Origin of the sequence: Noviherbaspirillum autotrophicum (genome assembly GCF_000818395.1) — a bacterium.
GTDB classification, from domain to species: Bacteria; Pseudomonadota; Gammaproteobacteria; order Burkholderiales; family Burkholderiaceae_D; genus Noviherbaspirillum; species Noviherbaspirillum autotrophicum.
The window spans coordinates 4,480,615-4,593,146 of sequence record NZ_JWJG01000028.1; the positions used below are offsets into that span (position 1 = coordinate 4,480,615).

The window sequence follows — 112,532 nt, forward strand, 5'->3', positions numbered from 1 at the left end:
GCAGGTCACCACCACCAAGGGCTTCAAGGAAGCGTTCAAGGCGTTCGGCGAAGCGGGCTGGCAAGGCGTGCAGCATCCAGTCAAATTCGGCGGCCAGGGCTTGCCGAAGCTGGTGGCGACGCCATGCATCGAAATGCTCAATTCCGCCAACCTGTCATTCGCGCTGTGCCCGCTGTTGACCGACGGCGCCATCGAGGCGCTGATGACCGCGGGTAGCGAAGAACAGAAGCGGATCTATCTGGCGAATCTGATCTCCGGCAAGTGGACCGGCACGATGAACCTGACCGAGCCGCAGGCGGGCTCCGACCTGGCGCTGGTACGTTCGCGCGCAGTGCCGCAGGGCGACGGCACCTACAAGATTTTTGGCACCAAGATCTTCATCACCTACGGCGAGCATGACATGGCCGAGAACATCGTCCACCTGGTGCTGGCCCGTACGCCGAATGCGCCGGAGGGCGTGAAGGGCATTTCGCTGTTCGTGGTGCCGAAGTTCCTGGTCAATGCCGACGGCTCGCTCGGCGAGCGCAACGACGCGTATTGCGTGTCGATCGAACACAAGCTGGGCATCAAGGCCAGCCCGACCGCAGTGCTGCAATTCGGCGACCATGGCGGCGCCATCGGCACGCTCGTGGGCGAGGAAAACCGCGGCCTCGAATACATGTTCATCATGATGAACGCCGCGCGCTTCGCGGTAGGCATGCAGGGCATCGGCGTTGCCGAGCGCGCTTATCAGAAGGCGGTTGCGTATGCGCGCGATCGCGTGCAGTCGCGTGACCTCGCCGGCTCCAGCGGTCCTGTTGCCATCATTCATCATCCGGACGTGCGCCGCATACTGATGTCGATGCGTGCGCAAACTGAAGCGGCGCGCGCCTTGGCCTACGTGACTGCCGCTGCATTCGATGCCGCACATCATCATGCCGACGATGCCGTACGCAAGACGAACCAGGCCTTCTACGAATATATGGTGCCCGTCGTGAAGGGCTGGTCGACCGAGATGTCGCTCGACGTCACCTCCAACGGCGTACAAGTCCATGGCGGCATGGGTTTCATCGAGGAAACGGGCGCAGCGCAGTACTACCGTGATGCACGCATTCTGCCGATCTACGAAGGCACGACCGCGATCCAGGCCAATGACCTGGTCGGTCGCAAGACTGTGCGCGATGCCGGCGCCACTGCCAAGGGCATCTTGGCGCAGGTGCGCCGCACCGAGGAAGAGCTGTCGGCTTCGGCGTCGGCCGATCTGACGGCAATCCGTACCCAGCTGGCTGCCGGCTCCAAGGCGCTGGAGGAAGTCGTGAACTACGTGGTCGCCAACATGAAGTCCGACATCAAGGGCGTGTTTGCGGGCAGCGTGCCTTACCTCAAGCTGGCCGGCATCGTGCTGGGCGGCTGGCAGATGGCGCGCGCCGCACTGGTGGCGGACCGCAAGCTGCAGGCAGGCGAGGGCGATGCCAAGTTTTATCAGGCCAAGATCGCGACCGCACGCTTCTTTGCCGATTACTTCCTGTCGCAGGCAGCCGGCTATCGCGCGGCCATCATCGAAGGCAGCGCCGGCGCCCTGGCACTCACGGAAGACCAGTTCTGAATCCGCTGCGGCGAGGCGGAATCTTCCCTTGTTTGATACCCGCCTCGATAAGCCCGAAAGGGCCATCGGGTAGCGCCGAGAACGCCCCCAAAAACAATCAAAAGCGTGTCCGGTATCGCAGGCAACCTTTTTGGAGCGTAAGGTCCCATGCATATCAATTTCACTGTTCGCAGCAAATTCATACTTTCTTTCAGTATTCCCCTGGCCGCACTCACTGCAGTACTCGTACTTGGGGCGACGGGATCGACCCGCGAGCTCGTCTCCGGAGCCGCGCTGGCCGGCTTGGCGTCCGGTGTGGCATGCGCCTGGTGGGTCACGAGCAGTCTTGGGCGCACGCTACGCGATACGACGGCAGTCGCGCAGCGCATGGCCACCGGCGATCTTTCCGAACCGGTGGCAGCCAATTCAAACAGAGAATTCGGCGAACTGCAGCAAGCCTTGCGCGACATGAGCGAGCGCATGTTCGCCGTTGTCGCCGGCGTTCGGTCTGGGACCACGGCGGTGGCGACCATGTCCGGCATGCTTACCAATGACAATACCGCGCTTTCGGAACGCACGGAGTCGCAGGCCAGTTCGCTCGAAGAAACCGCGTCGTCGATGGAGCAACTGACGTCCACCGTCAAGCAAAACGCCGACAACGCGCGGGAAGCGAACCAGCTCGCGGCATCCGCATCGCAAACCGCCGACAAAGGCGGCCAGGTGGTGCAGGACGTGGTGCAGACCATGGAGGCAATCAAGGACAGCTCGCGCAAGGTGACCGATATCATCACCGTCATCGACGGCATCGCGTTCCAGACCAACATCCTCGCCCTCAACGCCGCGGTGGAAGCAGCGCGCGCCGGCGAACAGGGGCGCGGCTTTGCCGTGGTCGCGGGCGAGGTGCGCGCGCTGGCGCAGCGCTCGGCCTCCGCCGCGAAAGAGATCAAAGAGCTGATCGGCGATTCGGTGGATCGCGTGGAAACCGGTAGCCGGCTGGTGGACGAAGCCGGCAAGACGATGAGCGAAATTATCACGGCGGTCGAACGCGTGACCACGATCATGAATGAAATCACCGATGCGAGTCAGGAGCAAAGTGCCGGCATCGAGGAAATCAACCGCGCAATCGGGCAAATCGACTCAACGACCCAGCAGAACGCAAGGCTGGTGGAAGATGCGACGCGCGCGACCGCACATCTGCATGAGCAGGCGGTCAACCTGACCCAGGCGGTGGCAACTTTCAATCTCGGCGCGCGCGAGTTCGGCAATGCGGACGAGGCCGCGGCCATGGTGCACGATGCGGTGGCTTACCTGAAAGCCAACGGCAAGTCCGGCTTCCTAGCCGAGATCAACAAGCTGGGACGCGGCCGCTTCATTGACCGCGATCTCTATCTCAGCGTGTATTCGGACGACCTCGAATGCCTCGCGCATGGCGCCAATCCGCGTCTGGTCGGGGTCAACGGTGCGGCGTTCAAGGATGCCGACGGCAAGCTGTTCGTCAAGGAAATCATCGCCAAGGCAAAGACCAGCGGCTCAGGCTGGGTCGATTACAAGTGGATGCATCCGGTGACGAAAAAAATGCTGATCAAGTCGACCTATTTGGAAAAGGCAGGCGACATGATCATCGCCTGCGGCTTCTACAAGAACTAGCGCATATCCGTGCGGGGGGCGCGCTTGAGCCAGAAGGGCCGCTGCTAAAAAGGCGCTGAAAGAGCGCTTAATAGAGCAGCCGGCCATTGCGGCCCACGACGGCAATATCCAGATAATTGGACCCGCTGCGCTTCTCGTTCGAAAATTCGATCGGGAAGCCGCCTACCCGGTACTCCTGCATCGCGCTCAAGCTCTGGATCACTTTTTCCCCGGTCGGATGCGGGCCGGCCATCCGGATCGCCTCGACCAGCAGGCGGATGTTCAGATACCCCTCCAGCGCCACAGGACTCGGCTTAACGCCTTTGCCGAACGGACTGTTGACCAGGGCCTGGAAATCCCTGGTCAGCGCAAATGCCGCGGAATTCGGATTGGGCACGACCTGTGAAATGCCGACACCGCGCGCCTTTTCCTCGCCAGCCACGTCGGCCAGCAATTTCGGCGTCACGAACGACAGCGCGTACAACTGCGCCGCACCGGCCGGCGCGTGATACGCCTTCATGAACTGATAAACCGCATCCGGCACTCCCATCAGGAAGATCGCCTGCGGCTGCGCCGCCACGATCTTCTGCGCGTGCGCGGTGAAGTCGTTCGTGCCTGGCTGGTAGCCGACCTTCAGCACGAGCTGCAGGTTGAAGCTCTTTTCGCCGGCGGCCACGCTCTGCAGCACGCCCTCGCCGAACGCATCTTCCTGGTACAGCACTGCGACGCGGTGCAGGCCGAGCGTGGATGCGAGGCGGGATATCTTCTGTATCTCGTCGTTATAGGTGGCGCGGGTGTGAAAAATTTCTTCCGTGCCAGCGCCGCGCAACACCGTCGCGCCGCTGTAGACGCCGACCAGCGGGACGCGGTACTTGTGCAGTACGCGCGACTTGATCAGCGCCATCGTCGGCGCCGTACCCGCGCTGTTGACCAGTCCGATCACCTTGTCAGCGGCAATCGCCTCTTCCGCCAGCGCCGCGGTCTTGGCCGCATCGTAGCCGTCATCCTTGGTAACCAGCACCAGGCGGTTGCCTTGGATACCACCCTGCGCATTAACCTGGTCTACGTAAGCACGTGTGGCCTGCAGCACCTCCTGCGCGGTCACCGCGATCGGACCGGTGAAGCCCGATACGATGCCGATCCGGATATCCTCCGCATGCGCGAGGCAGGCGGCAAGCAACGCCATGAAAACAAACAAGAACCTTTTCATTGTCTCTCTCCCTCCGGTCCTGCGGCATGGGTATGCCGGCAGCCGGCAATAGTCGAATGCATACAGGGGGACATTTGCCCCCCCTCCGCCGTTACTGCGTCGTGATCTGCGCCTGGGTCTGGCTGGCATCGAAGATCAGCTTCTTCGGCCACGGCTGCCAGGTCACACCGAGCGATGCATTGTTCGGGTCGCCGTTCTTGGCGAACGCGGCGATCGAATCCATCATCGCTTTCGACAGTGCAAGGCGGCCCGGCTTGTTGGCGGTGCTGTTGGCGACATTGGAGAACAACGACGGTCCGAAATTACCGAAGATGAACGGCAAGTCGAACGCATGCGCGGCACCATACACGTCGTTCCACGGAGCCGGCTCCTGCGCCCAGTTGAACTGGTAGAACCACACGTTCTGCTGGTTCGCGACCAGCGTGTTGAGCGCGTTGTCGCGGCTGGGTGCGAAGAAGTTATTGGTGAAGTATGCGGCGGCCGCGTTGTAACCGGTGGTCGGCGTATCGATCGGCAGATACGCTGCATCGATCAGGTCGGACAAGGTCACGGTGGGCGCTGCATCCGGCTTGTAGTTCATCATCAGCGCAAAGCGGGTGGCGTCGCTGATGATGAAGCCCGGCTTGTGCGACGGCGGCAGCGCCGCGAACAGCGACTGGAACAGCTTGCCTTCTTCTGAGGTATTGCTGGCGAGGATAGGCACCTTGCGGTAATTGCCCGCAGCCATGGCGGCAATCGGATCGACCGGCACCACTGTACCCTCGGGGATGGGGCCGGACGAATTCGGGCCCTTGGTGAAGATGGTAGTCAGGATGGTATTGGCATCCTTGGCGCGCATGTAGTCGGCGATCTGCGCATTGGTCTGGGTCGCCACATAGGTCTGGGCAGACGTGGTGTCGGTCGCCTTGCCGTCTGCGATCAGCAAATTGTTGAGCAATGCATTGCCTTGCGCCTGATAGGTGGATGCCGGACTCAGGGTCGCCAGCGCGCCGTTCGGGAGATTCGACGCGAGGGAAATGCCGCCGCTCAGTGGTGCCGCCCGGTGGAACAATCCCGCAGTCTGCGGCGAGGCCACCAGCGCCCATACGTTAATCGCGCCGGCCGACTGTCCCATGACAGTCACGTTGTTCTTGTTGCCGCCGAAATTCCCGATGTTGTTCTGGATGAACTTGAGCGCCTGGATGTTATCGAGGATTGCGAAGTTGCCGGAATCGTCATTCGCATTCGTGCCGGTCTTGAGCTGCGGCAGATTGAAGAAGCCGAACACGCCGACCCGGTAGTTGGCGGTCACCACCACCGCATTTGCCGCCTTGGCCAAATTGGCGCCGTCATAGACCGGATCTGCGGTATAGCCAGAGATATTACTGCCGCCATACAGGAACAGGATGACCGGCAAATCCTTCGCATCGTTGGCCGGACGCCAGATATTGAGCGTCAGGCAGTCTTCGCTGCCAACCGGCGTATTCAGCGTGGTGCCGATCGTCGCGTCGTAAGTATTGTTCGCGCCGGGGCCATACACGCGGTCGTTCTGGATGCAGGCATTCCCGAAATTTTGCGTGTTGCGCACGCCCCACGCCGCCGGTTCGACCGGCGCCTTCCAGCGCAATGTCCCGACTGGCGGTTTCGCGAACGGGATCCCTTTCCAGTAATACGTGCCCGACGCGGTGCTGTCGTCGACGCCAACCACTTGGCCGTAGACCGTGGCACGCGCCACCGGATTCGGATCGCTGCCGCCGCAAGCGCTCAACAGCGTCCCGGCGGCGGCAAACACTGCCCAACCTGCAAATTTACGAATTTTCATTGTTATCTCCTCCTATGAATTGGAATGCCCGCCCCTCCTCAGGCTGTCGGCAGCTTGTAGTCCTTGAATTGCTCGCGGATCTTGTTCTTCAATACTTTTCCGGTTGCACCGATCGGCAGTGCATCGACGAAGGCCACGTCGTCCGGCGTCCACCATTTGGCGATTTTTCCTTCGAACGACTGGATCAGCTCTGCCTTGCTGAGCTCGGCGCCCGGCTTCCTCACCACCACCAGCAGCGGACGCTCATCCCATTTCGGATGGAACACGCCGATGCAAGCCGCCTGCTGCACTGCCGGATGCGCCATCGCGATGTTTTCCAGGTCGATGGAGCCGATCCATTCACCGCCGGACTTGATCACATCCTTGCTGCGGTCGGTGATCTGCATGTAGCCATCCGGGCTAATCGTGGCCACGTCGCCGGTCGGGAACCAGCCGTCCTGCAGCACGTCGCCGCCCTCGCACTTGAAATAGCTGTCGATGATCCACGGCCCCTTGACCAGCAGGTCGCCGTAGGTCTTGCCGTCCCAGGGCAGCTCCTCGCCGGCGGCGTCCACGATCTTCATGTCCACGCCAAACACCACATGCCCCTGTTTTTCCAGGACTGCCTGCTTCTGCTCTTCCGGCAGCGCGTCATGCTTGAGCTGCAGCGTGCAGACGGTGCCGAGCGGCGACATTTCCGTCATGCCCCATGCATGCATGACTTCGACGCCATAGCGATGGCGGAATGCCTGCATCATCGACGGCGGACAGGCGGCGCCGCCGATCACCGTGCGTGTCAGGGCCGAGAATTTCAGATCGTTCTGGCCGACGTAGTTCAGCAGGCCGAGCCATACCGTCGGCACGCCGGCGGAGAACGTCACCTTTTCCTGTTCCATCAATTCAAACAGCGATTTGCCGTCCAGCGCCGGCCCCGGGAAAACCAGCTTCGCGCCGGTCAGCGGCGCGGAATACGGCAGCCCCCAGGCATTTACGTGGAACATCGGCACAACCGGCAGCACCGCATCGCGTGCCGACAGGTTCATCGCGTCCGGCATCGCCGATGCGTAGGAATGCAGCACCGTCGAGCGGTGCGAATACAGCGCGCCCTTCGGGTTGCCGGTCGTGCCCGAGGTGTAGCACAGGCTGGACGCCGAGTTCTCGTCGAACAGCGGCCATTCGTATTCATCGGAGTGGCGTGCGATCAGGTCCTCGTAGCACAGCAGGTTGGCAATGGAGGTACGTTCCGGCATGCGGTCGCGGCCGCACATCATCACGAATCCCTTGACCGTCTTGCACAGCGGAGCGAAGGCTTCGACAATCGGCAGGAAATTCATGTCGAAGAACAGGTACTGGTCTTCCGCATGGTTGACGATGTACGCGATCTGTTCCGGATGCAGGCGCGGGTTAATCGTGTGCATGACAGCACCCGAGCCGGAGATCGCATAATACAGTTCCATGTGGCGGTAGCCGTTCCATGCCAGCGTCGCCACCCGGTCGCCGAGTTTCACGTCGAATCCCTTCAGCACATTGGCCATCTTGCGCGCGCGCTGGTGGCACTCGCGATAGGTGTAGCGATGAATATCGCCCTCCACCCGGCGCGATACGATTTCGTTGTCACCGAAATAGCGGCTGGCATGCTGGATGATGGAGGAGATGAGCAGGGGCTGATTCATCATCTGCCCCATCAATGGACTCTTTGGAAATTGCGACATGGAACACTCCCGGGTTGCTTGAGAAATTGGGTGATGAACATGCGCGGAGAGCAGAAGGCAGCAGGCATGAGGAACCTGCGATGCGAGGGCGCGAAGCCGGATTTGTCTCCTTGCTGTTCTTCTTATCAACTACTTCTTGTCGTATGCACTGTAAGCAGTCGTACGATAGGCGTCAGTGGCCGAATCGGCCAAGATGATGGCTTTTACGGACAGATTTGGAAGCCCCGGCAGCCCGTCCGGCAGGTGAAAAAATCCCGGAAGTCCGGCAAACCGGGCCCGGGACGAAATGGCTCAAGCCAGACAGGAGACTTTGGGGATGTACACCTGAGCCATGAGACAAGCTATGCGGCGGCGTCAGACTTCCAGCCACTCCTTGCGGATGGCGGCGTTGGCACGCAGGTCGTCGGGCGTGCCCTCGAACACGATCGAGCCGTGCCCCATCACATACACCCGCTGCGAGATCTTCATCGCAATGTCGAGCTTCTGCTCCACCAGCAGCACCGATATCCCGCGGTTCTTCAGTTCCTTCAGGTATTCGCCCACCAGCTCGACGATCTTCGGCGCCAGCCCCTCGGTCGGCTCGTCGATCATGATCAGGTCCGGGTCGCCCATCAGCGTGCGGCACAAGGTCAGCATCTGCTGTTCGCCGCCCGACAGGACGCCCGCCGGCGTGTGCTGGCGCTCCTTGAGGCGCGGGAACATCTGGTACATGTCGTCGATGCTCCAGCGCGACTTTTTCCCTTTCTTTTCGCCCAGCAGCAGATTCTGCTCGACGGTGAGCGTCGGGAAGATGTCGCGGTTTTCCGGCACATAGCCGAGTCCCTTGTGCGCGATTTCGAACGCCTTCAGGCCGGTGATCTCCTCGCCCTTGAAACGGATCGAACCAGTCACGGCGACTTGCCCCATCGTCGACTTCACCGTGGTCGACCGCCCCACGCCGTTGCGTCCCAACAGGCTGACGATTTCGCCTTCCTGCACGTGCATGTCCACGCCGTGCAGCACATGGCTCTTGCCGTAATATGCGTGCAGATCTCTAATTTCCAGTAGTGCCATCGTCATGCCGCCTCCGCTGCGTGTCCACCCAGATATGCTTCCTGCACCTTGGCATTGGCGCGGATATTGACCGGCGTATCGCACGCGATCACTTCCCCGTACACCACCACCGCAATCTTGTCGGCCAGGCCGAACACCACGCTCATGTCGTGTTCCACCATCAGCAGGCTCTTGCCGACCGTCACCTTGCGAATCAGCTCGACCGCCGCATCCGACTCCGAGCGGCTCATGCCGGCCGTCGGTTCGTCCAGCAGGATCACTTCGGCGCCGCCGGCGATCGTGATGCCGATCTCCAGCGCGCGCTGCTCCGCGTACGTCAGCAAGCCGGCCAGCGTGTCGCGCCGGCGCTTCAGGCCAATCTGCTCCAGCACCTGCTCGGCGCGCTCGTGCGCATCCTTCAAGCCATTCAGGCGATGCCAGAACGAGTACTTGTAGCCGAGCGACCACAGCACTGCGCAGCGCAGGTTCTCGTACACCGACAGGCGGTGGAAGATGTTGGTGATCTGGAAGCTGCGCGACAGGCCGGCGCGATTGATTTCGAACGGCCGCTTGTCGATGATGCTGTTGCCGTTCAACAGGATGTCGCCCGAGGTGACCGGGAAACGCCCGGAAATCAGGTTGAACAGGGTCGATTTGCCGGCTCCGTTGGGGCCGATGATGGCCACGCGCTCGCCTTTGGCGACTTGCAGGCTGGCGCCGCGGATGATTTCGGATTTGCCGAAGCTCTTGCGGACTTCCTTGAGTTCGAGGGACCAGGCGCTCATGCTTGTCTCCGGATCAGTTCTTCAATGTCGCTATTGGCCTGGCCCCAGGCTTGAATGAAGCCTTTCCTGGCCAGCCAGAAGCCGGCGGCGCCGAGGGCGAACAGGATAGCGGCGATCAGCCAGGGGCCCGGCTGGGCGGTATCGGCCAGGAAGCCGAACAGCTTCATTTCGGTGCCGTTCGCCGAATCCAGCGTCAGGTGGTACAGCATCTCGATGGCGACCGCCACGCCCAGCAAGGCCACGGCCGCCGTGGCGCACACGGCCAGAAGGCGCGGGGCAACGGGTTTGAATTTGCCGAACTTCACCAGCCGCAGGTTCATCATGAGGATGCTGGCCACGCCGCCCGGCGCATACATCACGATGACGATGAAGAACACGCCCAGATACAGCTGCCACGCCTTGGTGAAGTCCGACAGCAGCACGGTCAGGAACACGCCGATGATGGCGCCGATCATCGGGCCGAAGAAGAAGCCGACACCGCCGATGAAGGTAAACAGCAGGATTGCGCCGGAGCGCATGGCACTGACATTCTCGGCGGTGACGATTTCAAAGTTGATGGCCGACAGGCCGCCGGAAATGCCGGCGAAGAAGCCTGCCAGAATCAGCGTCAGGTAGCGCGCCCACTGCGTGTCGTAGCCGATGAACTCGACCCGTTCCGGGTTGTCGCGCACGGCATTGATGATGCGCCCCAGCGGCGTCTGCGTGAAGGCATACATGCCGATGGTGGCGATGAACAGCCAGAACGCGATCAGGTAATACACCTGGATCTGCGGCCCGAAGGTGATGCCCAGGAACGGTTCGCCATAGACGCGGTTGGTCGTGATGCCGCCCTCGCCGCCGAAGAATTCCGGGAACATCAGCGAGCAGGCGAACACCAGTTCAACGATGCCCAGCGTAATCATTGCAAACGTGGTGCCCGACTTCTTGGTCGTCACATAGCCGAACAGGGCGCCGAAGAACATGCCGGCCAGCCCGCCCACCAGCGGCACCAGGGTGACCGGCATCCAGATGGTGCCGGCCGCGGCCAGGTTCATCGCATGGATGGCGAAGAACGCGCCCAGCCCGGAGTACACCGCATGGCCGAACGACAGCATGCCGCCCTGCCCCAGCAGCATGTTGTAGGACAAGCCAAAGATCATCACGGTGCCCATGGTGGACAGTACCGACAGCGATGCGCCCTTGTCGAAGACCAGCGGAGCGACGATCAGGATCAGTGCGAAGCTGGTCCACAGCAGCCAGCGGGCGAGATTCATCGGTTTGTATTTCATGGTATGGCTCATCGTTACGGCACTCATCTCAACCCTCCCGCGTTCCCATCAGGCCGCGCGGCCTGAAGATCAGAATCAGCACCAGCAGCAAATACGGCATGATCGGCGCCACCTGCGAAATGGTGAGCTTCAATACCGGATAGCCGAACGTCTCGGCGCCCAGCGCCATGCCCATCGTCGAAAACAGATTCAGGAACGAGTAGTCGAGCGCGACGGCGAACGTCTGCAGCACGCCGATCAGCAGCGAGGCCAGCAAGGCGCCCACCAGCGAGCCCATGCCGCCGACCACCACCACCACGAAGATGATGCTGCCGACGGTGGCCGCCATGCCCGGCTCGGTGACGAACGCATTGCCGCCGATGACGCCGGCCAGGCCGGCCAGCGCGCAGCCGCTGCCGAACACCAGCATGAACACGCGCGGCACGTTGTGCCCGAGCGCCTCGACCATATCGGGGTGCGTCAAGGCCGCCTGGATCACCAGGCCGATGCGGGTCTTGGTCAGCACCAGGTAGATCGACAGCAGCATGAGCAGCGCGATCAACATCATGAAGCCGCGGTAGATCGGGAAGGTGGTGGAAAACAGCGTGAACAGCGGGCCGTCCAGCTCGGCGGGAATCGGGTACGGCACGGCCGCCTTGCCCCACACCAGCTGCACCAGCTCGACCACGACATACGACAGGCCGAAGGTGAACAGCAGTTCCGGGATATGGCCGTACTTGTGCACCGAGCGCAGGCCGTAGCGCTCGACCACGGCGCCGATGGCGCCGACGGCCAGCGGCGCGATGAACAGCGCCGGCCAGAAGCCGAGCTTGGTGCTGATGGTATAGGCGAAGTAGGCGCCCAGCATGTAAAAGCTGGCATGGGCAAAATTGAGCACGCCCATCATGCTGAAGATCAACGTCAGGCCCGACGACAGCATGAACAGCAACAGCCCGTAGCTCAGACCGTTCAGCAGGGTAATGAAGGAAAATTCCACGGCAAACCTCTATTCGACAAATCGGAAACATGGGAGACGACGCAGCTCCACCGCGATGGAATGCGACACGAATGGAGCATCAGAAACGCGCGGCATGCACCGCCGGATTCTTGCAGGCGCAGGAATCCGTTCCGGTTGTTGTTAATCCTTGAGCGGGAAGCAGGCCCGATTTACGGCTTGGCGGGGCGCTTCATCTGGCAGGACGTCGGCTGGGTGGCGACATAAGTGTCGATCTTCTGCTCGGTGCGCCAGCCGTAGCCCGTGTTTTCCTGGTCGTACTTCACCTTCTTGCCGTCCGTCTTGGCCCAGGTGACGACATACAGCGGCTGCTGCAGCTGGTGATCCGCCTTGCGCATTTCGACTTCGCCATTCAGGCTCTTGACCTTCATGCCTTCCATCGCGTACGCCACCTTCACCGGGTCGCTCGACTTCGTGTCCTTGACCGCTTTGGACAGCATCTGAACGATGGTGTAGGTCGGAATCATGTAGAGGTCGTCGTTATATTTCTTCTTGAAAGACTCGACCATTTCCTTGCCGGAGAAGGATTCGTTGTTCGGATGCCAGTTGAACACCAGTTTCACGCGTTCCGCGCCCGAAGCGCCCACGGCAGTCGGCACTCCGCTGGTATTGCCGTAATAGGTGTAGAAATTGGCCTTCAGGTCGGCATCCTTGGCGGCTTTCACCAGCAGGCCGAGATCGGCGCCCCAGTTGCCGGTAATGACAGTGTCCGCGCCGGACGCCTTGATCTTGGCGACGTAAGGCGCGAAATCCTTCACGGTCGCGATCGGATGCAGGTCGTCGCCGACGATCTGGATGTCCGGGCGCTTGCGCCTCAACATCTCCTTCGCGGCACGCGACACTTGGTGGCCGTGCGCGTAGTTCTGACCAATGATATAGACCTTCTTGATGCTCTGGTCTTTCGCCAGGTAGGAGGTCAGCGCCTCCATCTTCATGTCGGTGTTCGCATCGAAACGGAAATGCCAGAAGCTGCACTTGCTGTTGGTCATGTCTGGATCGATGGCGGCGTGATTCATATAGAGCACTTCCTTGCCGGGATTGCGCTCGTTATATTTGTTGATCGCGTCGACCAGCGCCAGTCCGACGCCGGAACCGTTGCCCTGGACGATGAAGCGGAAGCCGTGGTCGATCGCCGCTTTCAGCTGCGTCAGCGATTCCTGCACGCTGCCTTTGTTATCGAAGGGTACGAATTCCAGCGTGTCATTGCCGGCCCATTTCTGCTGGTTCGCCATTTCAGCGAACATCTGGTAGCTCTTCAATTCATTCTGCCCTACCGGCGCAAAAGCACCGGACAAGGTATCGATGAAGGCGATTTTTACGGTCTCTGCGGATGCGGCGGAAGCGGCCAGCGTGGCGGCGGTGGACAGTGCGAGTACGAACGGACGGTATACAGTCATGAGTCTCCTCCTGTTGAGATAGAAATAGTGTTTTTGTTGTGGAGAGACTGTAAGGATTGGCACGGCTACCGTCAGTGGCCGTTGCGGCCAAGTTTCTGGCTTTCCGGGACAACCTGCCGGTTGGCGCAAACGGACAGGCATTGTGCAAATTCGGCGAATTTTTCGGCCAGTCAACGACTAGTGGCCGACCGCGGTGTCATCGGCGTGATTTTCAGCTCGCCGTTTTGCATAGGCTGGGAAAGAATCTTGTAGACGTCGATATCCACGACGCGCTTGGTGTTGGGCGTGAATCGGCTGCGCCTTCCCTGCAGCGTGCCGCGATAGGACCAGTGATCGACGATGTGTACCTGGCGCAACCCGTCGTCCTCTTCCACGATGCCGACTGGCCCGACGTACGGCCAGACTTCCGCCTGCAGCTGTTCCAGCGCTTCACGCAGACGCGCCTGATGAACATGAGGCGGCTCCTTGCCGATGCAGGCGCCATTGCAATGTCCGATCTGGCACGCGAAACAGGCACGGCCGCGCGTGGCCGTTTCCAGCCCGAGCAGCGCCGGACACAGGCGATGCCTGCGCACCAGGGCGCGCAAGCCTTCCTGTGCCGCACTGCGCGACGCAAACAAACCATACAGCGTGGACTGCTCCGAAACATCGGACTCGTACGAGCCAACCGGCTGCACCAGGAGAGAATCTTCAACGAACCTGAGCGAAAATACCTCTCCCACGCCGCGCAGCAGCACATTGAAGCGCGGCTGCAGTTGCTTGATCAACTGCGACTCCCGCAGCAGCGCACCGACCTCGCCTGCCGTACGCTCGAATTCCACGCTGTGCGCTTCCTGCAGCATGGCTGCCTCCTGCGGACAGCGCAGGTGGGATAAAATCCGCGCGCGAATATTGATGCTCTTCCCGATATAGACCGGCACGCGATGCCGGTCGAGAAAATAGTAGACGCCGGGCTTGCATGGTAATGCGTCAATACTGTCGCGTTCGATATGCTCCGGATAATCGAAATTCCCGGTCGGACTCGGGGGCATGACGAGCCCGATGGAAGTAACTCTGGGTCGCATCGTGGCTGCAATAGGCAAAAATCCAATAAAAACTTCGGATGCATCTTGCAATTTCATTCATAGACGACTGCGACGACCGGCCCATCCTTGATTGCTTCGAAATCCGGTGCCGCAAAAAGTTCTCGCCCGCATCCAATTCGACACGAATCACCGCCCTTACTTCACCGCGCCTTCTTCGCCGGCCGCAGCTTGGCTGCATCCCGATGAAAAGCGCCCAGCTGCCTGCGCACCACTTCCTGCCCGTTGTCGATGACGAATTCCTGAAACGCCGCCGCCACTTTCGGGATGGGCTGGTCGACCAGATGCATCACATACCAGTCTGCCTCGACCGGGTTTTCCGGCATCGGCAGCATGCGCACTAGTCCGGCTTCGAACTCCAGCGTGCAGGCATGCACCGAGAGGAAAGCCACGCCGAGGCCGGCGACGACCATGCGCTTGATTGCCTCGTTGCTGGACAGCTCGGAGCCGATGCGCAGCGGGTAGCCGGCTTCCTTGAACAGGCGTTCGATGGTGGTGCGCGTGCCCGACCCGTGCTCGCGCACCAGCAGGTTGGCTTCCATGATGTCGGCCAGCGCGACCCTTTTCTTCTTCATCAGCGGATGCGCGGGGCTGGCGATAAAAGCCATCGGATGGCGCGCGAACCGCGTCGCATTGGTGCGCAGTTCGCGCGGCGGCGTCCCCATGATCGCCAGATCGATTTCATGCTTGCTCAGCATGTTGACGATTTCATTGCGGTTGCCGACTTGCAGCTTGATGCGCACATCGGGCCGCTCGGTGGTGAACTGCACCAGCATCGGCGGCAGCAGATATTCGGCGGTGGTGATGGCGCCGATGCGTAGGGTGCCGCTGATGACGCCTTTCAATGCGGCGACTTCATCGGCCGCCTCGTCCCACAGGCGCAGGATGCGCTCGGCAAATTCGACCATCACTTCGCCGGCCGCCGTCAGCTGTATCTTCCGCCCGACCTTGCGCGTGAGCGGCGTGCCGGCGGCCTCTTCCAGCATGCGCAACTGCAGCGAGACCGCCGGCTGCGTCACATGCAAGGCTTCGGCAGCGCGCGACACGCTGTCGTGGCGCGCCACCAGCAAGAGCGCCTGCAATTGCTTGAAGCTTGCATGATGCATAAGCTACTCCTTATGAAATATACATAAAAATTAATTTTTCTTTTGAATTGCTTGCGCTTATATTAACAGTGAACGGCACGGATTTTTCGCCTGCCTTGTATCTCGGATCAAACAACACCACGGGTCACATCATGGGAATCGAAGTACTCGCACTCGCACTGGATGGCGTCATTTTCGATACGGAAGACGCGCATCTGAAATCCTGCAACGCGGCGTTCGAAAGCTGCGGGCTGGAACTGCGCTGGTCGATGCAACAGTTCCGCGAAGCGGCGCGCGCATGGGGGCCGAACAATGCATTGGCAGCTGTCGTCGAAAAGATTTCCCCGCCGGCGTCACCGCGTGACGCTGCGCGGCTGCTGCAGGAAAAGCAACGCCTGTTCCGCGACATCATCCTGGCCAGGGTTCCGGCCGTGCATTCCGGCTGCGCGCAGCTGATGGAAGACGCGATCGAGAGCGGCTGCAAGCTGGCCATCGTCACCGACATGCCGGTGCAAACGGCGACCGCCCTGCTCGACCGCGCGTTCGGCGACGCGCTGACCAAAATGTTTGCGGTCGTGGTGAGCGGCGCGAATTTCAACTCATCCAGCGACAACGGGCCTTACCACCTCGTATTGCGCACCGTGGGCGTCGAGGCTGCGCAATGCGCGGCAATCGACGGCTCGGCTCCGGCGCTGCGATCGGCGCAGCAGGCGGGCGTCTGGACCGTCGCCTCCACGCCCTATGAAAAGGATATCGCGCGCATCTCCGGCGCGGACCTGTGGTGCCCGAACCTGCAGGAATTGCGCAACCTGGCGGGGCGCAAAACAACGCCATCCAGGGCCGCCGCTTTCGTCACATTTGCCGCCTTGAAGTCGAGCAAGCAAGGCCGCCAGCCAGTTATGCCGGCCTCCCGGCAGCCGATGCCGCTGCGCGCAAGCATTTAGCAGCCGGTCATCCGCGTGCAGGCCGGCTGGGGATGACCGGCGGCACGCCGGAACATTTGTCAATGATGCAGCACCGCCGATGCATGGGATAACCGTGCGGCTGACGTGCGCCCTGACGCTTTGCGACGCGGCGGCCCGTGCCGTGCCCTGCGGGCAGGCTTGAATACCGAATTTTCAATTTGTCTGGAGACGCGATATGCAAACCATCGTCATCGTTGGAGGAGGCGCCGGCGGACTCGAGCTGGCCACGCGTTTGGGGAACAACCTCGGCCGCAAAGGGCGCGCCAAGATCGTGCTGGTGGACCGCTGGCCGACGCATTTCTGGAAGCCGCTGCTGCATGCGGTGGCGTCGGGCAAGCTCGATCCGCAAGTGCATCAGGTCGAGTATTCGGCGCAGGCGGCCGAGCACCATTTCCAGTTCGTCTGCGGCGAGGTGACCGCCATCGACCGTCAGGCGCACCGCATCGACGTCGGGCCATATTGCGGCGAGGATGGCGCCGAAGTGCTGCCGCGCCGCAGCATCCGTTACGACAAGCTGGTGCTGGCGTTCGGCGCGGTGACCAACTTCTTCAATATCCCCGGCGCGGCCGAACATTCGCTCACGCTCGACAGCGTGCAGCAGGCGGAAGTCTTCCGCAAGCGCTTCATCGGCAGCTGCATGGCGGCCAGCAGCCGCGGCACGCCCGGCGGCACTACGCGGGCAACGGTCAACATCGTTATCGTCGGCGGCGGCGCAACCGGGGTGGAACTGGCGGCCGAACTGAACCACACGGTGCGAACGCTGGCCAAGTACAACGTGCACTCGCTTGATCCGTCGCGTGACGTGTGCATCCGCATCATCGAGCGTGGAGAACGCCTGCTGCCGCCGCTGCATCCGGCAGTCTCGAAACGCGCCGCGCGCCATTTGCGCTGGCTTGGGGTTGAGGTGTGCACCGATACCACGGTAGCCCGCGTCGAAGCCGATGCGGTCGTCGACAGAATGGGGCGGCGCCATGCCTCCGATATCACAATGTGGGCTGCAGGGGTCGAGGGGCCCGCGATCGCGACGACGCTGGGATTGCCGCTGAACCGCTTGAAGCAGATCGTAGTGACGCCCAGCCTGCAGACCGAGGACGATGCCGACGTGTTCGCCATCGGCGACTGCTCCAGCTATGTCTGCCCGGTCAAGGGTGCGGCGGTTCCGCCGCGCGCGCAGGTGGCGCACCAGCAGGCGATGTTCCTGGCCGAAGTGCTGGCGCGGCCGCCACAATCCGCCTTGCCGCATTTCCGCTACCGCGATTACGGGTCGCTGGTGTCGCTCGGGCCATCCAAGGCGGTCGGCGTCCTGGTCGGCAGCACGACTGGGCGTGAAGTGCTGGTCGGTGGCCTGACGGCACGATGGCTGTACCGGCTCATGTACCAAAAACATGTGATGTCGCTGCACGGCTTTATGCGCATGGCAGCTGAAACCTTGTCTCACTGGATACGCACGAAGGTGACGCCGCCAGTCAAACTGCATTAATCCCATCATGCGGGAAGCCGGCTGGCTTCCCGCATGGCATGGTCCCTCTCCCACTGCCCTCGTCCGCCTGAATTTTTTAGCGATGGGAAATTAAACAGTATTTCCGCAAACCCTTTCCCGATTTTCCTGTCTGAAGGACGAATAAAGCTTTATTAGTGCAAAAACACAAGGCGCGGCTTGTATCCCGCCTTTATGCTGATCGTCGCTTTCCATACAAATCGTCAACTGCGGGCACCTTTTCCCGCCGACCTCAAGCATGAGACAGGCCGAACAACGCAAGCGGGAAATTCTGACTCTCTTTCTGGCGCGGGATTTGCTGACGATCATTACGCTGATCCTCGCTCTTTTCATCACCTATAAACTGTGGAACACGGCGCGCGAGACGGAATCGCAGACGCAATACACCAGCTTTTACTTCCGCGTGCGCGAGTCGAACAACGCGATCCAGCAGCGCCTGGCGATTTACGAGCAGGTCTTGCATGCGACAAAAGGACTGTTTCATGCCAACAAGACCGTTACGCGCAACCAGTTCCGCGCGTTTGTCGAGGCGCTCGCCCTGCCGCAAAACTATCCGGGAATTCAGGGCATCGGCTTTGCCCTGCTGATCCCGCCGTCCGGGCTGGAACAGCATGTGAAGGCGGTGCGCGCCGAGGGTTTTCCCAATTACACGGTATGGCCGGCGAAAGAGCGCGACGTCTACACGTCCATTATTTTCCTGGAACCCTTCACCGGGAAAAACCTGCGCGCATTCGGCTATGACATGTATTCAAACCCGATTCGCCGGGAGGCAATGCAGCAGGCGTTCGTCACCGGTCAGGCCGCCGTCACCGGCAAGGTCAAACTGGTACAGGAAGCCGGCGGCGAGGTGCAGTCAGGATTCCTGATGTACCTGCCGGTCTACAATGAAGCGGCATTGCAGAAGCCTGACGCCCGGCGCCAGGACAGTGTGGTCGGCTGGGTCTATGCCCCTTTCCGCATGAAAGACTTCATGCACGGCATCAACAGCGCGCAGGCAGAAGACCTCGACATTGCCATCTACGACGGCAACGACGTATCGCCGGAGAGACTGATGTTCGAATCCGAGCCCAAGCGTGGCAGCACCGGCGTGGAGAGAATCGACCGGATCGATCTGGGCAATCGCACCTGGACCGTGGTCACCACCGCAACCCCGGCCTTCGTCCAGCGCATCGCGTCCGGCCAGCCGCGCCTGATCCTGCATGCCGGCATCAGTATCAGCCTGATGGTGGCATTGCTGATCTGGCTGTTCCTCGACGACCGTGCCCGCGCCCTGCATGCGGCGCATCAGGCCATGCAGCTGGCGCTGTACGATGCGCTGACCGGGCTGCCGAACAGAAAACTTCTCGACGAGCGCCTCGCGGTGGCGCTGTCCCATGCCAAGCGCAGCCATAGCCGCGCGGCGCTGCTCTTTATCGACCTCGACAAGTTCAAGCCGGTCAACGACAACTTCGGGCATGCCTACGGCGATCTGCTGCTCAAGGAGGTGGCCAAGCGCCTGCGTGAAAACATGCGCGAGTCCGACACAGCCTCACGGCTGGGCGGCGACGAATTCGTGGTGCTGCTGCTCGATGTCGAAAGCCCGCAGGACGTGATGCTGGTCGCCACGAAAATCCTGCAGCATATTAATGATCCCTACGAAATCGCGGGCCACACCTTCAACATCTCCGCCAGCATCGGCGCGGCCTTGTATCCGGATCACGGCAGCGACAGCAAGACCCTGATGAAGAGCGCGGACATGGCGATGTACCAGGCAAAGGACAAGGGACGCGCCAACGTGCAGTTGGCGCCGCTGGAATGATGCCGCGAACCGCGCATTGAGACGGCAAGCCCTGCGCTCACGCGCTGACGGCGCGCCCGCCCAGCAGCTTCTCGAATTCGTCCGGCGGCAGCGGCCGCGCATACAGGAAGCCCTGCGCATAGTCGCAGCCGGCGCGCTGCAGCCAGTCGCGCTGCTCGGCCGTTTCGACGCCTTCCGCGATGACTTTCAATCCGAGCTTGTGCGCCATGACGATGATCGTTTCCGCGATGGTGCGGCTGATGCTGTCTTTGGCGGTATCGCGGATGAACGACTGGTCGACCTTCAGGTAATCGACATCGAATTTCTTGAGGTAAGCCATCGACGAGTAACCGGTGCCGAAATCGTCGATGGCGACCTGCACCCCGGCATCGCGCAGCTCAAAGATCTTTTCAGCGGTGCTCGACGAGGCATTGAGCAGCAAGCCCTCGGTGATCTCGACCGCCACGCTGTTCCAGGCCATGCCGAGCTGATTCAAATAAGCGCCCCAGTCCATCTCCTTCTTGTGCGGCAAGAACTGCGCCGGCGACTTGTTGACGCTGATCTGGAACGCCGCCCCGAAGCGCTCACTCCAGCGCCGGCACCAGGCCGCAGCCTGCATGAAGACCCAGTTGCCGATCTCGTTGATCAGCCCGGTTTCCTCGGCCAGGCTGATGAATTCATTCGGGCACACCAGCCCCTTCTCCGGGTGCATCCAGCGCACCAGCGCCTCGCCCTTGACGATGCGCCCGTCGCGCAAGTCGACGATCGGCTGGAAATACACGCGCAGCTGGCGCGCCGGCAAGGCATTGCGCAATTCGCCGATCAGCTTGAGCCGGTACGAAGCCTGCTCCTGCATGGCGCGCGTGAAGAAGCTGAACTGGTTGCGCCCGGCGCTCTTGGCAACATACATCGCCTGGTCGGCATTGCGCAGCAGTCGTTCTGGCTCCATGCCGTCGGATGGATGAAGCGTGATCCCGAGGCTGCCGGAGACGTGAATGATTTCGTGGTTCAGCAGGAAGGGCCGGGCCAGCGCCTGCAGGATTTTCTGCGCGATCGTCTCGACATGGGCGCGGTCGTCGAGGTCGGTCAGGATCACGGTGAATTCGTCGCCGCCGAGCCTGGCGACGGTATCGGCGGAGCGCACGCAGGAACGGATGCGCGCGGCGGTTTCGCGCAGCAAGGCATCGCCTGAATCGTGGCCGAGCAAGTCGTTGACTTCCTTGAAGCGGTCGAGGTCGACGAACATAAGCGCCAGCATCTTGCCGCTGCGCCGGGAATTCGCCACTTCATATTCCAGCCGATCACGGAACAGACTGCGGTTGGGCAAGCCGGTCAGGGCGTCGAAATTGGCGCGCCGCAAGGTTTCCTGCTCAAACGACACGTCCACCGTGGTGCCGACCATTCGCAGCGCGCGCCCGTCGTTGTCGCGGCTGACGACCGCGCCGCGCGCCAGTATCCACTTCCAGCTCCCATTCTTGCCGCGCACGCGGTATTCGCAGGCGAGGAAGCGGGTCTTGCCGCGCACGCAAGCCATCGTTTCAGCCCTGACGCGCTGCTGGTCTTCCGGATGAGTAATGGCCAGCCAATCCTCGAGCCGGCTGCCGATTTCATGCTCGTCGTACCCCAGCATCGCGCGCCCGCGCCGCGAAAACATAAAATTGTTGGACTCAATGTCCCAGTCCCACACGCCGTCGCCGGCGGCTTCCAGCGCCAGGTGCAGGCGCTGCTCGCTGGCGCGCAGGGTCACCTGCGCCTGCACCTGCGCGGTGACTTCGTAGCCGAGCAGCAGCACCCCGGTGACGGTGCGCTCGGCGGAAAATATCGGCTGGCAGACGAAGTCGACATAGGCGTCGATCGGGGTCGCGCCGGGCACGCGCTGCAGCGACACCCTGTGCGCATGGCCGACACACGGCTCACCCGTTTCATAGACGCCGTCGAGCAGGCGGATCATTTCGCGCTCGCCTTGCTCGGGAATAATGTCGCGCAAGGGTTTGCCCAGCACGGAACGGTGGCAGACGACTTGGTAACAAGCCTGGTTGACCGCTTCCATCACATGGTCGGGGCCGCGCGTGACGGCCATGAATCCCGGTGCGTGATCGAGCAAATCCTGCAGCGCGATCAACCGCGACGGCGAGCGCGTCCCCGCGACCTCGTACTGCAGTTGCGCGGTCCCCGGCGACGCCTCCTGAGCTGAATTGCCCGCCGCCAGGGTTTCTGATCGGAATACCTGTCCGACCGGCTGCCCGATGAGGTCATTGCGGCTGCGCGCTGCCATTTTCAGAAACGCGTCATTGGCTTCGACAATCGTCAAACGGCCCGATAACAGAAGCAAGGGATCGGGGCTGGCTTTGAGCGCGGCAGCGATGTCTTTGGGTAGCGCCATGAGTAGCCCGTACAGGCCATTGGAATGCGCGTGATGTTCGCGTGTACGTCCGTCGTATATGGAATTGGGCTCGCGGTGCGCGGTGATAGTTCCTGGTGCCGGCTTGCGCAGCCGCAGGGCAATTCAAAATAACGACATCCTGAGCGCCAGGCTGCGCGTTGTCGCCGGCGCTCGCTGAAATCCGGCGCCGGCCTGCCGCGCGCAAGCCTGCGGCAAGCATCAGGCGAAGGGGTTACTTGTTGGTCGGCTTGCGTTTGCGGGTGGTGCCGGAGGTTGCCGACGACGCCGATGAAGCCGATGTCGAAGCAGCTTTTGCCTTCGGTTTTTCCTTCTTTGTGGTGGGCGCGGCGGCTGGCACTGGCGCTTCAGCCGTCATGGCGGAGTTGACCGCCTGCTTGAACTGATCCTGCAGCATGTTCCACCAAGCCGCGGCATTGACCAGCGGCGCGGTCAGCGCGGCGGCATCCGATTCATCCCTGCTGGTCGGCTCGGGTGCGCCGCCGGCTTTCGCGTGCGTGTCATGGCTGCCATTGGCACCGTTGCTGCCGTTGCCGCCACTCGATCCGGTTAATCCGCCAGCCGCGGAAGACTCGCCGCCGGCCGGCTTGTCCATCATGCCGGCGCCCATGCTGGCACTGAAGGTTTCGCCCATCGATTGCAGGGTAGAAATCGTGGCCGCCTGCACTTCCAGCGCCTGTATCGTGCCGCGCAGCATGTTCATGTTCAGGGTCAGCCAGGATTCCACTGCTTTCAGGTCGGTGATCTTCTTGTTGATTTCCTCGACCGACAGGGTCGGCATCACCATGCCCGGCAAATTCATGCCGGGCATGCTCATTCCCGGCAAGCCCATGCCGCCCCACAGATTCTTGACGAATTCGAGCGTGTCCGTCATGGCCCCGATGCCCGGGATGTTAGGCATGTTCGGTTTGATCATGATTCAACTCCGCGTGGTAAACAGATTGCAGGGTAGCAGATTAGCTGAGTGAACAAAATGATAAAGGTTCCGGTTTCGCCCGGATTCTTCATGCGCTAGATCAGAAGGCAATCTTGCGTTCTTGAAACAATGGGTAACAAGTGCGAGGAACCTGCCTTGTCATCGTGAATCCACACTCTCCGTTAACTCACTGAAATCCTTCGGGATCCATTAGGTTGGTAAACTACCAGGATGATGAAAACCTTCTTTCCGGCACAGCAGCGCGCGGCGAGCAAGCGCTGGATCGCGCTGCTGGTCGCGTCGATCCTGCTGCATGTCGTCGCGTTCAACTGGGCCGAGGGCCGTCTCGGCATGCCTGCCTGGCCGCGGCAGAAGGATACGGTGATGACGACCGAACTGCTGCCCCCGCCAGCGCCGCCGGCGCCGCCACCGCAGGTTGCCGCGTCCAAGCCCAAGCCGAAAAAGGCCAAGCCACGCCGGACGACACCGCCGCCCGCGCCACCGGTGGTCAACGCCGCGCCGTCCCCGTCAGCGCTGACGCAACCCGCGCCAGAAGTCGTCGAAGCCCCTCCGCAGACGAGCGACGCACCGGCCGAGGCCGCCAGCGCAGGCACCGGGCCAAGCGAAACGGCAAGCATGCCGCAGCAAGTGTCGCCGGTGCCGCCGGTCAGCTACCAGTTCAATCCGCCGCCGTCGGCTGAATTGACGTACGACGTCAAGGTATTGCGTGAAGGGCAGACCTGGTACGGGTCCGGCATGTACCGCTGGGAAGCGACGCCTGACAGTTACACGGCGACGATCGAAGCGGGGGTGACGGTCTTGTTCCGCATCACCGTGCTGAACCTCCAGAGCGAAGGCCGGATCAATCATCTTGGCTTGGCTCCGGTGCTGTACAGCGAGAAGCCATGGCGCAAGGCGGTGACGAACACGCATTTCCAGCATGAAAACCACAAGATCAGTTTTTCTGCCTCGGAAGCGGTATATCCCTATCACGGCGGCGAGCAGGATCGTGCTAGCGTCATCTGGCAACTCGCCGGGATTGGGCGTGGCGATGTTTCGCAGTTTTACCCCGGTGCCACCTTCGACCTGTTTGTCGCTGGCCCGCGCGACGCCGAAACCTGGCACTTCGCCGTGGTCGGCGCCGAAGACCTCGAGTCGGCCAACGGCAAGCTCGGCACCTGGCATGTCCGTCGTCTGCCGAAACCGGGTTCGTACGACCGGGCCATCGACATCTGGTTCGCGCCGCAGCAGGAGTGGTACCCGGTCAAGGTGCGCGAAACCTATCGTAATGGCGACTACTACGACTTGTCGCTGGCGAAAGCCGAACCCGTTGCCGCGCATTGAATATTCCATGGAAAACACATGAAGTCCCTCCGTATTGTCCTGCCAGCGCTGCTGGCATGCGCCCTGTCGCTGGCGGCTGCCCAGCCGCCCGACGCTCCAATGACGAAGTACAAGTTCAACCTGCCGCCGTCAGCCGAACTCAGCTATGCGATCACGGCGCAGCAGAGCGGCTTGCAGCTCGGCGGCAGCGCGCTGGTGCATTGGGTAGTCAACGGCAAGAAGTTCTCGGTGGCGAGCGAAGCGCGCGCCATGCTGCTCGGGAAAATTCTCGATTCCCGCAGCGAAGGCATTGTCGACGATTATGGCCTGGCGCCCCTGAGCTTCACTGAAAAGCGCTTTCGCCGCGACCGCACCACCACCACCTTCGATCGCGATGCCGGCACCATCCGCTTCACCACCTCCGAGCAAACCTATCCGTTGCGCGGCGGCGAACAAGACCGCAACAGCGCGATGTGGCAACTCATTGCGGTGGCGCGGGCGGCGCCGGCGAAGTTCAAACCGGGCACGGAATGGACGTTCTTCGTGGCCGGCCAGCGCGACGCCGAACCCTGGACCTTCAAGGTGGTGGAACGCGAAAAGATCAGTACGCCCTTGGGCGAGCTGAACACGCTGCATGTGCTGAAGGAACCGGCGGCCGAATCCGGCGGGCAGCATGTCGATATCTGGCTGTCGCCGCAGCACGAGTGGTATCCGGTGCGCCTGCGCTATACCGAGCCGGATGCCGACTATATCGAGCAGACGCTGGAAAAGATCGGCAAGAGCGCGTCCTGACAAGGCCGCAGCCGGCGCGGCGCCCGCGCTACAATGCCGGCATTCCTTTCCCTACCTTATTCCGACGGTTATCCCCATGATGCAATCCAGCCGTGCGCTCGTCCTGTTCAGCGGCGGGCAAGACTCCACCACCTGCCTGGCCTGGGCCTTGGCGCACTACGCCCATGTCGAAACCATCGGCTTCGATTACGGCCAGCGGCATGCGATCGAACTGGCGGTGCGCCCGGGCCTGCTGCAAAAAATGCGCGCGCTGTCGGCCGACTGGAGCAGCCGGCTGGGTGAAGACCACATGATCGACCTGTCCCTGCTGTCGCGCATCTCGGATACCGCGCTGACCAGCGACGTCGAGATTGCGATGCAAGAAAACGGCTTGCCGAATACCTTCGTGCCCGGTCGCAACCTGCTGTTCATGACCGTCGCCGCCACCGTCGCCTACCGGCGCGGCCTGGACGTGCTGGTCGGCGGCATGTGCGAAACCGATTTTTCCGGCTACCCCGACTGCCGCGACGACACCATGAAAGCGCTGCAGGTCGCGCTCAACCTAGGCATGGGAACCCGCCTGAAAATCGACACGCCGCTGATGTGGATCGACAAGGCAGCGACCTGGCGTCTGGCCGAGGAACTGGGCGGCCCGGCCCTGGTCGACCTGATCCGCACCGACACCCACACCTGCTACCTCGGCGAGCGCGGCGCGCTGCACGACTGGGGCCACGGCTGCGGCACCTGCCCGGCATGCGAGCTGCGCGCACGCGGATATCGCCAGTTCAGGCAGGAATAACATCATTCGCCACCCGACAGACATTCACAGGCTTCAAAGATTCATTTAAAATGAATCTTAGTTTCCATTCCCCAGCCTACTGTCAATCAAAGGACGCATGATGCAATCCGAAGTTTTTCAATTTAAAACCGCGACTACCGAGGAATCCCTGGCCAACGCCGTACGCGTGCTGAGCGCCGTCGAAGGCGTGAGCGCCGTCACGCCTTCGCTGCTGCGCAACGAATTGAGCGTGCAATTCAATCCGGATCGCGCATCGAAACAAAGCCTGCGGGCAGTGCTGGCGAATGCCGGCTACGCCATCGTGGCGGCCAACCCGAGCGGTGGCTGCGGCGGTGGCGGCGGCGGTTGCAGCTGCAGCTAAACGCCTGATTCGACTTGCCAGTGCAGCGCCGGCCGCAAGTCGGTCCTGTCATGCACTGGCAACGCGCTCCGATTTCTCCTGTTTGCGCAGGGCCACCAGCAGCAGCATCCCGAGGCCCATAACACCTGCAGTAACGATCAATGCTCCGCGGTAGCTGCCAGTTGCCGTGGCGATGTAGCCCGCCATGGCGGGCGCAATAATTTGCGCGGCGCCATAGCTGAGCGTTAAGCGGGCCATGGCCTTGGCCGGATTCTCCGGGAAGCGGCGGCCGATCAGCGACAAGGTCAGGCTGACGATGCCGATGCAGGTCGCGCCGTACAGGGCCGCGCCGAAGAGATTCAAGGCCGTGTCGGCCGTGACCACGGGCAGGATGATGGAGACCGTCTGCAGCCCGTAGGCGAGCAACAATGCGGCGATCTCGCCGCGGGCGCGCGCAATGCGATCCCACAGAAAGCAGGATGGCGCGGCCGCAACGCCAACTATGACCCATACCCAGCCGCCCTTCCCTGAAAGCACTGGCAATTTTTCAAGAATCGCCACGATGAAGGTGGCGCTGATGACATAGCCGAAGCCGGCGCAAAAGTACGTCGCGATCAGCAGTTTCATCCATCGCGCATGCGGCGGCCTTCTTGCCATATTTGCCGCGCCGGGTTGGGCCGGCAGCGGAGCGGGCAGCCAGCGCCAGGCTGGCAGGAAAAACGCCACGCCGAGCAGGCCCAGCACCATCCACTGCTGCTCCCAGGCGAGCCGGTCGACCATGGCGGCCACGGCCAGCCCCGAGACGGCGATGCCCAATCCGAGCCCAGCAAAGTGCAGCCCGAGCTCGGGCCGGTGTCCTTTACGGATCAGCCAGTTCAGCACTAGGCCCGACGCCAGCAGCATGCCGGCGGTCGTCGACAGGCCCGCGACGGCGCGCAGGATTGCCCAGAGCGTCAAGTTGTCGGTCAGTCCCATGCCCGCCGTGCTCGCAACCGCCAGCACGAGCCCCCCACGATACAGCAGGAATTTCCGGCGCAAGTCGCCAATCGAGGCAGCCAGGAGTGCGCCCGTAATGTAGCCGACATAGTTGATGGTCGCCAGCCAGCCGCCGGCCAGATGCGACAGGCCGGCTTCCCGCTGCATGATCGGCAGCATCGGCGTGTACGCGAAGCGCGCAAGGCCGGCTGTCAAAATCAGCGCGCAGACGCCGGCAAAAATGACGCGGGAGCGCTCGGCGTTACTGGCCGGCGACAGCGAGGCGGTGACGGGATGCATGGGTTGCCTTCGAACGGATCATCGATGCCACCATGCTATCGGCATGCCCTTTTTCCGTCTTTCGATAGAATGACGACATGTATCGATGAACCGACACTTTTCGCAGGAACCCATGCGCCAGACACACGACTGGATCACGATCGACGTCCCCGACATGGCGGCCCTGCCGAAAGCCATTTTCCCGCGCACCCAGAATCTATCTGCCGGGCAGATGTTTCCGCCGCATAGCCACCGCTGGAACCAGTTCGTCTATGCCACCTCGGGCACCCTGGTAGTGAAGGTCGCGGGCTCCTGGTACGTGATCACGCCGGAACAGGCGATCTGGGTGCCGACCGGCGTCGTACATAGCACAGGGGCGCTGAACGATGCGGCGTTTCGCAACCTGTACGTCGACGACATGCCAGCCTCAGGGATGCCGGCGGCATGCACGGTCTTTTCCGTGACGCCATTGCTGCGGGCGCTGATCGTCGAGCTGGAAAATGCCAGCCGCGATGTCGAGGACGAGGCGTATGTCGACAAGCTGAACGCTCTGATCCTGGAACAGCTCAGGCGCTTGCCCGCCCTGGACTTCCATTTGCCCTGGCCGCAGACGCCGATGCTGCACCGGATGTGCGAAGCACTGTATGCCAATCCTGCCGATGCGCGCAGCGTCGACGACTGGGGTCAGGCCCTCGGTGCCTCCGCCCGGACCCTGGCGCGCCGGTTCGAAAAGGAAGTGGGTCTCAGCCTGCGGGAATGGCGCTACCGGCTGCGCTTGTTCCTGGCCGTGGAATGGTTGTGCGCAGGGCGCAGCGTGACGGAGATCGCTCTGGCGCTGGGCTATGCCTCGACGTCCGCCTTCACCTACATGTTTCACCAGGAAATGGGATGCCCGCCATCGGAGTGGCGCAAGAAATAACCGGGTTGAACGGCAGCCAGGCAGCGACTACCGCTGCAGCAGAGACGTCCCGCCAGGCGCATTAATCAACTGGACAGTTGTCCAAATACGACATACCATTGAATTATTATTATTTTGGACACTTGTCCAAATTCAAGGGGTATGCCGTTGCATGCGGCAGGAAGCCACCTACCAGGAGACAAAAAAATGGATATGTTCCGGCCACCGGAAGCCGCGCTTGACGAGGAGATAAGCGGGGAGCTGATCGCGGCATTGCACAAGCAGCGCGAAGCCCAGCGCCAGGCGCCGCTGCCGGCGTGGGAAGTCAGGGCCGACCGCCTGCGCCGACTGCGCGCCTTGGTCATGGAAAACCGCGCCAGCATCGCCGCAGCGATCGATCGCGACTTTTCCCATCGTCCGCCGGCGGAAACCGACTTGCTGGAAGTCTTCCCCTCGACAGGCGGCATCGACCATGCGCTGCGCCACGGGAAGAAATGGATGAAGCCGCGCCGGCGCCGGACCGGATTGTGGTTCAGGCCGGCACGGTCGATACTGCTGCCCCAGCCGCTGGGCGTGATCGGCATCATCGTTCCATGGAACTATCCGCTGTTTCTGGCAGTGGGGCCGCTGACAGGCGCCCTCGCGGCAGGAAACCGGGCGATGCTGAAACTGTCCGAGCTGACGCCTGAATTCGCTGCGCATTTCGCCACCCTGATCCGCACCTATTTCGATCCCGCCGAAGTCACCGTCGTCAATGGCGACGCGAACGTAGCGCGCGCATTCAGCGGCCTGCCCTTCGATCATCTGTTGTTTACCGGCTCAACCCGCGTCGGGCGGGACGTCATGCATGCCGCCAGCGCAAACCTGACGCCGGTGACGCTGGAGCTCGGCGGCAAATCGCCGGCCATCATCGGCGCCAATGCCGATTTCGATGCGGCGGTGACATCCATCCTGCGCGGCAAGCTGTTCAATGCAGGGCAGACCTGCATCGCCCCCGATTATGTGCTGCTGCCGAAAGGTGACGAGACACGGTTCATCGATACCGCGCGCGCGGTGTTCAACCGGCTGTATCCGGCCAGCCGGCAATTCCAGGACTACGCGAGCATCATCACGGAGCGGCACCACAATCGCCTGCTGTCGCTCATCGATGACGCCGCTCAGGCCGGCGCCGCCGTCCATTCGCTGGCGGCAGACGACCAGGCGGCGGGCGGGCGGCGGCTGGCGCCGGTACTGCTGACCGGCGTAACCGACGACATGACGGTCATGCAGGAAGAAATCTTCGGGCCGGTCCTGCCGGTCATGAGCTATGCATCGCTCGATGAAGCCATCGCTTACGTCAACGCGCACCCGCGCCCGCTGGCTCTCTATATGTTCGACCGCGACCGCGCCAGTGTCGATCGCATGGTCACGCAAACCGTGGCCGGCGGCGTGACCGTCAATGACACGCTGCTGCATATCGCGCAGGATGACCTGCCGTTCGGCGGCGCGGGCGGCAGCGGCATGGGCGTCTATCACGGCAAGGACGGCTTCGACACGTTTTCCAAACTCAAGCCGGTCGTCTACCAGTCGCGCCTGAACGGCATGTGGCTGGTGCAGCCCCCCTATGGCAAGCGATTCCGGCAGATGATGCGGATCATGATCCGATAAGCTATCCGCGCAAGGCAACCATACCGGCCGACAAAGATGCCGGGGTTTTATAAAAGAGGAGACATATGTCAAAAGCGCTTTCTCGCCGATCTTTCCTGAAGGTCGGCATTGTCGGCGGACTGGCGCTCGCTACGGCGGGCGGCATTTACCGTCTCACGCGGGCTCCCGAGGTGCCGCACCGCTTTGTTCTCGATGACGGCGCGCACAAGGTGCTGGCGGCAATCGCCCCGGTGATCCTGGCTGGCGCACTGCGTCCGGGACCAGCCGACGTGCAGGCCTCCGTCGAACGCACCAAGGGTGCGATCCTGGGCCTGCCGCTGCGCACCCAGAAGGAAATCCAGGACCTGTTCGCATTGCTCACGCTGGCGCCTGCCCGCCGCTTCCTGGCAGGCCTGCCCGATGACTGGGCGAATGCAAAACAGGAAGACGTCGCCGCTTTCCTGCAAAGCTGGCGCATGCACCGCATCGGCATGCTGCAGACCGCCTATCACGCCTTGCACGACCTCGTCGTCGGCCCCTGGTATGCGGACGAATCGACGTGGGCCTCCATTGGATACCCTGGCCCGATCAAGGAACTCAGCTGAGACAGACGATGACAACGACAATCATGAACACCAGATCCATCACCGATCCGATCCAGGCCGGCCTTGCCTCCGGCTGGAAGGTCATCGACGCCTCCACGCTCGACGCCAGCCGCCAGTTCGAGGCGGACGTGGCCATCATCGGCACCGGCGCCGGCGGCGGCGTGACCGCGGAAATCCTGAGCATGGCCGGCTTGAAGGTTCTGCTGATCGAAGAGGGCCCGCTCAAGTCGTCCAAGGATTTCAAGATGCGCGAGGCGCAGGCCTATCCGGCTCTGTACCAGGAGTCTGCCGCGCGCAAGACTAAGGACAAGGCGATCAGCATCATGCAGGGACGCAGCGTCGGCGGATCGACGACGGTCAACTGGACGTCGAGCTTTCGCACGCCGCCAGCCACGCTGGGCTACTGGCAAAAACACTTCGGCCTGAAGGATTACTCCCCGGAGGCGCTGGCGCCCTGGTTCGCGCAAATGGAACAGCGCCTGCATGTCGCGCCCTGGGCCGGCGCGCCCAACGAAAACAACAGCCTGCTGCGGCGCGGAGCGGAAAAGCTCGGCATTTCCACGGCCGTCATTCCGCGCAATGTGAACGGATGCTGGAACCTCGGCTACTGCGGCATGGGCTGCCCGACCAATGCCAAGCAATCGATGCTGGTGACCACCATCCCGTCGGCGCTGTCGCGCGGCGCGCTCCTGCTGACGCGCACGCGCGCCGAAAAGCTCAATTTCAAGGGCGACAGCGTCGACAGCCTGTCGTGCGTGGCGCTGGATGCGGACGGCCTGGCGCCGTCCGGCAAGACGATCACGGTACGCGCCCGGCACTACGTGGTGGCCGGCGGCGCCATCAATTCGCCCGGCCTTCTGCTGCGCTCGAATGCGCCGGACCCGCACCGCCTGCTCGGCAAGCGCACCTTCCTGCATCCGGTCGTGCTGTCGGCGGCGCTGTTCGACCACAAGGTCGACGGCTTTTCCGGTGCGCCCCAGTCGATCTATTCCGATCATTTCCTGCACACGGATGCCGTCGACGGACCGATCGGCTACAAGCTGGAAGTGCCCCCGCTGCACCCGCTGCTGTTTTCGACCACGCTCAACGGCTTCGGCGAACGCCATGCCGGACTCATGCGGCAGTTCCCCCACATGCACACCATCCTCGCGCTGCTGCGTGACGGCTTTCACGAGCAATCGCCCGGCGGCTCGGTGGAACTGCGGGACGATGGCTCTGCGGTACTGGATTACCCGATCACCGATTTTGTCTGGGACGGCGCGCGGCGTGCCCTGCTCACGATGGCGCAAATCCAGTTCGAAGCCGGCGCGAAAACGGTGTATCCGGTGCATGAACTGGCGGAAGGCTATACCAGCTGGTCCGGTGCGAAGAAGGCGATCGAGGCGCTGCCGTACAAACCGTTGCTCGCGCGGGTGGTATCGGCGCACGTCATGGGTGGCTGCACGATGTCGGACGACACGAAGCTGGGCGTGGTGTCTTCCGCAGGCCGCTACCACGGGGTGACGAACCTGTCGGTGCATGACGGCTCGCTGTTCCCGACGTCGATTGGCGCCAATCCGCAATTGTCGATCTACGGCGTCACCTGCCGTCTGGCCAGCACGCTGGCGCAGCAGTTGACCGGCAAGCCGGCACCGGTATTGCAGAGCGCGTAATGCACAGATGTGCCGGAGTAAAATGACGCCGTCCTATCGGTGTGGAGCAGTGCCGCAGCATGAAGTTGAATGATTTGAAAAAAACATCCGCCAGCAAGTCCGAGAGCGTCGAGAAGCAGGAAAAGCAAACGGACAAAAAGCAGGAAGTCGCCCGGCACATGCTGGCCGCGCTGGCCGACCTCGGATTCGCACGCCTGAACCTGCGCGAGATTGCGGCCCGCTCCGGCACATCCTTGGGCATCATTCATTATTATTTCAAGGACAAGAATCACCTGCTGGTCTACGGTTTGCAGCTCTACAAGGAGAATTTTGTCCACGAGCTGACCACCATGATCGATAACGCGGCCAGCCTTGAAGAATTGCTGCGCACCACGGTGTGCACCCTGGCCGGCGTGGTCGAGGAAGACGGGCACACCCATCGCCTGTGGTACGACCTGCGCACGCAGGCGTTGTTTGATCCGGTATTTCGCCCAGTGGCAGATGAGATCGAAGCGCATCTCATCACGCTGTGCGAGCGTTTCCTGAACAAGGTGCACGCAGTGAGCGGGCTGGAGCTGACCCTCGATGCCGAAAGCCTGTACCTGATGATCGACGGATTGATTCGTTATCACATGCAGCAGCATTTGGCCGGCAATGAAGGCGCCGGCGACCGGATGGCGCAACGCCTGTTCGAGATTTTCAAGCGCGAGAGCCGCTAGTCGCAGTTCTTTTCCTTGCCTCTATTCGGGCTGCAGCAAGGCGTAGACTCTGTGCCAAATTCTGTGAACATTGACTCAAATCAATCGTTAAGCTTAAGCACGGAATATATGATTTGATCTCGCACAGTCCGGGGCCCGACTGGTAAAGAGTATGGCGCCCCGGATGCTAACAAATCCCCTCGATGGAAATGACTCGATTGACGCGCCGATTTACTGCCTGGCTCGCCGCTTTTGCGGTCCTGCTGGCGGCGTTTGCGCCTTTCATTTCCCACGCAATGCCCCAACCCAAGCGCGCCGCTCCAGGCTGGGTCGAGGTTTGCACGCACACCGGACCCAAACTGCTCAAGCTGAACGACAAGCAGCATGCCGCCCCTTCCACGCCGGCGGAAAAAGGCGTGCATTCTAACCACTGCTCATTCTGTTTCACGCATACCGGGCAGACCGGCCTGCCTCCCACCGCCGGCTTCGTGCTTCCGATTGCCAGCGGCAAGCAAGCGCTGCCGCGCCTCGACGATCGATCGCCCCGACCGCTCTTCGCCTGGACGAACGCGCCGTCGCGCGCCCCACCCGCCCTTTCCTGACCGCTATTGAGGCCGGATTCGCTGCCCGCGCAGCGATCAGCTCCAACCGCTTACCGCGGCTGCCGCTATTTGCCGCTGCACGCCGCCTGACCTGACACGCCCAAGCTGCCGTTCCGGCGGGCGTGTTCGTCAGGCTTCCATTTTTCAATGAGATGTCGATGAAGTACCTGCTACTAACATCGTTGCGCACTGAGCGCGGCGACAAGGCGCGTAAATCGATCGGTACTCGGCTACTGAGGTTGTCGATCGTGATCGGCATGCACCTCACGCTCGCCGCATGGGCATGGCATACCCAGCTCGATGCGCCAGCCGAACCGGCGCCGTTGCCCATGGTGGTGCGCGCCATCGCGCTGTCCGCCCCGCCGCCGCAGGAGCCGCCCAGGCCCATTGCCCCGCAGGCGAAACCGCGCATCCCCTCGCCCAAGCCACTGCCGCCAGCCACCGCGCGCCCTGCTGCGCCGGCACAGCAGACGGCGATGCAAACGGCGGCGTCCACTGCCCAGCAGACGCCGGCCAACGTCGCCGCCGCTCCGCAGCCGTCGGCCCCAGTAATGGAACAAGCGTCGCCGTCGCCTGTGCCGATGCCGGTGACGGCTGCGCGTTTCGATGCGGCCTATCTGCAAAATCCAGCCCCTGTTTATCCGCGGCTGGCGCGCAAGTCGCGCGAAGAAGGAAAGGTGCTGCTGCTGGTGCAGGTGTCTGCATCCGGCGAGGCCGACAACGTCCAGCTCAAGCAGACCTGCGGCTTCCCCCGCCTCGACGAAGCGGCCATGGACGCGGTGCGCAAGTGGCGCTTCATCCCCGCGCGGCGCGGAGCGGAATCGGTCGCCGCCAGCGTCGTCGTGCCGATTGTCTTCCGGCTGGAGGGATGATGAGCGCTCGACACAGCCCCCCTGCTTGCAGCGACAAGCGATGGAATCAGGTTCCCGCCCATACTGGATCACTCTAAACACGCCATGCAATTTCCCTTGATCCTCAAGCCCTTGCCGCAGCATGAAGCCCTTGGCCGATTGGTGTGGATGCGCACCATCGCGCTTTTTTTCGAGGCGCTTGGCGTGGCTGTTGCGGCGTGGCGGCTGGAAGTGTCCTTGCCGCTGGCGCCTGTGCTCGCCGTCATGGCGTTGCTTGGCGCGTTTAACCTGGGAACCTGGCGGCGCATGCAGCGACCGGAGCCGGTTGGTGATGGGGGACTATTTTTCCAGCTGTTCATCGATATTGCCGCGCTGTCTGCCATGCTGTATCTGACCGGCGGCGCCACCAATCCCTTTGTGTCGCTCTACCTGCCGGCGCTGGCCGTGGCCGCGGCCATCCTGCCGTGGCGGCTCGCGCTGGTCCTGGCGATGTGCTCGTTGGCCGCCTATTCGCTCATGATGTCGCGCTATGTTCCGCTGCACGTGACGGACCACGACATGGCGATGAACTATCACCTGGTGGGCATGTGGATCAATTTTGCGCTGTCCGCAGGCTTGATCACGTGGTTCGTGGGGCGCCGTTCGCGCATGTTGCGTGAAAAGGATGCGCAGCTGGCGCTGGCCCGGGAACGGCACTTGAAAAACGAGCAGATGATTGCGCTAGGAACGCAGGCGGCGAGCACGGCGCACGAAATCGGCACGCCGCTGTCGACCATTGCGCTGATTGCCGGCGATTTGAAGCACGACTTCGCCCAGCATGCCGCGCTCGCGGCATACCGCGACGACATTGCAACCATCGAAATGCAAATTGCGCTTTGCAAGGCGTCGCTTGAGCGCATGGGCGACGCCGCAGGCGGCGCGGTGCGAACGCAGGACTCCGTCGGAGTGGCGGGCTGGCTGGCGCAGTTCGTAGAGAAGTGGCGCGTGCGCTGCCCTGGCACCAGGCTGAAGCTGTACGCAGGCGCAAGCGAGGCGCGCATACGCCACGCGCGCGATCTCGGGCAGATTCTGCTCATCCTGCTAGATAACGCCGCGCATGCCGCATCGGCGACGAATACCCCCGTCGGGGTTCACCTCGACGTCCAGTCCGATTGCGCTGTCATTCGCGTCGAGGACAAGGGCCCGGGCATTGCTCCCGAACTGCTGAACCGGCTTGGCAGCGAGCAAGTCGAGAGCGCGTGCGGAGGCCTCGGAATCGGCCTGATGCTCGCCTTTGCCAGCGCGCGCCAGATCGGCGCGCGCATCACCTTGTCCTCAGTTCCAGGCGCCGGCACGATGGCGACCGTCACGCTACCGCTACATGAAACCTGAATTCCTCCTGCTCGACGACGATCACGTGTTTTCAGCCACGCTGGCGCGCTCGCTGGAACGGCGCGGACTGGCGGTGACTATCGCGCACAGCGGCGAGCAAGCCGTGCAGGCGGCCGCCCGAACCGCGTTCGATTTCGTAACGATCGACCTGCATCTGGAAGACGATTCCGGTCTTCAGTGGATCGCGCCCTTGCGCCGTGCATTGCCGCATGCCGGCCTGCTGGTATTGACAGGCTACGCAAGCATTGCCACCACAGTCCGGGCAATCAAGCTGGGCGCCGACGATTACCTCGCAAAGCCGGTCAACGTCGATTCGATCCTGTCCGCATTGCAGTTCAATGCGGCACAAGCCCCACTCTTGCCGCCCCCCGAAGAGCTGACGCCCTTGACGGTCGAACGTCTCGAGTGGGAACACATTCAGCGTGTGCTGGCTGAACATCAAGGCAACATCTCGTCAACGGCACGGGCATTGCATATGCATCGGCGCACACTGCAAAGAAAGCTGACAAAGAAGCCCGTTTCCCGGTAACGGCGCGGCCAATGAAACCGTTTGGGATCGTACCGGCTTGCCGTATCTCCGGTGGCGCTCCGTGCTTTTCCTACAGATCGGAACTGCGACAATTGGTCGCATTTCCAGTGCACACCCGCACTCCCATAATTGCGCATTGCAAATTAGAAACAAATCAGTACGCAGCATTTATTGGGAGAATTCATGCAACACCATTTTCGTCCCCGCGCAGCGGCGCTGGCGATCGCCACGCTGTTTGCCGGCACAACTCCGGCCCATGCCGACCCGGACCAAGTCATGGAGGAGGTCGTCGTTCGCGCCCCCAAGCCTGTTCCCTTGCCGATGGCGGCAGGCACGTCCAACGCCGACGCCATGGCGGGCAAACGGGCCGCGCTCAGCGATAGCGCACAGCTCTTGAATGACGTACCCGGCGTTTCCCTGTCGGCTGCGGGCGGCGTCTCCAGCCTGCCGGTCATTCATGGTCTGGCCGACGATCGCAATCGCATCAAGGTGGATGGCATGGACCTCGTTTCCGCCTGCGCCAACCATATGAATCCGCCTCTTTCATATATTGATCCATCCAACGTTGAAAACCTCAAGATCTACTCCAGCCTGGTCCCGGTCAGCGTGGGCGGCGACAGTATCGGCGGGGCGATCATCGTCGGCTCGAAGGCTCCACGCTTTGCCGATGCCGGCGAGGGATTGCTCACCACGGGCGAGGCAGGCGCCTTTTATCGTTCCAACGGCAATGCCCATGGCGTGCATGCATCCGCAACGGCGGCCAACGAGCGCCTCAGCGTTACCTATAACGGCTCCACCGAACAATCGGATAACTACAAGGCTGCACAGGCATTCAAGCCCGGAACGCTCGCCACCTGGACAAAAACCGGCGACCACTGGATTGGCGGCGACGAGGTGGCATCGTCGAGCTACAAGGCGGAAAACCATTCGCTCGGCATTGCCCTTCGCGGCGGCGGCCACCTGTTCGACTTGAAGGCCGGCTTCCAGCATATTCCTTATCAGGGTTTTCCCAACCAGCATATGGATATGACGGACAACAGGAGCACCCAGCTCAATGCCGGCTACACCGGAGAATTCGCCTGGGGCACGCTCGCGGCGCGCGTGTATCACGAGACGACGCGGCACAAGATGGACTTTGCAGACGACAAGCTGTACTGGTACGGCGCAGCGCACAATGTGGCTGGCATGCCGATGGATACCGATGGCAGCAATACCGGCGTGTCGCTCAAGGCCGACATTACCCTGTCGGAGCGCGATTTGCTGCGCGTGGGCGGCGAGGTACAACGCTATCGCCTGGATGACTGGTGGGCGCCGGTAGCCAATTCCAAGATGATGTCGCCCGACACGTTCTGGAACATCAATAACGGCAAGCGGGATCGGTTCGACGTGTTTGCGGAATGGGAAGCCGAGTGGTCGCCGAAGTGGCTCACCCTGATGGGCATCCGCAGCGACACGGTCAAGATGGATGCAGGCAATGTGCAGGGCTATAACACCATGTACAGCAACAACGCCGCGCCATTCAACGCCAGCAATCGCAAGAAGACCGACGACAACATCAACTTGACCGCGCTGGCGCGCTATACACCGAACGCCCGCCAGACGTATGAAGGCGGATATTCGCGCAAGTCGCGCTCTCCGAGCCTGTACGAACGCTATACCTGGTCGACCAATGGCATGGCCATGACCATGAACAACTGGCTCAATGACGGCAACGGCTACGTGGGCGACATGAATCTGAAGCCGGAAGTGGCGCACACCCTCAGCTTTACGATGGATTGGCATGACGGCGCCGACAATGACTGGGGCATGAAAATCACGCCGTACTACACGCGCGTGGACAACTATGTTGATGCGCAGTGCCTGACCACGTGCGCCCCCAATCGTTTCAATTATCTGAAAGTGGCAAACCGGGATGCCCGGCTGTACGGGCTTGACCTGTCCGGCTTTGCCGGGCTGGGCAAGCTGGCAGGCTTCGGCGCCTTCACCGGCAAAGGCGTGATCAGCTACGTGGACGGAAAAGACACCAGCACCGGCGAGCGGCTCTACAACATCATGCCGCTCAATGCGCGCCTGACCCTGGAGCACCGCATGGGAAACTGGACCACCACCATCGAAGAAGTGCTGGTGAGCGCGAAGTCGCAGGTTTCGCAGGTGCGCAACGAAATCAAGACAGCCGGCTACGGCTTGCTGAACCTGCGCACGAGCTACGATACGAAGCGTTATCGGGTCGACATCGGCATCGACAATGCGCTCAACAAGTTTTATGCCCAGCCGCTCGGGGGAGCCTACATCGGACAAGGCACCACCATGTCGCTGAACGGCGCGGGCGCTCCCTACGGCATCGCCGTGCCCGGCATGGGCCGCTCGCTGTACGCGGGGCTGAGCGTCAAGTTCTGACCGGGTTGATCGTTCACGTCTGGTAGTCATGGACGGTCAAAAAAAACCTCGTCTTGCCATCGATGTCGAGCGCGAGGTTCCTGTCGATTTCGCGCAGTTTGACGCAGCCGTTATTCCTTACGGCGCTGTAAGCAAACTCAAAGGTAATCGGAGTAGGATTGACCGTCGTGCGCACCCCGCGCCATTGACCTTCCACACGCACGCAGGCAACCATGCTCATCGCCATCCTCACCGATATCCACGCCAACCGCGAAGCGCTTACGGCGTGCCTGGCCCATGCCGCCGAGCGCGGCGCGCAGCGATACGCCTTCCTGGGCGACCTGGTCGGCTACGGTGCCGATCCGGCCTGGGTAGTGGACACCGTGCGCGAGCATGTGCAGCAAGGCGCGATCGCGGTGTCGGGCAACCACGACGTGGCGGTGCTGCAGGAACCGGGCAAGCACATGAATCCGCAGGCGCGCGCCGTGGTCGAGTGGACGCGCGCGCAGCTCGACGAGAGCCAGCTGGCCTTCCTCGCCGGCCTGCCGCTGACCGCCGAAGCCAGCGGCTGCCTGTTCGTGCATGCAAGCGCGGCCGAGCCGCGCCAGTGGGAGTACATCACCGGCACCAACGAGGCGGTCAAGAGCATGCACGCCACGCGCTGCCGCGTGACCTTCTGCGGCCACGTGCACGAGCCGGCGCTGTACAACCTGTCGATGACGGGCAAGATCTCGTCGTTCGTGCCGACCGGCGACAGCAGCATCCCGCTGGTGACGCTGCGCCGCTGGCTCGTCATTCCAGGCTCCGTCGGCCAGCCGCGCGACGGCAACCCGGCGGCGTGCTACGCGCTGTACGATGACAACTCGCATGAGCTGATCTATTTCCGCGTGCCTTACGACTATGAAACGGCGGCAGCCAAGATACGTGCCGCCGGCTTGCCGCAAAGCCTCAGCAACCGCCTGCTCCAGGGAGTATAGCGATGGTGGCGACGCGTCTTGAACCGGGCATGGTGATCGACGACTTCGTGCTGGAAGAAAAACTGCACAAGGGCGGCATGGCGGTGCTGTGGCGCGTGCGGCGCAAGAGCGACGCACCGGGCGCCGCGCCCTTGCTGATGAAGCTTCCCATCCTCGGCGACAACCACGATCCGGCCGCCATCGTCGGCTTCGAAGTCGAGCAGATGATCATGCCCAAGCTGTCGGGCATCCATGTGCCGCGCTACGTCGCCGCCGGCGACTTCACGGCGCAGCCCTACATCGTGATGGAACTCCTTGCCGGCAAATCGCTGCGCGCGCGCTTCGACGACGCGCCGCTGCCGGTGGAAGATGTCGCTGCCATCGGCATCAAGGTCGCCAATGCGCTGCACGACCTGCACAAGCAGAACGTGATCCATCTCGACATCAAGCCGAGCAACATCATGTTCCGCGAAAGCGGCGAGGCGATCCTGATCGACTACGGCCTGGCGCGGCACGACAAGCTGCCGGACCTGCTGGCCGAGGAATTCCGCCTGCCGATGGGCACCGGCCCCTACATCTCGCCGGAGCAGGTCCTCAACATCCGCAACGACCCGCGCAGCGATTTGTTCGCATTGGGCGTGCTGCTGTACCACCTGGCGACCGGCGAGCGACCGCTGGGCAATCCCATGTCGGTGCGCGGCCTGCGTCGGCGCCTGTGGCGCGATCCGGTGCCGCCGCGCGCCATCAACGCCAGGATCCCGGCGTGGCTGCAGGAAGTCATCCTGCATTGCCTCGAAGTCAATCCCGCCCGGCGTTACAGCACGGCCGCGCAGGTGGCTTTCGACCTGCAGAATCCGGATCAGGTGACCTTGACGGCACGCGCGGAAAAGCGGGTGCGCGACGGCTTGTTCAAGGTGATGCGGCGCTGGTTCCGTTCGGTCGGCATGGAAGCCATGCCGCAGCAATCGGCCTCCGAGCAGCTGTCGCGCGCGCCGATCGTGGTGGTCGCCATCGACCTGACGCAAGGGTCGGAAGCGCTGGCCGAAGCGCTGCGCGTGATCACGCGCCGCATCCTGCAAACCGCCCCCGAAGCGCGGCTTGCATGCGTGACCGTGCAGAAGACCAACCGCATCGGCATGGACGAGGTGGTCGACAAGAAGGGCCGCAACATCCACGTCAAGCACCTGGTCGGCCTGAAGCACTGGGCGCGCCCGCTTGCGCTCGATCCGGAAAAGATCACCTACCATGTGCTGGAAGCACCGGACGCGGCGGCGGCCATCATCGACTATGCCAAGGTCAATGACGTCGACCACATCGTGATCGGCTCGCGCGGCAGCTCGGTGCTGCGGCGCTACCTCGGCAGCGTTTCATCTCAGGTGGTGGCGCAGGCCGACTGCACGGTTACGGTCGTCAAGAGCGGCGGCGACAGTTCGTCGTCGGCCGACGCGAGCGCGGCCTGATTCAAGCGCGGCGCAGGCGCGCCAGCAATGCCAGCGCATTCGGCACAGCCGCGCCGTTCGCGGTATTGTCGAATACGCACCATACCTGGCGGCCACCCTGTGCCTGTGCATCGAGGGTGGCGGCAAGCCGGTCCAGGTAATCCTCCGTATAGTCCGAGTAATACATCACCGGCGAACCATGCAGCCGGACGTACTCGGTGCCGCTCTTGTGCGGCGCATCAGGCAAGGGGGCAATCTGCGGGTCGGCAAGTACCTGGCCCACATCGAATCCGGCCAGCATCGCGGCCACTTCCTTCGTAAACCATGTTGCATGGCGTGCTTCGCACGCGACAGCGACATGCGTCAAACTGCGCAGCAGGCCGAAGAACCGCTGCGCGGCAGCTTGGTCATAGTCCAGACTTGGCGGCAGCTGCACCAGCAGGCAACCGAGCTTTTCATCAAGATGCGCCACTTCATCGATGAATTTTTTCAATGGTTCGTCTGCCTGCCGAAGGCGCAGTTCATGCGTGATTGCCTTTGGCACTTTTGCTGCAAAGCGAAACGTATCGGGAACGCTGTCGCGCCAGCGCGCATAGGTCGAGGGCCGATGTGGCCGGTAGAACGAGGAGTTGATTTCCACGGCGGGAAAGATGGCGGCATAGCGTTCCAGATGGCTGCCGTCGGCGGGGAAGGCTTCCTGGGCCGCCGCCGGAATGCTCCAGCCGGCGCAGCCGATGAATATCGCGCGCTCATGCTGTGCTGCAGAAGTTTTCTCCATGCCGTGCAATATGCGGTGAATAAAGCGAAAACGAGGTGATGCCCCAGAGAGCACTAGACAGTACCTACAGCGGATTGCGCGGTGCAGCAAGCGCATTTGCTTGGACATCAGAAAAACCCGCTAAATCCTCGCGGTTGTTAGCGGACGCGGCATATATCAAGCAGATTGGAGTGATATGAAAAATCAGCCTAAGGCGGAAGCATTTTCTCTCGGAACTTTGTTATTCGACTTGCATCAAATAAAGTGCTCTAGTCTGGCACTGCGCTTGACTTCATTCGTTGCATCCGACCCTTGACTGGCTGTTGCATCAATTGCGGAGCGCCCATCAGTTCATCCCGGAATCATGTAGGAGTCGCGAATGAAAGTGCAAAGAGAGGAAATTCAACAACGCCTAAGCTTCATTGACCGTACCATCGACCATGCCGCGCGCGCCTGCCACCTGGACAACGGGGTGCCGACGGAGTTGAAGCATTACGTGGACGAGCTCGGCGAGCGTGCGACCCAGGCGCAGCAGGCGCTACAGTCGCGCGACGCCGGCCGCATCCGGGCCAGTGTCGAAGACCTCGCACGCACCAGCGACCACGCGCAGCGCAAACTCCGCCCGTCCGATGGCACCAATTACCAGCTGAAAAGCGCCGTCATCCTTACCCACATCGAGGTGTCGGCACTGCGTTATCAGCTGGGATGAGCAGGAAAGCCGCCACCCCGACATCGGAGCGGCGGCTCGAAATGGCGGGGCCTGTTCCCTCCCGTGATTTTTCACCATTGCGCATGCGGCTTCTTACGCCGCATGCTGCGAGCCCGGCGCGGCCACTTGCGGCTCATTGAATTCCTTCTGCAGCGCTGCTTCCTTTTCCTTCGCCGCCTTCAGGTTCCGCTCCTTCACATGACCGAAGCCGCGGATGTCTTCCGGAATACGGGCCAGCGCGACTGCCTTGGCCAGGTTGTCGGCGCTCAGTTTCGGCAAGAGCGCCTCGACCATGTCCTTGTACTGCCCGATCAGCGCGCGCTCGGTCTTGCGCTCGGCAGTATGGCCGAATACATCGAACGCCGTACCGCGCAAGAACCGCAGCTTCGCCAGCACACCGAACGCCTTCATCATCCACGGCCCGTACTCCTGCTTGATCAGGTGCCCTTCGGCGTCGCGCCGCGCGAACCGCGGCGGCGCAAGATGGAATTTGAGCTTGTAATCGCCTTCGAACATGCCGGCGATCTTGGCCTGGAATGCGGAGTCCGCATACAGGCGCGCCACCTCGTACTCGTCCTTGTAGGCCATCAGCTTGAACAGATAGCGCGCCACCGCTTCCGTCAGGCGCAGCGGCTTCGTTCCGGCCACGCAGTGCTCGGCGGCGCGCACCTTTTCAACAAAGTCGCGATACTGCCTGGCATAGGCGGCATCCTGATACTGTGCGAGGAATTCGGCGCGCGTGTCGATCACCTGTTCGAGCGATGGTGCGCGCTTGAATTCGACCACCTGCGCGGCCGTGTCGTTAAGTTTGGCCAGGCGTTCGACGGCGGCCCGGTCGTGTGCCGCGTTACGTCCCCAGACGAAAGCCTGCTTGTTGAAGTCGACCGACACGCCATTCAGTTCGATCGCCTTCATCACGGCCGCTTCCGACAGCGGCACCCAGCCCTTCTGCCATACATATCCGAGCATGAACATGTTGGTGGCGATCGCATCGCCCATCAAGGCGGTCGCGACACGCCCGGCATCGATGAAATCGGCACGCTCGCTGCCGCAGGCATGGCGGATCTCGTTCTCGGCGGCGGTGCCCGGGAATTGCCAGTCCGGATTCTTCACGAAGGCGGCGGTGGGCGAGCCGGCGGTATTGACCGCCGCATGTGTGCGGCCTTCGCCCATGCGCGAGAGCGCGTCGCGGCTGCCGGTGACGATCGCATCGCAACCGATCACGAGGTCTGCAGCGCCGGTGCCGACGCGGGTCGAATAGATGTCGTCCGGATGATCGGCCAGTCGCACATGCGACATCACTGCCCCGCCCTTTTGCGCCAGGCCGGTCATGTCCAGCACCGAGCAGCCCTTGCCTTCGACGTGCGCGGCCATCGCCAGGATCTGGCCGACGGTCACCACGCCGGTGCCGCCCACGCCGGTCACCAGGATGCCGAACGGCTGCGCGGTGGACGGCAGCTGCGGCTGCGGCAGATTACTGCCCTGTAGGATGGGCAGCTTCTTCGCGCCCGACTCGTCGCCGACGGCCGCCTTCTTCGGCTTCTTCAGTTTGCCGCCTTCGACCGTGACGAAGCTCGGGCAGAAGCCCTTCACGCAGGAGAAATCCTTGTTGCAGCTCGACTGGTTGATCTGGCGCTTGCGCCCGAACTCGGTTTCCAGCGGCTCCACCGACAGGCAGTTCGACTGCACGCTGCAGTCGCCGCAGCCTTCGCACACGGCTTCGTTGATGACCGCGCGCTTGGCCGGGTCGGGGTATTCGCCCTTCTTGCGGCGGCGCCGCTTTTCGGAGGCGCAGGTCTGGTCATAGATAATCGCCGACACGCCCTTGACCTCGCGCATTTCCTTTTGCACCGCATCGAGTTCGTCGCGGTGACGGATCGTCACGCCCGGCGCCCAGTTGGTTCCGGTCGGGTATTTTTCCGGTTCGTCGGTCACGACCACGATCGGGTTCACGCCTTCGGCGGCGATCTGGCGCGAGATCATCGCCGGATCGAGCGGTCCGTCCACATGCTGGCCGCCGGTCATCGCCACGGCATCGTTGTACAGGATCTTGTAGGTCATGTTGACCTTGCCCGCGACCGCGGCGCGGATCGCCAACAGGCCGGAGTGGAAATAGGTGCCGTCGCCGAGGTTGGCGAATACATGCTTCTCGTTGGTGAACGGGGCATGTCCGACCCAGGTCACGCCCTCGGCGCCCATGTGCGTAAACGTCGACGTCTGCCGGTCCATCCACAGCACCATGTAATGGCAGCCGATGCCCGCCAGCGCGCGGCTGCCTTCCGGTACCCTGGTGGAGGTGTTGTGCGGACAGCCGGAACAGAAGAATGGTGTGCGGTCCTTGGCCGGATCGGGCTTGGCGTTGCTCCCCTTGAGCACGTTTTCCTTCGCTTCCAGGTAAGCGATGCGTTCGCGCACGCGCTGCTCGATCGGATGCCCGGCGAAATACTTCGAGATGCGCGTGGCGATGGCTCGCGCGATCTGCGCCGGATTGAGCTCGTAGCTGGCGGGCAGCAGCCAGTGACCATGCCCCTCGCGATGGGTGTTGCTCCACTCGCCGGTATCGTCGAACTTGCCGACCACGCGCGGGCGCACGTCATCGCGCCAGTTGTACAGTTCTTCCTTGAGCTGGTATTCGAGGATCTGGCGCTTTTCCTCGACCACGATGATCTCTTCCAGCCCTTGCGCGAACTCGCGCACGCCTTGCGCTTCCAGCGGCCAGGTCATGCCGACCTTGTACAGGCGAATGCCGATATCCCTGGCGACATTCTCGTCGATGCCAAGGTCTGCCAGCGCCTGGCGCGTGTCGAGATAGGACTTGCCGGCGGTGATGATGCCGATCTTCGCGCGCGGGCTGTCCCAGATGATCTGGTTCAGCTTGTTGGCGCGCACGTAGGCCAGCGCGGCGTACCACTTGTAATTGTTCATCCGCGCTTCCTGCTCCAGCACGGCGTCCGGGTAGCGGATGTTCAGGCCGCCGGGCGGCAGTTCGAAATCGGCCGGCAACGCGATCTGCACCCGCCCCGGATCAAGGTCGACCGACGCCCCCGATTCGACGATGTCGGTCACGCACTTCATCGCCACCCACAGGCCGGTGTAGCGCGATATCGCCCAGCCGTGCAAGCCGTAGTCGAGGTATTCCTGCACCGACGACGGATACAGCACCGGGATGCCGCAGGCCTTCAGGATGTGCTCGCTCTGGTGCGCCGTGGTGGAAGATTTCGCCGCATGGTCGTCGCCGGCCAGCACCAGCACGCCTCCGCGGCGGTCGGTGCCGGCCATGTTCGCATGCTTGAAGACATCGCCGCAGCGGTCCACGCCGGGGCCCTTGCCATACCACATGGAGAACACGCCGTCGTATTTCGCGCCCGGGAAGAGATTGACCTGCTGCGTGCCCCACACCGTGGTCGCGGCGAGGTCTTCGTTCATGCCCGGATGGAATTTGACGTGATGTGCTTCGAGGTGCTTCTTCGCCTTCATCGCGGTCAAGTCGACATTGCCAAGCGGTGAGCCGCGATAGCCGGTGATATAGCCGGCGGTATTCAGCCCGGCTTTCACGTCGCGCTGGCGCTGCATGATCGCCAGCCGGATCAGCGCCTGGGTGCCGGTGATGAAGGCGCGTCCGCGCTCCAGCGTGTACTTGTCGTCGAGGGAAATGTCATCCAGCAGCTGACGCTGCCCGGAAGTCAGGGGTGCATTCATTGAGTCTCCAAGCCAAAAATTGTGTCTTTGGGTGCGATGGTTTCGCTGTCAAACTGACAAGCCTTGTGAGCGCGTCGTTTTATTCTTTGACAGTACCGACATTAGCACAGGCCACTCCGGCGCTCAATGCACGGCGCAGCATGGCGGTAACAGCTGTAACAAGTGGTAAATGCTTTATGGAAACATCCTGGCTAGCTCTTACAGTGAATTTGGGAAAGAAATTTATTGGGAGCACATCATGATGAAGGTAGTAGCCATATGCGCGCTCATCGGTGCGTTATTCGGCAGCGGCATTGCCTATACCCAGGTTGTTCCAAGCATGGAAGGCCAGCCCATCCGCACCAAATACCTGGCGAAGTTCGACGCGCAATTCAGTTCCGCCGACAAGGACGGCGACGGCGCCCTGACCAAAGCCGAAGCGCAGAGCGGCGGCATGAATCATGTGGTCGAGAATTTCGACCGTCTCGACGTCAACAAGGATGGCAAGGTCACGCGCGACGAACTCCGCGCCTTAATCCGCAGCCGCGTTTCTAGCTGACGCTCTCCTCCGCACTGACGTTGGGTGGCAGGTTCTCTTCGCCCGGCAGCAAACTATTGGCCGGCAAGGATGCCATTGCCTTCAGGCGCGCATAAATCGGCGTGAAGTCCGGCCCGGTGGCCGCAAACAAGTGCTCGAAGTCGCGGATCACGAAATAGGTTTCCTGGTACGAGTCGATTCTGTAGCGAGTGCGCATGACGCGCTCGGCGTCGAGCAGGATGCGCCTTGGCTTCGCACTGGAGAGGCAATACCCGATCTCGCCGCCGGAAGACAGGATGCCGGCGCCATACGCGCGCAAGCCCTGCGGGCTCTGGATCAGCCCGAACTCCACTGTGTACCAGTAAAGACGCGCCAGATAAGTCAATGCATCGAGCTTCAAGGCTTTCAGGCCGCCCTTGCCGTATTCCTGCAGATGGTCGGCGAAGACCGGGTTGAACAGCAGCGGCACATGCCCGAAGAAATCGTGGAACACGTCCGGCTCGACGATGTAGTCGAACTCATGCGGTTCGCGCAGCCAGACGGTGACGGGAAAGCGGCGTGCGGCGAGATGCTCGAAAAACGTCTGGTCCGGGATCAGCCCGGGCACCGCGACCAGCTGCCAGCGCGTCGCCTTGTAGAGCGCGTCCGATGCGCGCTCGAACTGCGGAATGGCATCGGCCGCGTCCAGCCCGGCCAGGCTGTCGATGAACGCGTCGCAGGCGCGGCCCGGCACCAGCTTCGCCTGGCGCTGATACAGCCGGCGCCACAACGCATGCTGCTCTCGCGTGTAAGACGCCCAGTCCTGCCGCACGACGTAGCGTTCGTCTGCCAGGCTGTAATTGCCGCGCAGTTTTCCGCCGTCCGATTTTTCTTCCAGCGTCTTGAAGAAATCCGCCTGGTCGACCGTGGTGTTCATGTTGTCCGCTCCTATGCAGAAACACCCTCGTCTTTCAGCACCCCGCGCCGGATTTGGTCCAGCTCGATCGATTCGAACAGCGCGCGGAAATTGCCTTCGCCAAAGCCCTGGTCGCCCTTGCGCTGGATGATCTCGAAGAAGATCGGGCCGATCACGGTCTGTGTAAATATCTGCAACAACAGTTCGCGCCGGCTCGCATTGCTGTTGCCATCGATGAGGATGCGCAGCCGCCGCAAGTCGTCGAGGCGCTCGCCATGCCCCGGCAGGCGCTTGTTGACGAGGTCGTAATAGGTGTCGATGGTGTCCTGGAACGCCACGCCCTTGGCCTTCATCTGCGCCACGGTGGTGTAGATGTCGTCGGTGCCCAGCGCCACATGCTGGATGCCTTCGCCGTGGTACAGGTCGAGGTATTCGGCGATCTGCGACTTGTCGTCGGAGGATTCATTGATCGGGATGCGGATCTTGCCGCAGGGGGAAGTCATCGCCTTCGACTTCAGGCCGGTCAGCTTGCCTTCGATGTCGAAATAGCGGATCTCGCGGAAGTTGAACAGGCGCTCGTAAAACTCCGCCCATTCCTTCATGCGGCCGCGGTGCACATTGTGCGTCAGATGATCGATATAGGTCAGGCCGCAGCCTTTCGGCGCCGCCTCGGCGCCGGGAATCGCGACGAAGTCCACATCGTAGATGCTGATGTCGCCGATCGCTCCCGTCGCAACGCCTTTGCCGCCTTCCTTGCCGCGCCAGCGGTCGACGAAATAAATCAGTGAATCGCCGATGCCCTTGATTGCCGGGATGTTCAACTCCATCGGGCCGGTCTTGTTGTCGAAGCCCCAGGCGCCCAGTTCCAGCGCGCGCCGGTATGCGTAGGCGGCATCCCCGACCCGAAATGCGATCGCGCAGATCGACGGACCGTGCTGGCGCGCGAAGCGCTGCGCGAACGAATCCTTTTCCGCATTGATGATGAAGTTGACTTCGCCCTGGCGGTACAGCGTCACGTCCTTGTGCCGGTGCCTGGCGATCGCGGCAAAACCCATCTGCTCGAACAGCGCGCCGAGCGCCTTGGGGTCCGGCGCGGCATACTCGATGAACTCGAAGCCGTCGGTGCCCATCGGGTTGTCCCATGGCTGGAAATCCATGCTTGTCTCCTGTTTTTTATATGAAAATCTGACTACAGTATAGACAAGGCGCCAAAGCATTAAATTGCGAATCCTGCCCACTGCTCGGCGATTTGAGCAATAATGTATTTCACATACACTTTTGTGTGGATGATTATGCCAAGACCGGAACTCGACAAAACCGACCGGAAGATTCTTTCGATCCTGCAATCAGATGGCCGGCTGAGTAACCAGGAAGTCGCCGAGCGCGTCAACCTGTCGCCCTCACCCTGCCTGCGCCGCATCCGGAACCTGGAAGAATCGGGCGTGATCCGCCAGTACGTGGCGCTGCTCGACCCGGACAAGATCGGGCTCGGACTGCTCGCCTACGTGAACGTGCGGCTGGAAAAGCACAGCGACACGCCCGCCGGCGGAGTCCGTTCGCCGCGCGCCGATTTCGCCGCATCAGTCGACCACTGGCCCGAAGTCGTGGCCTGCTACGCGATGACCGGCGAGATGGATTACCTGTTGCGGGTGCATGTGGAAGACATGGAGCACTTTTCGCACTTCATGATGGAGACGCTGCTCAAGCATCCGGCCGTGCTGGATGTGAAATCGAGTTTCGCGCTGCAGCGCATCAAGGACACGACGGCATTGCCGCTGGTTTGAGGGCTTGCGGCATGGCAGTCGCTACCTAGTTACTCCCGCCGGGAAGCCGCAAGCCCCGGCGGACGGAGTATTTATCCTATCTACTTGCCTTTTATTCCGGGCAATTTGCGCAGCAACTTCGCCGCTGCCTTGGAATTTGCCTTGAAGGTGTAATCGAAGGCCGCGAATTGTTCCTCGACCGCTTCCTGCAAGATGCTGCCGGGATTGGCGGGCGTCAGTTTCAGGTAGGCGTCAGCCTCGCCATAACCGCGCTGAATTTCCATGCCCGCCTTTTTCGCGATATGGATCATGGTTTGGTTCGACGACAGGCAATGCATGTACAGGATATCGACATCTTCGTTGCGGCAATGAATCGCCGCGCGTTCGAACAGCCTGCTACCAATGCCCAGGCCGCGCGCGCTTGCCGCCACCGACACGCCGAATTCGGCAATGCGCGCCTTCAGGGTCGCATCGCTCAGCGACGGCATCGCTTCTTTTGGCGCGAACGCCAGATGGCCCACGCCCAACAAGTCAAGGTTGCTGTCGTACACGCCGAACACCTTGTCACGCGAGAAATCCAGCTTTTGCACATACCGCGTCACTAACTCATCCGGCAATACGGTGCCAAAGCGTAGTAACCGGTCGCTGTCGTCCAGCGCGAGGAAATGCATCAGCAGACGACGGCGGTCGCGCTCCGACAATTCCTTGACGCGAATAACGGGTTTTTCAGTAGGTTGATCGAGGCTCATTGCTACCACGGGGGGGAAATCTGCTTTCGGGGAATAGGTCGATCTCATGATGAAGTCCTATAAAACCGCGCATGATTGTGCAGCGCACAATTGCATTCTAAGCGATAAGTCGCGGCACTTACAGCACCCACATCTTAAATATCACCAATTTGACTGACATCAAGCGCACCTGCATCTTTCCCCGTCCATCGTGTTACGTAAAACCCACAGTTGTACCGAGTTTGCCGTTGCTCAACAATCCGTTCGGCTAAAATCTTTCTTGGAGGCAAATATGAAACTAGTATGGCGCGCCGCAATGTCGGCATTACTGGCAGCGACCAGCTTGACGGCGGCAGCCGAAGACGGCGTTACCGACAGCAGTATTATTCTGGGAGAAACGATCGGCGTCACCGGCATCATCGCCGGCCCCGTGAAGGAAATGATCGAAGGCGCGCAAGCGTATTTTGCTTCGATCAACAAGCAGGGCGGCGTCCACGGCCGCAAGATCGAGGTGCGGGTCATGGACGACAAGTTCGATCCGGCCACCGCCGCCGCCAACGCGGAAACCCTGATCAAGAAGGAACACGTCTTTGCGCTGTTCCAGAACCGCGGCACGCCGCACACCGAGGCGATCCTGTCGATCCTGGCCGCCAACCGCGTGCCGCTGATCGCGCCCAGCACCGGCGCGGCCATCTTCCATACGCCGGTCAACCACTGGGTGTTCCATATCCGCGCCAAATACCAGGATGAGGTCGCCAAGGGCGTCGAGCACTTCGCCACCGTCGGCCTGTCGTCCATCGGCTTGCTGCACGTGGACGATTCATTTGGCCGGGATGGCCTGGAAGGCTTCAACAAGGCGATGGCGGCGCGCAAGCTGACGCCGGTGATCACCACCAGCTTCGACCGGGTCAAGCCGGACTACGACGCCACCGCGGCGCAAATCATCAAGGCCAACCCGAGCGCGCTGATCATCGTCAGTTCGGCCAAGAACACGATCGACGTGATCAAGGCAATCCGTAGGCAAGGCGGGAAAATGCAGATCATGACGCTGTCGAACAACTCGTCGCAGGCGTTCGTCAAGGACCTCGGCGCGGCCGGCGTCGGCGTCGTCGTGTCGCAGATCACGCCGGCGCCCGACCTGCTGTCGACAATGCTGGGGCAGGAGTTCAAGAATGCGGCGAAGGCGAACAACGCCACGGTGTCATACGCCGCGATGGAAGGCTTCGTCAATGCCAAGGTGCTGGTCGAAGGCTTGCGCCGCGCCGGCCGCAACCTCACGCGCGAGAGCTTCATTCATGCCATGGAATCGATGCAGCGCACCGACTTCGGCGGCCTGATGGTGACGTACGGGCCGGACGACCACAGCGGCAGCGAGTTCGTGGAACTCACGATGATCGGCCGCGACGGGCGCTTCGTGCGTTAACGCCGGCAAGCCATGCCGGGGAGCTCGTCCGGCGGCCGACTGCGGTTAGCCGTTACGCGCCGCCTGCGCGGCGCGCTTCCAGGGCCGATCGCACCGCATCGACGCGCGCCGCATGCACCGCTTCCGGAATGCGCTGCGGCTGGTTAGCATGGCGCCGCGCCACCTCACCGGCATTGACCGCCTGCGCTGCGCGCATGGCATCCCGCAGCCAGCCCTCCTGAGGGAAAGGCTGGTCGTCGAAGCCGGTGCGTCCGCGCTGATCGCATTCGCAGGCATGCAGCATGTCGACGAAGCGCAGCGGCTTGCGGAAGGCGTCGCAGCGCTCGAGCAGGGTCACGATGGTATTCGGCCGCATCTCCAGCGCGCGCGACACGTTGCCGTGCTCGCGCGCAGTCATCACCGCCAGGTCGCGACACTCATTCGGAATTTTCAGGCGGCGGCAGACCTGCTCCGCCAGTTTCACGCTCAGCGCCTCATGACCAGGATGCTTCGGCCATTGCAGCGGATCGGTTGCGCCCTTGCCAAGATCGTGCAGCAGCGCGGCGCAGCGGATCGGCAAATCGTAGCCGCGCCGCGCCGCATAGTCGACGACCATCATCACGTGCACGCCGGTGTCGATTTCCGGATGATGCAGCGCCGGCTGCGGCACGCCCCACAAGGCATTCAACTCGGGGAGGATGCGCTCGAGCGCGCTGCAGTCGCGCAGCACCTGGAACATGCGCGACGGCTGCTGCTCCATCAGGCCGCGCGCCAGCTCCTGCCACACCCGTTCCGGCACCAGCGCATCGACCTCACCGGCCTCCACCATGCGCCGCATCAGCGCATTGGTTTCCGGCGCCACGACGAAACCGGTAAAGCGCGCCGCAAAGCGGGCCACGCGCAGGATGCGCACCGGGTCTTCCGCAAACGCTTCCGAGACGTGGCGGAACACCCGCGCCTGCAAGTCGCTGCGCCCCCCTAACGGGTCGACGATGGTGCCGTCCTCGTCCTTAGCCATCGCATTGATGGTCAAATCGCGCCGCACCAGGTCCTGCTCGAGGGTGACGTCGGACGCCGCATGAAACACGAATCCCTTGTAGCCGGGCGCGGTCTTGCGTTCGGTACGCGCCAGCGCGTATTCCTCATGCGTGACCGGATGCAGGAATACCGGGAAGTCCTTGCCGACCGGCGTGAAGCCGCGCGCGATCATGTCGTCGGGCGTCGCGCCGACGACCACGTGGTCGTGATCCTGCACAGGCAGGCCGAGCAGTTCGTCGCGCACCGCGCCGCCGACGATATAGGTTTTCATGTCTGATCCAGCCGTCGTTGAGACGTCGCCGCCATCAATCCGGATAGACGTCGTATTTTTCCAGGCGTTCCTGCTCCGCAAGCGCGTCCCGCACCCACTGCGCGACCGCCGGATGTGCGGCTACGCGGTCCATGTAGGCTTGCAGCGCCGGCGCCATCCATACGCCATAGGTGCGAAAGCGCATGACGACCGGTGAAAAATAGGCGTCGGCGATCGAGAAATCGCCGAACAGGAACTGGTGCGGCCCGGAATGCGCCAGGCAGTCTTCCCAGATTTCGCAGATACGGCTGATATCGTTCTGGGCCGCCGGCGTGCGTCCCTTGCCGGGAAAGCTGGCGCGGATATTCATCCACATTGCGCTGCGCAGGCCGGTGAAGCCGGAATGCATTTCCGCGCAAATCGAACGCGCCATGGCGCGCGCCTCGACATCCTGCGGCCACATGCCCTTGTCGGGAAACTGCTCGGCCAGATACTCGCAGATCGCCAGCGAATCCCACACCGTGGTTTTGCCGGACACCAGCACCGGCACCCGGCCGGCGGCGGAATACTGTCCGATGCGCGCGGACGTATCGGGCCGGTCGAGTCCGATGCGCACTTCCTCGAACGGAATGCCGAAGGCCGTCATCGCCACCCAGGGGCGCATCGACCACGACGAATAATTCTTGTTGCCGATGACGAGTTTCAAGCCCGCTTTTTCAGCGGCGGAAAGGGTTTGGGAAAGGGTCGGGTCAAGTTCGGTGGTTTGCATACATCCGGTTCCATAGGCTGATTGTCACGCGTAATTCTCGCATGATGATGCGAGAGGCGCAGTGCCCGGTGAGGATAATGCGTTTACTACCGTTTGCCAAACGCACCTGAAATTCACTCTATAAATAACGACGCTCAAGTTTTCCCTTTTGAGGAAGGTACTTGCGGTTGAGGAGTGAAAGGTACGGCTTAATTCGGGGAATGCTCAGTGTCCTGCTTAACTTTATTTTGCAAATGCGCCAGAAATGCTTCTACCACTGCTGCGTCATAGATTCGTCCGCATCCTGCACTTAATTCGGCAATCCCATCTTCATAGCTTTTGGCCGGTCGATACGGGCGGTGGGAGGTGATAGCATCGAAGACATCTGCGACAGCAATTATTCTAGCCTCTAAACAAATCTCCTCTCCGGAAAGCCCACGCGGGTAACCGGAACCGTCAAGCCGTTCATGATGCTGATATACCATTTCTGCAATCGGCCATGGAAAATCAATCCCTTTGAGGATTTCGAATCCATTTTCCGGGTGAGATCGCATGATCTCCATTTCCGGCCTGGTAAGCTTAGTTGGTTTACCAAGAATGTCGATAGGAACAGCAATCTTGCCGATATCATGAATCTGCGCGCCTAGCAGCAATCCTCTGAGCCGATGCTCATCTAAATTGAGAACGCAACCAATCGCATGGCAGATTTTTACGACTTGCTGCTGGTGGCCTGCGGTGTAGGCGTCCCGCTTTTCAACTGCCAGTGCGATAGCCTCGACCGTATTGCTGAACGAACAAGCGAGCTGCGCGCTCTGGCGCAGCAATTCCTCATTGGCTCGCATTAAAGGTGTCAAATCTTCGTGGGCAATGACCGCTTTGATTTGCTCAGCACCTGGAAATGGCGTTATCGTCAGTAGAAACCAGTGGCGCTCGGTAGGCGAATTGCATGGATATTCGATTTGAAATTTGTCCAGCTTGCCACTTAATACTTGCCGAAGCCCTGCCGCCACCTTGCGCGCCATGCTGGCATCTTCAAGCTCTTTTTCACCGCCACCAGCACAGCAGCGAATTCCGTCGAGCAGGTCGAGGTAATTTGACCCGATGCCGTAGCGGAGATCGCAATTACCGTTGGCATCGGAATAGCGCATCCATGCCTTGTTCACTTCGAGGATAGTGCCGTTACAGTCAATGAGTGCGACATGGGCGCTTAGCGCGTCAATGATAGGTGAATATGTCCTAGCTATATTCCCCGCTGTGACATCCGCGCTGGACGATTGACGTTCACAATCCATTTCAAAAGCCATTAGGCTCCCCCGTTCTGAGGCCTGATCTTCTGTGTCCATCGTGCGCGTTGCAAGCGTCGAAGGCAAACCTGTCCCATCAATGACTAGGGCCCCCGACAAGATGGTTACCCCACCATATGCACTTACATATTAGCAATTATTATTGATGTCTAAAAGGTACGCGCTGCGATGCCGATTAGCGAGCAAATTGCTTGCATTTACGCTGCGGCGGTAGCGCGTCCCGGCCAAGGCGGCCATTCCGGAGGCAAGGGGGAATTGTTTTGAATTTGGCAAAGAATTCGCCGCATGACTCCGGCTTACCGCCAAGATCGTCACCCTGAACCGAACGCCGGCACCTTCAAGCACAAGCCGCTTGCACCGCTAGCGGGGTGCCCGCACATGCATGGTTGCGACATGCTCATGCGGACGATCGCCGTGCAGATAGGCAGGCGCCACCTCTTCCAGCGCGGTGGGTTCGATGCCGAGCGTATTCTTCATCGAAGTCGTGGCGACATTATCGACTTTCATCGAGTCGAGATTATCCCGGCTCATCAAGGGCTGCGCGGACATATGTTCGAGCAAGGCCGCCTCTAGACGCGCCAGCACAGGCGGCAACCCGAATACCGGGCGGGGATGGCCGGAGAATGCTCCCGCCAGCTTGACCAGTTCGCGCAAGGTATAGACGGTCGGCCCAGCCAGTTCATATATCTTGCCGATCGTGGTCTTTTCGTTAAGCGCATGGACGAACGCCTGCGCCACATCTTCGACATACACTGGCTGGAACTTCGCATCGGCCGCGGCCACCGGCAGCACGGGAAAACGTTTCGCCAGCGAGGCGAATAGATTGAGGAAGTGGTCGCGCTCGCCGAACACGACAGAAGGGCGGAATATCGTGACCCCGACCGCCGGGTTGGACAGCGCAGCCTCTTCGCCGTCCGCCTTCGAGCGCAGGTACATCGAGGGCGCGTTCTTGTCGGCGCCCAGCGCGCTCATGTGCAAATAGTGCTGCACGCCGTGGCGCGCACATGCCGCCACGATTTTTCTCGGCAGATCCACATGCGCCCGCGCGAATTCCCGGCCATAAGCTTCGCCGGACCGCGCGGTCGGATCATGCAGGATGCCGACCAGATTGATGACCGCCGTGTTGCCCGGCACCAGCCGGTCGAGCGTCGCCTCGTCATGCACGTCGGCCTCGATCACGTCATCCATCGACGGCACCAGAAGCAGGTCCTTGGCGTGGTCGAAATGGCGTGTCGGCACGATCGCGCGCCAGTCGGTTAGCGCCAGCTTGGCAATGATATGGCTGCCGATGAAACCGGAACCACCGATAACCAGAACGGAATGGAATGCCATGGTTTCACTCCTCGTGAATATCCCCATTCATCATAGGATCAATTGATGCGGGATGCGAGGGTGAAACGGGGATGGCGGGCCATTGCAGCAGGGAATTCCTGCAATGGCCCAACTGGCTGAATGGCATCGAGGAGGAGCCGCCAAGGGGCGGCTCCGGTTATGGTAGGTCGCTGGCGACAAAACCCTTTGGCGCCACGGTGCCGAGCCGCGCCTTGAGCGATTGTGGCTTGCTCTCGAACAGCGCCGCGTAATAGGTCGCGTTCGACAACACCTTCTTCACGTAGTCGCGCGTTTCGTTGAATGGAATCGACTCCGCGAAGATCGCGCCTTCCACCGCGCGCGTGAGCGTCGAACGCCATGCGCGCGGGCGTCCCGGCCCGGCGTTGTAGGCGGCGGTAGCCATTGCCTGCGAGCCATCCAGATCGCCAAGCACCATGTTCAGGTAGTTCGTGCCGAGCAGGATGTTGGTATTAACGTCATTCATTTGCGTATGCGCGAACCCCGTCAACCCGATCTTGCGCGCCACGAATTGCGCCGTGGACGGCATCACTTGCATCAAGCCCGAGGCTCCCACATGGGAACGCGCATGCTGGACGAAACGCGATTCCTGCCGGATCAGCCCGTACACCCAGGCCATGTCGAGGCCGAGCTTTTGCGTGGTCGCCAGCATCACATCCTGGAACGGAGACGGGAAACGCTGGGTGAAATCGACTTCCGACTTCGTGCGGTCCGAGGTATTCACCATGCGGTCGAGCACATTCTTCTGGCGCGCGAATTCGGCCGCGGCAAGGTGTTGCCGCTCATTCATCTTGCGCAGCTCCCAGTTCCACTCGCGATAGCCTTCGAAGCGCATCTCCAGCTCGAAGAATTTCAGCGCGCGCCGAAAGCCCTGGTTTTCCGCCATCGGCGACAGCTCTTCCGCCGTCACTGCCTGTGCACGCGGCGGAATCGTGACCTTCTGATCCAGTTCTTCCAGCGCAAGCTGGCCGTAGAAGTTGGTCTGATCGGCAATCGAGCGAAACAGCTTGTGCGCCTCATCCTTCTTGCCTTCCGCAAGATAGGCGCGCCCCAGCCAGTAAATCCAGGTCGAGTCCCTGGCCAGCGATTGCGGCATTGCCTCGATCGTGGTGCGTACCAGCTTCCAGTCGCCGGCCCGCAGTGCGGCACGCACCTTCCACTGATAGCCGTCGCTCGACAACGGCGCGTCGCCGGTGCGGCGCCAGTACACCGTTGCATCGGGCGCCAGCTTGACCGAAGACTGCAGGGCGATCTGCGCCCATGCGAGGGCCACCTCTTCCGGCTTGAGCCGGTCCGAGGCTGATACCAGCGCGTCGACAGCACGGTCCGGATTGGCCTTGGCGGCGCGGCCGAGCGCGACGATGAATACTTCATGCGCGGTGCGGTTGCTGCCGGGCCCGCGCGCGACCACTTTTTCCGGCTTGTCGAGCGCCTGCAGCAAGGTGCTTTCGCCGGCATCGGTCAGGGGCGCGAGCCTGCGGATGGTGCCGGCATAGCCCGATTCGGCCACCAGCCGGATCTGCGCCCAGACATCGTCGGCATTGAATTGACTGGATTGCACCAGCGTCGAAATCAACGCCGGACAGGCTTCGCCGTAGTTCTGCGGCGCCACCAGCACCGAGCGGGCATCGTCCGCCACGTTCTGGCCTTTCAGGGCCTTCGACATCAGCGCGTAGCATTTGACCTGCGTGTCGTCGTTGAGCACGAATTGCGGATACTGCTCGTCGAACAGCGCCCAGTTGCGGGCACGTCCCAATTCGAGCAGCCAGTCGTTGCGCAGGCGATCGGCGATGGCCTGGCCGTCGTAGCGCATCAGGAAGTCGCGGATTTCCTGTTCCGGTGCGCTATTGATGCGCGGCTTGAGCCGGAAATAATCGACGTAGGACGGAATGGCGTAATTGCCCAGTCGTGCGGCATAATCGGCGGCGCGTGTCGCATCGTTGTTGCGCGCCGCATCGCGCAGCGCGAGGAACACGTCGTCGTCGCTGACAAAACTGGCAATACGTGCATGCGCCGCGGGCGCCAACAGGACCGCCGACGTAGTCGCCAGCGCGACACGGACAATCCATCTCATCGGGAACATCAATTTACCGCCCTCTCGAACATTGGAACCACATTTTGTAGGATAGCATGTGATGCCACGAAATTTACACCGACCTCATGCTCAACAACACCTTGGATAAAGCCGCCCTGCGACGCGTGTTGCTCGCGAACAGACAAGCAATCACCGCAGAAGTTCGGCAGCAATGGGATGCCGCCATCGGCGCGCGTGTGCTCGCTTGGTGGAATGCCAACCCGGTGCGCTGCCTCGGCGTCTACTGGCCAATCCGGAACGAGCCGGACCTGCGCGAGTTGTACCAGGCTTTGGTGCGTCAGGGCGTGCAACTGGCGCTGCCGGCTGTAACGGCGCGCGATGCGCCGTTAAGCTTCATCGGCTGGCAGCCGGGAGAGGTGCTGGTCAAGGATGCGTTCGGTGCGATGGTGCCACAGGATGCAGCCAGCGAGGTGAAGCCCGATACGCTGCTGATCCCGTGCGTCGGATTCAATTCCGACCGCTTCCGCCTTGGTTATGGCGGCGGCTTCTACGACCGCACCTTGGCCGCCGCGCCGCGCCCGCTTGCGGCCGGCGTGGCTTACGAATGCTGCCGCGCTGAATTCGACGCCGATACGTTCGACATTGCGCTGGACGTGATGATCACCGAGCAGTCGCCGCTGGAGGATACGCCGCAGCACGCATGACGGCGTACTGCGGCATGTGACGCGTTAATGGCAGGGCGTCAACGCGAGGAACCATTCAGGCGACGGCAGATTTCCATCGTCGCCGCGGCCTGGTTGAGGGTATAAAAATGCAGGCCCGGAGCGCCGCCCGCGAGCAGCCGTTCGCACAAAGCCGTGACGACGTCCACGCCGAACGCCTTGATCGATGCGGAATCGTCGCCGAAGCTCGCCAGCTTGAGGCGAATCCAGCGCGGGATTTCGGCGCCGCACATATCGGAAAACCGCATCAGCTGCGAGTAATTCGTGATCGGCATGATGCCGGCCACGATCGGCACCGTCACGCCAACCTTGCCGGCTTCCTCGACAAATCGGAAGTAGGCGTCGGCGTTGTAGAAGTATTGCGTGATCGCCGCATTCGCGCCGGCCTGCACCTTGCGCGCGAATCGTTGCACGTCGTCCTGCGGAGAACGTGCCTGCGGATGCATTTCCGGATAGGCCGCCACTTCGATATGGAACCAGTCGCCGGTCTCGGCGCGCACGAACTCGACCAGCTCATTGGCATAGCGCAGCTCGCCGGAGGCGCCATAACCGCTCGGCAGGTCGCCGCGCAACGCGACGAGGCGCCGGATGCCGTTGGCCTGGTATTCATCCAGGACCGCGCGCAGGCTGTCGCGCGAGCTGCCGATGCAGGACAGGTGCGGAGCGGCTTCATGGCCTTCGCGTTTGATCTCGAGTACGGTTTCGAGCGTCCCCTTTTGGGTCGAGCCGCCTGCGCCGAACGTCACTGAAAAATATTTCGGTTTCAGCTCCGCCAGCCTGGCGCGCGCGGCGCGCAGCTTTTCCACGCCTTCCGGTGTCTTGGGCGGGAAAAACTCAATGCTGAAGTTCTGTTGTGTCATTTCATTTTAATAATAGGGAGGACAGCGCCCACGAAATAAGGCTGTACAGGATCGCTCCGCCGAATGCCGACCAGAATCCGGTCACATGGAAGCCGCTGACAAAATTGGCCACCAGCCAGAACAGCAGGGCGTTGATCACGAAAATGAACAGCCCCAGCGTCAGTAAGGTGACGGGCAGCGTCAGCAGCACCAGGATGGGACGGATCAGCACGTTGACCAGGCCCAGGATCAGCGCAGCGACCAGAGCGGTGCCAAAGTTCTCGACCCGGATCGACTGCATCAGGTACGGCAATGCAAACAACGCTGCGGCATTGATCAGCCAGGTGATGAGCAAACGCATTTTTCGCCTCCGATCTTCGGACAAGCCGGCGGGCCGCGCTGGCCCGCCTGCCTTACTTCGCGCCTTGGCCCCTTCAGGCGAAGGGGCAGCCAGCCATCTTAGTAACGATAGTGATCCGCCTTGTACGGCCCGGTCTTCTTCACGCCGATATACGCTGCCTGCTCATCGGTCAGTTCGGTCAGTTGCGCATTGAGCTTCTTCAGCTGCAGGCGCGCGACCTTTTCGTCCAGGTGCTTGGGCAGCGTATACACGCCGACCGGATACGCGGCGGTATTGGTAAACAGCTCGATTTGGGCGATCGTCTGGTTCGCGAACGACGAGCTCATCACGTACGACGGATGGCCAGTGGCGCAGCCGAGGTTGACCAGGCGGCCTTCGGCCAGCAGGATGATGCGCTTGCCAGGTTTTCCATCAACTGCGGGGAAAATCACATGGTCGACCTGCGGCTTGATGTTTTCCCAGGTGTACTGGCGCAGCGCGGCGACTTCGATCTCGTTGTCGAAGTGGCCGATGTTGCAGACGATGGCCTGGTCTTTCATGCGCTTCATGTGCTCGTGCGTGATCACATGGTAGTTGCCGGTGCAGGTAACGAAGATGTCGCCGTGCTCGGCGGCGTATTCCATAGTCACGACGCGATAGCCTTCCATGGCCGCCTGCAGCGCGCAGATCGGATCGATCTCGGTGACCCACACTTGCGCCGACAATGCGCGCAGCGCCTGCGCCGAGCCCTTGCCCACGTCGCCGTAGCCACAGACCACGGCGACTTTGCCGGCGACCATGACGTCGGTGGCACGCTTGATGCCGTCGACCAGCGATTCGCGGCAGCCGTACAGGTTGTCGAATTTCGACTTGGTGACCGAGTCATTGACATTAATCGCCGGGAAGGCGAGCTTGCCTTCCTTGTGCATCTGGTACAGGCGATGCACGCCGGTAGTGGTTTCCTCGGTCACGCCCTTGATCTGCGCCAGACGGGTCGAGTACCAGGACGGATCGATTGCCAGCTGCTTCTTGATCGCATTGAACAGGCACACTGCCTCGTCCGATTCCGGGTTCGCCAGCACCCCCGGGTCCTTCTCTGCGCGAGCGCCCAGGTGCAGCAGCAGCGTCGCATCGCCGCCATCGTCGAGGATCATGTTGGAATAGCCGCCATCGGGCCAATCGAAGATGCGATGAGTGAAGTCCCAGTATTCGTCGAGCGACTCGCCCTTGAATGCGAATACCGGGGTGCCGTTGGCGGCGATGGCGGCGGCGGCGTGATCCTGCGTCGAATAGATGTTGCAGGATGCCCAGCGCACCTGCGCGCCCAGCGCTTCCAGCGTCTGGATCAGCACCGCGGTCTGGATCGTCATGTGCAGCGAACCGGTGATGCGGGCGCCTTTCAGCGGTTGCGCTGCGGCGTATTCCTCGCGAATCGCCATCAGGCCGGGCATTTCGGTTTCGGCGATCTTGATCTCCTTGCGGCCCCAATCGGCCAGGCTGAGATCGGCGACGAAGAAGTCTTGGGATGTGGTGGATGTCGAGATAACGGCGCTCATCACGCCCTCCTTTCCAGAAAAAGTAGAAAAAAGTAACGTGAGCGCCGTTGCGAAAAAGAATCCAAGCCTGACACGGTCATGAAAACCGTGCTGCAACGCTCCTTGGAGCAGGAATTATACCGCAGTTAAATGGCCAAAAATCCCAACCTGCATCAACGAACCGCTTTCCCCGCCCCACCCTGCAGCGGCGATGCATCGGCGTCCTGCGCCACCTGCGTCCTTTGCGGCACATTGCGCGCAATCCAGCCGAGCATGTCGAGCCAGATGCGTTTGACCTCGGCTTGCGGCGGCATCGCCAGTGCATTCGGCAATTCGATCGTAATCACGGGAACGTTCTTGTGCACGCCGCTATAGTTCCCAAGCGAACCGGGATAAACACCGACCGGGCTGAGATGCAGGCGCCCGAAACGGCGCGGTGCCGGCGCCGGACCATCGAAATCGAGCACGCCGAACGGCGCGTGCACCGAAATGATGACATGCGGCCGAAAACGCTCCATTTCCTGGTTCAGCCAGCGGGTCTCGGGTTCGGACAATGGGGCTGCGCCGGGAAAGCGGCGCGGATCGCTGCGTGTCACCCTTGTCCAGTAACGCGGCGCATCATGCTTCCAGTCGGGAGTCGGGAAATTACGGTTCAGGTCGACGCCATTGGCATTGACGCGTTGTGGCTTAGGCGCGAGCAAGCCATCCGGATTAACCACCGGTGCAACGTCCCATTCGAAGTCGCGCGCGGGCGCGGTCTGCATCCACTGCATCCACTGGAACACGATGGCTGCCGCCGTGAGTTCGTCGCCGTGAATGCCGCCCAACAGCAAGACGCGCACCGGTTCCTTGTGAGGACTGCCGCTTTTTGCCGCCGGAATGACGCGCTTCAGGATAGGGAAACCCTTCTGCGACAGCGCGCCAGTCGGTTTCAGCGCGCTTTGCTGACAGTCCGCGACGGAAACGTCTGGCAGGCGCGCGCTCAGGCGCTTGCACCAGTCGGCAGGCTGTGATGGAGCAGCATTTCCGCCGAAAGCGGACAGACACCATACCAGTCCGATAATTACAGAAGTGCAACGAAGCAGTCGCACGATGAAGTCAACCTCTTACGCAGCACTTGCCGCAGAAAAACTCTATATTACTAATCGCGCGCCACAAATGCTACGGGGCGCCTCGCTCGGGAGGCGCCCCGTCGTTTTTTTGACGCAATGCAAGCGCTCTTACAGTCCTGCCGCCGCGCGCAGTGCCTGGGCCTTGTCAGTACGCTCCCAGCTGAATTCCGGCTCTTCACGCCCGAAATGGCCATACGCGGCAGTCTTGCCATAGATTGGGCGCAGCAGGTCGAGCATCTGGACGATACCCTTCGGACGCAAGTCGAACAATTCCTGCACCAGCATTGCCAGATGCTCGTCGCTCACCTTGCCGGTGCCGAAGGTTGTCACCATCACCGAGGTCGGCTTGGCGATGCCGATGGCATAGGAGACCTGGATCTGGCAGCGCTTGGCCAACCCTGCGGCGACGATATTCTTGGCCACGTAACGTCCGGCATAGGCGGCGGAACGGTCAACCTTGGACGGGTCCTTGCCGGAGAATGCCCCGCCGCCATGCGGTGCTGCACCGCCGTAGGTGTCGACGATGATCTTGCGTCCGGTCAGGCCGCAATCGCCTTGCGGGCCACCGATCACGAAACGGCCGGTCGGGTTGATCAGGTAGCGGGTATTTTTCAGCCATTCCTGCGGCAGAACTGGCTTGATAATTTCCTCGATGGCCGCTTCCTCGATCGCCTTATGCGTCATTTCCGGGCTGTGCTGGGTGGAGAGCACGATGGTATCGATCGCCACCGGCACGCCGTCCGCATAGCGCAGCGTCACCTGGGACTTGGCATCCGGGCGCAGCCAGGGCAGACGGCCATCCTTGCGCAATTGCGACTGGCGCTCGACGATGCGGTGCGCGTAGTAAATCGCTGCCGGCATCAGTTCAGGCGTCTCGTCGCAGGCATAGCCGAACATCAGGCCCTGGTCGCCCGCGCCCTGATCGAGATCCAGCCCCTTGCCCTCGTCGACGCCCTGCGCGATATCCGGCGACTGCTTGTCATAGGCCACCAGCACCGCGCAGCTCTTGTAGTCGATGCCGTAGTCGGCATTGTCGTAACCGATACGTTTGAGAGTGTCGCGCGCTACCCCGATGTAATCGACATTTGCATCCGCAGTGATTTCGCCGGCAAGCACGACCAGACCGGTATTGCACAGCGTTTCAGCCGCAACGCGGGCCTTCGGGTCTTGTGTCAGGATTGCGTCGAGAATCGCGTCGGAAATCTGATCGGCGACTTTGTCGGGGTGACCTTCGGAAACAGACTCCGAGGTGAAGAGATATTCATTTGCCATCGCAGGCTCCTTGTAGAGAGATTGTTGTCGACCCTGTCGCGGCCAACTCAATGAGCCTGCGACGCTTTAGCGAAATTTGTAGGCCGCCTCGCAAGTTGTCTGATTAACTCGGCGGAAAAAACGGCAATCCGAGATGGCCCAAATAACGGACCAGCGGACTGTCGGTGTGATATTTTACGCGTCTGGAAAAATTCCACAAACTTTCTCGTTGCGTTTTTGATGCTAGTCACTCTTTTTCGCCTGCTCTCGGTCTTGCCATTGCCGATACTGCATGCAATTGGTTCCCTGCTCGGCTGGCTGGTCTACCTCGCGTCCCCTTCCTACAGACGTAGACTAAAAGACAATATTGTGCGCGCCGGATTTCCGCAAGCGCTGCCGCGGGCGATCGCCGAAGCCGGCAAGAACATACTCGAACTACCTTTCATCTGGTGCGCATCGTCGCAGCGCGTACTGGGCAGCGCAAAGATCGAAAATTGGGAAATCGTGCAGGCGGCGCTCGACGCGAAACGCGGCATCGTCTTTTTGACGCCGCATCTGGGCTGCTTTGAAATCACCGCGCAATACGTCGCGACGAGGACGCCGCTGACCGTGATGTACCGCCCGCCGCGCAAGGAGACGTTAAAGCCACTGATCGAAGGCGCGCGCGCCCGAGGCGACTTGCGGCTGGCGCCGGCCACCCTGGCTGGCGTGCGCACTTTGCTGAAAACGCTTCGCAGCGGCGGCCCGATCGGCGTGCTGCCGGACCAGGTGCCGCAAAACGGGGAAGGCGTCTGGGCCGATTTCTTCGGCAAGCCTGCCTATACCATGACGCTGCCGGCCAAGATGCAGCAAATGAGCGGCGCGCCGATCATCCTGGTCTATGCGGAACGCCTGCCGTTCGGGCGCGGCTACCTGATCCGCTTCGTGGCGTTCGAGGAAGCGCTGGGCGACACGCCGCAGCAACAGGCTCGCGCCATCAATGCCGCAATGGAGCGCCTGATCGCGCGCTGCCCGGCGCAATACTTCTGGAGCTATAACCGCTACAAGACGCCGCCCGGCGTCGCCGCTCCAACCGAACAAAGGGAAACCGCATGAGGCTGCTGCTGGGTTTGATGTGGCTGCTGCACTGGCTGCCCCTGCCGCTGCTGGGCCGCCTCGGGGAAGCGATCGGTTCGCTGCTGTTCATCATGGTGCGCTCGCGCCGCAGGATCACCCTGACCAACCTGCGACTGTGCCTGCCGCAGCTGCCGGAAGAGCAGCGCCGCATGATTGCAAAGCGCCACTTCCAGGGATATGCGCGCAGCATCCTGGAGCGCGGGGTGCTGTGGTGGGCCTCGGCGGCGCGCCTGAAACGCCTGATCGTCGTCGAACCGGGCGTGCCGCTCGACGCGATCCAGGCCGGGCCGACCATCCTCTTGTGCCCGCATTTCGTTTGCCTGGATGTCGCCGGCGTGGCGATCACGCTGGAGACGTCCGGCTGCTCCATCTATTCCGAGCAGAAAAGCAAGGTGTTCGATCAAGCGCTGCGCAAGGGCCGCTCGCGCTTTCATCCGGTGCGGCTGTTTTCGCGCGGCGACGGCATCAAGCCGATCATCCGGGCGATGCGCGAAGGCTTGCCGTTCTTCATGCTGCCGGACATGGACTTCGGTTCCAAGGATGCGGAATTCGTGCCCTTCTTCGGCGTGCCGGCAGCCACCCTGACGGCGACCGCGCGCCTGGCAGCGGCGACCGGCGCCAAGGTGATGCCGGTGATCGCGACATTCCTGCCAGGTTACCGTGGCTGGAAAGTGAAGTTTTATCCGGCATGGGAGAATTATCCCGGCCTGGACATGATCGAAGCGACGCGCCGCATGAATGCCTTCATCGAAGAGCGCGTGCGGGAAGCGCCGGCCGAGTATTTCTGGGCGCATAAGCGCTTCAAGACCCGGCCGCCGGGCGAACCCGGTTTTTATTAGAATCATTCGCATGAAACTCAAATTCACCAAAATGCATGGCGCCGGCAACGATTTCGTCGTCATCGACGGTATCCACCAGCAGATCGATTTCACGCCGGCGCAGTGGAAGCGGCTGGCCGACCGCCGTTTCGGGGTTGGGGCCGACCAGATGCTGGTGGTCGAAAAACCGCAATCGGCAGGCGTCGATTTCCGCTACCGCATCTACAACGCCGACGGCGGCGAAGTCGAGCAATGCGGCAACGGCTCTCGCGCGTTCGTCAAATTCGTCACCGACAAGGGCCTCACCAACAAGCGCACGATCAGGGTAGAAACCATGTCGGGCGTGATCGAGCCACACCTGGAAGCCGATGGCAGCATTACGGTGGACATGGGCGCGCCGGTGCTGGAACCCGAGCGCGTGCCGTTCGATGCGGCGGGCTTGCAAGGCAGGCGCGAAGGCGACGACCTGCTCTGGCCCCTTGAAATCAATGGCAAGACTTGCTGGTTCTCCGTGGTGTCGATGGGCAATCCACATGCCGTGCAAGTCGTCGTCGATGCGCACACCGCTGCCGTGGAACTGGATGGACCGGTGATCGAACATCATCCGCGCTTTCCCAGGCGGGTCAACGCCGGCTTCATGCAGATCGTCGACCGTCGCCACGTCCGGTTGCGGGTATTCGAGCGCGGCGCAGGCGAGACGCTTGCCTGCGGCACTGGCGCCTGCGCTGCCGTCGTCGCCGGCATCCGCCGTGGCCTGCTGGACTCGCCGGTAAAGGTGACGACGCGTGGCGGTGAGTTGTCGATCGCCTGGGCCGGTCCGGGCAAGCCGGTCATGCTGACCGGTCCGGCAGTCAGCGTGTTCGAAGGCGAAATCGAACTTTGATGCTCAGTTGCCAAGCAGCGTCTTGAGCCGATACAGCCGCTGCCGGTAATTCCCCTCGGGGCCGTCAGGGCCGCAATCGAGCTGCTCGAACAAGCGCGCCACGCGGTCGAGCAGTTTGCGTTCTTCCGCCGTCTGCACCAGGATCAGCCTGCGCTTGCTGTGCGGATGGTGCGCCCGGATATCGACGACCAGGCAGTGCCCGCGATCCGCCGCCGGCAGATCGATCAGCAATGCCTCGCTGCGCGCCAGGCCGAACAAGGCCGCCAGTTCGATGCGTGCGTCCAACAGCGGGTACAGGTCGGCAGCATCGTGCGTCAACCGCTGCCGCGCTGCCTTGGCCCACGCAGCCGGCGTTGCACGCACGGCGGCTTGTTCAAGCAGGCGGCGCGCCTCCGCGATGCCTTGCGAAACCGCTTTTTGCAGCCAGTAAGCGGCACGCACGTCGTTGTCTTCATGATGCCTGCGCGTGCGCCAGGCGCTGCTGCCGAGCTCCAGCTGTGCGATGCCGTGCCCTGCCTGCGCGGCCTTTTCCAGGTAGCGCTGCGCCTCGGCCAGGTTGCGCTGCGAGCATTCCGGCTTCAGGTAAATGCGCGATAACGCATACCATGCATGGACCGATCCCTGCTCTCCAGCCAGCGACAACCAGCGAATCGCCTTCTTGTAATTGGCAAGGCCAGGTATGGCCGGCACGCGGCGGCCGCTTTCATCCATCCGGGCGTACCACAACCCGAGCGCGCATTGCGCCTCCCGATCGCCCTGCTGCGCGACGATTTCCCAGAAACGAACAACCTCGGCCGGTTCATATGTTCCTCCTCGATACAGTGCATGGGCACAGCGGGACAGCAGATCGAGATCGCGCACATCCCATTGCCGGCTCGCTTCATGCTGATCCGCGAGGCCGCGCGCCAGCGGCAAGGCCCACTGCAGGAATGCCATGTAGTCCGTCGTCGCCCATGCATGGTCCGCCAGCGCATATTGCGCCTGCACCACGCCACTCCTTGCTGCGCGCTGCGCCCATTCCAGCATGGCGTCATTATCGGCAGGAGAAGCCGCCGCTGGCACCGTCGTGCTGTCGCCAGGATGACCGATGTGTTGTGCCAACAACCACTGCGCCTCGGCGATGCCCGCCTGCGCCGCTTCCTGCAATGCGCGCAGTGCCTTTTGCCGCATTGCGTCGCTGACCGCGCCACCGACTTGTCCCAGCAACAGCTTGGCCAGCACTAATCCCGCCTGCGCCACACCGGCATCGAACGCGCGCTCGTACCAGACGCACAGCTTGGAAGGCTCCCCCGCTTGCTGCACGGTTTCGAAGGGAACATGGCTGCCGATAAGCAGCCACGCATCCTTTTCATCTTGCTGAGCGGCACGATCAAGCCAGTACAACGCCGTCGGCAAGCTTCTGGGAAGACCAGCCCCACCGAATAAATAGCGCTCGCCCAGCTTCAGCTGCGCGGCAGCTTGTCCTGCACGCGCCGCACGAATAATTAGCAGCTCTTCACGATTCGCCATGATTTCATCGTCGTCATTTCGTTGGACCCGGATCAGTATTTCGTACAACACGACGATATTGGCTGCGCCACATCAAGGGGAAGGAGAGATCGGTGAAGATGCGAAAAGATATGAAGTAATTACGCAACATCACAGCAGTGCAACCTGCCCATATGACTGGTGCACCACCCTTGTATCCGTACATCAACGTGACAAAAAAACCACAAGCATCCACTCCACTCGCGCTTTCGGTCAAATCATGTCCGCGATGCTGACGAATTCGGCTCGCTTGCCATAGCGGACTTGTAATGTGAGCTTGTCCGACATGCACGGATTTTTCACCAAACCTTTTTCAATGAGGGATAAAACGATGAAAAAATCATTAATCGCACTCGCGGTCCTGAGCACGCTTGCCGGCACGGCGTTTGCCCAAACCGCCATCACCATTTACGGTGTCGTCGACGCCGGCATTGTTTACGATAACGCCGGCGCTGGCCGCACCTGGAGGCTCGACAGCGGCAACCAGTCCGGAAGCCGGATCGGCTTCAAGGGATCCGAAGACCTGGGCAGCGGATTGTCTGCAATTTTCAATGTGGAAAACGGCTTTAACACCGACAATGGCACGCTGGCTCAGAGCAATGCAACCACCAATCGCCTGTTCGGCCGTCAAGCCTGGGTCGGCTTGAAGGGTGGCTTCGGCTCCGTCAAGCTGGGCCGCCAGCTGACCCCGTTATATGTTGCAATGGATCAGATCGATCCGTTCCGCATCGGCTTGGCCGGCAATGCGCAGAGAGCGTTTGGCTACGGTCTGTACAATGCCGATCCTTTCCTGCGCACCGACAATACCATCAGCTACTCCATGCCGGATGTGAGCGGTCTGACAGGTACATTGAGCTATAGCTTCGGTGAACAGCCAGGCGCCTTCGCCAGCAACCGTACCTATGCCGCTGGCGTCGGCTATGCGAACGGGCCGATTAACGCGCAACTCGCTTATCAGAAGTCGACTACAGCGACGCTGCCAGGCGCAGTCGCAACCGCCGGATCGGCTGCAGCAGTATTTGGCGGCGGCGGCACTACGGCTGACTTGCGTACCATCCTCGTCGGCGGCTATTACGATCTCGGTGTGGCAAAAGCGCACCTGGCCTACGGCGACACCCATGCCGACAGCGCTGCCACCTCGCTCAAAACCCGCAACTGGCTGGTCGGCGTTTCCGCTCCGGTAGGCGGCGCAGGTACGGTCATGGCTTCCTGGAATCGCAACGACATCCGGGATCTGGCGAACGGCAAATCCGATCAATGGGCAATCGGTTACGCCCATGCCGTGTCCAAGCGCACCAATCTGTACACGTCGATCGGGTACACCAAGAACGATGCCGGCGTAAGCCTGAATTCGACCGCTCCTGGCCAAAGCGACCGCCTGTTCAACGTCGGTGTGCGCCACCTGTTCTGATGTAGTTGTTCACCGGCCGTACACGACAGGCGCTGCATGTTCCCATGCAGCGCCTGTCGCCTGCATCCCGGCCGCGCTCCCCCTCCTTTTCCGCCTGCATTGCGGCGTTTACGACGGACAGTTGTCGGTTAAAATCACGCCTGACTATCTGATCGGCATTTCAGCCAGGACAAGCATTGTCTCTGTTGGCCGATCCTGCGTATCCTTCGGAACCTGCACACATGACCACCCAACTCGACTCCGCCGCCGTCGCCGGCTACCTGTCTGACAATCCGCACTTTTTCGAGGAGCACAGCGAACTGCTGGCCATGGTGAAATTGACCAGCCCGCTGGCGGGGCGCACTGTCTCCCTGCAGGAAAGGCAGATGGAGGTATTGCGCGAAAAGGTCAAGATGATGGAGATGCGCCTGGCCGCGTTGATGCGCATCGGTCAGGAAAACGACGCGATCATGGAGAAGTTCCAGCTCTGGACCCGCTCGCTGCTACTTGCGCGCAATGACGTGGACTTGCCGCATACGCTGACCAATGGCTTGCACACGATTTTCGGCGTGCCGCAGGCGACCTTGCGCATTTGGGGTGTAGCCGACGTGTTTTCCCATACCTGGTTTTCGGAAGACGTGTCGGAAGACGCTCGCCTGTTCTGCAACGGACTGACCGCCCCCTACTGTGGCGCCAACCAGGAATTCGAAGCCGCCTCCTGGCTCGACGAGCCGGAATCGATCCAGTCGATCGCGATGCTGCCGCTGCGCGTGGATGCGCAACAGGCGGCATTCGGCCTGCTGGTCCTGGGCTCGCCCGATCCACAGCGCTTTACGGCGGACATGGCAACCGATTTCCTATCCAGGATCGGCGAAACGGCCAGCGCTGCGTTAAGCTGCCTGCTCGCTTAAGCCCGGACGCATCGATGTGAGCGCCGATACCGACTCGACCCGTATCGCCAGCTATCTCGACAGCCTGGAAAAGCACCGCAAGCTGTCGCCGCATACCGTCGCCAGTTACCGGCGCGACTTGGGCGAGCTGACGGAGCTCGCCGCCGCCTCGCCAGGAGCTCCTGCGCTCGCTGCGCTGTCGCATTTCCACATCCGCAAATTCGCCGCGCAACTTCATGCACAAGGCCAGAACGCGCGCTCGATTGCCCGCAAGCTGTCGGCCTGGCGCGGCTTTTTTGCCTGGCTGTCCGAGCGGGAAGCATTGCCCTCCAACCCGGTCGAAGGCATCAAGCCGCCCAGACGCGACAAGCCGCTGCCCAAGGCGCTTTCGGCCGACGACGCAGTACGCGTCGTCGCCCAGCCCAGCCCCGGGAAAGACGCACATGGCGCCAGCCAGCTATGCAACCGCGCCATGTTCGAACTGCTGTATTCGAGCGGCCTGCGGGTGTCGGAACTGGCGGCGCTGGACGTGCGCTTTGCCAAGGAAGGCGGCTACGTCTCGGCCGGCTGGATCGACTTCGATGCGGGCGAAGTCAGCGTGACCGGCAAGGGCAACAAGCAGCGCACGGTGCCGGTCGGCGCCCCCGCGCTGGAAGCATTGCGCGCTTGGCTCTCGGTGCGCAACACGCTGGTCAGACTCGATCCGCACCCGCTGTTTCTGAGCGAGCGCGGCACCCGGATATCGGCGCGCGTGCTGCAGTTGCGGCTCAAAGCGCATGCCAAGGCGCTCGGCATTCCAGCCAACGTGCATCCGCACGTGCTGCGGCATTCGTTCGCTTCGCATGTCCTGCAATCATCCGGCGATCTGCGCGCGGTACAGGAAATGCTCGGCCACGCGTCGATCGCGGCGACCCAGGTGTACACTTCGCTGGATTTCCAGCGGCTGGCGCAGGTGTACGACGCGGCGCATCCGCGCGCGAAAAAAATCAACACCGACAAATAAGCGCTGCTCGCAGCGCATTCATCACCGACATCATGCTCACCATCACCCTCAAGCCCGGCAAGGAAAAAAGCCTGCTGCGCCGCCATCCCTGGATATTCCCGACCGCAATCGACCGCATTGACGGCAAACCGGAGGAAAAGAACAAGCCTGGCGCCACCGCCGTGGTGCAGTCGGCGTCCGGCCAGTTTCTCGCGCGCGCCGCCTACAGCCCGCAGTCGCAAATCCGCGCAAGGGTCTGGAGCTTCAACGAAAACGAAGCGGTCGACCATGCATTGATCAAGCGCCGCGCAAAAAAAGCCCTCGCGTACCGGCTCGCCGCCGTGAAGGATACCGACGCAATCCGGTTGATCTTTGGCGAAGCGGACGGATTTCCTGGCCTGGTGGTCGACTGGTACGGCGGCGCGGATGGCCATGTGGTATGCCAGTTCCAGTCCGCCGGCGTGGAAGCCTGGAAGGTACCGATCGTGCAGGCACTGATGGCTGAAACCGGCTGCCCGAATGTCTATGAAAGGTCGGATGCGTCGGTGCGCGAGCGCGAAGGATTGCCCCTGGTGACCGGCACGCTAGCCGGCGCCGAGCCGCCCGCAGAGACGCTAGTGACGGAAAACGGCGTGCGCTACGCGGTCGATATCAGTACCGGCCACAAGACCGGCTTTTATATCGACCAGCGGGACAACCGCAGGCTCGTCATGGAGCATGCAGCCGGGCGCGACGTGCTCAACTGCTTCTGCTACACGGGCGGCTTTTCGCTGGCGGCGCTGAAGGGCGGTGCCAGCAGCGTGGTGTCGATCGACTCGTCCGGCGAAGCGCTGGCGATCGGACAGCGCAACGTGGCACTCAATGGCTTCGACGCATCCCGCGCCGAATGGTGGGATGCGGACGTGTTCAAAACTCTGCGCACACTGCGCGAACAGGGAAAATCGTTCGACCTGATCGTGCTCGATCCGCCCAAGTTCGCCTCGTCGCCCGGCCAGGTGGAGCGCGCGGCGCGCGCCTACAAGGACATCAACCTGCTGGGGTTCCAGTTGCTGCGCCAGGGCGGACTGCTGTTTACCTATTCCTGCTCGGGAGCGATCAGCGCTGACTTGTTTCAGAAGATTGTCGCCGGCGCTGCCAACGATGCAAAAGTCGACGCCTATATCCTGCGGCGGCTATCGGCCGGGGTCGACCATCCGATGACGACCAGCTTCCCGGAAGGCGAATATCTGAAAGGCTTGATGCTGCAAAAGCCTTGATGATTGCATTAGCGGCAATTTTTGCAGCGTGATTATAAGTAAGTCATAATTCCCGCTCCTGTTTTTCACAGCCTTGCTTTCATGAGCCTCAAAGCCAAACCGGCCACAGGCGGGACCAGCCGCAAGTTCGACGAGCCGCGCATGGCCGCACTGGCGGAATCCCAACTGCGCAACGCGTCGGTGCGCATTACCGCTGCACGCGTCAAGGTACTGGCGGCGCTCTTGGACGCACAACGCGCCTTTTCCCATCAGGATGTGCAGGATGCGTTCGCCGATATGGACCGCGTCACGCTGTACCGGGCACTCGACTGCCTGACCGACGCCGGACTGGCGCACAAGATCGCCGGCGACGACCGGGTCTTTCGTTACAGCGCCGGCGCCGAGCACCATGCCGACTGCACGCCGCATCACCAACACGGGCACTTCAAGTGCACCCGCTGCGCCAAGGTGTTTTGCCTGGACAGCATCGCGGAGGCGGGGCTGCTGCAAAACGCCTTGCAGGAAACTCTAGGAAAAGGCTTCCAGAGCCACGATATCGAATTCACCATAAAAGGATGGTGCGCCGACTGCGCACAATGAAACTATGGCACTTGTTCCTGCAACCATACTGACCGGCTTTCTTGGTGCCGGCAAAACCACCCTGCTCAACCGCATCCTGCGCGAGCCGCACGGCTACAAGATTGCCGTGATCGAAAACGAGTTTGGCCAGGAAAACATCGACAATGAAATCCTGGTCCAGGACAGCAACGAGCAGATCGTCGAGATGAACAATGGCTGTATCTGCTGCACCGTGCGCGGCGATCTGATCATTGCGCTTTCCACGCTGGCGCAAAAGCGCAATGCAGGCGAACTGCAATTCGACCATGTGGTGATCGAAACCACCGGCCTGGCCAACCCGGGACCGGTAGCGCAGACGTTTTTCATGGACGACGAAGTCGCCGCCCACTATCTGCTGGATGCGGTCGTCACCGTTGTCGATGCCAAGCACGGGATGCTACAGCTCGACGATCACGAAGAAGCGCAGCGTCAGGCCGGCTTTGCCGACAAGCTGCTGCTGTCGAAGACCGACCTGGTGGGCATGGACCAGGTCGATGCCCTGGTGGCGCGCCTGAAGCGCATCAATCCGCGCGCGCCAGTCAACAAGGTCGACTTCGGCCAGGTGCCGATATCCGATGTGCTCGATTTGCGCGGCTTCAACCTGAACGACAAGCTGGAAATCGATCCTGATTTCCTCGCCGTCGAAGAACATGTACACGATCACCATAATTGCGATGCGCATTGCAGCCACGACCACCATCATGCGCATCATTCGGACGACATCGCGGCCTTCGTGTTCAAAAGCGAGCGACCGTTCAACACTGCGCGCCTGGATGAATTCCTGGGCAATCTAGTGCAGGTATTCGGGCCGCGCATGCTGCGCTACAAGGGTGTGTTATGGATGGAAGGCGCGGACCGCAAGGTGGTTTTCCAGGGCGTGCATCAGATGATGGGCAGCGATATCGGGGCGAAATGGAGGGATGACGAAGCGCGCGGCAGCAAAATGGTCTTTATCGGGAAGAATCTCCCGAAAGATACTTTTATTCGCGGCCTGGAACAATGTTTGGTATAAACTAACATTTGATGTAGGTTTAAGCAGCGGAGGTGGTCGTTTGGCAATATGCGTGTAGATCAAAGTCGCACGCGACGTTCGATGCAGCCTGCGCCTGCCCGGTGCGAGCGGTAAGCAAGTCGGGTGCGCCGATGTCGGGCAGATGACAGGTCGGGCGGTTCATGATAAGAAAAGGATAAAAATGAACGCAACCGTTACAAGATCCGCTACCAAGAACGCGGCTGCCAAAAGCGCCACAAAAAAAGTCGCGACCAGCCCCGCTAAGGCCCCTAAGGCTAAATCGCCCGGCAAAACGGCGAGCAAACTGACGAAAACAATCTCGGGTGTGACAGCTCCCACCAAAAAAACTACTGTGGCGACACCGAAAACTGTTGCCAAACCAGCCAAAACCACGGTAAAAAGCAATGCGGCGGCTGATGATACTAGGGCGGCAGTGAGTCGTTTCGCAAAAGCAGCTCCCGTCAAGGCAGCAGCCGCACAGAATGCAGTACCCGCTGCAGCGCGCGCGGCCGGTGCGAAAAACACAGCACCTGCAGCAAGCAAAACAGCACCAGTTTTGAAGCGAGGTACGCGTGCCTCGACTGAAAAAACGAGTTCCAAGGAGGCATCCGGCAGCTCCATGAGCGGTAACAATGCAGGTGCTGGATTAACAGATACAATGGAAACATCCGTAGTTTCGAAAGTAAGCGAAGTGGCTACCAAAACAACTAAACCGACTCCCGCCGCCCCTGCCGGCGGCGCCCTGCTGACTGAAGAGCAGATTCTCAAGATGAGCGACGACGATTACATGAACGAGGCGCAGCTGGCCTTCTTCAAAGCGCGTCTGCAACAGCTCGAACGAGACTTGCTGAAAAACGCCGACGAGACCACCGAGCACTTGCGCGAAACCGTGCTGGTGCCGGACCCGGCCGATCGTGCGACGATCGAGGAAGAGCATGCCTTGGAGCTGCGCACGCGCGACCGCGAGCGCAAGCTGCTCAAGAAAGTGCAGCAGGCGATCGCCAGCATCGACGCTGGCGAATACGGCTGGTGCGAAGAGACCGGCGAACCGATCGGCATTCCGCGCCTGCTGGCCCGTCCGACCGCAACCTTGTCGCTGGAAGCGCAACAGCGCCGCGAGCTCAAGCAGAAGCTGTACGGCGACTGAGCCGAACCGGATTCGTTCCGCATTACCCGCCAAGCGTACCTTGCCTCGTGCATCGTACGCTTGTTTGCTTTTACGGCGCCGTCAATTCGTCATGTTGGCCCTCCAGCTGCACGGCGCCGGCACTGCAGGGAAAATGATGCGCGGCTGCCAGGGCAGGGCTTGGTTATCATCCATACAAAAGTCGCAATGACGTTGTCAATAAGCGTACGGATGTTTGACAAACCCGGTCTTAGCCGTTGTAATGGTAGCCTGGAGTAAATTAATAACACCTGTAAATTTCGCTGAAAACAAGCGAATTACAGCAGTATTCTAGACAGGGACGACGTGGGGATTTTTTCGCTATTTGGCAAGAAGGACGGCCGGCAGGATAATCCTGCCGACAAGACCGCTTCGCGCTCGAAGCGGAGCACGCCGTCAACTGCACAGCGCTCTGAAAGCAAGGTCGACAGCGCAAACAGCGGCCGCTTGTCAGCGCCAAAGCGCGATGCCCAGGCGGCTCTTGCCACCGTGCTGAAAATCGATGCGATCGAGTCTGAAATGTCGACTGAATTCAAGGCGACCACGATTCAGCCCGTCAGCGCCTCAGCGACAACGAAGGCATCTGCCCCGCCGGCGTCTACAGGCACCCGCAGCAAATCCCCCCCGCACGCTGCACAAGCTCGTCCAGAGCAGCAAAAGAGCCCCGCTCCAGCGCCGGCAGTTGATGCGCAGCCGAGCGCCCCCCAGATGGGAGCTGCCACCGATTTCCTGCTGAACGGCTCGAGCACCATCGGAACCGTCGGTGTCGCCACGTCGGAAGTCGCCGCAGTCGTCGAAGAAGCCGCCATCATGTATGCGAACGGCCAGAACAACGTGGTCGAAGATTTGCTCAAGAACGCCATTGCCGAAGACTTGCTAGGCGACGCGACCGCCGAAATCTGGCTGATGCTGTTTGATTTGTATCAGGTAACCGGAAACCAGCAGCAGTTCGACAACCTGTCGCTGGCTTACGCAAGCAAGTTTGAAACTTCACCGCCCGCCTGGTCCGGCAGCGCATCGCAAGAAGCGACTTCAACAGCATCCGTACAGCCAGGTACGACACCGATGGTGCCGTTCTCTGGCAAGCTCGACGCCGGCAGCGCCAAGACCGTCGACCGCATACAGAAACTGGCAGAAACGCATCGCACGCTGCGCCTCGAGTTCGCCCGTGTCAGCGAAGTCGACGCAGCCGGTTGCGGCCTGCTGTTGAACCTGCTGAAGAAACTGCAAAAATCTGGCCATGACTTGATCCTGGTTGGGGCGGCGGAATTGGCGGACAAGATCCGCGCGACGATCGTAGTCGGCCGCCGCGACGACACGGAAGATGCCTGGCTGCTGCTGCTCGAGATACTGCAGTTGCTGAACCGCGAAAAGGATTTCGAGGAAACCAGCATCGATTACTGCGTCACATTCGAAGTGTCGCCGCCAGCCTTCGTCGCGCCCAAGACCAAGGTCACGACGGCAGCAACCGAAGCGGCGGCCAGCAATCCGGCCAGCGACAGCTTCATGATGCCGGCCTTGGTCGAAGGCCGCATCGATAATTTGATTCTCGCCATCGTCGCCCATTCCGACGAACACAATCCGGCAGTCATCGACTGCTCTGCGCTCAAGCGCGTCGATTTCAATGCAGCCGGACGGTTGCTGACGGGGCTTGCGCCCTTCTGTGGAAACGGCAAGTCGCTCGAATTCCACCATGTGAATCATCTCGTGGCCGCACTGTTCAATGTAATCGGCCTGAACGACATCGCGCGCATCCTGCCGCGCAAGAACTAGGCTGCGCGCCTCTTTCTGGCGATTTCTCCGCCTTCGCCTACACTACTTGTAATTTGCTTTTGCGCCCTCATTTGCTGGTGATACATTCACTTCAGAGGCAAGCATGGAACAGTTTCACGGCACGACCATTCTGTCTGTACGTCGCGGCAACGTTGTTGCGCTCGGCGGCGACGGACAGGTAACGCTAGGCAATATCGTGATGAAGGGAAGCGCGCGCAAGGTGCGCAAGCTTTATCAGGGCAAGGTGCTTGCGGGTTTTGCCGGAGGCACAGCCGACGCGTTCACGCTGATCGAGCGCTTCGAGGCCAAACTGGAAAAACATCAGGGCAACTTGATGCGCGCATCGGTGGAGCTGGCCAAGGACTGGCGCACCGACCGCATGCTGCGCCGCCTGGAAGCAATGCTGCTGGTGGCGGACCGTGAATCGACGCTGATCATTACCGGCAACGGCGATGTGCTCGAACCCGAGGACGGCATCGGCGCCATCGGCTCCGGCGGCGCCTACGCACAATCTGCAGCCAAGGCGCTGCAGGCGCATACCGAGCTGTCGCCGCTGGACATCGTCAAGAAGTCGCTCACCATCGCCGGCGAGCTGTGTATCTACACCAATCTGTCGCACACCATCGAAACGCTCGAATAACGCGGCGCCCCCATAACGTTTAGCACGGACTGCGAACAACACCATGAACATGACTCCCCAAGAGATCGTCTCCGAACTCGACAAGCACGTAGTCGGACAAGGCAAGGCCAAGCGCGCAGTCGCGATTGCATTGCGCAATCGCTGGCGCCGGCAGCAGGTCGAAGAACCGCTGCGCCACGAGATCACGCCGAAGAATATTCTGATGATCGGCCCCACCGGTGTGGGCAAAACCGAGATCGCGCGCCGCCTCGCGAAGCTGGCCGACGCCCCCTTCATCAAGATCGAGGCAACCAAGTTCACCGAAGTAGGCTATGTCGGGCGCGATGTCGATACCATCATCCGCGACCTGATCGACATCGGCATCAAGCAGACGCGCGAAACCGAGATGCGCAAGGTGCGTACGCGCGCCGAGGATGCGGCGGAAGACCGCGTGATCGACATCCTGGTGCCGCCGCCGCGGGATTTCGGCTTTTCGGCGGCACCGAGCGCGCCGGATAACGATGCCCAGGGAAGCACGGCGCGCCAGACTTTCCGCAAGCGCCTGCGCGAAGGTGCGCTCGACGACCGCGAGATCGAGATCGAAGTCGCCGAAACCGGGCCGCACATGGAAATCATGGCGCCGCCCGGCATGGAAGAAATGACGGAGCAAATCAAGTCGATGTTCTCCGGCCTGGGTGCGTCGCGCAAGAAAAAGCGCAAGCTCAAGATCAAGGACGCCATGAAGCTCCTGATCGAGGAGGAAGCGGCCAAGCTGATCAACGAGGACGAGCTGAAGCAAAAAGCCATCGCCAACGTCGAGCAGAACGGCATCGTGTTCCTGGATGAGATCGACAAGATCGCCAGCCGCTCCGAGGTCGGCGGCGCCGACGTGTCGCGCGCCGGCGTGCAGCGCGACCTGCTGCCGCTGGTCGAGGGCACGACCGTCAACACCAAGTACGGCATGATCCGCACCGACCATATCCTGTTCATCGCTTCCGGCGCTTTTCACCTGGCCAAACCGTCCGACCTGATTCCGGAACTGCAGGGACGTTTCCCGATCCGGGTCGAACTGGAATCGCTGTCGATCGCCGACTTCGAGCGCATCCTGACCGCTACCGACGCGTGCCTGACCAAGCAGTATGAAGCGTTGCTCGGGACGGAAAGCGTGCAGATCGAGTTCACCGACAGCGGCATCAAACGCCTGGCGGAAATCGCCTTTTCAGTCAATGAAAAGACCGAGAACATCGGGGCGCGACGCCTGTATACGGTGATGGAGAAACTGCTGGAAGAAATTTCCTTCTCGGCCAGCGAAGTGTCCGGCAAGACGGTCGGCATCGACGCCGCCTATGTCGACGACAAGCTGGGCGCGCTTGCCGTCAACGAGGATTTGTCGCGCTACGTCCTGTAATCCACTACGCCGGCGCGGTCCATCGTCCGCGCTGGCGCACCTCTTCATCGTCACGTCATGGCCAACAAGGCACTCGCTACCCGGCAAAAGCTGATGATCCGGGCGGAGCCGTCGCAAAAAGCATTAAAGGCGCGCAATCCGGTTGCGCCTGATGCCAGGCAGCGATCGGCGCAATCGCAGCGCAATTCCCCGTCCCAAGGCAAGTCATTTCAGCAGAAGCTGTTAAAACGCCTATCGGATGCCGATGACGGCAAAGCCGATTAAACCGCTCGCCTTGGTGCGCTCCGAGAGCCGTCTGTACTTGCCGTTTGCAGGAAGAGCCGCTAGCGGCTTTGCAGCGACGGCGGCGGGCGCATTTCGCCGGAAACATCTGATGGTGCCGACGTTGGCGGCGTTGGTTGAGGCGAAGCGCCCGGTGCAGCCATTGTCGCCGCTGGAGCGGGCGTTGCTGGCTGAGCAGGTGCAGCCGGCGGTGAGGTAGTTTGTGCGGTTGGTGACGGACTGACGACCACGCGCCCCGGAACGGCAGGCGCCGTCTGGCTCTGAGATGGAGACTGCCCCTGTTGCTGCGCCTGGGGTGCCGGCGGTGGCAGCAATGGCGAACGTGCCGTCGGCGTCTGGCCCGGCGAGGTTGCCGGCGTTACGGCTGGCGCCGTCGCTGGTGTTTGCACAGGTTGCGGCGAAGGCGCCACAGGGACATTGCGTGCCGGGGATGGCGACGCTCCCGCTCCTTGCTGTGCGCCGGCCGGCGCTGTCGAGGCAATACTCACCTGCATCTTCGCGTTTTCCGGCAAGTCCACGCGCTTGACCGCACCACCGTCCGACAGCAGCACGTATTCGCGGTGGACTTCCTTGACGGTCACGCCCGGCACCACCTCCGTGCCAACCCCGACGGCTTGCGCCGGCTTGCCGTCAGCGCTCAGGATGGCAACGCTGTCGTCCGCGGTGCCTGACAGGATCACGCCTTTCAATTGATAATTGCTCGCGGCAGCGACCTTGCCTGGCCGTCCGCCGAACAGCGCCACAGCGTCATCCGGCGAGACATCCGAGCGGACGGCGCGTGGCGGCGCGGCTACCGGCCGCGTCGGCGGCTTGAACAACTGCAGTCCCCAGTACGCAATCGATGCGCACAATGCAATGAACAGCAAGAAACTGACGATCAGCGGCATGCGCTTCATTTACTCCCTCTCATGATAGGGTTCCAGCCCTTTCCCTGGCGGACAAGGCGGCGCAGGTACAGGCACTGCTTCTTTTTTCTTATATCGAAAACCCGAACGATCCTTAGCGCACCAGCTGGTTGATCTCGATAATCGGCATCAACACCGCCAGCACGATCAGCAGCACCACGACGCCCATCACCAGGATCAGGGCCGGCTCCAGCAAGCCCGCAATCGTCATCGCGCGCCGCTCCAGGTCCTGCTCCTGCGCATTGGATGCGCGCTCCAGCATGGCCGGCAACTCGCCGGTTACTTCGCCTGCGCGGATCATATGGATCAGCATCGGCGGAAAGTGTTTATGGGCGGACAAGGCGCGCGCCAATCCGACCCCTTCGCGCACGCTGGTGGTTGCATCCTCGACCTGCTCGCGCATCGCCACATTCGACAGCGTGTCGCGGCTGGTTTGCAGCGCGCGCAGGATCGGCACGCCCGAGCCGGTGGTGATGGCCAGCGTACTGGCAAAGCGCGCCGTGTTCAGGCTGCGTTCGAACTTGCCGTATAACGGCGCCTCAAGCAGCCATTTATGCCAGCGGTACTTGATATCCGGATTCTTGAGCGCGCGGCGCCACGCGAAAAAAGCGCCGATCACCACGATGGCGACAATCCAGCCATAGCTGCGCACGAAATCCGAGATCGCCAGCATGATCACCGTCAGCAGCGGCAGCTTTTGCTTGGTATTGGCAAACACCGACACGATCTGCGGCACCACATAGGCAAGCAGGAAGATCACGATCGCGAATGCAACCACGGTGACGATGGCTGGATAGGTGAATGCCAGGCGCACCTTCTGCACCAGTGAATTGCGCCGTTCGATATAGTCGGCCAGGCGCGACAGCACGCGCGACAGCTGGCCGATCTGCTCGCCGGATGCCACCAGGGCGCGATAGATGTCGGCAAAATCGCGTGGATGGCGCGCCAGCGCATCCGACAGCGACGAGCCGCCCATCAGCTCGGAGCGGATCGACGCGACCAGATCGCGCACATACGGCCGCTCGGCCTGCTCCAGCAACGCGGTGAACGCCTGCTCCAGCGGCAGGCTCGACTCCAAAAGGCTGGCGAGCTGGCGGGTGAACAGGGCCAGTTCGGTGGTCGACAGGCGATCGCCGAACGCGCTGCGCCGGGTCTGCCCCAGCTCGTCGACCTGAGCGGTGATTGCGTCGACCACCAGCGGCAACAGTCCTTGCGAGCGCAGGTCGGAGCGCGCGGCACGGGCGCTGTCCGCATTGACCACGCCTTTCTTCGTTGCGCCCGCCGCGTCGACGGCTTCATAGCGGAATGCCGGCATCGCTTACTCTTTCGTTACCCGCAAAAGTTCCTCGGGCGTCGTCACGCCGGCTTCCAGCCAGCGCTCGCCGTCCTCGCGCATGGTGCGCATGCCGTTCCGCTGCGCGGTAGCCCGGATATCGGCTTCCGAGGCACGGTCGTGGATCTGGGCGCGGATCTGTTCGGTGGTCAGCAAGAGCTCGTACACGCCGACGCGGCCGTGATAACCGGTGTGTCCGCATTTGTCGCAGCCGACTGCGTGCCATTCGCGGCCGTCCTGCCGCTTGCAGTGCGGGCACAATTTGCGCACTAGGCGCTGCGCCACCACGCCGAGCAGCGACGATGACAGAAGGAACGGCTCGATGCCCATGTCGAGCAAACGTGTCACCGCTGCGGCCGAATCGTTGGTATGCAGCGTGGCCAGCACCAAGTGGCCGGTGAGCGATGCCTGCACCGCGATCTGCGCGGTTTCGAGGTCGCGGATCTCGCCGATCATGATCACGTCCGGATCCTGACGCAGAATGGCGCGCAGTGCCTTCGCAAAGGTCATGTCGATGCGCGCGTTGACCTGGGTCTGGCCGATACCGGCCAGCTCATATTCGATCGGGTCTTCCACTGTCAGGATATTGGTGGTCGGCGAATTCAGGCGCGACAGCGCTGCATACAGCGAAGTGGTCTTGCCGGAACCGGTCGGGCCGGTCACCAGCACGATGCCGTGCGGCTGGGAAATCAGGTTGTCGAACTGCTTCTGCACGTCGGCGCTCATGCCGAGGTGGCTCAGGTCGAGCCGCCCGCCTTCCTTGTCGAGCAGACGCAACACGGCGCGCTCGCCATGGCCGGTCGGCAGCGTCGACACCCGCACGTCGACCGGCTTGCCGCCCACGCGCAACGTGATGCGACCGTCCTGGGGCAGGCGTTTCTCGGCGATGTCGAGCTGCGCCATGATCTTGATGCGCGAGATCAGCGAGGCATGGATCGCCTTCTTCGGCCGCACGATGTCGCGCAGCGCGCCGTCGATGCGAAACCGCACCACCGACACCTGCTCGAACGGCTCGATGTGGATATCGGAGGCTTCCTCGCGCAGCGCCTGGGTCAGCAGCGCATTGATCATGCGAATCACCGGAGCGTCGTCGGCCGATTCCAGCAGATCCTCGATGGCCGGCATATCGAGCATCAGCTTGGCAAGGTCGAGGTCGGATTCGACATCCTCCACCACCTGCGCGGCGTCGCCGGCCGAATTGGCATAGGCCTTGGCGATGGCCGCTTCCAAGTCCGCATGCGGCAGCGACTTCAGCTTGACGCGCCCGTAGCGGCGGCTGACTTCGGTGATGGCGGCCGGCGCGGTGGCGTCCGACACCCAGACCTCGACGGCATTGTTGGCGGCCTCGCTGCGGCGCGCCAGCAAGGCGTGGTCGCGCGCGAAGGCATACGGTAACAGTCGGGCGTCGGTCAAGTTGGTGCTCATTGCTATCTACTCTGGTTCTGCTCCGGCGGCGGTGAGGCCGGCGTTGCGGGCACGGTAGCCGGCGGTATGGGTTGGGCCGACTCGTTGCGTGGGGTTAAATTAATCAGGGGTGCACCGGTCGGATGACCGTTTTGCAGCGGAGGCAACATTGGCGCATTAATATTTGGCAATCCAAATGAAGGCTGCGGCTGCCCTGCTGCCTGTACCCCGCGAATATAGTCATAACGATCGCTCACCAGATTGATGCTTTGCTCGCTGGTGCGGATCACGGTCGGGCGCAGGAAAACCATCAAGTTGGTCTTGGTGCGCTTGCGTGACTTGTACTTGAAGAAGTTGCCGACTCCCGGAATATCGCCCAAGCCCGGCACTTTTTCGTCGCTGTCCTGCACTTCGTCACCGATCAGGCCGCCCAGCACAATGATCTGTCCATCGTCGACCAGCACGTTCGATTCGATTGAGCGCTTGTTGGTGATGATGCCTGCAGCGTTAGTGGTGTCGCGGATGCTGGAAGTTTCTTGGTAAATCGCGAGTTTAATCGTGCCGCCTTCCGATACCTGCGGCCGCACGCGCAGCGACAAGCCAACGTCACGCCGCTCGATCGTCTGAAACGGATTCGCGCCGGCGGTGCCGGACGCCTGCGTAGTGAACTGGCCGGTAATGAACGGCACGTTCTGGCCAACAATGATGCGCGCTTCTTCGTTGTCGAGCGTAATCAGGTTCGGGATCGACAAGATGTTGGCATTGGCATCCGATTCCAGTGCATGCGCGAGTGCTCCAAGGCCAATCCGACCATCGATTTGACGGAAGATACCGATGTTTAAGCCATTATTTGGCGGAAGGAAATTGCCGTTCGTAGCATTCTTGGCAATCGTCTGGGCGATCAGGTTATTGCCTCCAGTGGCAAAGGCTGTGCCCCCGCCGACCCGATACGCGCTGGTCGCATCGCCGGACAGACCAAGCCACTGGACGCCAAATTCGGCCGCCTTGTCAGCCGTGACCTCGACGATCAGCGATTCCACATACACTTGCGCGCGCCGCGCGTCGAGCTGGTCGATCACCGTGCGCAAGTTCCGATAGACCGGTTCGCTGGCGGTAATGATGAGCGCATTGGTGGCAGGATCGGCCTGAATGAATCCGCCGGCACCGCCGGTGGGCAGCGCGTTCGGGGTCGGCGTCGATTGCAGGGGCTGTCCACCGCCGAGCTGCGACTGCTGCCCCGAAGAAGACAAGCCGGACTGCTGTTGTTGCGATGCATTCGTTTGGGTGGTGCCTGCTGGCTGGGCGGCGCTCTCAGAGGCCACCACCGCGCGCAAGGTTTGCGCCAGACGTACTGCGTCGGCATTGCGCAGATACACCACGTGCACATTGCCAGGCAGCTCGGTGGGCTGATCCAGTTTTGCAATCAGCGACTTCGCCAGGTTGGCGCGCGCCGCGGAAGGCGCACGGATGATGACGGAATTGGTGCGGCTATCGGCCAGCACCGATACCCGTCCGGCATCCGCTCCCGGCGCACCGCCCGCGGCCTGATCGAGCAAGCGATTGGCGATCGAGGCGATGTCGGTCGCGACTGCATGGCGAATCGGCATCACGTCCAAATCGCCGGCCGCCGGCGAATCGAGCGCCGCAATGATCCTGCCGAGGCGCTTCAGATTATCGGCATAATCGGTGATGACGATGCTGTTGTTGCCCGGATTGGCGTTGATCGTGTTGTTCGGCGAAATCAGCGGACGCAGCACGGGGACAAGATTATTGGCCGATTCGTAATTGAGACGGAAGATTTGTGTGGCGATCTGGTCGCCGCGCACGCTCGTCTGGCTGACCGGGCTTGCCTGCAGCTTGGCGTCCGCTTCCGGCACCACCTTGGTTACTCCATCGCTTTTCACGACGGCAAAACCCTGCAGGCGCAATGACGATGTCAGCATTTCCATTGCCTGCGCCTTGGTGACCGGCTTTTCCGACACAAGATTAATCGTCCCTTTGACGCGCGGGTCGATGATGAAGGTAGTCCGGGTGTAATGACCGATGGCCTTGATCACCGATTCGATATCGGCGCCGACGAAATTGAGTGTCGCTTGGTTGGAAGCGGGGTCTTGCGCCATGGCCGGCGGCATTCCAGTCATCAGGCACAGGATCAGCGCGGCGGCCCCCACGCGGCGCCAGCTCCCCTGCCTCGTCGAACGGTTGCGTCTTTTCGGTATTAATGTTTCTGCTGATTGATTTTTTTTCATTTGAACTCTAGCGCGATAACATACTTGTCGCCTTCTCGTCGGCGTTGTCCCAGCAAATTCAACAGATTTGCCAGCCGTTCTTCCTGCCCTTCTTCCGCTTCTGCCTTGCCAGAAAACTGCAATCGGCCATTGGCCAGCGTGCCGCCGCCACTTAATAACATCGGACCTTTGATCGTCTTCAATGTAAGTTGCGCCTGCGCACCATGCCAGTCCATTATCATTTGGTAGGCGCCCAGTGGTTTGATCGGTGACAGACGCGACGCAATGTCGTCCATTTGCAAGGTCATCGTCCCGTTCACATTTACGATATTGCCTTGTCGCATTACCTGCAACGGCGTCCATAACAGCCGCATTTCCCCCGAGGGGCGTATCGTGTTGAGCGGTGCGCCCAAGCCAGCCAATCTTTCCGCTGGCAAATAAACCGAATCTGCACTCACCAGCCACTGGTACCAGGTTCCCGTTATCTTCAGTGGCTGCGCCAGCGCCGCTTTGTTTTCCAGGTCGAGATCGACCTGCCCCAGCAATACCATCGGCGACAAGCGCCACGAAAAGCGCCCCGGCAACAGGGGGGTGACAGGATCGTTGCCGCTGGGCGCGCCGCCAATGAATGCCGAGCCGCGCCACACGGTACCCTGTGGATCGCCCAAGGTCAGACGGCCACCGGTCTGCTTTTCCAGCAAGGTCGCCATCCAGGCGGCCGGACAAAACGCGATGAAAGTCAGCGCGACAGTGACTATTCCCGCCAGTAACCATATCACGAGACGGCGCACGGGACTTTCCTCACTGTGCCGACTCGCTGCGCTGCTGCCGCAAGGTCAAGGCCGCATTCACGGTGTCGGCCTTGGCTTGCGCTTCCACGTTGGCATCGACCACGGACAGGCGCGCGCTCTTTTGTATTTCGGCAAGCCAGTCGATCAGACTGGAAAACGATGCGCCGTTCAGCTGCACCTTGGCCAAGTCGCCTGTCAGAGCCACGTTTTGCGGCTTCAATCCTCGGCTGTTGAGCGAACTTTCGATGCTTTCCCTAGTGATTGCGGGAGCAGGCGCAGCGGCCTTACTCGCGAGCGCACCGGCTTCTTTCGACAATGACTGCACCTCGGCTGCCTGTTCGCGCAGGGCGGGCAATTTTTTTTCCATGTCCTTGCGGCCGCCAAGCGCAGGGTCGATCAACAGCGCATAGACCAAGCCAAGCACGATCACCACCAAGGCGGCCGCCAGCAAGTTGCGCTCGCGCGGGTTACGCGCAGCCCAGAAACCGGCGAACTTTTCGTTCAGTGCATTCAAGTTCGGATTCATCGGGCGCTCCGGATCTGCCACACGCCGGTATTCGGCTGCGAAATCGATAAATTGCGCGCTGCAAGCGCATTGCGCACTGGTTCAACGGGCACCGAACTGCCGGGCTTGAGTTTGACCGTCAGGCTGCGGTCGTGATACTCGAGCGCCGCAATGGGCGAAGCGCCCGGCGCGACGCTGCGCATCACTTCGCCGAGCGCGGCCGCCAGGGCGATGAAGTCGTCGGGTGCAATCTGGCCGGATTCACGCTGCGCGGCTGTCATCTTTTGCCGCATTTGTGCCAGCGGGTCGACAATGACCTGGTCTTTCGGGAAAGCGCTGCGGTAGGTCTGAATCATGTTGGCGCGCAGCGCCTCGGCTTCCCGCTTCAGGCGCAGCCATTCGATATTCAAGCCAAGAGCGTTAATCACCAGCACGGCAATCGCCAAGGCCAGCGGCCAGCGCCACGGGCGCCAGTTGAATTGCGGGCCGGACGCACCGCCCAGGCCACTCATCAGGTTCAGCGACGTGTCGGCCGCTCCGCTGACCCAGTGCGTCCAGCTGTCAGGAACGAGTTTGATGCGCTCTTCCAGAGCGGGAACGAGGTGCAGCGATTCCTGGTAGTCGCGCAGGCGCGCCTGCGGTACATACAGCGTGAGTGCCGCCTGCGGCACAACTGCCGCCAGCGACTGGATCACGTCGAAGGCAGCCGACTCCGGCTGGTCGGCCATGACCCCCAGGCCGATTCCCTCCTGTTCGGCCAGGCGCACCGCGACTTCGATATCCTCGCCCTGCTCCATCACGGCGGCGCTGACACTGTCGGTCAGGGGCAGGCACAATTGCGACGGCACGGCCACCACGCGCCGCGCACCGAGCGCACGCAGGGTCTTGCTCAGCATTTCCAGCCAGTTGCGCTGCACCACGCCAACCGTACGCAAATCGTGCAGCATGTCGCCGACCACCACCACGCATTCAGCCGGATCGCTCATCAGGCTGTCTTCCACCAGATTGGGCAGTGCCGCCCTGAGCTTGGCAGGCGGCAGCGGTGGAACCTTCACGCGCAACAGCGTCACATCGCTGGCGGCAAGCAACAGCACCACCTGCTGCGCTTTTCCGACCGGCTCGGCCAATTCCGACAATGCGGCCACACCTTCGCGCTCGATGGCACCGCTGCCGGCGGTGTACGCGTACTGGCAGTACAGGGGCATGCCCGGCGACAGGCTATCTGCGGCGGCCTTGGATGGAAGGCGGATGTATAGTGTGCTCAAGGGCGTCTCGTTCTTTCTTGTTATTCGCTAGCTCTCGCGGATCCAGATCACCTGCGTTGTCGGCATGGCGCCGGAACCGCTTCGCTCGATCAGCGCCTGCATCTGCATTCCCGCCCGGTTGAGGCGCACAATCCCATTCACCAGGAAATAATTGGTGCTTACCGCGAGCTGCTGCTTGTCCGCGGCATCGATGGTCTTGCCTTGCAAACGCTGCTCGAAATCAGGCACATCCTTGAACCAGGCGGATTCTCTTGCAGCAACAATCGCCGTTGCCTCGGACAGTGACAGTGTACCAATTCTAGCTGCCAATACCTCCGCAGGCGCGGTATTGACATTGATCTTCGTCGACTGCGGAATTACCACGATAAAGTCTTTAATAGCGGCAAGTGCTTCCGGAGTAAAGTCGGGAACCGCGAGCAAGTCATCGATTTGCAAGATATCGAGCGGTTTTTTCGACGCGGAACTGGAGACCGGCGCCGCCGGCGCTCCCGGCGTGGATCCCGTTGCCGCGGCCGGCGCCGCTGCCGCCTGCGCGGTCGCCATCAAGTCTGCGGCGGCCTGGGCCAGCGAGGGATTCTGGCGGGTCAGCGACAGCAGGCGGGCGAAGGCGGCCACTTCGGTGGGATTGACCTTTCCGTTCTGCGCCAGGTTGGTGAGGTTGAAGCGCGACTGGGCATCGACAACGCCCCCCGATAGCGACGCGTCCGGCACATCGCCGCTTGGGTCCTTGTTTTCCACGTATTCGTCGAGCCGCGTCTCAGCCAGCGGCACGGCCCACGGCTCGCCAAGGTGATCAACGCGCGAATGCCGCGCATCCTCGCGCAGAATCAGGCGGCTCCAGTCCAGCGCGCCGCGCAGGATCCACTGCTTCTGCAATTGCAGGCGCTGGTTTTCGATCGCGCGCACCTGCACCTGCTGCTGCCAGAACAGGCTGGCGACGATGGTGATGGCCAGCGTCGTGAGCAGCAATGCCGTGATGACTGCGACCCCTTGTTGATGCGAATGCCGGCGCGCGTTCATGCCGCCCCCAGCAGGAAAATCTTTGTCATGCCGGTGTTGTGCCCGTTCAGTTGCAAGACAACCTGCAGGCCGACCGGCATCGCGACATTGCCTTGTGCCGTGGGCGCAGGCGGCGTGGTGGTGACGCCGGAGCCAGTGGTATTGCGGAATAACGATTCGATGGTCATCTGCGCGACATCGGACTGCAGCAGAACGCCGGGTACGGCATTGGTTTCGTCGAGCGCCGCCTGCCACATCGAATCGAGTTCCGTCAGGTCGCGCGTGGCGGGCGACTCGTACCGGCTCAGCTTGCCTTCGCGTAAGCGATAGATGACAACCTGCACGCGCGATGGCTGGTTTTCCGCATACACTGTGCGCACCATCGTGACGCGCTGGGGGCCGGTCAGCAGCGTGGCATGCCCCGCAATGGTCGACGGCTGGACGATGTGCGCCGAATCGCTTTGCATCTGCGCAAATGCAAGCTGGATGCCGCGCGTCTGCTCCAGGTCCTGCGTCAGCGCCACGCGGGCGCGGACAATGGTGTCGAGCCCGCGCCAGCCGAGCACCGCGACAATTGCCATGACGGTAATCGCCACCAGCAGCTCGACCAGGGTAAAGCCCTTGCTCTTGCGGCTAGCCATTGGACACCACCTGCGACAGCTTGATGATGCGGCGCTCCGGATTCTGCGCATCGAACACGCTGACTTCAACGCGCCGGAAAAACGGGTTGGGCGTCGACAGTACTTCCTCTTCGCACACCAGCTGCAGCTCGTCCTGCGGACAGGCGAAAGAACGCTTGCCGAAGGCCGGGAATTCGCGCGCCAGGCGGATTTGCGCCAGGCGATTTTCGGCCGACCAGGTCGCCATCATTGATGCGCGCAGCGCGCTGCTGTTTTGCGTCAGGCTGCCGACGGCGCGCAGGCTCGCGCCCAGCGCGGTGCCGACGATCACCAGCGCGACCAACACTTCCAGCAGGGTAAAGCCGGTGGCGTGGCGTGGGAGGCGGTTTGGTCGCATGTCACTCCACCGTAAAGTGCCCGATGCCGTCGGCGTGGATCGCCACGCTCGCGCCATCGGTGGACATGGTCAGTACGAACGGCTTGTCGACCGGCTCGCGTCCGAACACGACGCGCAACGGGTTGGACGACCCGGCGCCGGCCGGCGATATCGAGAGCGCCACCGGTGCGCGCTTGAAGTCCCGTTCACGCAGTAGATCATCCTGCGGCAGCGGCGACCATGCATTGTCGTCGCGGATCAGAAAACGGTAGCGCTCCGGGCCGGCTTCGAACGCGACCGGGCGATTGCGCACGATCGCCTCGTCGCGCGCCAGCTGCATGAGCAGGGCGACGCGTTGCGCATCGTCTTGCAGCGCGCGCTGCGGGTTCGGGAGCGCGGTCAGGGTCACGACGCCGAGCATGATGCCGGCGATGACCAGCACGACCAGCAGCTCAAGCAAGGTGAAGCCGCGCGCTGCCATGCGGCGCGCGGCGCGATGGGCGGGACGATGCAAGGAAGTGCTTACAGTTCCCACGACCCGATATCGGCATCGACGCCGGTGCCACCCGGCTGGCCGTCGGCGCCGTACGAAAACACGTCAACCTCGCCTTTGACGCCCGGCGACAGGTATTGGTAGGAATTGCCCCACGGGTCCTTGGGCAGCTTGTCGACATAGCCGCCGCTTTTCCAGCCGTTGGCGGCCGGGCCGGAGGTCGGCTTGGCGATCAGCGCCTGCAGGCCCTGCTCCGTGGTCGGATAGCGCTGGTTATCGAGCTTGTACAGCTTGAGCGCCTGCATCAGTGTCGCGATATCCTGCTTGGCGGCAGTAATGCGGGCGTCATCGGTACGTCCCATCAGCTTGGGGACGACGAGCGCGGCCAGAATCCCCATGATCACCACGACCACCATGATTTCAATCAGCGTGAAACCGCGGCTGACATGGCGCGAAAGCGCGTTGCGGGAACGAAGAACCAGGTTATTACGCATAAAAATTACTTCTTTTGAAAGAATAAAGAAAACACAAGTATAAATCGCAATGCATGTCAGGAATGCATTTGCATTATCAGGAACATTACTTCCGGAAAAGCCACCCCAATGGGCGACGATTTGGGAGAAATCTTGTCATTCATGACATAAAATGACAAAAACCGTCAGGATAAAAGACAAAAGCTGTTTGGTTTTCCTGTCAGACCAGCAATGGGTGCTGGAAAATGCCACGCCGGAGGCTGGCATGCTGCTTGCGATACGGAATATCTATGACTGTGGGCAGCGCAAATAGTTTGCCCATAATCGCCAGGAATCGCGATTTTTGCTGCCCTGCGACACAACACCGGGCTCCCGTTCCAACGTGGAGCGGCGGTGCCCGTCCCCAGTCGCCGCTCCGACTGTCGCGTGTCCGGCTACTGCGGCTCAAGCCGGACAGGCGCTTCTTTTCATTCCGCTTCGGCGAGCCGCTCCGCAACGCTGTAGTAACGGGCGATTACCCGCCTTGCCCGACACTGCCCAACAATGATCGTCCTGCCCATTTGACAATCGAGGAGACAATCATGGCTGCAAAAAATATTCTGATGCTGGTCGGCGACTTTGGCGAGGATTACGAAATCATGGTGCCGTTCCAGGCGCTGCAGGCAGTCGGACATCAGGTGCATGCGGTATGCCCCGGCAAGAAGGCGGGCGACTACGTCATGACGGCGATCCACGACTTCGAGGGTCATCAGACTTACAGCGAGAAGCCGGGCCACCGCTTTGCGCTCACCCACGACTTCGACGCGGTGCAGCCGGCGAGCTATGACGCGCTGCTGGTGCCCGGCGGACGTGCCCCGGAATACCTGCGCCTGAACCCGAAGGTGCTGGAGGTCGTGCAGCACTTCGGCAAGGCCGGAAAACCGATCGCCGCCATTTGCCATGGCGCCCAAATCCTTGCCGCAGCCGGCGTCCTCGAGGGCAAGCGCTGCTCCGCCTATCCGGCGTGCCGTCCGGAGGTAGAGCAAGCCGGCGCGCACTTTGCCGAAATCGAAGTGAATGCGGCGGTAACGGACGGCAATCTCGTCACCGCCCCGGCGTGGCCCGCCCATCCGGCGTGGATCGCCCAATTCCTGAGCCTGCTGGGAACCCGGCTCACGCTTTAACGCGCCGCAGATGGGGATGCTCAAAACGGATTATGATTTGCGCATCCCCTTCGTTTTCAGGAGCGATCATGTGCGAACTGTTCGTCAAGGCCGATCCCGCGCTCTATGAATGCCGGGCGCGCTCGATCCGCCTGCATGGCGCGGTCACCTCGATCCGGCTCGAAAACCTGTTCTGGGGCGTGCTGGAAGAAATCGCATCGCGCGACGGCATGACCACCAACCGCCTTATCACCAAGCTGTACGATGAGCTGATTGCCTACCGGGGCGAAATCGACAACTTCACGTCGTTCCTGCGCGTGTGCTGCCTGCGCTATCTGTCGCTGATGGTCGACGGCGCAATTTCAGCCGATCAGAGCGTTCCGCTCGCGCAGGCGCATTTGCCCCTCATGCATGGAACAAACATGCCGCTGATGCAGTCTCGATAACACGTATTGCCACCAATACTGTCCGTCAAGGAGACTGCCTTATGTTGCACCACGCCACTTCCGGAGAACTGATCGACGTTCGCCCGCTCGCAGACAAATTGCCCCAATCGATATCGACCGCATTACTGAGAACGGACAATCTGGAAGTGATGCGACTCGTTTTACCTGCGGACAAGTCGATGCCGGAACATCATGTGCCGGGTGAAATTACGCTGCTATGCCTGGAAGGAACAGTTGAACTGCAGGCACATGACAAGACGCAGGTTCTGCAACAGGGGCAGATGATCTATCTTATCGGAAACGTACCTTACGCTCTGCGCGCACTCGAGGACTCCTCGGTGCTGATGACGATGCTGCGCAAGCCGGAATGATGTTCGCACTCGCCGTCACCCTGCCTGCGCCATGGAAAATGAATGATGCGAAAGGTAGTGAGGCGACGCGCCCGGAATCAGGCTCGCTCGTCGCGCGGGTCGCGCGATAAAAGACTCTCCACCATGTCGCGCGGTGAGCCGCCGTCGAACAGCACTGCCGCGACGGCATTTGCAATCGGCATTTCGACCTGATGTTGGGCCGCCAGCGCACGCACTGCCCGCGCACAACGCACACCCTCGGCGACATGGCCGAGTTCCGTCACGATGGCGTCGAGCTTCTTGCCCTGCGCCAAACCGAGCCCCACCTGGCGATTGCGCGACAAGTCGCCAGTGCACGTCAGGATCAGATCGCCGATCCCAGCCAGCCCCATGAAGGTTTCCGCGCGCCCGCCAAGCGCAATGCCAAGCCGGGTGATTTCGGCCAGCCCGCGCGTAATCAGCGCGGCGCGCGCATTGAGCCCGAGCCCCAAGCCATCGACGACGCCGGTGGCGATGGCGAGGATGTTCTTGACTGCGCCGCCGACCTCCACGCCGACCAGGTCATCGGTCGAATAGACACGCATGCCGTGCCCATGCACTGCGCCCACGACCAGCTCGCGCAGCGCCGGCGAATCGGACGCAATCGTCAAGGCGCACGGCAGGCCGCGCGCCACTTCCTGTGCGAAGGATGGGCCCGACAAGGCGCCGAGCGCCACTTCCGTACCCAGCATGTCGCGCGCAACCTGATGCGGCAGCAGGCGCGTCTGTTCTTCGAAACCCTTGCACAGCCAGACCAGATTGGGGATTGGATGCGCCTGCAATCGCTGCGTCAGCGGGCGCAACCCGGCGACCGCCGACGCGACGATCAAGAGTGCCTCGGGATTGCCCGCCACATGCGCCACTGCCTCGTCAAATCCGGAGGTGACCTGCAAGCTGTCGGGCAAGGCGAACCCGGGCAGGTAAGCTGCGTTCTCGCGCGTTGTCGCTGCCGAACGCATCGCCTGCTCATCGCGCCCCCACAGCAAGACCTGGTGCCGGTCCGCCAGCGCAATGGCGAGCGCCGTGCCCCAGGCGCCCGCGCCTAATATCGAGATCTTTACCGGGTGTGCTGCTTTTGACGCTTGCATGAGTCGCTTACCTCTGTCGACCTCTGTTGTGTTCGAATCCGGCGAACAGGCGTGACGCCTCATTCGCCCCAGACGTCGGATGCCCGCGCGAAGCCGACTTGGCCGTCGCGATGGCGCACCTTGACCCAGCCGGAAGCGATCGGCTCGACCAGTTCCAGCAGCACGCCCTTGTCGGCGGTGAAAACCAGCGGCGCGGCCTCATCGGCCGAGGCGCGGACTCGGGCGTTTGCCACCCTGACAACCAGGTGGCGCCGCGGCGTCAGGCGCCGGGCTTCGATCCAGGCCATGTCGCCCGCGGCGTCACGCACCTTGTTCCATTCACCATAGGTCAGCACCACTTCGACCGGCATGCCGCGCGGCGCGACATACAACTTGCGTCCCTTGGCCGACGGTGCGTCGTACATCACCGCCGGCGCTGCGCCGACCGACTTGAACTCAATGGCGGCCGCTGCACTGGCAACGGCAGACATCGACATGGCAAAAGCCACCAGACGTACAAATTTCATCGATTCACTCCCTCGGCATGTCCCGGTACGCACGGTCGCCTTGCGGCGCGTGTCTTGTCCTTGCACCGAAATGCCGTTTGGAAATTAATGCTTCGCGGGCGTGCCGTCCGACATGACGATGCCGGAGTTAGGAGTGCCGCTCTGTTGCTGCTGCTCTGCCAGTGCTTGCAGGCGCTGCTGGTAGAACGCTTCGAAATTGATCTCGGACAGGTGCACCGGCGGAAAACCAGCGCGCGTGATGATGTCAGCAATATTAGCGCGCAGGTACGGATAGACGATGTTCGGGCAACCGATGCCGAGCAGCGGGTCGAGCTGTTCAGCCGGGATGTTGGCAGCTTCGAAAATGCCGGCCTGCTTGCCTTCAACCAGGAATGCAACCTTGTCCTTGGCCTTGGCAGTGACGGTGATGGTCACGGTCGATTCGAAGACGGTCGGAGCCAGCGCTTCGACGCCGACGTCGACCTGCACTTCAATGTTCGGCGCTTCCTGCTCCAGGAATACGGCCGGGGAATTCGGCTGTTCGAGCGACAAGTCTTTCAGATAAATCCGCTGGATCTGGAACACAGGTTGTTGATTTTGGTCAGCCATGACACGCTTTCGAAGAAAATAAGAAGGAAAAGGGACGGCGCACGCCGTCCCCCGGTTGTTGAACTGCCAAGTCTACGCGCCTTGCAGCAGCGGGTCCAGCTTGCCGGCTCGATCCAGCGCAGAGAGGTCGTCGAATCCGCCGACGTGGGTGTCGCCGATATAAATCTGCGGGACAGTGCGGCGGCCGGTCTTTTCCATCATTTCGGCGCGCTGCTCCGGCTGCAGGTCGACCCGGATTTTCTCGATATTCTCGACACCTTTGGACTTCAGCAGGCGCTCGGCCATGATGCAATACGGGCAGACGGCGGTGCTGTACATGAGAACGCGTGCGGTCATGTCACTGATTCCTTACTTAACTAACGGCAAGCTCTGTGCCTGCCAGGCGGCGACGCCGCCATCCAGGCTGACGGCTTCGGCGAATCCGGCTTGCTTCAGTTGCGATACGGCCTTGGCAGACGTCACGCCGCGCTGGCACACGACGATGGCCGTCTTGGACTTGAACTTGTCGAGTTCGCCAATTCGGTTGCTCAGCTCCTTGAGCGGGATGTTGCGCGCATCGCGCAGATGTCCGGCGGCAAAGTCGCCCGGCTCACGGACATCGACCACGACGGCCTTGCCCTGATTGATCAGCTGCGTCGCCTGCAGCAGGGATACCCGGTCGCCGCGGCGCTGCAGATTCGGCCATGCCAGCGCGCCGCCCGATACCAGCGCCAGCGCGACGAGCCAAATGTTATCAATGAGAAATTTCACGGTACCTCAATAGTGTTAAACAATCGCGACATTATAAAATAGAAGCCAATTCGGATCCCGAATCCCCTTTCACTCACTTTCCATCATCACCATGTACAAAATCGTTTTCATGCGCCACGGCGAATCCACCTGGAATCTGGACAACCGCTTTACCGGCTGGACCGACGTCGACCTGACCGAAAAAGGCATCGCCGAAGCCCGCCAGGCCGGCAAGATCCTCAAGGAAGCCGGCTTCACCTTCGACCTGGCCTACACGTCGGTGTTGAAGCGCGCCATCCGCACGCTGTGGCTGACGCTGGACGAGATGGACCTGATGTGGATTCCGGTCGAGCACGACTGGCGCCTCAACGAGCGCCACTACGGCGCGCTGCAAGGCTTGAACAAGGCTGAAACCGCCGCCAAGTACGGCGACGAACAAGTTCTCGTCTGGCGCCGCAGCTACGACACGCCGCCCATGCCGCTGGAGCCGAACGACCCGCGCACGTCCTACAATGACCCGCGCTACGCGCAGCTGAAGAAGGAACAGATTCCGCTGACCGAGTGCCTGAAAGACACCGTGGCGCGCGTGATGCCGGCCTGGGATGAAGAAATCGCGCCGGCCATCCGCGCCGGCAAGCAGATCCTCATTTCCGCCCACGGCAACAGCCTGCGCGCGCTGATCAAGAGCCTGGACGGCATCAGCGACGCCGACATCGTCGGTCTGAACATCCCGAACGGCCAGCCGCTGGTGTACGAACTGGATGCGGACCTGAAGCCGATCAAGAGCTACTATTTGGGCGATCAGGAAGCAATCGCAGCGGCTATGAAGGCCGTCGCCAGCCAGGGCAAGTCCAAATAAGCAGCCCCATTTCACACTCCATCGGACCGGGCATCAGGGAATTTCGATTGTCTAAGCATCGCATGCGTACCACGTGGAGATTCCTTGCCACGCTCGGCATCACGGCAGTCATGGCGGGCAGCTTCCTGCCCGCCCATGCCGGAAAAGTCACCGACCGTACCCGGCAAAAGCGCGCCGCCGAAGCCGAGCGCGCCGAATTGCAGCAAAAGCTCGACTCGCTCAAGCGCGAGATCACGCGCACCGAGTCGGCCAAGAGCGACGCCGCCGATGCGCTGGCGCACTCGGAAGCCGCCATCTCGCAAGCCAATCGTGCGCTGCGCGACCTGGCCGACGAGCAGAGCGGAATCGAAACCAAGATTACCCAGTTGTCGCAAGAGCAGGAACGGCTGGCGAAATCGATCGAGGCGCAGAAGAAGCAGCTCGCCACGCTGCTGCGCGAGCACTACGTGGCAGGCAACGAGGATCGCATCAAACTACTGCTGTCGGGCGACAACCCGAACCGGATCAACCGCGACCTGCAGTACATGGGCTATGTGTCCCAGGCGCAGGCCAAACTGATCGCCACGCTGCGCGCCAACATGGCGGCGATCGAAAACAACAAGAGCGCAACCCAGGAAGCGAAGGACGAGCTGGACGAAGTCGCGCAGGAACAGCGCGAGCAGAAAGCCCAGCTCGAGCAGGAAAAGGCGCGCCGCGCCGCGCTTCTGTCCCAGCTATCGAACAAGCTGGCCGCCCAGCGCAAGCAGGCCGGCCATATCGAACGCGACGAGCAGCGCCTGGGCGGGCTGGTCGACCGCCTGTCCAAATTAATCGAAGAACAACGCAAGACCGAGGCGGCGCTCCTGGAGAAGCGCCGCCAGGAACAACTGGCGCATGCCGCAGCAAGAAACAGTGCCGCCGCGGCGTCCAAAATGAGCTCCGTCAAGGCGAAGGCCCGCAATCCTGATGCAATAGACGATGACGAGCCGCCGCCGAAATTGTTGGGACGAAATGAACTCACGCCCGATGCCGGCGTCCAAGATCGGGTATTCGGGCGAGCCTTCGGTGCACTGCGCGGACAGCTGCGATTGCCGGTCAAGGGTGACCTGCTGGCGAAATATGGCAGCAAGCGCGGCGACGGGCCCAGCTGGAAGGGCTTGTTCATCCGCACGGCAGAAGGTGCGGACGTCAAGGCCGTCGCCGGTGGCAGGGTGGTCTTCGCGGACTGGCTGCGCGGCTTTGGCAATCTGATCATTATTGACCATGGAAGCGAGTACCTGACCATTTATGGCAATAACCAGGCGGTCCTGAAACATGCTGGCGATCTTGTCAAAACCGGCGACATCATTGCCAGTGCCGGCAACAGCGGCGGCAACGAACAATCGGGTTTATACTTTGAAATGCGGCATCAGGGCCGCGCATTTGATCCTCTTGAATGGATTTCTAGGTGACACATGAGCAGTAAATTGAAGAACTTTGGCCTTATCGGGCTGGGCGTCATCGCGGGCATCGCGGGATCGATGCAATTCGAAGCCAGCGCGCAAAAGACGACGACGCCCCTGCCGCTGGAAGAGCTGCGGCAGCTGGCCGACGTGTTCGGCCTGATCAAGTCCGACTACGTCGAGTCTGTCGAAGACAAGAAGCTGCTCACCGAAGCCATCTCGGGCATGGTCGCCTCGCTCGACCCGCACTCCGCCTATCTGGACAAGAAGGCGTTCAAGGAACTGCGCGAAGGCACGCAGGGCAAGTTCGTCGGCCTGGGCATCGAGGTCGGGATGGAAGACGGCTATGTGAAGGTGATCTCCCCGATCGAGGACTCGCCCGCATTCAAGGCCGGCCTGAAAGCCGGTGACCTGATCACGCGCCTGGACAACACCCCGATCAAGGGCATGACGCTCGACGAGGCCGTCAAGCGCATGCGCGGCGAACCCAATACCAAGATCACGCTGACCATCGCCCGCAAGGACGAGGACAGGCCGGTCATCGTCACCATCGTGCGCCAGGAAATCCGGGTGCAGAGCGTGAAGTCGAAAGTGGTCGAACCGGGCTACGCCTGGGTGCGCATCGCGCAGTTCCAGGAGCCGACCGTGGACGATCTGGTGAAGAAGATCAACGCGATCTACGCGCAGGAACCGAACCTCAAGGGTCTGGTGCTCGACCTGCGCAATGACCCGGGCGGTGTACTGCCCGGCGCGATCGGCGTATCGGCCGCCTTCCTGCCGAAGGACGTGCCGGTGGTATCGACCAACGGCCAGTTGCCGGACTCGAAGGCGACGTTCTATGCGCGCCGCGAGTTCTACACCTCGTCGCGCGCCGCTCTGTCCGATCCGCTGACGAAGCTGCCGGAAGCGGTAAAGAAGGTGCCGATGGTCGTGCTGGTCAACACCGGATCGGCCTCTGCTTCCGAAATCGTGGCCGGCGCACTGCAGGATTACAAGCGCGCCACCATCATGGGAACGCAAACCTTCGGCAAGGGTTCGGTGCAGACCATCCGCCAGCTTACGGCCGACACCGCCGTCAAGCTGACCACGGCGCGCTACTACACGCCGAACGGCCGCTCGATCCAGGCCAAGGGCATCGTGCCTGACCTGCTGGTTGACGAAACCGCCGACGGGGACGGCCTGAACGGGCTGCGACTGCGCGAAGCCGACCTGACGCACCACCTGATGAACGACAAGGACAAGGCCAAGGACGACGCGGCGCACGCCAAGCTGGTCGACGAACTGGAAGAGGAACAGCGCCTGGCGGCACTCGAGAAAAAGCGCAAGCCGCTCGAATTCGGCGGCAAGGAAGACTTCCAGCTGGCGCAGGCGCTCAATCAGTTGAAGGGCTTGCCGGTACAGCTCTCGAAATCGGCCAAGATCGAGAGCAAGAAGGAAGAAACCATCAACGACAAGAAGAACGGGAATGGCAACGGACACGGCGAGAAGAAATAACCGTTATCCATGACAGAAAAGGCCGCAATGCGGCCTTTTCTTTTTTGGTACTGGAAAGTGCTACATTAGCACCCCTTTGTGCGCAACACGAAATCCCTCATGAACGACAACCAGCTCCTGCGCTATTCGCGTCATATCCTGCTCGACGAAATCGGCATCGAGGGTCAGGAAAAACTGCTGGCGGCGCATGCGCTGGTGATCGGCGCCGGCGGCCTCGGATCCCCGGCGGCGTACTACCTCGCCTCGGCCGGCATCGGCAAGATTACCCTGGTCGACAACGACAGCGTGGACCTCACGAACCTGCAGCGCCAGATCCTGCACACCACCGAGCGCGTCGGCCAGCCCAAGGCTCAGTCGGGCAAGCAGACTCTGGAGAGAATCAATCCCGACATCGAGATCGCCGCGCTGGCCGAGCGCGCGGAAGGCGAACGTCTGGCTGAACTGGTCGGTCAGGCGAGCGTGGTACTCGACTGCAGCGACAACTTTGCGACGCGCCACGCGGTCAACAAGGCCTGCGTCGAACGCGGCGTGCCACTGGTGTCGGGCGCGGCGATTCGCTTCGATGGCCAGATATCGGTATTTGATTCGCGCCGCCCGGATACACCTTGCTACGCCTGCCTTTTCCCGCCGGATCAGGAATTCGAGGAAGTCTTGTGCTCGACCATGGGCGTGTTCGCGCCGTTGGTCGGCATCATCGGCACGATGCAGGCGGCGGAAGCGCTGAAAGTGGTTGCCGGCATCGGCGAGACGCTCGCCGGCCGCCTGTTGCTGCTGGACGCACGCCACATGGAATGGACCAGCATCCGGGTGGCGCGCAATGCGAGCTGCCCGGTGTGCGGAACTAGTCATCCTGCCTGATCAGGCTATCGCGCGCGCAAACGTTATCCGCGTCGCCGGCTCCCTCTAGCTCCGGCCGCGAGCGCTGGCCATGCTGGTCCGACGCCGCATCGAGCATGGCGCTGAATTTCTTATATGCATTGAAGTGGTATTGCTCGACCATGGTCGACTGCATCATGCGGTTCGTCTGTGCGTCGCGCAGAGCTGCATCATCGCCCTCCTGCACCGTCACGTCCTGCTTGTCCGACGCCGTTCCGGAGGACGATGCGGCAAACTGAGCCGTTCCCGCACGGACCGGGCCGGCGCGCCCGCCGCAACTGGCAATCGCGCATATCACAAACGCGATACCCGATGCCTGGATGGCGCGCGTTAAACAAGGCATTATCATTTGAAGTCTCCCCTCGCATGATTATTTGCGAACCCGCCACGCCCCCTTTGGCTTGTATCAACCGCATTACAGTTGTCCGCCAAAGCCTTATCCCTGCTCAAGCGCGCTTGTCCTGCGGGTAGCCGGCACTGCAACGCGACCATGTCGCGCTCCAGCGCTATCGATGTCCCGGTGCTACAATCGCCCGGCAAGCTCATTGCCCTTCAGCAACTTTCATTTCCTTCATGTCCCCCGCCGATCTCGCGAAGCTGGTCTTTCTTTCCGCCATTTGGGGTGGCTCGTTCATCTTCCTGCGGGTTGCCGTACCGGAAGTGGGACCTCTGCTGACCGCGATGCTGCGCACATCCCTGGCCGGCGTTGCCTTGATGCTGTTTGCCACCGCGACCGGCGTGACGATGAACTGGCGCGCGAATCTCAAACCGTTTGCCGTAGTCGGGCTGTTTGCCGGCGTCTTGCCGTTCACCTGCTTTTCATTCGCGGCGCTGCATCTGCCGGCGGCGTATTCGGCCGTGTTGAATGCGACAGCGCCGCTGTTCGGCGCGGTGTTTTCGGCGCTGTGGCTGGCCGAGCGCCTGACGGCGCGCAAGATCGCCGGCCTGCTGCTGGGCGTGGCGGGAGTGGCGATACTGGTTGGCGCCGGCACGCTGGCGGCGACACCGGCGACACTGATCTCGATTGCCGCCTGCCTGCTGGCGGCGGCAAGCTATGCGGTATCGAGCATCATCGTCAAAAAGACCGGCATGCCCGGCGGCATCCATCCCATCGCCATGGCCACCGGATCGCTCGTGCTGGGCGGGTTGATGATGCTGCCGACGGCGCCCTTTGCACTGCCGAAGGCCATGCCGTCGCTGCTGGCGCTGGGATGCATTACCGGTCTTTCCCTGTTGTCGTCCGGGCTGGCGCAGGCATTATTCATTCCGCTGATCGTGAAGGTGGGGCCGACGAGGGCGATGTGCGTGTCGTTTCTGATCCCCTTGTTCAGCATGCTGTGGGGAGCATTCTTCCTGCATGAGGCGGTGCGTGCCGGGACACTGGTTGGCGGCGCCGTCGTGCTGCTCGCGATGGCGCTTGTGCTGCCGGCCGCGCACAGTGCGCCAGCCAAGGCGATTGCCGGGGAATAGGCGATCAGCCTACCAGCCTCGCCCGCAAGGCGCCGCGCAAGGCATTGCACAGCACGATTTTTTCAGCCTGCCGCAGGTCATCCGGCGTGAGGCGCCGTTCCCGCGCATTCCATGCCGGATCGGCCAGCATGGCCGCGCGCATCACGCCGGGCAACAAGCCGGCGGAAAGTGGCGGCGTGTACCAGCGGCCGTCGAGCTTGACGAAGACATTGCTGCGCCCGCCTTCGGTCAATTCGCCGTCGCGATTCTGAAACAGCATGTCGAATGCGCCCTGCGCTTCCGCCGCGCGCCAGGAGACATCGTAGCGTTCGCGCACGGTGGTCTTGTGGCGCAGGAAGAGATCGTTCGCGGCGACAGCCTCGGTCGCGAGCAGCACGCGCACCGGTTCGCGCAAAGGCGCAAGCGGCGCGCTCTGCAAGTCGCAGCCGCCGTCGCGCCGCAATGCAAGCCGCAGCCGATGCGGCGCGTCCGGCGGCAGCGCATCGCACACCTGGCGCAAGACAGCGCGCAGGCTCGATGCATCGCATTTAAATCCGAAATATTGCGCCGACGCAGACAGGCGCTTCAGATGCAAATCCAGATGGCGGCAGCCGCCTTCGCGCGTGGCGTACATCGTTTCCAGCAGCTCGAATTCATTCGGCAAGCCGGTCAGGAACGCCGCCTTCAGCGCGCACTCGGCGAATTCCTCCGCCGCCACGCTGTCATGCACGATGCCCGCGCCCACGCCCATTTCTCCCTTGCGCACGCCATCGATGACGTCCGCCTGCAGGCAGAGTGTGCGAATCGGCACCGACAGGCAGAAGTCGCCAACGCCACTTGCACCGTGCGCGCCGGGCGCATCAAACCAGCCGATGGCGCCGGTATAGACGCCACGCGCATCGGGCTCCAGTTCACGGATGATTTGCATGGTGCGCCGCTTGGGCGCGCCGGTGATCGAGCCGCACGGGTAGAGCGCACCGAATATGTCGTGCAGCGTCACGTCGTCGCGCAGGCGCGCTTCGATGGTGGACGTCATTTGCAGCACGCCGCTGAAGCGTTCGACGTTGAACAGCTGCGGCACCCGCACCGATCCGACATCGGCCACGCGCCCCAGATCGTTGCGCAGCAGGTCGACGATCATCAGGTTCTCCGCCCGGTTTTTCGGATCGGCCGCGAGCGCCGCGGCGCGTTCCCTGTCCTGCCGCGCGTCGCCCGTGGCGGCTGCGGTTCCCTTCATCGGGCGCGCCATCAGCGTGCCTTGCGCATGCTGCATGAACAATTCGGGCGACAGCGACAAGATGGCGCGCCCGTCCGGCAGCATGATGAATGCGCCATACGGCACCGGCTGCCGCTGGCGCAGGCGCCGATACAGCGCATGCGGCGCACCGAACGCATCGAAGCGCAGGCGATACGTATAGTTGATCTGGTAGGTGTCGCCGGCTTCGATGTAGGCATGAATTCGCGCAATCGCAGCGGCGAACTCCTGCTCTGCTACGCTGGCCGACACGCCGGCAATGCCTGCGGGCCGGCCGTCGCACGGCCGCTGCGCCAGCCAATTCTCGACCTGCGCCGACGACAGCCGCTCGCAGCGCTCGAACAGCAGCACCTGCGCCAATGGCCCGCCTTCTTCGCGCGGTGCAATCGCATGCAGTGCGGCGCCCAGTTCGTAGGAAAACACGCCCACCGCATGCAAGCCCTGTTGCAATGCGCCTTGCATCGCATCGAGCATGGCCGGCAGGCCGGCAGCATCCTCGCAGGCCAGCGTACCGGCATAGCCCGTGTACAGGCGCGAGCGCGGATCGGCATCGCCGGCCCGGCAGTCGTCAAGCAGCGCAACGCAATCGGTGGCGGGATTGAAAGGAGGATTCAAGGCAGTACAGGCAGCGAGAATGCGTCGGCGCTCAGACGCCGCGCCGAAACGCGTATTGTAATGCCAAGCCGGACACCGGTTTAGCTACCCTTCTTTGCAAGATAAATACCCCACAGCAGCAGCGCGGCCCCCAGCATCTGGATTGGCCCGATCGCTTCGCCGAAAATCAGCCAGGCAGCGACGGCGGCGGTCAGCGGCTGGATCAGCAGGCTGACCGACGACAGCGACGCCGGCAGGTGCGCCAGCGCATAGGCGATCACCGTTTGGCCGCCGATCTGCGCCACCAGCGCCAGCGCCAGCAGCGGCAGCCAGCCGGCGTGCTGCGCAGGCCAGAAGCCGCCCGGCGCTACCAGCGCAAACGGCAGCAGCGCCAGTCCGGTAATGGTCGTGCTCCAGGCCATCAGGCGCGCGGTGGAATACTGGCTGCGCGCCTCCTTGATCACCAGCTGGTAGGCTGCATAGAACACGGCGCTGCCCAGCCCTAGCGTGTCACCCAGCAGCTTATCGCTGCCGCCGTGCCCGCCCGCCGCCGCATTCGGTCCCACGAGCATCACCGCGCCGACCAGCGCGACCACCATGCCGACGACGAAGACGCGCGCAAAGCGCATGCGATGGGCGAACCACATCCATAGCGCGATGAAGATCGGCGCGAAGTTCGACAGCAGCGTGGCGTTCGCCACGGTGGTGTAATGCAGCGACAGGTGCCACACGCCCATGTCGCCGGCGAAGTACATGCCGGCCAGGACCAGCGCCATGCTGAAGTCGGTGCGCTTGCCGCCCTTTTCATCCTGAGTGCGCACGGCGCAAGCCCATGCCCACAGGGCCGGTGCGGCCAGCGCCATGCGCCAGAACGCCGACGCCAAGGGATTGACGTCCGACAAGCGCATGAAAATGCCGGCGAAACCGATCGCGACGCCGCCCAGCAGAAGTGCGGCGAAGGCGAAGACGGGAAAGGGCTGACGGGAAGAGGTGTCCATGCAGGCGGTCAAGCGCAGTTGCAAAGACGCAGAGTGTACTGAGGTTTTGATTTCCACGCTTTACGCGCGGCGCAACAGCGATATTCGAGCCCGTGCGGCGCACCAGCGCCACATGGGCCCGGGCTCAAGCCAGCAGCAGCGCGATCTGCGCCTGCGCATTCTCCGAAGGGTTTTGCCTGAAGCCGCTCTTGGCGAAGCGATGCCAGCGCCCCAGCACCAGGCTGGCGATCATGTTGGCGCGCGCGGCGACTTCGCCTTCCTGCGCCGCGCCCTGTGTGACGGCGATGCGCAGCGCCTGCTTCAGCGCCAGCTCGACGCGCTCGATGAACTGGTTCATGCGCAGCTGCAGGCGTTCGTCCTCGTTGACCAGCGCGTCGCCGATCAGCACCCGGGTCATGCCGGGATTGCGTTCGGCGAAATTGAGCAGCATGCCGGCAATCGCCTGCACCTGCGCCAGGCCGTTTTCCTGCTGCTCGCTGATCTGGTTGATCAAGCTAAACACGGTGGATTCAATGAATTCGATCAGGCCTTCGAACATCTGCGCCTTGCTGGCGAAGTGTCGGTACAGCGCCGCCTCCGATACTTCGAGTTTGGCGGCCAGCGCCGCGGTGGTGATTTTTTCTCCCTTGGGATGCTCCAGCATTGCTGCCAGTGCCTGAAGAATCTGGAGCTTGCGTTCGCCCGGTTTTGTGGTTGCCATGATGTTCAGGTGATGTGATTAACGCAGTCGATGCAATTGGGTCGGCAGTTCCGTGACCGATTGTACTTTGACATCGACGTAATTGGGCCGCTTGGTAAATGCCGGCAGCGGACGGTTGCCCGCCAGCTGACGCAGGTTGGGACTGGTTGCCAGGTACTGCGTGATCCAGACAGTGCGCATGCCGATCGCCTTGGCGGCCTTGAGCGCGTCGACACTATCCTCCACCAATACACAACGGCTAGGAGCGACGCGTTCTTTAGCCACCAGCTTGCGCAGCAGGTGCCGAGACGGCTTCGGGCGCAGCTGCCGATGCACGCGCATCGCCTCGATCGGAATGTGCTTGGCGAAATGCCGGTGCAGCCCGAGGTGGCGCATCACGTCGTGCGAATAGCGGCGCGGCGCATTGGTCAGCAGGATCTTGCGCCCGGGGAGGCGTCTGAGCAACTGGCCGAGGCCGCGCTCGGCGCGGATCATGGAAGTCAGGTCATCGAAGCGGTGCGCCTCGCGCAGGAAGTCCTCCATCTTCACCTGGTGATGCCTGACCATGCCCAGCAAGGTCGCGCCGTAACGCTTCCAGTACGCCAGGCGCGCGGCATTGACGGTGTCAGGATCGGCTGGGGTGTCGCCGTCGCCGAGCACCTTCGCGATGAAGGCGTTCATGTTCGCATTAATGGCCGGGAAAATCGCATGCGATGCGTCATGCAGCGTGTTATCGAGGTCGAACAACCAAATCGGCTTGGGCATCTGCTAGAGTTGTTGCGGGCCTAAAGTAGACCCATGGGGAGCGCATGAACATCAGAATTATTTTTTTGCTAAGCGCATTCGCCGCATTTCTTCTTCCGTTCGCCTATGGCGAGAATAATCCAGCCCCTGCCGCCGCACAAGTCACGGCAGCTCCACGCCGCGGCGCGCTGTACCGGGTGCGGCATCAAGGCCACACCGCCTATCTGTTCGGCACCATCCATGTCGGCCTGCCCGCCTTCTATCCGCTCGACGACCAAGTCACGCAGGCGCTGTCGCACGCAACCAATCTGGTGCTGGAACTGGACGTGCGCCAAAGCGAGCCGTTTCAGGCGGCACTGCGAAAGCACGGCCGGTATGCCGAGGGCGACTCGCTGGAGCGCCATCTGTCGCCGGACGGTCTTGCGCATTTGCGGCGCACGCTGCAACAACTGGGCATGCCGTTCGAACAGGTGACGACGCTGAAACCGTGGCTAGTGACGAATCTGTTGATGGGGCTGGACCTGGAACGTCAGGGTTATCAGCGCCAGCACGGCATCGAGTTCTTTTTGCTCGCGCAGGCGCGAACCAAGGAAGTGCAGGAGCTGGAGTCGGCCGAATATCAAATGTCCCTGTTCGACGGCATGAGCGACGCCGATCAGGAGCAGTACCTGCGCGAGAATCTGGCCGATTGGGAAGAAGGCGAATTGCAGAGGAAGGCGCACGCGCTCATCGATGCCTGGGCCAGCGCCGACAGCGACGCGCAGGAGCAGCTGTTGCGCGCCTCGCTGGCGGAGAAAACCCTGTCGGCCGACTTCACGCACCGCGTCCTGCTCGACAAGCGCAATCCGGAGATGGCCGACAAGATCGGCGCGCTGCTGAAAACCGACGAGACGTCCTTTGTCGCCATCGGCCTGCTGCACCTGCTGGGGGAAAACGGCGTACCGGCGCTGCTGCGCCGGAGTGGCTACGAAGTGGAAAAGCTGTATTGAAGTCCCGCCCGCCGCAAAAAGAGTTTGGGGCGCGCGGGAATGTCGCGTTCAGTGCGAGCGGATCATGGTGCCGAATGCCTGTTCGGTCAGCACTTCCAGCAGCAGCGAATGCTCGATGCGGCCGTCGATGATGTGCACGGTATTGACGCCCGATTTGGCCGCGTCCAGCGCCGACGAAATCTTCGGCAGCATACCGCCGGAAATCGTGCCGTCGGCGAACATCTCGTCGATCTCGCGCGCCGACAGGTCGGTCAGCAGATTGCCCTGCTTGTCCTGCACGCCGGCGATATTGGTCATCATGATCAGTTTTTCGGCGCGCAGGATTTCCGCGATCTTGCCGGCCACTAGGTCGGCATTGATGTTGTACGCCTGGCCATCCTCGCCGAAACCGATCGGCGAAATGATCGGGATGAAGGCATCGTCCTGCAGCGCCTTGACCACGGCCGGGTTGATCGCCTCGATCTCGCCGACGAAGCCGATGTCCAAGAACTGACCCGGATTTTCCTTGTCCGGCATTTTCATCTTGCGTGCACGGATCAGGCCGCCGTCCTTGCCGGTCAAGCCGACCGCCTGGCCACCGTAGTGGTTAATGAGCATCACGATATCCTGCTGCACTTCGCCGCCCAGCACCCACTCCACCACTTCCATGGTTTCTTCGTCGGTGATGCGCATGCCCTGCACGAAGGTGCCCTGCTTGCCGAGGCGCTTCAATGCATTATCGATCTGCGGGCCGCCGCCGTGCACCACGACCGGGTTCATGCCGACCAGCTTGAGCAGGATGACGTCGCGCGCAAAGCTGTGCTTCAGGCGCTCCTCCGTCATGGCATTGCCGCCGTATTTGACGACAATCGTCTTGCCGTGGAACTTGCGGATATAAGGCAGTGCCTCGGCCAGGATTTGTGCCTTGATCTGTGGAGCAACCGCACTCAGATCGGCGGCGGGATCGGTTAAGTCGGTCATGGTAGGGCCTATCGTCAACATTTCGTTGGACGCGATTTTACAGGGAAAGCGCATCCGAAGCGCGTTTGTGTGCCACGGCATTTCTTGTATTTCGACGATTGTTAGTCTAGTCTTTTGCGCAAATGACAATCTCTTCGGACCTCCATCGCGAACTCGAATCCCTGCGCCCGGCGCTGGTGCGCTTTGCCGTCCTGCAGCTGCGTAATGACAGTCTGGCGGAGGATGTGGTGCAGGATGCGCTGATGGCGGTATTGGAAAAGCCGGAGCGCTTCGCCGGCCAGTCCTCGCTGCGCACCTACGTCACCGGCATCCTCAAGCACAAGATCATCGACGCGCTGCGCAGCACGCGGCGCGAAGTTCGCATCGAAGCCGAGGATGGGCAGTCCGACGCCGACGTGATCGATGCACTGTTCAAGCCGGATGGACATACAGTCAACACGCCGCACCGCTGGGGCGACCCGGATGCGACGCTGGAACAGAAGGACTTCTTCCGTGTCCTGGAACTTTGCCTGGAAAAGCTGCCTCCCAAGAATGCCCGCATTTTCATGATGCGGGAGTGGCTGGAACTCGATACCGATGAAATCTGTAAGGAATTGGGCATTTCCACGTCTAATGCGTGGGTCATGCTGTATCGCGCCCGCGTTCAACTGCGCGAATGCCTGGACCTGAAATGGTTCGGCAACCGGGCCCGCCAAGACCACTAGGAAAACCGTTCAATGGCGCTCAAGATCACTTGCAAGGAAGTGCACCGCCTTACCTCTGAAGGCCTGGACCGCGAATTGTCGATGGTCGAACGCACGCGCATGCAGGTCCACCTGCTGATGTGCCACGCCTGCCGCACTTTCACCGACCAGATGCAACTGCTGCGGCACGCCATGCGCCAGCTGCTGCCCCCGTCCGGCGACGACCGGCGGGGCGGCGGACAATAGCAATTCATCAACAACACTTGGCCGGCCCGGCCGAATAAAGCATCCCCGGGATGCGTCAGGCCGGTTCGCAGCGCCGGATTTCCTGCTTGGGAAAGCGCGCCTTGATTCTTTCCAGGACAGCCTTCTTGTCCGCTTCCATGTCCCGCACCTGCAGCGCGACCAGATTGGCGCTGCGCTCCCCGATGCGGGCCGAGCGCACGCCCTTCTGGTTCAAATTGGCAAGATGCGTGCGCGCCGCATCCTCCGTCTTGAACACGCCGAGCGAAATACCCCAACGCAAGCTGGAATTGTCCTGGATGATGAAGAAGTCGTCGACGCCCAGGCCGCGCAGCTCCTCCGCCTTCTTCTCGGCGGACTCCCTGTCGGCCTGCGGAGGAATATAAACGATATGGCTGGTCACTTCCCGCACCGGGCGCTGCTCGATGCGGCTGCCGACGGAAAGTGCCGACAGTTGGGCGGCGACGCGCTTGGCATCCTCGGTATTGAAGTTGCCGATTTCGGTGCACGCGATCATCGCTGGCTTTTTCTTCTCCGGCGGAGGCGGTGCGGGGGTGGCGGGGGTGGCCGTTGCGGCGTTCGCAGCCGGCGCAGGGGCAGCCGGAGCGCCATGTTCTTTCACGGGGGCGGCGACCGGGGCGGGCGCCACCGGTTCTGCCGCCGCAGCCGTTACCGACGATGGCGCGGCAGCGGGTGCTGCCGGAGCAGACGATGCAGGACTAGACGCGGAACTGGGGGCGGAACTGGGTGCCGAAACGAGCTTGATCTTTTCGGGATTGAGCTGATTGCCCAGGCGCGCCGGCTCGCGGCCGCTCGGCAGCCACCAGTCGAGATACCCGCGCTGGTAGGAAAACAAGGCGGCATTGGCAAGCACCAATAGCCAGAAAAAGAATTTCAGCATGATGTGTTGTGTCGGGCAGTGCTGATTGCGACATGATGCAAGCCGATCAGCACAAGATTGTCGACCTTCTGGTGGGGTGCCGGCAAATGCGGCGCGATCAGGGCGGCGGCGCCGCCGGAAAGAATGCATTGCACCGCGCCGCCGCTGCGCTGCGCATGTGCGGCCAGCGCCCGCTCGATGGCACCGGCTTGCGCGGCGATGCAGCCGCTGACGATGGCCGCATCGGTGTTGTCCGCAAACGGGTCGCCAATATCGAGATCTTGCGCCACCTGGGGCAGTTGCGCGGTATTCTTGGCCAGCGAACTAGCCATCAGGCCGAGCCCGGGCAGGATCATGCCGCCGATGAAAACGCCATCCGCCGCAATGGCGTCAATCGTGGTCGCCGTGCCGCAGGTGGCGACGATCAACGCCTGATCCGGAAACAAGGCATGCGCGCCGATGGCCGACGCGAAACGATCGCAGCCGAGCTGGGTCGGATTGCGGTAATTGTTGCGCACGCCGCCCAAGGTCGCTGCAGAACAAAACCATTCCAGCGGCACCGGCTGCATGCCGAGCGCGCGCAGCAGCACCTGTTCCAGCGCGTCGCGCATGGCTTGTCCGGCCACGTTCGAAATCAGTACCCGCACGATATCCTGCCCGCGCCATGCATCGGCCAGCTGCAGCAGCTGGGCATGTTCGACCATGCCGCTAGCCGCCCAGCGCCCCAGTTCTCCCGGCTCGCGCGCGCCGCTCGGGACCAAGGCCCATTTCACGCGGGTATTGCCGGCGTCTATCAGTAGCAGCATTCCATTTACCTTTCCGACGGCCTCAGTGATACGTCGCCAGCCATGATGGCGATACGTCCCGCCGCGCCATCCAGCAAGAAGCGTCCAATGGCGTCGACGCCGACAGCAATTCCTTCATGCAAGGTTTTGCCGTGATCGATGATGGTGACCGACTTGCCGGCATACGCGTGCAAATTGTTCCAGCGCGTCACGAAGGCGGCCAGGCCTTCCTGCCCGAATTGTTCCATCGCTTCGGCCAAGCGGTTCAACAGGGTCGCCATCAGCATGTCCTGATCCAGGTCCGCCAGCCAGGGAATGTTGGCAACCGGACGATCGATGCGCGCGATCAACTCCTCGTTGAGCGCCATGTTGATCCCGATGCCGATCACCGCCCAGCTTTGATCGGGCCGCGCTGCGGCGGCGCTTTCGATGAGGATGCCGGCCAGCTTTTTCCCTTCGTACAGCACGTCGTTCGGCCACTTCAGCCGGACATTCACGTTGAACATGTCGAGCGTTTCCGCAAGCGCCACACCGACGGCCAGCGGCAACCCGACCAGCGCCTGCAACGGTGCGTCGAATTTCCATGCCAGCGAAAAGGTCAGCGACTTGCCGGGTGTCGACAGCCAGCTGCGTCCGGCGCGCCCGCGCCCGGCCGTCTGGGTGCGCGCGACCAGCAAGGCGGGCGTTGCCAGAGTCGGCAACGCGGCAAGCAGGTCGGCATTGGTGGAGCCGGTTTCGTCCACCACCTTCACTGCCACCTGCCGGGCGGCCGGGTGGCAGAAACTGGAAATGCGTTCGGGGGAAAGTTTCATGGCGTGATTGTAACGGGATGACTGTGGGTCGTCATTTTCTTGAGCAGGCTGCATTACCTCCGGCAAAGGATGACGACAGGATAATTCTCCCTTAAACTCGCAGCATGCCAAATCAACAACCGCCCGCCCTATCCATTGAACCAGGCACGCATCTGGCGGTACGCGCCGTCGGCAGTTGGCAAGTCAACGCGCTGGCGCAATCCGGCGTCATGAAAAGCATTCAGGCAACGCTGCGCAAATTGCCGCAGGGCCGGTTAATTGCCTGGGATTTGTCGCAGATCGCCTCGCTTGACCATATCGGTGCCCAGCTGCTCTGGAATGCGTGGGGCAAGGCGCGCCCGCAGCAACTCGTGCTGGCTGACGAGCACGCGGACATTTTCAACCGCATCGAGCGCAGCGCGCCGCTTCAGCTTCCCCCAGCCGATCGCGGGCATTTGGGCGCGCGCCTCCACCGCTGGCTACACAATCTGGCCGGCCACGCCTATTATTTCGTCGGCCTGATCGGCCAGCTGACCATCGACATGGGCAGCTTCCTGCTGCATCCCTTGCGCGGGCCATGGAAGGAAATTTCCGCCAACGTGTTCCATATCGGCTACCGCGCGCTCGGCATTACCGCGCTGGTGGCGTTCCTGATCGGCGTGGTGCTGTCCTTCCTGTC

110 protein-coding genes and 1 riboswitch (1 of these 111 running past the window's edge) are annotated in these 112,532 nt (G+C 61.8%); of the genes, 53 read left to right on the forward strand and 57 right to left on the reverse strand.

The annotated features are described in order from the left end of the window. Both TSA66_RS22065 and TSA66_RS28085 read left to right on the forward strand, forming a co-directional pair. Positions 1–1,585 (forward strand): acyl-CoA dehydrogenase (locus TSA66_RS22065; RefSeq protein ID WP_040042874.1); only part of this gene is annotated, 1,585 nt, incomplete at its 5' end. A gap of 147 nt (positions 1,586–1,732) precedes the next feature. Beyond that, positions 1,733–3,211, forward strand: coding sequence for a methyl-accepting chemotaxis protein (locus TSA66_RS28085; protein ID WP_052452520.1), 1,479 nt, complete (start codon positions 1,733–1,735; stop codon positions 3,209–3,211). Between the two features lie 67 nt (positions 3,212–3,278). Here TSA66_RS28085 and TSA66_RS22075 read toward each other — a convergent pair whose 3' ends face one another. The 10 genes from TSA66_RS22075 to TSA66_RS22120 all read right to left on the reverse strand — a co-directional run bounded on the left by TSA66_RS22075 (position 3,279) and on the right by TSA66_RS22120 (position 15,556). Continuing rightward, positions 3,279–4,400, reverse strand: coding sequence for an ABC transporter substrate-binding protein (locus TSA66_RS22075; RefSeq protein ID WP_040041543.1), 1,122 nt, complete (start codon positions 4,398–4,400; stop codon positions 3,279–3,281). A 91-nt stretch (positions 4,401–4,491) separates the two neighbouring features. Then, entirely contained in the window at positions 4,492–6,201 is a 1,710-nt protein-coding gene (locus TSA66_RS22080) for a carboxylesterase/lipase family protein (RefSeq protein ID WP_040041544.1), read from the reverse strand. 38 nt (positions 6,202–6,239) lie between these two features. Continuing rightward, positions 6,240–7,892, reverse strand: a complete 1,653-nt coding sequence (locus tag TSA66_RS22085; protein WP_040041545.1) for a 3-(methylthio)propionyl-CoA ligase — start codon at positions 7,890–7,892, stop codon at positions 6,240–6,242. 354 nt (positions 7,893–8,246) lie between these two features. Beyond that, positions 8,247–8,951, reverse strand: a complete 705-nt coding sequence (locus TSA66_RS22090) for an ABC transporter ATP-binding protein (protein WP_408639466.1) — start codon at positions 8,949–8,951, stop codon at positions 8,247–8,249. After that, positions 8,948–9,709: an ABC transporter ATP-binding protein gene (locus TSA66_RS22095; RefSeq protein WP_040038670.1), complete on the reverse strand. Its 762-nt coding sequence runs from the start codon at positions 9,707–9,709 to the stop codon at positions 8,948–8,950. Before TSA66_RS22095 ends, TSA66_RS22090 begins: the two co-directional genes overlap by 4 nt. Next, on the reverse strand, positions 9,706–10,977 hold the full coding sequence (locus TSA66_RS22100) for a branched-chain amino acid ABC transporter permease (protein WP_232429372.1): 1,272 nt from the start codon (positions 10,975–10,977) through the stop codon (positions 9,706–9,708). The genes TSA66_RS22095 and TSA66_RS22100 overlap by 4 nt, the downstream gene beginning before the upstream one ends. A 28-nt stretch (positions 10,978–11,005) precedes the next feature. Then, positions 11,006–11,953: a branched-chain amino acid ABC transporter permease gene (locus TSA66_RS22105; protein WP_040041546.1), complete on the reverse strand. Its 948-nt coding sequence runs from the start codon at positions 11,951–11,953 to the stop codon at positions 11,006–11,008. A 170-nt stretch (positions 11,954–12,123) separates the two neighbouring features. Continuing rightward, on the reverse strand, positions 12,124–13,368 hold the full coding sequence (locus TSA66_RS22110) for a branched-chain amino acid ABC transporter substrate-binding protein (RefSeq protein WP_040041547.1): 1,245 nt from the start codon (positions 13,366–13,368) through the stop codon (positions 12,124–12,126). A gap of 170 nt (positions 13,369–13,538) precedes the next feature. Further along, positions 13,539–14,399, reverse strand: coding sequence for an endonuclease (locus TSA66_RS22115; protein WP_232429518.1), 861 nt, complete (start codon positions 14,397–14,399; stop codon positions 13,539–13,541). 194 nt (positions 14,400–14,593) lie between these two features. Beyond that, entirely contained in the window at positions 14,594–15,556 is a 963-nt protein-coding gene (locus tag TSA66_RS22120) for a LysR family transcriptional regulator (protein ID WP_040041548.1), read from the reverse strand. Between the two features lie 131 nt (positions 15,557–15,687). Here TSA66_RS22120 and TSA66_RS22125 point away from each other — a divergent pair, with 131 nt between their 5' ends. The 3 genes from TSA66_RS22125 to TSA66_RS25830 all read left to right on the forward strand — a co-directional run bounded on the left by TSA66_RS22125 (position 15,688) and on the right by TSA66_RS25830 (position 19,796). After that, positions 15,688–16,479 (forward strand): HAD family hydrolase, encoded by a 792-nt coding sequence (locus TSA66_RS22125; protein WP_052452521.1) that lies wholly within the window; start codon positions 15,688–15,690, stop codon positions 16,477–16,479. Between the two features lie 196 nt (positions 16,480–16,675). Then, the gene (locus TSA66_RS22130; RefSeq protein WP_040041549.1) at positions 16,676–17,980 is read left to right on the forward strand and encodes an NAD(P)/FAD-dependent oxidoreductase; all 1,305 of its coding nucleotides are present in this window, start codon (positions 16,676–16,678) and stop codon (positions 17,978–17,980) included. Positions 17,981–18,236: 256 nt separating this feature from the next. Continuing rightward, positions 18,237–19,796, forward strand: coding sequence for a CHASE domain-containing protein (locus TSA66_RS25830; protein WP_052452522.1), 1,560 nt, complete (start codon positions 18,237–18,239; stop codon positions 19,794–19,796). Between the two features lie 37 nt (positions 19,797–19,833). Here TSA66_RS25830 and TSA66_RS22140 read toward each other — a convergent pair whose 3' ends face one another. Then, positions 19,834–22,158 carry an EAL domain-containing protein gene (locus tag TSA66_RS22140; protein ID WP_052452523.1) on the reverse strand — a complete coding sequence of 775 codons (2,325 nt, stop codon included), beginning with the start codon at positions 22,156–22,158 and terminating at the stop codon, positions 19,834–19,836. A 232-nt stretch (positions 22,159–22,390) separates the two neighbouring features. Then, complete coding sequence (locus TSA66_RS22145) at positions 22,391–23,092, reverse strand: PhaM family polyhydroxyalkanoate granule multifunctional regulatory protein (protein ID WP_040041550.1); 702 nt, start codon at positions 23,090–23,092, stop codon at positions 22,391–22,393. A gap of 231 nt (positions 23,093–23,323) precedes the next feature. On the opposite strand from TSA66_RS22145, the gene TSA66_RS22150 reads away from it, so the two are divergent. From TSA66_RS22150 to TSA66_RS22165, 4 genes are all read left to right on the forward strand, one after another. Continuing rightward, positions 23,324–24,436, forward strand: coding sequence for a DUF3108 domain-containing protein (locus TSA66_RS22150; protein ID WP_052452525.1), 1,113 nt, complete (start codon positions 23,324–23,326; stop codon positions 24,434–24,436). A gap of 18 nt (positions 24,437–24,454) precedes the next feature. Beyond that, positions 24,455–25,207: a DUF3108 domain-containing protein gene (locus TSA66_RS22155; protein ID WP_040041551.1), complete on the forward strand. Its 753-nt coding sequence runs from the start codon at positions 24,455–24,457 to the stop codon at positions 25,205–25,207. Between the two features lie 76 nt (positions 25,208–25,283). Next, positions 25,284–25,985 (forward strand): 7-cyano-7-deazaguanine synthase QueC, encoded by a 702-nt coding sequence (gene queC / locus TSA66_RS22160; protein WP_040041552.1) that lies wholly within the window; start codon positions 25,284–25,286, stop codon positions 25,983–25,985. 97 nt (positions 25,986–26,082) lie between these two features. Continuing rightward, positions 26,083–26,346, forward strand: coding sequence for a heavy-metal-associated domain-containing protein (locus tag TSA66_RS22165; protein WP_040041553.1), 264 nt, complete (start codon positions 26,083–26,085; stop codon positions 26,344–26,346). Positions 26,347–26,394: 48 nt separating this feature from the next. Here TSA66_RS22165 and TSA66_RS22170 read toward each other — a convergent pair whose 3' ends face one another. Next, entirely contained in the window at positions 26,395–27,600 is a 1,206-nt protein-coding gene (locus tag TSA66_RS22170) for a YbfB/YjiJ family MFS transporter (protein ID WP_040041554.1), read from the reverse strand. Between the two features lie 112 nt (positions 27,601–27,712). On the opposite strand from TSA66_RS22170, the gene TSA66_RS22175 reads away from it, so the two are divergent. From TSA66_RS22175 to TSA66_RS22220, 10 genes are all read left to right on the forward strand, one after another. Then, a complete protein-coding gene (locus tag TSA66_RS22175; protein ID WP_040041555.1) occupies positions 27,713–28,498 on the forward strand; it encodes an AraC family transcriptional regulator in 786 nt (261 codons plus the stop codon). A 186-nt stretch (positions 28,499–28,684) separates the two neighbouring features. Beyond that, positions 28,685–30,124: a coniferyl aldehyde dehydrogenase gene (locus TSA66_RS22180; RefSeq protein WP_084199815.1), complete on the forward strand. Its 1,440-nt coding sequence runs from the start codon at positions 28,685–28,687 to the stop codon at positions 30,122–30,124. Between the two features lie 65 nt (positions 30,125–30,189). After that, positions 30,190–30,708 (forward strand): hypothetical protein, encoded by a 519-nt coding sequence (locus TSA66_RS22185; protein WP_040041556.1) that lies wholly within the window; start codon positions 30,190–30,192, stop codon positions 30,706–30,708. A gap of 23 nt (positions 30,709–30,731) precedes the next feature. Continuing rightward, positions 30,732–32,360, forward strand: coding sequence for a GMC family oxidoreductase (locus TSA66_RS22190; RefSeq protein WP_040041557.1), 1,629 nt, complete (start codon positions 30,732–30,734; stop codon positions 32,358–32,360). A gap of 59 nt (positions 32,361–32,419) precedes the next feature. Beyond that, positions 32,420–33,058 (forward strand): TetR/AcrR family transcriptional regulator, encoded by a 639-nt coding sequence (locus TSA66_RS22195; protein WP_040041558.1) that lies wholly within the window; start codon positions 32,420–32,422, stop codon positions 33,056–33,058. A gap of 188 nt (positions 33,059–33,246) precedes the next feature. After that, positions 33,247–33,639, forward strand: a complete 393-nt coding sequence (locus TSA66_RS22200; protein WP_040042882.1) for a DUF2946 domain-containing protein — start codon at positions 33,247–33,249, stop codon at positions 33,637–33,639. A gap of 158 nt (positions 33,640–33,797) precedes the next feature. Then, a complete protein-coding gene (locus tag TSA66_RS22205; protein WP_052452526.1) occupies positions 33,798–34,511 on the forward strand; it encodes an energy transducer TonB in 714 nt (237 codons plus the stop codon). A gap of 84 nt (positions 34,512–34,595) precedes the next feature. Next, a complete protein-coding gene (locus TSA66_RS22210) occupies positions 34,596–35,861 on the forward strand; it encodes an ATP-binding protein (RefSeq protein WP_040041559.1) in 1,266 nt (421 codons plus the stop codon). After that, on the forward strand, positions 35,851–36,390 hold the full coding sequence (locus tag TSA66_RS22215; RefSeq protein ID WP_040041560.1) for a response regulator transcription factor: 540 nt from the start codon (positions 35,851–35,853) through the stop codon (positions 36,388–36,390). The genes TSA66_RS22210 and TSA66_RS22215 overlap by 11 nt, the downstream gene beginning before the upstream one ends. A 183-nt stretch (positions 36,391–36,573) precedes the next feature. Further along, on the forward strand, positions 36,574–38,787 hold the full coding sequence (locus tag TSA66_RS22220) for a TonB-dependent receptor (protein WP_040041561.1): 2,214 nt from the start codon (positions 36,574–36,576) through the stop codon (positions 38,785–38,787). 13 nt (positions 38,788–38,800) lie between these two features. On the opposite strand, the gene TSA66_RS22225 is transcribed toward TSA66_RS22220, so the two are convergent. Then, entirely contained in the window at positions 38,801–39,007 is a 207-nt protein-coding gene (locus TSA66_RS22225; protein WP_040041562.1) for a hypothetical protein, read from the reverse strand. Here TSA66_RS22225 and TSA66_RS22230 point away from each other — a divergent pair. Together TSA66_RS22230 and TSA66_RS22235 are read left to right on the forward strand one after the other, a co-directional pair. Next, positions 39,000–39,743 (forward strand): metallophosphoesterase family protein, encoded by a 744-nt coding sequence (locus TSA66_RS22230; protein ID WP_040041563.1) that lies wholly within the window; start codon positions 39,000–39,002, stop codon positions 39,741–39,743. The two genes, TSA66_RS22225 and TSA66_RS22230, sit on opposite strands and share 8 nt — an antisense overlap. Before the next feature lie 2 nt (positions 39,744–39,745). Continuing rightward, on the forward strand, positions 39,746–41,182 hold the full coding sequence (locus TSA66_RS22235) for a bifunctional serine/threonine-protein kinase/universal stress protein (RefSeq protein ID WP_040041564.1): 1,437 nt from the start codon (positions 39,746–39,748) through the stop codon (positions 41,180–41,182). 1 nt (position 41,183) lies between these two features. Here the strand turns inward: TSA66_RS22235 and TSA66_RS22240 are convergent, their stop codons facing one another. After that, a complete protein-coding gene (locus TSA66_RS22240) occupies positions 41,184–41,939 on the reverse strand; it encodes a DUF72 domain-containing protein (RefSeq protein ID WP_040041565.1) in 756 nt (251 codons plus the stop codon). Positions 41,940–42,297: 358 nt separating this feature from the next. Here TSA66_RS22240 and TSA66_RS22245 point away from each other — a divergent pair, with 358 nt between their 5' ends. Continuing rightward, the gene (locus tag TSA66_RS22245; RefSeq protein WP_040041566.1) at positions 42,298–42,627 is read left to right on the forward strand and encodes a hypothetical protein; all 330 of its coding nucleotides are present in this window, start codon (positions 42,298–42,300) and stop codon (positions 42,625–42,627) included. A 93-nt stretch (positions 42,628–42,720) separates the two neighbouring features. On the opposite strand, the gene TSA66_RS22250 is transcribed toward TSA66_RS22245, so the two are convergent. Further along, entirely contained in the window at positions 42,721–46,326 is a 3,606-nt protein-coding gene (locus TSA66_RS22250) for an indolepyruvate ferredoxin oxidoreductase family protein (RefSeq protein ID WP_040041567.1), read from the reverse strand. Between the two features lie 238 nt (positions 46,327–46,564). Here TSA66_RS22250 and TSA66_RS22255 point away from each other — a divergent pair, with 238 nt between their 5' ends. Next, positions 46,565–46,864 carry an EF-hand domain-containing protein gene (locus tag TSA66_RS22255; RefSeq protein ID WP_040041568.1) on the forward strand — a complete coding sequence of 100 codons (300 nt, stop codon included), beginning with the start codon at positions 46,565–46,567 and terminating at the stop codon, positions 46,862–46,864. Here TSA66_RS22255 and phhA read toward each other — a convergent pair. After that, complete coding sequence (phhA, locus tag TSA66_RS22260) at positions 46,857–47,759, reverse strand: phenylalanine 4-monooxygenase (protein WP_040041569.1); 903 nt, start codon at positions 47,757–47,759, stop codon at positions 46,857–46,859. The genes TSA66_RS22255 and phhA overlap by 8 nt on opposite strands. A gap of 11 nt (positions 47,760–47,770) precedes the next feature. Continuing rightward, positions 47,771–48,895: a 4-hydroxyphenylpyruvate dioxygenase gene (gene hppD / locus TSA66_RS22265; protein ID WP_040041570.1), complete on the reverse strand. Its 1,125-nt coding sequence runs from the start codon at positions 48,893–48,895 to the stop codon at positions 47,771–47,773. A 135-nt stretch (positions 48,896–49,030) separates the two neighbouring features. Between hppD and TSA66_RS22270 the strand changes: the two genes are divergently transcribed. Continuing rightward, entirely contained in the window at positions 49,031–49,522 is a 492-nt protein-coding gene (locus tag TSA66_RS22270) for an Lrp/AsnC family transcriptional regulator (protein ID WP_040042884.1), read from the forward strand. An 80-nt stretch (positions 49,523–49,602) separates the two neighbouring features. Here TSA66_RS22270 and TSA66_RS22275 read toward each other — a convergent pair whose 3' ends face one another. After that, a complete protein-coding gene (locus tag TSA66_RS22275) occupies positions 49,603–50,250 on the reverse strand; it encodes a GNAT family N-acetyltransferase (protein ID WP_052452527.1) in 648 nt (215 codons plus the stop codon). Between the two features lie 271 nt (positions 50,251–50,521). Here TSA66_RS22275 and TSA66_RS22280 point away from each other — a divergent pair, with 271 nt between their 5' ends. Next, positions 50,522–51,652, forward strand: coding sequence for an ABC transporter substrate-binding protein (locus TSA66_RS22280; protein ID WP_040041572.1), 1,131 nt, complete (start codon positions 50,522–50,524; stop codon positions 51,650–51,652). A 52-nt stretch (positions 51,653–51,704) separates the two neighbouring features. Here TSA66_RS22280 and TSA66_RS22285 read toward each other — a convergent pair whose 3' ends face one another. The 5 genes from TSA66_RS22285 to TSA66_RS22305 all read right to left on the reverse strand — a co-directional run bounded on the left by TSA66_RS22285 (position 51,705) and on the right by TSA66_RS22305 (position 58,404). After that, on the reverse strand, positions 51,705–52,940 hold the full coding sequence (locus TSA66_RS22285; protein WP_040041573.1) for a multifunctional CCA addition/repair protein: 1,236 nt from the start codon (positions 52,938–52,940) through the stop codon (positions 51,705–51,707). A gap of 34 nt (positions 52,941–52,974) precedes the next feature. After that, positions 52,975–53,688 carry a glutathione S-transferase family protein gene (locus TSA66_RS22290; RefSeq protein ID WP_040041574.1) on the reverse strand — a complete coding sequence of 238 codons (714 nt, stop codon included), beginning with the start codon at positions 53,686–53,688 and terminating at the stop codon, positions 52,975–52,977. A gap of 188 nt (positions 53,689–53,876) precedes the next feature. Beyond that, positions 53,877–55,010, reverse strand: coding sequence for an HD-GYP domain-containing protein (locus TSA66_RS25835; protein ID WP_052452528.1), 1,134 nt, complete (start codon positions 55,008–55,010; stop codon positions 53,877–53,879). Positions 55,011–55,331: 321 nt separating this feature from the next. Then, a complete protein-coding gene (locus TSA66_RS22300; RefSeq protein ID WP_052452529.1) occupies positions 55,332–56,303 on the reverse strand; it encodes a complex I NDUFA9 subunit family protein in 972 nt (323 codons plus the stop codon). Positions 56,304–56,460: 157 nt separating this feature from the next. Next, complete coding sequence (locus TSA66_RS22305; RefSeq protein ID WP_040041575.1) at positions 56,461–58,404, reverse strand: lytic transglycosylase domain-containing protein; 1,944 nt, start codon at positions 58,402–58,404, stop codon at positions 56,461–56,463. 77 nt (positions 58,405–58,481) lie between these two features. Between TSA66_RS22305 and TSA66_RS22310 the strand changes: the two genes are divergently transcribed. Continuing rightward, the gene (locus TSA66_RS22310) at positions 58,482–59,060 is read left to right on the forward strand and encodes a 5-formyltetrahydrofolate cyclo-ligase (RefSeq protein WP_040041576.1); all 579 of its coding nucleotides are present in this window, start codon (positions 58,482–58,484) and stop codon (positions 59,058–59,060) included. A 38-nt stretch (positions 59,061–59,098) separates the two neighbouring features. Here TSA66_RS22310 and metF read toward each other — a convergent pair whose 3' ends face one another. From metF to metK, 5 genes are all read right to left on the reverse strand, one after another. Next, positions 59,099–59,938 carry a methylenetetrahydrofolate reductase [NAD(P)H] gene (metF, locus tag TSA66_RS22315; RefSeq protein ID WP_040041577.1) on the reverse strand — a complete coding sequence of 280 codons (840 nt, stop codon included), beginning with the start codon at positions 59,936–59,938 and terminating at the stop codon, positions 59,099–59,101. A gap of 1 nt (position 59,939) precedes the next feature. Then, complete coding sequence (locus TSA66_RS22320; RefSeq protein WP_040041578.1) at positions 59,940–60,278, reverse strand: phage holin family protein; 339 nt, start codon at positions 60,276–60,278, stop codon at positions 59,940–59,942. A 98-nt stretch (positions 60,279–60,376) separates the two neighbouring features. After that, entirely contained in the window at positions 60,377–61,813 is a 1,437-nt protein-coding gene (ahcY, locus tag TSA66_RS22325; protein ID WP_408639495.1) for an adenosylhomocysteinase, read from the reverse strand. Between the two features lie 32 nt (positions 61,814–61,845). Then, positions 61,846–61,921: riboswitch (S-adenosyl-L-homocysteine riboswitch) on the reverse strand. A gap of 44 nt (positions 61,922–61,965) precedes the next feature. After that, a complete protein-coding gene (locus TSA66_RS22330) occupies positions 61,966–62,883 on the reverse strand; it encodes a M14 family zinc carboxypeptidase (protein WP_232429519.1) in 918 nt (305 codons plus the stop codon). A 129-nt stretch (positions 62,884–63,012) separates the two neighbouring features. Then, positions 63,013–64,176 carry a methionine adenosyltransferase gene (gene metK / locus TSA66_RS22335; RefSeq protein ID WP_040041580.1) on the reverse strand — a complete coding sequence of 388 codons (1,164 nt, stop codon included), beginning with the start codon at positions 64,174–64,176 and terminating at the stop codon, positions 63,013–63,015. Between the two features lie 219 nt (positions 64,177–64,395). Here metK and TSA66_RS22340 point away from each other — a divergent pair, with 219 nt between their 5' ends. The 3 genes from TSA66_RS22340 to dapF are packed head-to-tail and all read left to right on the forward strand — an operon-like array spanning position 64,396 to position 66,972. Continuing rightward, positions 64,396–65,250 carry a lysophospholipid acyltransferase family protein gene (locus TSA66_RS22340; protein WP_040041581.1) on the forward strand — a complete coding sequence of 285 codons (855 nt, stop codon included), beginning with the start codon at positions 64,396–64,398 and terminating at the stop codon, positions 65,248–65,250. Beyond that, positions 65,247–66,110, forward strand: a complete 864-nt coding sequence (locus TSA66_RS22345) for an LpxL/LpxP family acyltransferase (protein WP_040041582.1) — start codon at positions 65,247–65,249, stop codon at positions 66,108–66,110. The genes TSA66_RS22340 and TSA66_RS22345 overlap by 4 nt, the downstream gene beginning before the upstream one ends. Positions 66,111–66,120: 10 nt before the next feature. Beyond that, complete coding sequence (dapF, locus tag TSA66_RS22350; protein WP_040041583.1) at positions 66,121–66,972, forward strand: diaminopimelate epimerase; 852 nt, start codon at positions 66,121–66,123, stop codon at positions 66,970–66,972. A gap of 3 nt (positions 66,973–66,975) precedes the next feature. Here the strand turns inward: dapF and TSA66_RS22355 are convergent, their stop codons facing one another. Further along, a complete protein-coding gene (locus tag TSA66_RS22355; RefSeq protein ID WP_040042888.1) occupies positions 66,976–68,481 on the reverse strand; it encodes a tetratricopeptide repeat protein in 1,506 nt (501 codons plus the stop codon). A gap of 349 nt (positions 68,482–68,830) precedes the next feature. Here TSA66_RS22355 and TSA66_RS22360 point away from each other — a divergent pair, with 349 nt between their 5' ends. The 6 genes from TSA66_RS22360 (at position 68,831) to TSA66_RS22385 (ending at position 74,626) form a co-directional block, all read left to right on the forward strand. Next, positions 68,831–69,910, forward strand: coding sequence for a porin (locus tag TSA66_RS22360; RefSeq protein ID WP_040041584.1), 1,080 nt, complete (start codon positions 68,831–68,833; stop codon positions 69,908–69,910). 221 nt (positions 69,911–70,131) lie between these two features. Then, positions 70,132–70,800, forward strand: a complete 669-nt coding sequence (locus TSA66_RS22365; protein WP_040041585.1) for a DUF484 family protein — start codon at positions 70,132–70,134, stop codon at positions 70,798–70,800. Between the two features lie 16 nt (positions 70,801–70,816). Continuing rightward, on the forward strand, positions 70,817–71,782 hold the full coding sequence (gene xerC, locus TSA66_RS22370) for a tyrosine recombinase XerC (RefSeq protein WP_040041586.1): 966 nt from the start codon (positions 70,817–70,819) through the stop codon (positions 71,780–71,782). Positions 71,783–71,814: 32 nt separating this feature from the next. Beyond that, positions 71,815–73,017 (forward strand): class I SAM-dependent rRNA methyltransferase, encoded by a 1,203-nt coding sequence (locus tag TSA66_RS22375; RefSeq protein WP_040041587.1) that lies wholly within the window; start codon positions 71,815–71,817, stop codon positions 73,015–73,017. 81 nt (positions 73,018–73,098) lie between these two features. Then, the gene (locus tag TSA66_RS22380) at positions 73,099–73,596 is read left to right on the forward strand and encodes a Fur family transcriptional regulator (RefSeq protein ID WP_157691754.1); all 498 of its coding nucleotides are present in this window, start codon (positions 73,099–73,101) and stop codon (positions 73,594–73,596) included. 4 nt (positions 73,597–73,600) lie between these two features. Then, positions 73,601–74,626: a CobW family GTP-binding protein gene (locus tag TSA66_RS22385; RefSeq protein WP_040041588.1), complete on the forward strand. Its 1,026-nt coding sequence runs from the start codon at positions 73,601–73,603 to the stop codon at positions 74,624–74,626. Between the two features lie 159 nt (positions 74,627–74,785). Here the strand turns inward: TSA66_RS22385 and TSA66_RS28125 are convergent, their stop codons facing one another. Next, complete coding sequence (locus tag TSA66_RS28125) at positions 74,786–75,247, reverse strand: hypothetical protein (protein ID WP_040041589.1); 462 nt, start codon at positions 75,245–75,247, stop codon at positions 74,786–74,788. A 121-nt stretch (positions 75,248–75,368) separates the two neighbouring features. On the opposite strand from TSA66_RS28125, the gene dksA reads away from it, so the two are divergent. The 5 genes from dksA (at position 75,369) to TSA66_RS22415 (ending at position 79,855) form a co-directional block, all read left to right on the forward strand. Continuing rightward, a complete protein-coding gene (gene dksA / locus TSA66_RS28130) occupies positions 75,369–75,773 on the forward strand; it encodes an RNA polymerase-binding protein DksA (protein ID WP_040042890.1) in 405 nt (134 codons plus the stop codon). Between the two features lie 324 nt (positions 75,774–76,097). Further along, positions 76,098–77,564, forward strand: coding sequence for an STAS domain-containing protein (locus tag TSA66_RS22400; RefSeq protein WP_040041590.1), 1,467 nt, complete (start codon positions 76,098–76,100; stop codon positions 77,562–77,564). Between the two features lie 103 nt (positions 77,565–77,667). Further along, positions 77,668–78,204, forward strand: coding sequence for an ATP-dependent protease subunit HslV (hslV, locus tag TSA66_RS22405; protein WP_040041591.1), 537 nt, complete (start codon positions 77,668–77,670; stop codon positions 78,202–78,204). 43 nt (positions 78,205–78,247) lie between these two features. Then, the gene (gene hslU, locus TSA66_RS22410) at positions 78,248–79,591 is read left to right on the forward strand and encodes an ATP-dependent protease ATPase subunit HslU (protein ID WP_040041592.1); all 1,344 of its coding nucleotides are present in this window, start codon (positions 78,248–78,250) and stop codon (positions 79,589–79,591) included. 57 nt (positions 79,592–79,648) lie between these two features. Next, positions 79,649–79,855 carry a hypothetical protein gene (locus TSA66_RS22415; RefSeq protein ID WP_040041593.1) on the forward strand — a complete coding sequence of 69 codons (207 nt, stop codon included), beginning with the start codon at positions 79,649–79,651 and terminating at the stop codon, positions 79,853–79,855. A 59-nt stretch (positions 79,856–79,914) separates the two neighbouring features. On the opposite strand, the gene TSA66_RS22420 is transcribed toward TSA66_RS22415, so the two are convergent. The 12 genes from TSA66_RS22420 to gspG form a co-directional block, all read right to left on the reverse strand. Next, positions 79,915–80,769, reverse strand: coding sequence for a type II secretion system protein N (locus TSA66_RS22420; protein WP_052452530.1), 855 nt, complete (start codon positions 80,767–80,769; stop codon positions 79,915–79,917). A gap of 103 nt (positions 80,770–80,872) precedes the next feature. Beyond that, positions 80,873–82,093, reverse strand: coding sequence for a type II secretion system inner membrane protein GspF (gene gspF, locus TSA66_RS22425; protein ID WP_040041594.1), 1,221 nt, complete (start codon positions 82,091–82,093; stop codon positions 80,873–80,875). Between the two features lie 3 nt (positions 82,094–82,096). Next, a complete protein-coding gene (gene gspE, locus TSA66_RS22430; protein ID WP_040041595.1) occupies positions 82,097–83,536 on the reverse strand; it encodes a type II secretion system ATPase GspE in 1,440 nt (479 codons plus the stop codon). Between the two features lie 2 nt (positions 83,537–83,538). Further along, positions 83,539–85,764 carry a type II secretion system secretin GspD gene (gspD, locus tag TSA66_RS22435; RefSeq protein WP_052452531.1) on the reverse strand — a complete coding sequence of 742 codons (2,226 nt, stop codon included), beginning with the start codon at positions 85,762–85,764 and terminating at the stop codon, positions 83,539–83,541. Further along, a complete protein-coding gene (locus TSA66_RS22440; protein WP_040041596.1) occupies positions 85,761–86,534 on the reverse strand; it encodes a type II secretion system protein N in 774 nt (257 codons plus the stop codon). Before TSA66_RS22440 ends, gspD begins: the two co-directional genes overlap by 4 nt. A gap of 10 nt (positions 86,535–86,544) precedes the next feature. Next, entirely contained in the window at positions 86,545–87,060 is a 516-nt protein-coding gene (gene gspM / locus TSA66_RS22445) for a type II secretion system protein GspM (RefSeq protein WP_040041597.1), read from the reverse strand. Continuing rightward, a complete protein-coding gene (gspL, locus tag TSA66_RS22450; protein ID WP_040041598.1) occupies positions 87,057–88,304 on the reverse strand; it encodes a type II secretion system protein GspL in 1,248 nt (415 codons plus the stop codon). Before gspL ends, gspM begins: the two co-directional genes overlap by 4 nt. Before the next feature lie 27 nt (positions 88,305–88,331). Continuing rightward, on the reverse strand, positions 88,332–89,324 hold the full coding sequence (gspK, locus tag TSA66_RS22455) for a type II secretion system minor pseudopilin GspK (RefSeq protein WP_040041599.1): 993 nt from the start codon (positions 89,322–89,324) through the stop codon (positions 88,332–88,334). Next, a complete protein-coding gene (locus tag TSA66_RS22460; RefSeq protein WP_040041600.1) occupies positions 89,321–89,944 on the reverse strand; it encodes a PulJ/GspJ family protein in 624 nt (207 codons plus the stop codon). The genes gspK and TSA66_RS22460 overlap by 4 nt, the downstream gene beginning before the upstream one ends. Then, a complete protein-coding gene (gspI, locus tag TSA66_RS22465) occupies positions 89,937–90,320 on the reverse strand; it encodes a type II secretion system minor pseudopilin GspI (protein WP_040041601.1) in 384 nt (127 codons plus the stop codon). Before gspI ends, TSA66_RS22460 begins: the two co-directional genes overlap by 8 nt. Position 90,321: 1 nt before the next feature. Then, positions 90,322–90,780 carry a GspH/FimT family pseudopilin gene (locus TSA66_RS22470; RefSeq protein WP_040041602.1) on the reverse strand — a complete coding sequence of 153 codons (459 nt, stop codon included), beginning with the start codon at positions 90,778–90,780 and terminating at the stop codon, positions 90,322–90,324. Positions 90,781–90,821: 41 nt separating this feature from the next. Then, positions 90,822–91,286 carry a type II secretion system major pseudopilin GspG gene (gspG, locus tag TSA66_RS22475; RefSeq protein ID WP_052452533.1) on the reverse strand — a complete coding sequence of 155 codons (465 nt, stop codon included), beginning with the start codon at positions 91,284–91,286 and terminating at the stop codon, positions 90,822–90,824. A gap of 151 nt (positions 91,287–91,437) precedes the next feature. On the opposite strand from gspG, the gene TSA66_RS27180 reads away from it, so the two are divergent. The 4 genes from TSA66_RS27180 (at position 91,438) to TSA66_RS22490 (ending at position 93,224) form a co-directional block, all read left to right on the forward strand. Next, positions 91,438–91,578, forward strand: coding sequence for a hypothetical protein (locus TSA66_RS27180; RefSeq protein ID WP_157691755.1), 141 nt, complete (start codon positions 91,438–91,440; stop codon positions 91,576–91,578). Positions 91,579–91,846: 268 nt separating this feature from the next. Further along, entirely contained in the window at positions 91,847–92,428 is a 582-nt protein-coding gene (locus TSA66_RS22480) for a DJ-1/PfpI family protein (protein ID WP_040041603.1), read from the forward strand. A 68-nt stretch (positions 92,429–92,496) separates the two neighbouring features. After that, on the forward strand, positions 92,497–92,853 hold the full coding sequence (locus TSA66_RS22485; protein ID WP_052452534.1) for a ribbon-helix-helix domain-containing protein: 357 nt from the start codon (positions 92,497–92,499) through the stop codon (positions 92,851–92,853). 41 nt (positions 92,854–92,894) lie between these two features. Continuing rightward, positions 92,895–93,224: a cupin domain-containing protein gene (locus tag TSA66_RS22490; RefSeq protein WP_040041604.1), complete on the forward strand. Its 330-nt coding sequence runs from the start codon at positions 92,895–92,897 to the stop codon at positions 93,222–93,224. A 77-nt stretch (positions 93,225–93,301) separates the two neighbouring features. Here TSA66_RS22490 and TSA66_RS22495 read toward each other — a convergent pair whose 3' ends face one another. From TSA66_RS22495 to TSA66_RS22515, 5 genes are all read right to left on the reverse strand, one after another. Beyond that, positions 93,302–94,330, reverse strand: a complete 1,029-nt coding sequence (locus TSA66_RS22495; protein ID WP_040041605.1) for an NAD(P)H-dependent glycerol-3-phosphate dehydrogenase — start codon at positions 94,328–94,330, stop codon at positions 93,302–93,304. A 59-nt stretch (positions 94,331–94,389) separates the two neighbouring features. Continuing rightward, entirely contained in the window at positions 94,390–94,836 is a 447-nt protein-coding gene (locus TSA66_RS22500) for an SH3 domain-containing protein (RefSeq protein ID WP_040041606.1), read from the reverse strand. An 84-nt stretch (positions 94,837–94,920) separates the two neighbouring features. Then, positions 94,921–95,424: a protein-export chaperone SecB gene (secB, locus tag TSA66_RS22505; protein WP_040041607.1), complete on the reverse strand. Its 504-nt coding sequence runs from the start codon at positions 95,422–95,424 to the stop codon at positions 94,921–94,923. 72 nt (positions 95,425–95,496) lie between these two features. Beyond that, positions 95,497–95,760, reverse strand: coding sequence for a glutaredoxin 3 (gene grxC, locus TSA66_RS22510; protein WP_040041608.1), 264 nt, complete (start codon positions 95,758–95,760; stop codon positions 95,497–95,499). 12 nt (positions 95,761–95,772) lie between these two features. Beyond that, the gene (locus tag TSA66_RS22515) at positions 95,773–96,174 is read right to left on the reverse strand and encodes a rhodanese-like domain-containing protein (RefSeq protein WP_040041609.1); all 402 of its coding nucleotides are present in this window, start codon (positions 96,172–96,174) and stop codon (positions 95,773–95,775) included. A 91-nt stretch (positions 96,175–96,265) separates the two neighbouring features. On the opposite strand from TSA66_RS22515, the gene gpmA reads away from it, so the two are divergent. The 4 genes from gpmA (at position 96,266) to TSA66_RS22535 (ending at position 100,785) form a co-directional block, all read left to right on the forward strand. Further along, positions 96,266–97,012, forward strand: coding sequence for a 2,3-diphosphoglycerate-dependent phosphoglycerate mutase (gpmA, locus tag TSA66_RS22520; protein WP_040041610.1), 747 nt, complete (start codon positions 96,266–96,268; stop codon positions 97,010–97,012). A gap of 110 nt (positions 97,013–97,122) precedes the next feature. Next, complete coding sequence (locus TSA66_RS22525; RefSeq protein WP_232429591.1) at positions 97,123–98,442, forward strand: murein hydrolase activator EnvC family protein; 1,320 nt, start codon at positions 97,123–97,125, stop codon at positions 98,440–98,442. A gap of 3 nt (positions 98,443–98,445) precedes the next feature. Next, the gene (locus TSA66_RS22530) at positions 98,446–99,927 is read left to right on the forward strand and encodes a S41 family peptidase (protein ID WP_040041612.1); all 1,482 of its coding nucleotides are present in this window, start codon (positions 98,446–98,448) and stop codon (positions 99,925–99,927) included. Positions 99,928–100,026: 99 nt separating this feature from the next. Further along, positions 100,027–100,785: a HesA/MoeB/ThiF family protein gene (locus tag TSA66_RS22535; protein ID WP_040041613.1), complete on the forward strand. Its 759-nt coding sequence runs from the start codon at positions 100,027–100,029 to the stop codon at positions 100,783–100,785. On the opposite strand, the gene TSA66_RS22540 is transcribed toward TSA66_RS22535, so the two are convergent. Beyond that, positions 100,769–101,152 carry a hypothetical protein gene (locus TSA66_RS22540; RefSeq protein ID WP_040041614.1) on the reverse strand — a complete coding sequence of 128 codons (384 nt, stop codon included), beginning with the start codon at positions 101,150–101,152 and terminating at the stop codon, positions 100,769–100,771. The two genes, TSA66_RS22535 and TSA66_RS22540, sit on opposite strands and share 17 nt — an antisense overlap. Positions 101,153–101,376: 224 nt before the next feature. Here TSA66_RS22540 and TSA66_RS22545 point away from each other — a divergent pair, with 224 nt between their 5' ends. Further along, a complete protein-coding gene (locus TSA66_RS22545) occupies positions 101,377–102,273 on the forward strand; it encodes a DMT family transporter (RefSeq protein ID WP_040041615.1) in 897 nt (298 codons plus the stop codon). Between the two features lie 4 nt (positions 102,274–102,277). Here TSA66_RS22545 and pabB read toward each other — a convergent pair whose 3' ends face one another. The 4 genes from pabB to TSA66_RS22565 all read right to left on the reverse strand — a co-directional run bounded on the left by pabB (position 102,278) and on the right by TSA66_RS22565 (position 106,543). After that, entirely contained in the window at positions 102,278–104,122 is a 1,845-nt protein-coding gene (gene pabB / locus TSA66_RS22550) for an aminodeoxychorismate synthase component I (protein WP_040041616.1), read from the reverse strand. Positions 104,123–104,202: 80 nt separating this feature from the next. Then, positions 104,203–105,099, reverse strand: a complete 897-nt coding sequence (locus TSA66_RS22555) for a DMT family transporter (protein ID WP_040042895.1) — start codon at positions 105,097–105,099, stop codon at positions 104,203–104,205. Between the two features lie 124 nt (positions 105,100–105,223). Beyond that, positions 105,224–105,799: a nucleoid occlusion factor SlmA gene (gene slmA, locus TSA66_RS22560; RefSeq protein WP_040041617.1), complete on the reverse strand. Its 576-nt coding sequence runs from the start codon at positions 105,797–105,799 to the stop codon at positions 105,224–105,226. An 18-nt stretch (positions 105,800–105,817) separates the two neighbouring features. Further along, a complete protein-coding gene (locus TSA66_RS22565) occupies positions 105,818–106,543 on the reverse strand; it encodes a pyrimidine 5'-nucleotidase (protein WP_040041618.1) in 726 nt (241 codons plus the stop codon). A gap of 44 nt (positions 106,544–106,587) precedes the next feature. On the opposite strand from TSA66_RS22565, the gene TSA66_RS22570 reads away from it, so the two are divergent. Then, a complete protein-coding gene (locus TSA66_RS22570) occupies positions 106,588–107,511 on the forward strand; it encodes a TraB/GumN family protein (protein WP_040041619.1) in 924 nt (307 codons plus the stop codon). Between the two features lie 48 nt (positions 107,512–107,559). Here TSA66_RS22570 and argB read toward each other — a convergent pair whose 3' ends face one another. After that, a complete protein-coding gene (argB, locus tag TSA66_RS22575) occupies positions 107,560–108,471 on the reverse strand; it encodes an acetylglutamate kinase (protein WP_040042896.1) in 912 nt (303 codons plus the stop codon). Positions 108,472–108,593: 122 nt separating this feature from the next. Here argB and TSA66_RS22580 point away from each other — a divergent pair, with 122 nt between their 5' ends. Further along, positions 108,594–109,175 carry a sigma-70 family RNA polymerase sigma factor gene (locus TSA66_RS22580; protein WP_040041620.1) on the forward strand — a complete coding sequence of 194 codons (582 nt, stop codon included), beginning with the start codon at positions 108,594–108,596 and terminating at the stop codon, positions 109,173–109,175. Between the two features lie 12 nt (positions 109,176–109,187). Continuing rightward, positions 109,188–109,400, forward strand: a complete 213-nt coding sequence (locus TSA66_RS22585; protein ID WP_040041621.1) for a zf-HC2 domain-containing protein — start codon at positions 109,188–109,190, stop codon at positions 109,398–109,400. A gap of 55 nt (positions 109,401–109,455) precedes the next feature. On the opposite strand, the gene TSA66_RS22590 is transcribed toward TSA66_RS22585, so the two are convergent. Genes TSA66_RS22590 through TSA66_RS22600 form a run of 3 tightly spaced genes read right to left on the reverse strand, consistent with a single transcriptional unit; the run spans position 109,456 to position 111,874 of the window. Continuing rightward, positions 109,456–110,298 carry an SPOR domain-containing protein gene (locus TSA66_RS22590; protein ID WP_040041622.1) on the reverse strand — a complete coding sequence of 281 codons (843 nt, stop codon included), beginning with the start codon at positions 110,296–110,298 and terminating at the stop codon, positions 109,456–109,458. Further along, positions 110,292–111,083: a type III pantothenate kinase gene (locus tag TSA66_RS22595; protein WP_040041623.1), complete on the reverse strand. Its 792-nt coding sequence runs from the start codon at positions 111,081–111,083 to the stop codon at positions 110,292–110,294. The genes TSA66_RS22590 and TSA66_RS22595 overlap by 7 nt, the downstream gene beginning before the upstream one ends. A 5-nt stretch (positions 111,084–111,088) precedes the next feature. Beyond that, entirely contained in the window at positions 111,089–111,874 is a 786-nt protein-coding gene (locus TSA66_RS22600) for a biotin--[acetyl-CoA-carboxylase] ligase (RefSeq protein WP_040042897.1), read from the reverse strand. A 104-nt stretch (positions 111,875–111,978) separates the two neighbouring features. Between TSA66_RS22600 and TSA66_RS22605 the strand changes: the two genes are divergently transcribed. Then, positions 111,979–112,532: the start of an MlaE family ABC transporter permease gene (locus tag TSA66_RS22605; protein ID WP_040041624.1), read on the forward strand. It continues 568 nt past the right edge of the window; 554 of the gene's 1,122 nt are visible here — the first part of the coding sequence; it begins with the start codon at positions 111,979–111,981; its stop codon lies beyond the right edge, outside the window.

What these genes read in the sequence shown, in the direction of transcription:
- TSA66_RS28085 (WP_052452520.1), top strand. Translation starts at nt 1,733, where the DNA reads ATGCATATCAATTTCACTGTTCGCAGCAAATTCATACTTTCTTTCAGT.
- TSA66_RS22075 (WP_040041543.1), bottom strand. Translation starts at nt 4,400, where the DNA reads ATGAAAAGGTTCTTGTTTGTTTTCATGGCGTTGCTTGCCGCCTGCCTC.
- TSA66_RS22080 (WP_040041544.1), bottom strand. Translation starts at nt 6,201, where the DNA reads ATGAAAATTCGTAAATTTGCAGGTTGGGCAGTGTTTGCCGCCGCCGGG.
- TSA66_RS22085 (WP_040041545.1), bottom strand. Translation starts at nt 7,892, where the DNA reads ATGTCGCAATTTCCAAAGAGTCCATTGATGGGGCAGATGATGAATCAG.
- TSA66_RS22090 (WP_408639466.1), bottom strand. Translation starts at nt 8,951, where the DNA reads ATGACGATGGCACTACTGGAAATTAGAGATCTGCACGCATATTACGGC.
- TSA66_RS22095 (WP_040038670.1), bottom strand. Translation starts at nt 9,709, where the DNA reads ATGAGCGCCTGGTCCCTCGAACTCAAGGAAGTCCGCAAGAGCTTCGGC.
- TSA66_RS22100 (WP_232429372.1), bottom strand. Translation starts at nt 10,977, where the DNA reads ATGAAATACAAACCGATGAATCTCGCCCGCTGGCTGCTGTGGACCAGC.
- TSA66_RS22110 (WP_040041547.1), bottom strand. Translation starts at nt 13,368, where the DNA reads ATGACTGTATACCGTCCGTTCGTACTCGCACTGTCCACCGCCGCCACG.
- TSA66_RS22115 (WP_232429518.1), bottom strand. Translation starts at nt 14,399, where the DNA reads ATGCCCCCGAGTCCGACCGGGAATTTCGATTATCCGGAGCATATCGAA.
- TSA66_RS22120 (WP_040041548.1), bottom strand. Translation starts at nt 15,556, where the DNA reads ATGCATCATGCAAGCTTCAAGCAATTGCAGGCGCTCTTGCTGGTGGCG.
- TSA66_RS22125 (WP_052452521.1), top strand. Translation starts at nt 15,688, where the DNA reads ATGGGAATCGAAGTACTCGCACTCGCACTGGATGGCGTCATTTTCGAT.
- TSA66_RS22130 (WP_040041549.1), top strand. Translation starts at nt 16,676, where the DNA reads ATGCAAACCATCGTCATCGTTGGAGGAGGCGCCGGCGGACTCGAGCTG.
- TSA66_RS25830 (WP_052452522.1), top strand. Translation starts at nt 18,237, where the DNA reads ATGAGACAGGCCGAACAACGCAAGCGGGAAATTCTGACTCTCTTTCTG.
- TSA66_RS22140 (WP_052452523.1), bottom strand. Translation starts at nt 22,158, where the DNA reads ATGGCGCTACCCAAAGACATCGCTGCCGCGCTCAAAGCCAGCCCCGAT.
- TSA66_RS22145 (WP_040041550.1), bottom strand. Translation starts at nt 23,092, where the DNA reads ATGATCAAACCGAACATGCCTAACATCCCGGGCATCGGGGCCATGACG.
- TSA66_RS22150 (WP_052452525.1), top strand. Translation starts at nt 23,324, where the DNA reads ATGATGAAAACCTTCTTTCCGGCACAGCAGCGCGCGGCGAGCAAGCGC.
- TSA66_RS22155 (WP_040041551.1), top strand. Translation starts at nt 24,455, where the DNA reads ATGAAGTCCCTCCGTATTGTCCTGCCAGCGCTGCTGGCATGCGCCCTG.
- queC (WP_040041552.1), top strand. Translation starts at nt 25,284, where the DNA reads ATGATGCAATCCAGCCGTGCGCTCGTCCTGTTCAGCGGCGGGCAAGAC.
- TSA66_RS22165 (WP_040041553.1), top strand. Translation starts at nt 26,083, where the DNA reads ATGATGCAATCCGAAGTTTTTCAATTTAAAACCGCGACTACCGAGGAA.
- TSA66_RS22170 (WP_040041554.1), bottom strand. Translation starts at nt 27,600, where the DNA reads ATGCATCCCGTCACCGCCTCGCTGTCGCCGGCCAGTAACGCCGAGCGC.
- TSA66_RS22175 (WP_040041555.1), top strand. Translation starts at nt 27,713, where the DNA reads ATGCGCCAGACACACGACTGGATCACGATCGACGTCCCCGACATGGCG.
- TSA66_RS22180 (WP_084199815.1), top strand. Translation starts at nt 28,685, where the DNA reads ATGGATATGTTCCGGCCACCGGAAGCCGCGCTTGACGAGGAGATAAGC.
- TSA66_RS22185 (WP_040041556.1), top strand. Translation starts at nt 30,190, where the DNA reads ATGTCAAAAGCGCTTTCTCGCCGATCTTTCCTGAAGGTCGGCATTGTC.
- TSA66_RS22190 (WP_040041557.1), top strand. Translation starts at nt 30,732, where the DNA reads ATGAACACCAGATCCATCACCGATCCGATCCAGGCCGGCCTTGCCTCC.
- TSA66_RS22195 (WP_040041558.1), top strand. Translation starts at nt 32,420, where the DNA reads ATGAAGTTGAATGATTTGAAAAAAACATCCGCCAGCAAGTCCGAGAGC.
- TSA66_RS22200 (WP_040042882.1), top strand. Translation starts at nt 33,247, where the DNA reads ATGACTCGATTGACGCGCCGATTTACTGCCTGGCTCGCCGCTTTTGCG.
- TSA66_RS22205 (WP_052452526.1), top strand. Translation starts at nt 33,798, where the DNA reads ATGAAGTACCTGCTACTAACATCGTTGCGCACTGAGCGCGGCGACAAG.
- TSA66_RS22210 (WP_040041559.1), top strand. Translation starts at nt 34,596, where the DNA reads ATGCAATTTCCCTTGATCCTCAAGCCCTTGCCGCAGCATGAAGCCCTT.
- TSA66_RS22215 (WP_040041560.1), top strand. Translation starts at nt 35,851, where the DNA reads ATGAAACCTGAATTCCTCCTGCTCGACGACGATCACGTGTTTTCAGCC.
- TSA66_RS22220 (WP_040041561.1), top strand. Translation starts at nt 36,574, where the DNA reads ATGCAACACCATTTTCGTCCCCGCGCAGCGGCGCTGGCGATCGCCACG.
- TSA66_RS22230 (WP_040041563.1), top strand. Translation starts at nt 39,000, where the DNA reads ATGCTCATCGCCATCCTCACCGATATCCACGCCAACCGCGAAGCGCTT.
- TSA66_RS22225 (WP_040041562.1), bottom strand. Translation starts at nt 39,007, where the DNA reads ATGAGCATGGTTGCCTGCGTGCGTGTGGAAGGTCAATGGCGCGGGGTG.
- TSA66_RS22235 (WP_040041564.1), top strand. Translation starts at nt 39,746, where the DNA reads ATGGTGGCGACGCGTCTTGAACCGGGCATGGTGATCGACGACTTCGTG.
- TSA66_RS22240 (WP_040041565.1), bottom strand. Translation starts at nt 41,939, where the DNA reads ATGGAGAAAACTTCTGCAGCACAGCATGAGCGCGCGATATTCATCGGC.
- TSA66_RS22245 (WP_040041566.1), top strand. Translation starts at nt 42,298, where the DNA reads ATGAAAGTGCAAAGAGAGGAAATTCAACAACGCCTAAGCTTCATTGAC.
- TSA66_RS22250 (WP_040041567.1), bottom strand. Translation starts at nt 46,326, where the DNA reads ATGAATGCACCCCTGACTTCCGGGCAGCGTCAGCTGCTGGATGACATT.
- TSA66_RS22255 (WP_040041568.1), top strand. Translation starts at nt 46,565, where the DNA reads ATGATGAAGGTAGTAGCCATATGCGCGCTCATCGGTGCGTTATTCGGC.
- phhA (WP_040041569.1), bottom strand. Translation starts at nt 47,759, where the DNA reads ATGAACACCACGGTCGACCAGGCGGATTTCTTCAAGACGCTGGAAGAA.
- hppD (WP_040041570.1), bottom strand. Translation starts at nt 48,895, where the DNA reads ATGGATTTCCAGCCATGGGACAACCCGATGGGCACCGACGGCTTCGAG.
- TSA66_RS22270 (WP_040042884.1), top strand. Translation starts at nt 49,031, where the DNA reads ATGCCAAGACCGGAACTCGACAAAACCGACCGGAAGATTCTTTCGATC.
- TSA66_RS22275 (WP_052452527.1), bottom strand. Translation starts at nt 50,250, where the DNA reads ATGAGCCTCGATCAACCTACTGAAAAACCCGTTATTCGCGTCAAGGAA.
- TSA66_RS22280 (WP_040041572.1), top strand. Translation starts at nt 50,522, where the DNA reads ATGAAACTAGTATGGCGCGCCGCAATGTCGGCATTACTGGCAGCGACC.
- TSA66_RS22285 (WP_040041573.1), bottom strand. Translation starts at nt 52,940, where the DNA reads ATGAAAACCTATATCGTCGGCGGCGCGGTGCGCGACGAACTGCTCGGC.
- TSA66_RS22290 (WP_040041574.1), bottom strand. Translation starts at nt 53,688, where the DNA reads ATGCAAACCACCGAACTTGACCCGACCCTTTCCCAAACCCTTTCCGCC.
- TSA66_RS25835 (WP_052452528.1), bottom strand. Translation starts at nt 55,010, where the DNA reads ATGGACACAGAAGATCAGGCCTCAGAACGGGGGAGCCTAATGGCTTTT.
- TSA66_RS22300 (WP_052452529.1), bottom strand. Translation starts at nt 56,303, where the DNA reads ATGGCATTCCATTCCGTTCTGGTTATCGGTGGTTCCGGTTTCATCGGC.
- TSA66_RS22305 (WP_040041575.1), bottom strand. Translation starts at nt 58,404, where the DNA reads ATGTTCCCGATGAGATGGATTGTCCGTGTCGCGCTGGCGACTACGTCG.
- TSA66_RS22310 (WP_040041576.1), top strand. Translation starts at nt 58,482, where the DNA reads ATGCTCAACAACACCTTGGATAAAGCCGCCCTGCGACGCGTGTTGCTC.
- metF (WP_040041577.1), bottom strand. Translation starts at nt 59,938, where the DNA reads ATGACACAACAGAACTTCAGCATTGAGTTTTTCCCGCCCAAGACACCG.
- TSA66_RS22320 (WP_040041578.1), bottom strand. Translation starts at nt 60,278, where the DNA reads ATGCGTTTGCTCATCACCTGGCTGATCAATGCCGCAGCGTTGTTTGCA.
- ahcY (WP_408639495.1), bottom strand. Translation starts at nt 61,813, where the DNA reads ATGAGCGCCGTTATCTCGACATCCACCACATCCCAAGACTTCTTCGTC.
- metK (WP_040041580.1), bottom strand. Translation starts at nt 64,176, where the DNA reads ATGGCAAATGAATATCTCTTCACCTCGGAGTCTGTTTCCGAAGGTCAC.
- TSA66_RS22340 (WP_040041581.1), top strand. Translation starts at nt 64,396, where the DNA reads ATGCTAGTCACTCTTTTTCGCCTGCTCTCGGTCTTGCCATTGCCGATA.
- TSA66_RS22345 (WP_040041582.1), top strand. Translation starts at nt 65,247, where the DNA reads ATGAGGCTGCTGCTGGGTTTGATGTGGCTGCTGCACTGGCTGCCCCTG.
- dapF (WP_040041583.1), top strand. Translation starts at nt 66,121, where the DNA reads ATGAAACTCAAATTCACCAAAATGCATGGCGCCGGCAACGATTTCGTC.
- TSA66_RS22355 (WP_040042888.1), bottom strand. Translation starts at nt 68,481, where the DNA reads ATGGCGAATCGTGAAGAGCTGCTAATTATTCGTGCGGCGCGTGCAGGA.
- TSA66_RS22360 (WP_040041584.1), top strand. Translation starts at nt 68,831, where the DNA reads ATGAAAAAATCATTAATCGCACTCGCGGTCCTGAGCACGCTTGCCGGC.
- TSA66_RS22365 (WP_040041585.1), top strand. Translation starts at nt 70,132, where the DNA reads ATGACCACCCAACTCGACTCCGCCGCCGTCGCCGGCTACCTGTCTGAC.
- TSA66_RS22375 (WP_040041587.1), top strand. Translation starts at nt 71,815, where the DNA reads ATGCTCACCATCACCCTCAAGCCCGGCAAGGAAAAAAGCCTGCTGCGC.
- TSA66_RS22380 (WP_157691754.1), top strand. Translation starts at nt 73,099, where the DNA reads ATGAGCCTCAAAGCCAAACCGGCCACAGGCGGGACCAGCCGCAAGTTC.
- TSA66_RS22385 (WP_040041588.1), top strand. Translation starts at nt 73,601, where the DNA reads ATGGCACTTGTTCCTGCAACCATACTGACCGGCTTTCTTGGTGCCGGC.
- TSA66_RS28125 (WP_040041589.1), bottom strand. Translation starts at nt 75,247, where the DNA reads ATGGAGCTGCCGGATGCCTCCTTGGAACTCGTTTTTTCAGTCGAGGCA.
- hslV (WP_040041591.1), top strand. Translation starts at nt 77,668, where the DNA reads ATGGAACAGTTTCACGGCACGACCATTCTGTCTGTACGTCGCGGCAAC.
- hslU (WP_040041592.1), top strand. Translation starts at nt 78,248, where the DNA reads ATGAACATGACTCCCCAAGAGATCGTCTCCGAACTCGACAAGCACGTA.
- TSA66_RS22415 (WP_040041593.1), top strand. Translation starts at nt 79,649, where the DNA reads ATGGCCAACAAGGCACTCGCTACCCGGCAAAAGCTGATGATCCGGGCG.
- TSA66_RS22420 (WP_052452530.1), bottom strand. Translation starts at nt 80,769, where the DNA reads ATGAAGCGCATGCCGCTGATCGTCAGTTTCTTGCTGTTCATTGCATTG.
- gspF (WP_040041594.1), bottom strand. Translation starts at nt 82,093, where the DNA reads ATGCCGGCATTCCGCTATGAAGCCGTCGACGCGGCGGGCGCAACGAAG.
- gspE (WP_040041595.1), bottom strand. Translation starts at nt 83,536, where the DNA reads ATGAGCACCAACTTGACCGACGCCCGACTGTTACCGTATGCCTTCGCG.
- gspD (WP_052452531.1), bottom strand. Translation starts at nt 85,764, where the DNA reads ATGAAAAAAAATCAATCAGCAGAAACATTAATACCGAAAAGACGCAAC.
- gspM (WP_040041597.1), bottom strand. Translation starts at nt 87,060, where the DNA reads ATGAATCCGAACTTGAATGCACTGAACGAAAAGTTCGCCGGTTTCTGG.
- gspK (WP_040041599.1), bottom strand. Translation starts at nt 89,324, where the DNA reads ATGAACGCGCGCCGGCATTCGCATCAACAAGGGGTCGCAGTCATCACG.
- TSA66_RS22460 (WP_040041600.1), bottom strand. Translation starts at nt 89,944, where the DNA reads ATGGCTAGCCGCAAGAGCAAGGGCTTTACCCTGGTCGAGCTGCTGGTG.
- gspI (WP_040041601.1), bottom strand. Translation starts at nt 90,320, where the DNA reads ATGCGACCAAACCGCCTCCCACGCCACGCCACCGGCTTTACCCTGCTG.
- TSA66_RS22470 (WP_040041602.1), bottom strand. Translation starts at nt 90,780, where the DNA reads ATGGCAGCGCGCGGCTTCACCTTGCTTGAGCTGCTGGTCGTGCTGGTC.
- gspG (WP_052452533.1), bottom strand. Translation starts at nt 91,286, where the DNA reads ATGCGTAATAACCTGGTTCTTCGTTCCCGCAACGCGCTTTCGCGCCAT.
- TSA66_RS27180 (WP_157691755.1), top strand. Translation starts at nt 91,438, where the DNA reads ATGACAAAAACCGTCAGGATAAAAGACAAAAGCTGTTTGGTTTTCCTG.
- TSA66_RS22480 (WP_040041603.1), top strand. Translation starts at nt 91,847, where the DNA reads ATGGCTGCAAAAAATATTCTGATGCTGGTCGGCGACTTTGGCGAGGAT.
- TSA66_RS22485 (WP_052452534.1), top strand. Translation starts at nt 92,497, where the DNA reads ATGTGCGAACTGTTCGTCAAGGCCGATCCCGCGCTCTATGAATGCCGG.
- TSA66_RS22490 (WP_040041604.1), top strand. Translation starts at nt 92,895, where the DNA reads ATGTTGCACCACGCCACTTCCGGAGAACTGATCGACGTTCGCCCGCTC.
- TSA66_RS22495 (WP_040041605.1), bottom strand. Translation starts at nt 94,330, where the DNA reads ATGCAAGCGTCAAAAGCAGCACACCCGGTAAAGATCTCGATATTAGGC.
- TSA66_RS22500 (WP_040041606.1), bottom strand. Translation starts at nt 94,836, where the DNA reads ATGAAATTTGTACGTCTGGTGGCTTTTGCCATGTCGATGTCTGCCGTT.
- secB (WP_040041607.1), bottom strand. Translation starts at nt 95,424, where the DNA reads ATGGCTGACCAAAATCAACAACCTGTGTTCCAGATCCAGCGGATTTAT.
- grxC (WP_040041608.1), bottom strand. Translation starts at nt 95,760, where the DNA reads ATGACCGCACGCGTTCTCATGTACAGCACCGCCGTCTGCCCGTATTGC.
- gpmA (WP_040041610.1), top strand. Translation starts at nt 96,266, where the DNA reads ATGTACAAAATCGTTTTCATGCGCCACGGCGAATCCACCTGGAATCTG.
- TSA66_RS22525 (WP_232429591.1), top strand. Translation starts at nt 97,123, where the DNA reads ATGGCGGGCAGCTTCCTGCCCGCCCATGCCGGAAAAGTCACCGACCGT.
- TSA66_RS22530 (WP_040041612.1), top strand. Translation starts at nt 98,446, where the DNA reads ATGAGCAGTAAATTGAAGAACTTTGGCCTTATCGGGCTGGGCGTCATC.
- TSA66_RS22535 (WP_040041613.1), top strand. Translation starts at nt 100,027, where the DNA reads ATGAACGACAACCAGCTCCTGCGCTATTCGCGTCATATCCTGCTCGAC.
- TSA66_RS22540 (WP_040041614.1), bottom strand. Translation starts at nt 101,152, where the DNA reads ATGATAATGCCTTGTTTAACGCGCGCCATCCAGGCATCGGGTATCGCG.
- TSA66_RS22545 (WP_040041615.1), top strand. Translation starts at nt 101,377, where the DNA reads ATGTCCCCCGCCGATCTCGCGAAGCTGGTCTTTCTTTCCGCCATTTGG.
- TSA66_RS22555 (WP_040042895.1), bottom strand. Translation starts at nt 105,099, where the DNA reads ATGGACACCTCTTCCCGTCAGCCCTTTCCCGTCTTCGCCTTCGCCGCA.
- slmA (WP_040041617.1), bottom strand. Translation starts at nt 105,799, where the DNA reads ATGGCAACCACAAAACCGGGCGAACGCAAGCTCCAGATTCTTCAGGCA.
- TSA66_RS22565 (WP_040041618.1), bottom strand. Translation starts at nt 106,543, where the DNA reads ATGCCCAAGCCGATTTGGTTGTTCGACCTCGATAACACGCTGCATGAC.
- TSA66_RS22570 (WP_040041619.1), top strand. Translation starts at nt 106,588, where the DNA reads ATGAACATCAGAATTATTTTTTTGCTAAGCGCATTCGCCGCATTTCTT.
- argB (WP_040042896.1), bottom strand. Translation starts at nt 108,471, where the DNA reads ATGACCGACTTAACCGATCCCGCCGCCGATCTGAGTGCGGTTGCTCCA.
- TSA66_RS22580 (WP_040041620.1), top strand. Translation starts at nt 108,594, where the DNA reads ATGACAATCTCTTCGGACCTCCATCGCGAACTCGAATCCCTGCGCCCG.
- TSA66_RS22585 (WP_040041621.1), top strand. Translation starts at nt 109,188, where the DNA reads ATGGCGCTCAAGATCACTTGCAAGGAAGTGCACCGCCTTACCTCTGAA.
- TSA66_RS22590 (WP_040041622.1), bottom strand. Translation starts at nt 110,298, where the DNA reads ATGCTGAAATTCTTTTTCTGGCTATTGGTGCTTGCCAATGCCGCCTTG.
- TSA66_RS22595 (WP_040041623.1), bottom strand. Translation starts at nt 111,083, where the DNA reads ATGCTGCTACTGATAGACGCCGGCAATACCCGCGTGAAATGGGCCTTG.
- TSA66_RS22600 (WP_040042897.1), bottom strand. Translation starts at nt 111,874, where the DNA reads ATGAAACTTTCCCCCGAACGCATTTCCAGTTTCTGCCACCCGGCCGCC.